Raw genomic sequence first — 115343 nt, 5'->3', positions numbered from 1 at the left:
ATACCTATTCATATTTGTATGTGAGCTGATTTTATTTTTTGCGGTTTAAAATACGATTAAATACGGCTCATTAGAAAAAGCCCAATAACATTATTGAGCTTTAAAGCGTTTTAAATTTTCTTTAAGCAAACATTAGTCTTTTTGCCAAGAAATATCTTTTTCACTTTCATAAGTTCCAGTTAGCACTAATTCACCTAACTCTGTTGTTTTATAGGTGTTACTTCTAAAGTGTTTTGTTTTCTTCCCTGTTTCAGGATCTTTTGTAACCCATTCAATATTACCTTCAAAATCCGTTCCTTGGTAATAAGTCGAGAAACGTTTACGCTCACCATCATGCCAACCCACCACAACGACTGAATTGACACCCGCATTTAATGCTTCTAAAGGAAATTCAGACAGCAACAATCCATTACGACCAATATTAACAGAACAATTTTGCCCACCTACAAAAGCGGAACAACTTGCATCAAATCCACTAATTCCGGAATGATCACCAAAAATTGCAGCTGCTTTAAAATTTCCTTCAGAGACAACATTAGCGTTATTTCCAGTTGCTATACCGATACTTCCTTGCGCAAGATCTTGCACCCAAGTATGATCACCCGTTGAGATACCAACTGAATTTTCTGCATTACTATAAATAATAGCTTCATTACCTGTTGTAATAGCAATGGTATTTTTTACTAACGGAGTTCCATTTTCATCTGAATCATAGCCATGAGAAATCTCCGCTTTTTGCCCTGACGAGAAAGTTACTGATTGACTTGAAGCTTCGACAAAACTTTCTTCACCAGTAGTAATAAAAAGTGAATTTTTGCCGTGCTTGATAGTACCTTTATCTTCGTCATATTCAGTGCCTTCATTATCATAAATTTTAGCTTTCTTACCGGTATGAATAATTTGGGCATCTTCACCAATACAATTAACGATTTGCTCATCTAACGTTAAAATGGCATTTTTACTTTCACCGCTTAAAACAAGCGCTTTATTTGTAGTTACAGTTGTCATAGTAATATCCTTATTTACATTTCCATTATTTAACGCACTCAAAAGACTGTTTAAATATACAGTATGATTACTAAATAACAACCTCTATACTAAATTTCAGAAAATAAAATAATGACAATATAATCAAACAGATAAAAGTAAATAACACATAACATATTCACGATTAGTCAAATAAAGAAAAAATAAAATAGAAAAAAGCGAAAAAAAACCGATGGAAGAACTTTATAAAAAATGTTCAAAGTGATTACAACTACGGTTTCATCAAGGTACAGCTAAATCAGAGGGATAATGTACATCTCAAGAAATAGAATTGAGCTAAATCTCATTATTTAGCTCAAAAGCAATATAAAGTCGCATTCTTAAGCATCTAAATGTGTTTTCTTTTTTTCTGTTGCCGTTGTTTCTTCTTTATTCTTACAACAATCATGTGAACTGTTTTCGCCATGATGATGTTTATGCATAAAGAGGTGCATTAACGGACAAAGTAATAACATCAAAATAAACCAATTATCTCTTAGAAGTTCCCACATAATCATCTCCTTAAATCACGTTTAAAAAGATGATAGGGCTTACACTAAGAGGAAGGTCTAGTATGGATTTGTTATTTAATCCGTATTTTTGTCAATTGCCTTTTCACATTTTAATTTGAATTTCTTCACAATAATTCTCTTTGCAAAATTTAACTTTATCCACCCTCTGCTATACTTTAATTATATTTAAGTATTATTCACTATAACTCTCTAATAAGATTTAAAAACTTATTTAACATGGAGGTTTCAATGAAAATATTTTTTAAAATATTATTGATGATTTTATTTCTTAATGCCTGTTCTTCATATACACAAATTGATAGCAACAAAAGTGGAGATGTCATTAAGGTTAAATCAGCACTTATCGAAAATGATAATTTATATATTGTTAGTGATTCTATTAATTATCATTTTAAAGGTGAGGCTATCACTGCGTTAAAAAAATTCGCCACATCTAAATATAATGAAAAAGTGATTTATTTTAGTGCTAGCCTAGGAATAATGGGGAATGTTGTTAACGGTAGCTATATGATTTATTTAGATCCTAAAGATTTCACTATAGATGAACTCGATGATCTTGCTAGTACTTATCATTTTTATAGAAGCAACTATCAGTCTAATAATGATGAGGAAATGATTAAAAATCAGATACCTAATTATGAAAATAGATTTTTTATTATTGGAAAATTTTATGCTAATGGAGAGATGGTTAATTTATCCAATAAAGATGAATTATTAGAAAAATATTCCTTACCTAAACCCGTTTTTGCCAACGTTAATTATTATTCCAAACATTTAAAGCCATCAGACACATTAAAAACAATCGCAGTAATGCCACTACAAGCGATAAGTCTTATTTTAGTAGCACCACTTTATATTATTCTGCTTAGTGCCCCCTGAACTTCAGGCTATTATCGTTAGGTTTATTTATAAGTACCTTTACTTAAGATGTCAGCTATTGACCAGTTAAAAAAATTGTCCATTGGTGTGTTGAAAGCTTATAAAGCAGATAAAGAATCTAAGATGTATTGGGTAGTCAAAATCTGTAATAACAGATAATTAATCAATGTGATTTCCTATATCTAGGTTTTACACATAGATAGTAATAAATATGAGATAGCTATGAAAAAGAAAATGATTATAGGCTGTATGATGTTAATTAGTTTTGGCGTCTGTGCAGAAACGGCTATTTATAACGAACCCGCTCCATTAGGATTAACATGGGGAATGTCATTTAATGATTTTCAGAAGAAAACAAATTTCGTAATAAAACCTATCGATAAATATCCCTCAACCTGCCCAATGACGGCAATAACCTTTGATGAAATTATTGATGGAAAAAAAGAAGGAAATTATAAAGTTTATTTTTATAATAAATTCAAAGAATTAAAGTTTACAGGATTGTATGGCGTCGTCTACTCCTATGAAACAAATGATTTAAATAAATTTAAAGTTAAAGATAATGATATTATCAAAAATCTTGATTCTCAATATAGCCAATATAAAAAAGTAGTTACTACCAGCGATGGTGGATTTCTTACTTATGATGAAAATAATATTCAACGTTCTTATTTTAGTTCTAGAGATATCATAAACCAAGATCAGAAAGTTCAATACAAGAAAAATGAAGAAGGAAATTATGATATTTCCGTGAGTTACTTCTTTTATCCTGAAATATACAGTGATGATTTATCAAGAAATATCAAAGAGATCAGAAAACAATGTAATGCATCATTAGAAACTGATTGAAGCTAAAATTTGAAAAATTAAATAATGAAAGAGTGAGTGGCTTTAATATACTTTAATCTAGATGTGCAAAAGCACACATCAATAAAATGATGTGTTTATCCTTTGTGCACAAATCGGGGCACTCATCACCATAAATAACAGACAATAGTATAAGTATTCGAATGTTTAATCACATTCGAAAGCTTATATCATCCATTCAATGATATTGAGCAAGATGCCCCATTCTGTTTTGATTAGGTGTTTCTTTATAGCTATATAAAAGAATAGCTATATAAAAGAAAAGTCACCTTTATCAAATGATAAGGTACTACACCTGCATGGACATGATTTCTTGATAAGCGGCTACCAGCTTATTGCGCACTTGTACGCCCATTTGTAATGAGATACTGGATTTTTGCATATCCACCATCACATCGTTTAATTCAACACCCGGTGTACCTAAGGTAAACGCTTGAACTTTGTTGGTTGCATTCATTCGGGTTTCATTAATTTTACCCACGGCTTGAACAAGCTGAGTTGCAAATCCTGCTTGTACTGGCTGGGGTTTCGCAATATTGGATGCTTGCAAAGTCTGGATTTGCATTTTATCCAGAACACTTTCAATAGCTGGAATTGACATATAAACCTCTGCGTTAATCATCTAATTCAATTACTGAATCAATGTCATAGTAAGGAAGTGAACCAACACGCTTACCGAGTTATACCCTAACACAGGGGCTTCATTCCAAAGCGAGTAATTAACGCAAAAGTTAAGGGCTAATTACGCCATTAAATGAAACGCAAAAGGCCAATAATGAGACACCTGAGAGTAGGTTTATTTATTTGCGTAAGGGGAGTCTGTTTTGTTACGCCACGCTTTTAGTATTCATCCCGAACTACAAGGCAAGGATTGTCTATGAATGCCGAAAAAACCGACGTTGTGAACCAGAATAAGGGTTTTAACGCCATTATTAACCGGATAAAAGCCGATCCGAAAATTCCGCTCATTATTGCGGGTTCGGCGGCTATTGCCATTTTTGTTGCTGCATTTTTATGGTTACAAAGCCCTGATTATAAAGTGCTTTATAGTAATCTTAGCGATAAAGACGGTGGCGAAATTGTCACACAGTTAACACAGATGAATGTACCTTATCGCTTGTCACAAAATGGCGCGGCGATTATGGTGCCTGACAATCAGGTTCATGAATTACGCCTGAAACTCGCGCAAGCGGGACTTCCAAAAGGCGGTGCTGCCGGTTTTGAACTGTTAGATAAAGAAAAGTTCGGGATCAGCCAATTTAGTGAACAGATTAACTATCAACGTGCACTTGAAGGTGAGCTTGCTCGCACTATCGAGACATTAGGTCCTGTACAAAATGCTCGTGTTCATTTAGCACTACCAAAGCCATCTCTTTTTGTTCGTGAACAGAAATCCCCTTCTGCATCCGTTACGGTGGGTCTTTTACAGGGTAGAGCACTGGATGAAGGTCAAATTAATGCCATCGTGCATATCGTTGCGAGCAGTGTTGCAGGTATGCCTGACAGCAGTGTGACCATCGTTGATCAAAGCGGTAAATTATTGACACAACCTGATGCAATGGGTCGTGACCTTAACTCTACCCAACTGAAATATGTTCAAGAGCTAGAAAATCGTTACCAGCAACGCATTGAAACGTTATTAGGCCCAATTGTAGGTCGTGGAAATGTTCATGCACAGGTGACGGCTCAAGTTGATTTCTCTCATACCGAAGAAACAGCGGAAGAGTACAAACCAAACCAACCACCAAACCAAGCCGCGGTACGTTCAAAACAGTTGAGCCAAAGTGAGCAAAATGGTGGCATGTTAGCTGGCGGTGTACCTGGTGCATTATCCAATCAGCCTGTTGCTCCACCTCAAGCGCCTATTGAAGCACCAAAAGCGCAAGAAGGTGAGAAAGCAGATGATGCCAATGCAACAGGTACAGGTACGAATCGCACATTAACGCGTAATCCAAACAGCAATAGCCGTTTAGATGAAACAACCAACTATGAAGTTGATCGCCGAATTCGCCATATCAAACGTCCAGTAGGCAATGTTGAGCGTCTTTCTGTCGCTGTTATTGTGAACTACAAAACAGTTGAAGATAAGAAAGAAGCGGCTGAAGGCGAAGAGCCTATTGTTGAAACTAAACTTGTTCCGCTAACTGATGAACAAATTCAGCAAATTGAAGGGCTTGTTCGTGAAGCGATGGGCTATTCCCAAGAACGTGGTGACTCTTTAAGTGTCGTAAACTCGCAGTTCAACGATGTTGAAGAGAAAGTGATCACCGTTCCGGTATGGGAAAATCCAGAAATTTTGGCGAAAGCATTAGATTTAGGTCGCTGGTTATTACTTGTCATCATCGCATGGATCTTATGGCGCAAACTGGTGAAACCACAGCTTGAAAAACGCCGTGAAGCTGAAGTTGCGGCACAGAAAGCTGTACTGAAAACCAAGCTACAAGTTAAAGATGATGTTGATGAAGCAGAATTAGATGACGAAGCAAGACGTAAACAAGCACGTAAACGTGTGAGTGCCGAATTGCAGAGCCAACGTATCCGTGAAATGGCAGAGAAAGATCCTCGTGTCGTCGCAATGGTAATTCGTCAATGGATGAGTAAAGAGCAATGAGTAATAACTTAACTGGAACCGAAAAAAGCGCCGTTATGTTACTAACACTCGGTGAAGACCGAGCGGCGGAAGTATTTAAACATCTAAGTACACGCGAAGTTCAACAGCTGAGTATTGCAATGTCATCAATGCGTCATATCTCAAATCAGCAATTGATTGATGTTATGGCTAGCTTTGAAGAAGACGCAGTTCAATACGCAGCATTGAACGTCAATGCGAACGATTATTTACGCTCTGTTCTGGTTAAAGCCTTGGGTGAAGAACGTGCGAATAATCTATTAGATGAGATCTCTGAAACTCGTGAAACAACAACGGGTATCGAGACACTTAACTTTATGGAACCACAAATGGCTGCCGATATTATCCGCGACGAACATCCGCAGATTATCGCAACTATCTTGGTTCACCTCAAACGGGGTCAAGCGGCAGATATTCTTGCCCTGTTTGATGAGAAATTACGTAATGACGTGATGTTACGTATCGCAACATTTGGTGGTGTTCAGCCGTCAGCATTAGCAGAGTTAACTGAAGTACTGAATAACCTGCTTGATGGCCAAAACCTCAAACGCAGTAAAATGGGTGGTGTTCGTACTGCTGCTGAAATCATCAACTTGATGAAGAGCCAGCAAGAAGAGAATGTCATCACTGCGGTTCGCGATTACGACGGCGAATTGGCACAAAAAATTATCGACGAAATGTTCCTGTTCGAAAACCTTATCGATATCGACAACCGTTCTATCCAGCGCATTCTACAGGAAGTGGAATCCGACTCCTTGGTTGTGGCATTGAAAGGATGCGATCAAGAGCTGCGCGATCACTTCCTCAACAATATGTCGCAACGTGCTGCTGAGATCATGCGTGATGACTTGAGTTCTCGCGGCCCTGTTCGCATGTCTCAAGTGGAAGCAGAGCAGAAAGCAATTCTGCTTGTGGTACGCAAATTAGCAGAGACTGGAGAGGTTGTTCTTCATGGAGGAGACGATACCTATGTCTGATAAACATACTGATACTAACTGGAAGCCTTGGGTTCCAAAAGAACTCACTGATTGGGCATTAACTGTCGAGGAAACGACAGAAGACGAAAAGGAAGTCGAAAAACAGGAAAAAGAAGTCGTTCAGCAACAGAAAGTTCTTGAGCAAATTAATATGCTTGATGACATGAAAGACAAGGCCCAGAAATTGGGCCACGCTGAGGGCTTTGAGGCAGGGAAAAACCAGGGTTATCAGGAAGGCTATCAGGCTGGATTACAATCAGGTATTGAAGAAGGTATTCGCCAAGGCATTGCTCAACAATCACCATTAATTAATGAATGGCAAGGATTATTGGCTGAGTTTAGGCACTCTTTAAATGGGTTAGACAGTGTTATTGCTTCACGTTTAATGCAAATCGCCCTCACAGCAGCAAAAGAAGTTTTAGGTCAGCCTGCTGTTTGTGATGGTTCTGCATTACTAGCGCAAATAACCTTAATGTTGCAACAAGAACAGATGTTCTCAAACAACCCACAGTTAAGAGTTAATCCAAAACATATTCCACAGATTGAAAAAGAGCTGGGTGATTCACTTTCTGCTCATGGTTGGAAAGTGGTTGCCGATAACAGTATTCATGTTGGTGGATGCCGTGTTGTGACAAATGATGGCGATCTCGATGCCACGATTGCAACTCGTTGGCATGAGCTTTGTCGTCTTGCTGCTCCGGAGGCGTTGTAATGACAGCAAGATTGGGGCGTTGGTTAGAAAAACTCAGTGATGCAGAAGCGCGTTTAAATAAAATTCCGCGTGTACGTCAATATGGTCGTTTAACCAGAGCAACAGGTTTAGTCATGGAAGCTAAGGGGCTTGTTATGCCCCTTGGCTCTACGTGTTTAATAGAACGTACCATTGGTAAAACTGTTGAAGAAGTTGAAAGTGAAGTCGTTGGGTTCAACGGTAGCCAAATGTTGTTAATGCCTTTACAGGAAGTCGAGGGATTAACTCCGGGTGCCCGTGTTTATGCACAGGCAACTCCGGGTGGTGAAAATGAAGGTCGTCAATTGCCTCTTGGGGATGCGCTGTTAGGGCGTGTTTTAGATGGCTCTGGTTATCCTTTAGATGGTTTACCACCACCAGATACAGGCTATCGTGCGCCACTGATCACTCCACCTATCAACCCATTACAACGTACTCCTATTACCGATGTACTGGATGTGGGCGTGCGTGCAATCAACTCACTGTTAACGGTGGGTCGTGGTCAGCGTATGGGACTTTTTGCAGGCTCTGGTGTGGGTAAGAGTGTGCTATTAGGCATGATGGCGCGTTTTACTCAAGCTGATGTGATTGTTGTTGGATTAATTGGTGAACGTGGACGTGAAGTTAAAGACTTTATCGAAAATATTCTCGGTACTGAAGGCTTAGCGCGCTCTGTGGTTGTAGCAGCACCTGCTGACGTATCACCACTTCTTCGTATGCAAGGTGCTTCTTATGCAACACGTATTGCCGAAGATTTTCGTGATCGTGGAAAACACGTCTTACTGATTATGGATTCACTTACACGTTACAGTATGGCTCAACGTGAAATTGCCCTTGCGGTAGGCGAACCGCCTGCAACTAAAGGCTATCCGCCTTCTGTCTTCGCTAAATTGCCAGCGCTGGTCGAACGTGCGGGAAATGGTGTTGATGGTGGTGGCTCTATCACGGCTTTCTATACTGTTTTAACGGAAGGTGATGATCAGCAAGATCCAATTGCAGACTCCGCGCGTGCGATTTTAGATGGCCATATCGTGCTTTCGCGTTCTCTTGCAGAATCTGGGCACTACCCTGCTATCGATATCGAAGCATCTATTAGCCGTGCAATGACGTCACTGATTGATAAAACACATTATCGTCGTGTGCAAGTGTTTAAACAGCTTTTATCGAGTTATCAACGTAACCGCGATTTAATTAACGTAGGTGCTTATGCTGCGGGCAGTGATCCTATGCTTGATAAAGCGATTGCTCTTTATCCGTCCCTCGCGAAGTTCTTACAACAAGATATCCAAGAGCAATGCAGTTATCAAAGTGCATGTGAGCAACTTAATCAACTGATCACAGTAAACTAATTCTGAACATAATCAGAGAAAGTAAAGAGGGTTCCAATGCGGGAGCAGTCACCTTTAGTGACACTGAGAGAACTGGCACAGACAGCGGCTGAACAAGCCGCTATTCAACTGGCTCAGGTCCGGCAGAGTCATCAACAAATGGAACAGCAACTCAATATGTTGATTGGGTATCAGGATGAATACCGTGTACGTCTAAATGAAACGTTGAATTTAGGGGGGATGTCGTCAGCATCGTGGCAAAACTACCAACAATTTCTCAAAACGCTCGAATTGACTATCGAACAACATAAACAACAACTTCAACATTGGCAGGCGCAGCTTGATCTTGCAACTGAACAATGGAGAGAAAAACAGCAACGACTCAATGCATTTGAGACTTTGGAGCAACGCGCTGAAGATAGCCGTAAGCGACATCTTGATCGTATTGAACAGAAACAAATGGACGAGTACGCACAGCGTAGTACTTTACGGAGAACAACTTGATGGAGATAACGCTTCTGACCATGGATGTCGCTGCAGCCTCTCCGGGAACGACATCCGCTTCAAATAGTCAGCCCGGTGATAATGCCCCGACATTTGCTCAGCTTTTGGGCTCTCAACCTCAAAATGCACAGAGTGATAAAAAGACAGCTAATATCACAAACCCTTCAACGAAAGAAAACAAAGCACATTCACACTCTGATGAAGACAAAACAAAAGAAGACGGTAGTCATCTTGCGTCTGTCACCACAGAACCCAATGTGATAGAAGAGTCATCTCTTGAGAAACCTCAATTGACTCTTACTTTGCCGGATAATGAACAATTTGCGGCTATTGTTGAAAATAAAACCCCTTCTTTATTAATGTCAGCAGAAGAGCTTGCCGCTGAACTTCCCGTTCAGTTAGCAGGACTACCTGGATTAAAACGTCTTACCCTTCCCTCAGAACAACTGGCTCAAGCATTACAACAGCCTCAATCAGTTAAACGTGATGAAGGTTTAGCCTCGTTAGCACGTACTATTTCAAAAGATAATGATATGTCGGACTTCAACCTTACCGACAAGCTTAATCTATCAAAATCAGATGAAAAGTCCTTGTTAACCCAGCTACGTCCAGAGACAGCGACATTAGCAACAGAAAGTACACTTGTTGGTGCTAATCAAACAGAAAAGCCTTCTGCCAAAAAAGTCGATAGCATCGCAACACTTTTAACGCCAACAGCAGAAAAAGTGAATGCATTGCTAAACGGCGATAAGCAAGTTGCAAATGCAAAATTAGCAGACAATGTTGCTCAGCAAATGGTGACCGGTAATCGTGTTGTAGAAACCGATCTTCACAACACCCTTTCTACCTCTTCTTTGGCTTCACAAAGTATTACAGGTCATGCTCACTCTTCAGCACAACCACAAATGCAATTTTCACCAATGGCAACACAGGTATTAAATGCACAAGTGGGAACACAAGAGTGGCAACAACAACTTAATCAACAAATTGTGATGTTTAGCCGTAATGGCTTACAAAAGGCAGAGCTACGTTTACACCCTGAAGAGCTAGGTTCATTGCATATCCGCATGAAAATAGAAGATGGGCAAGCGCAGTTACACCTTGCGTCACAAAACGGACAAGTTCGTTCTGTATTAGAAAATGCCATGCATCAATTGCGTCAAGCTCTCTCTGAAAATGGGATCCAGCTCACGCAGAGTCAAGTGTCTAGCGACACTAATGACAGTTGGCAACAACAAAATATGTCAGATTCCTCTCAATTTAGTGGAGATGGTGCCGATAATCATCAAGGAAGCGAGGGTAATTCTCTGCAATTAGCCTCTGAAACGGCACTACAAAAGATAACCCTTACGCCTCAAGAATTAGCATCTGCTCGTGGTGGTGTTGATATTTTCGCCTAATACAAATGTATTGGGAGGACACACTATGTCAATAAACGTAAGAGTTAATGGTTTTTTCCCTATCTGTTTCTGCAATTAAAAAACAGAAATAGCGGGATAATTAAGGTTGATTTAGATGGATATGGAAGTCCACAACAGTGAACACGTATCCACTACAAAACAGGAATTTAACTGTCCATGTCTAATTACAGCAATGAACGTAAAAGCTATAGCTTAATTCTGATCATCGTATTATTGGTGATCGCCATTATTGCAGCGGCATTCGGTGGATATAGTTGGTGGGCATTGAAGCATGCTAAATCAGGTTCAGCGGGCACTAGTCAGCAAAAAGTTATACCAGCACCCGTTTTTATGTCATTAGAACCCTTTACGGTAAATCTAATTGATGACGAAGAACACTTAGACAGAGTGCTCTACATAGGGATCACATTAAGATTGCATAATGAAGACACTCGTAAGCGTCTACATGATTATTTACCTGAGGTTCGTAGCCGCTTGTTATTACTGCTTTCTCGTCAACAGGCTAATAAGCTCGCGACAGACAATGGAAAACTCCAGCTAATGACGGATGTAAAAGAAACGCTGAGACCGACTCTCGTACCGGGAGAATCTGAACAGATCCTCTCCGATGTACTGTTTACCACGTTTATTCTGCGATAATCATTATGAGCGATAATATCCTTTCACAGGCAGAGATTGATGCTCTGCTGAATGATGATACATCAGGTGACGACGCCAAAAGCGCGAACAGGGAACCTGCGATAGCGAAGGATCCGAATGAACCGGATATTCAGCCTTATGACCCCAACACGCAACGTCGTGTGGTTCGAGAACGTTTACAGTCGTTAGAAATTATTAACGAACGCTTTGCACGTCAATTCCGTATGGGGCTGTTTAACATGCTCCGTCGGAGTCCTGATATTACTGTTGGTGGCGTTAAAATTCACCCTTATCACGACTTTGCTCGTAACTTACCTGTGCCAACGAACCTTAACTTGGTGCATTTAAAACCGTTACGAGGGACAGCATTATTTACCTTTGAACCAAATCTGGTTTATATCGCGGTAGATAACCTGTTTGGTGGTGATGGCCGTTTTCCAATCCCTGTGGAAGGACGTGAATTTACCAACACAGAGCAGCGGATCATCAACAAAATGTTGAAATTGGCACTTGATGCCTACCGTGATGCTTGGGATTCCATATTCAAAATTCAGGTGGAATATGTTCGTTCTGAAATGCAGGTGAAATTTACCAATATCACCTCATCACCGAATGACATTGTTGTTACGACACCTTTTCAAGTAGAAATTGGCTCAATGGTTGGGGAATTTAGTATTTGTATCCCATTTGCCATGATTGAACCATTACGTGAACGACTGATCAATCCACCAATTGAAAATGTTCGTCAAGAAGATGGGGTTTGGTTAGATAGTTTAGTCAACCAAGTTCAGCATTCAGAGCTTGAACTGGTCGCAAACTTTACTGACATCCCACTGCGTTTATCAAAAGTGTTAACACTTAAAGAAGGGGATGTTATCCCGATTGATAAACCAGAAAGATTGATTGCACATGTTGATGGTGTGCCCGTATTAACAAGCCAATACGGTACAGTAAATGGGCAATATGCCCTTCGTGTTGAACACCTAATTAACCCTGTTTTAAACGCTCTGGATGAGGAACAAACCAATGAGTGATGCAAATCGCCCAACTGATAATTCACAATCGGCTGAGGATATGTGGGCTGATGCAATGGAACAGCAAACTGGGAAAAGCCAGGATAATAGTTCCGATCTATTTGAACATCTTTTACCTGAAGACGATGCACTGAATCATCTCTCTGACATCAATTTGATTATGGATATTCCAGTCAAATTAACAGTAGAGTTAGGTCGCACCAAAATGACCATTAAAAAATTACTTAGCCTGTCACAAGGTTCTGTCGTTTCACTGGATGGTTTAGCTGGTGAGCCTCTTGATATTCTTATCAATGGCTATTTAATCGCTCAAGGTGAAGTTGTGGTTGTTTCTGATAAATACGGTATTCGCATTACCGATATCATTACACCATCAGAACGTATGCGCCGTCTGAGCCGTTAATCTATGGAACAGCTTCCTTCCTTTTCCAGCCAAGGTGCGGTAAATACTACCGCACCCGCTACAACACAAACTGTTCAAACACCTACACAACCGTTGCCTGTGGGTCAAAGCCTTGCTCAAGTTAGCACGGCACTTGCAGGCATCATCGTTCTTATTATTGTTGCTATGTGGTTATTTCGCCGTTTTGGCTTTACCCGTGGTTCATTTAAAGGAACAACAGCACAACTTAGCGTCAAAGCAAGTTGTTCATTAGGTGCGAAAGAACGTGTGGTGGTTGTTGAAATTGAACAGGAATGGCTCGTATTAGGGGTAACTGCATCACAGGTAAATCTGTTGCATAAATTACCCGTCCCTGATAAAGCCTCGCAGGAAGCGACCTCATCACCAACATCGCCATTGTTTACTCAAATATTACAAAAAACGCTAAAGCGAGATAAAGGCAACTCATAATGCATCAGTGTGTCACTTTTTTTAACGCATTAAAGCGTTGGCGTCTCTTCGCTAGTGTGCTGGTTTTAATCTTGTTACCTAGCAGTGCGTTTGCCCAATTTCCGGGCGTTATTACACAGCCTTTACCAGGTGGTGGCCAAAGTTGGTCATTGCCAGTTCAAACATTAATCTTCATTACAGCTTTAGGGTTTATTCCTGCTGTTTTGCTGATGATGACGAGTTTTACCCGCATTATTATTGTCCTTGGATTATTACGTAATGCTTTAGGTACACCTTCTGCACCACCAAACCAAGTCGTTCTTGGTTTGGCGTTATTTATGACCTTTTTCATTATGGCACCGGTTTTTGATAAAATTTATCAAGATGCCTATATGCCATTTACTGAAGATCAAATTACCTTTGAGCAAGCCTTAGAAAATGGCTCTAAACCTTTACGCCAGTTTATGATGCAACAAACTCGTGAAACTGACTTAGCTCTATTTGCTCGCCTTGCCGATGCACCTGCGTTTGAAACTCGCGAAAGTGTACCAATGCGTATTTTGGTACCCGCTTATATTACGAGTGAGCTAAAAACCGCCTTCCAGATCGGTTTTATGATTTTTATTCCTTTTCTTATTATCGACTTAGTTGTTGCCAGTGTGTTGATGGCACTAGGTATGATGATGGTGCCACCTGCCACAGTTTCGTTGCCATTTAAACTTATGCTGTTTGTTTTAGTCGATGGTTGGCAATTAATATTAGGCTCGCTTGCACAAAGCTTTTTCAATTAGCGCAGAGGTAACCCCATGACACCAGAATCCGTCTTAGCACTAGGTACTGAAGCGATGAAAATCGCTTTATCACTAGCAGGCCCTCTTTTATTGTCCGCTCTGGTGACGGGTCTTGTGATCAGTATGCTCCAAGCTGCAACACAGATAAACGAGATGACATTATCGTTTATCCCGAAAATTCTTGCTGTATTAGCGGCGATTTTAGTTGCTGGCCCTTGGATGTTAAGTTTACTGGTCGATTATATGCATAACTTATTTACTGGCATTCCTGGGATGATTGGTTAATAGCAATGATAACCCTGACCAGTGAAATGCTTAACGGCTACATTAGTGATTTTTTCTGGCCATTTGTGCGTATACTCGCCCTTTTTAGCACTGCACCGCTATTTAGTGAAAGACAAACACCTAAAAAATTTCGCATTGCACTCGCCTTTTTGATTACCGCATTAGTTGCACCGGGCTTACCTCAAAGTAATGTGCCTTTATTCTCGCTTATTGCCTTTTGGGTGCTATTGCAACAAATTTTGATTGGCACAATTCTAGGGTTATCGATGCAGTTGGCGTTCGCTTCTGTTCGTCATGCCGGTGAAGTGATTGGTTTACAGATGGGGCTTTCATTCGCCACCTTCGTCGATCCATCAGGTGGCCCTAACATGCCTATTTTGGCACGTATCTTTAACATGCTAACAATGCTGTTATTTATGGTCTTTGATGGTCATTTATGGCTATTGTCTATATTAGTTGATACGTTCTATGTTGTTCCTATTGGAAATCAGACCTTTAACTCTTTAGGTATTCTTACTTTAGTTCAAAGTGGTGGCACAATCTTTATTAACGGTATGATGCTAGCCATGCCATTAATCACCCTACTTTTGGTACTTAACCTTTCATTAGGTATTCTAAACCGTATGACACCACAGCTTTCTGTCTTTGTGGTTGGTTTCCCTCTTACGCTGACTATCGGTATGTTAGCATTATCCATGATTATGCCTGCATTACCTGTATTTACAGAGCGCGTCTTTAGCGATACGTTTAATCGCATCACTTTAATATTACAACAGTTGGTTTCTTGAGATTTAAATCGACTTACCTATTCTCGTATAATGCATAAATAAAACTAATGCATTGAAAGGCGTTTTTCTTTAAGATTAGTCTAGTTGAGTTTTCTTAATAGGGAAATATAGCTTTGAATAATACATGCCATAACAATATAGACCTAGATAATAAGAAATTAGAACATGAATTAATACGAGCCTTAGCTATTAATAATGCAATAATTACCATTACAACTAATTTTGGTCATATTCTTCCTGTAAGTGAAATAAAATTAGATCGTATTTATTATGAAGATTCACAGGAAGTTATTAATAATTGGCGAAAATCTAATAAACGTGATTGGATAGAGTTTGATTGGTCTCATACTCGTTCTCGCCAAACTAAAAGAATTGATATTACCATTCGATGTTGTGATATTTTATGTGGATTAATGCTAGCGAAGCGTTCTAAAAAACGATTAAATGTAACATTACGTTATTTGGAAGGTAATCCTAATGAACACCCTCTCTCAGGCTATATATTGCCTATTGCATTAATTATTGCTGAAAGTTTTGCTTCCGAATACAACATTCAACAAGTCTGTATCAGCCGCCCAGCCAAAGGGCTTATAGCTCAATATATGGCTCAAGGATATGAACTAACTTCAACAGATAAAGCACGACAAAAAAGAAACAATAAGCCACGAGCAAAACTTATGAGCAAAATATTAAACACTCGGGCTAGCTGAACGATTATTAATCAATTAAGATATACAGGAATAGTAAGAATGTAAGTTAGGAGGCGATATGAATATAAATAAATCATCCAAAACTAAGCACTATAAAAATAAAAGCTCAGACACATCTCCACACGAACAACTATTAACCGTTATGCATCAAGCATCAATCCAAAGCGAATATGAAGAAATACTTGATTTCATGATCAAAGCTAACTTACAAAAGAGCGAAGATAATGGTATTGCCTTAACAGAGTCGGCAAAAAAAACGATTGAAAGTGCAGCAAGAAAATATATTTTAGTGGCTCAATTACGCAATATTACACCTAGTAAAATTAAGCAAAAAATAACTGAATCAGTTAAACAAAATTCTAATCGCCCCAACTGGAATGCAGATACTCAGCTAGAAAAAAAACATAATGTTATGGCTGGTGCTTACATTAAATAAAAAAATCCCCTGATAAATAAATACCAGGGGTGATATCAAAATATCTTAAGACAATACTAAATAATTAGCGATACATTTTGAACATCGACATATCTTTCATGTCGTTAAAGACTTTATAAGAAGCCTGTAATACAGACTCTTCTTGGTAATAATCTGAAATCGCTTGTGTCCAATCTAAGTCACGCAGTTCACTTAAACGTTTTGCATTTCTTAAAGAAGTATCCGCACCTAAATCATCTAAGTTATCAAGCTCTTGAAGTTGTAAACCTAATTTAGCTTCTACACTTGAAATGTTATTTAACGTTGCACGGTTAACACGGTTTGCTTCATCAATTTTTTCTAATGCTGCATCACGATCTGCTTGTGGTTTACCTGTTAAAGGTTCACGTAACGCAGTGATAGCACCATCTAATGCTTCAAAAATATCTGGAGCAGTCCCTTTACTACCTGAAGATTGTAATGTTTCGATCCCTGTAAAGTTAGTGACCATTTCAATATTACTATCTACTTTTTGGGTAATTTGCTTATCACCACCTTGATAGGTGATTTTGCCTGTTGCATCAGCCACAAAAGGTGGTTTATCTGATTGGAAGCCAGCAAAAATATAACGGCCAACACCATCTTTTGTGTTACCAATACCCACTAACTGATCTTTTAAACCTTCTAATTGATCAGCAAGAGAAGAACGGTCTTCATCACTTAATGTCGCATCGTTACCCGCTGCAACCAGTGTTTCTTGGATTTTAGTCGTGATATTGACCATTTGGCTTGCTAAGCTCATTTGCAAAGACATACTGTTTTTTGCAAATCCACGCGCTGTCGCATACTGCTGGTTACGAGATTCAGATTGTTTAACCATTACCGCTTGAGAAGCCGCCATTGGATCATCTGATGGTTTTTCAACACGACGACCACTGGAGATTTTATTTCCTTCAGTCATCCATTTGCTTTGTGAACTAGTGATATTGTCCACTCGCTGGCTAAAAATTTGATTTGAACTTAAACGCACAGTGATATTCCTTATTCTGATGAAGGGTTACTTAGAAAACTTGCATAATCGCATCAAACATACTGTTTGCCGTTTGAATCACTTTTGCATTTGCCATGTAGTATTCTTGAATGCGATACATCTCACCGTATTCTTCATCCAAGTTCACACCAGAAACAGACTGTTGTTGTTCTATAATACTTTTAGTGATAGAAACCTGAGCATCGAAGTCAACTTGTGCGGTATTCACTTTATTACCAACCATACTGATCAGTGAACCATAACCACCTGCAATTGTTGTTTTACCATCAATAATTTTTTCATCAGGTAACTCAAACAATTTTTTCATGTTTTCGTTGTCACTTGGGCCCGTATCTTTCGAGCCAGCAGCCGCAATTTTACTAGGATCAGTTACCGCAACTTTCATATCTGCAATCACATTACCTACAGATTGAACAACAATAGAATCACCTTCTTGTGCTGTACCATTGACCTTGATATTCATGCCTTCGAATTTCAATTCACCGGTTGTAGCATCAGGAATCGCTTCAAATTTACGATTACCTGGTTCTACAGTGACGTTCCATTTGCCACTTTCATACCTAACTGTATATTCGGCTGCTTTAACTTGTTTCGTATCTGCATATTCAACAGTAAAATTAGCATCACCTTTATTTTTACCGTTAGGCATAACATGAGCGCCACCAAGGTCGAAGAATTTTTCACCTTTGTCGCCATTTAAATCAAAACCTTGCTCGTGTTGCTTATTAAATTGATCACCCAACACTAACGCTAATTGATTTAATTGGTTACGACTTGGATCTAACACTTCTTCACGGCTACGATATGCACCGCCAAGTTCGCCACCTTTAATACGTTTTGCATCCACTTCACGAACTTCATCAATACCGTTGCTATAACCAATAACAAGGCGTTCGCTATTTTTGCTTGATGGAACAGCAGAAACTTCATAAGAACGAGTACCAGATACTAATGGCAAACCATTAGCAAATGTGACGTTAACAAAACCGCCGTCTTGTTGAGTTACTTGAACATCAACCAGTGTGTTTAGTTCTTGAATTAAACGATCACGTTGGTCTAATAAGTCGTTAGGATCAGCACCATTAAAGCCTTTAGAACGACTAATTTCGTTATTTAGTTTTGCGATCTGTTTTGTATATTCATTGATATTTTTAGAGGTGTTAGTCACCTGACTATTAATATCTTTTTCTAGATCACGCAATGATTGGTCTGCTTTAGCAAACATATTAACCATTGCTTCCGCTTTACCAATAACCGTTGTACGTGCAGGATTATCTTCTGCATTATTGGTCACGTTGGGTAAGCTGGTAAAAAATTCGTCAATAGCACTTGAAACGTCATTCCCTTTATCTGCTAACAAATCATTAATTTGTGAGATATTTTGGGTATAGCTATTAAGTGCGCTTTGTTTTGACATTGCACGGTTCATTTGACCTGCAAGGAATTCGTTATACTCACGATGAATACGACTAACATTAACACCATTACCGATATAACCATTACCGGTCATTGTGCCGCTGTTTTCATTAAAAACAGTCATTTGGCGGTTGTACCATTTTACATTTTGGTTAGCGATATTATTACTCACAGTGCTCATCGCAGCTTGTGCCGCATTAAGTCCGCTCATCGCTGTATTAATTAAACTGTTGGACATTTGTCTATCCTTTTACGTTTAGTCATCACCCGTATGCACGGAGCATAGCTGGCAAGTTGAATGGATGCTCTGGTCTTTATTATCGGTACTTCCCCTCTAAACTTGAGGGGAAAATAATTAAAATAGGTCGCTTAAATCGTGAGTATAAGTTTTAGCAACTTGCTCACCACTTCCTTTTAATTGACCAATAATTGAAACCAGTTTTTTCGCATAACCTGGATCAGTGGCATAACCCGCTTCTTGAATACGGTAAGCCGCTTGTTCAGGGGTTTGAGCTTGAGGTACTTTGGCGTAACGAGGGCTTTCAGTGATAAGTCTGAGGTAATCTTGAATAGCTTCAACATAAGAGCCGTAAACACGGAAATTATCACGCATTTTAATCGAATTACCATCAATCACTTCGGTTGTCATGATATTCGTGACAGGCCCTTTCCAGCTACTTCCTGCTTTGATACCAAACAGGTTATAACTTGGTTTACCGTCACCGGTTAGAATTTCACGCTTACCCCAACCTGATTCAAGCGCGGCTTGAGCAACAACTAAAAGATGGTGTACACCAGTACCTTCTGTGGCTTGTTTCGCAGGTCCTAACAGTTTTGATGCAAAAGAAGCACTACTTTCAGATAAGCCTTTAAGCTTACCAATCGTACTTTCAACTGCATTTTGATAAGGCTGCATAGCACGATAAATTTGCCCCAAGGCTTGTGTTGGCATGGATTGAAAAATATCACTACCATCTAATGGCATCGGTGTTTTACCCGCCATTTCGCTAGGGTCCATCGTGACTTTGGCAGAAAGTTGTTTTTCTATCATGTCAGCAAAGCCCAAGCCTTTTTGTGATAAGTCTTGAGCGATTTGTTGATCATAAAGAGAGGTGTACATCTTGGTACTTTCTGAGTTGAACATGCTTTCTTGAGGAATAGCATCACGCATGCTTTTTAACATCATTTGAACGAAAACACCTTCAAGTTGCTGCGCCACTTGGCGCAGCCCTTGCTGATCAGCATTTTGTCCAACCTGATATTTAAGTTTATTCAATGCATTACTGTCATATGCCGGCGCTGACATCGTCGGCATCGAAGAAAGCAGAGATAAATCTTTCATCAGATAATCTCCAATCTCGCACGTAAGCAACCCGCGCTTTCCATTGCTTGCAAAATTGACATTAAATCTGTTGGTGTTGCACCCAGTGCATTTAATGTGCGGATCACTTCGTTTAAGCTTGCGCTCGCATTCACTTGCTGTAATGAGCCACCTTGTTCACTCATATTTACGCTGGTATTACGCGTTACAACAGTACTACCACCCGCAAATGGAGTATTAGGTTGGCTTACATTCACTTGGCTATCAACCGTAACGGAAAGGTTACCTTGAGCAATCGCACAGCTTCCTAATGTCACATCACGATTCATAACAACAGAACCCGTTCTTGCATTGATGATCACTTTCGCATCTGCAACAACACGTTTAATTTCAAGATTCTGTACTTCAGCCAAGAAACGTACTTGTTCACTTTTACCAATAGGAACACGTAATTGAACTGTACGTGCATCTAAAGGAATAGCGGTACCCACACCTCGTAATTTATTAACAGTGTCAGAGATGTGTTGTGCCAACGTGAAGTTTTCTTCATTCAGTTGTAGGTTTAGCAGACCTGTTTGGCCAAATTGCGAAGGCAGTTCACGTTCAATAATAGCACCATTACTAATGCGCCCACCTGCTAGCTGGTTAACTTTAACGCTATTACCACCCGCAGATGCACCTGCTCCCCCGACAATAATATTGCCTTGTGCTAAAGCATAAACCTGATTATCAACACCTTTTAATGGTGTCATCAGCAACGTACCACCACGTAAGCTTTTTGCATTACCTAAGGATGAAACAACGATATCGATTGATTGCCCTGTACGACCAAAAGGCGGTAATTTGGCAGTTACCATTACCGCAGCAACGTTTTTCAACTGCATATTGGTGCCGGGTGGTACTGTGATCCCCAATTGTGAGAGCATGTTATTCAGACTTTGCGTGGTAAACGGGGTTTGCATTGTTTGGTCACCCGTTCCATCTAATCCCACGACCAAACCATAACCAATCAGCGCATTTTCTCTTACCCCTTCAACAGAGGTGAGATCTCTGATCCGTTCGGCATGAGCGGAAAAACCGACACATGTCATCACGATAAAGAAAAGGCTCATCGCTATTTTTTTCATCTGGACCCTACTCATTAAAAAGGTGATACATTTAAGAAGAAGCGTTGTAGCCATCCCATAGACTGTGCTTCATTGATATAACCGTCTCCGATATATTCAATACGAGCATCAGCAACTTGGGTTGAATTTACGGTATTAGTACCACTGATGGTTCTTGGGTTCACAACACCTGAAAAACGGATAAATTCAGTACCTTGATTGATAGCAATTTGCTTTTCACCAATAACGTGCAGGTTTCCATTGGCAAGAAGCTGATCGACGGTAACAGTAATGGTGCCTTTAAAGGTATTGTTCGCATTTGCGCCACCTTTACCGCCAAAGTCACTATTTCCTTCCATACTCATATCGGTACGTTTATTACCAAACACCCCTTCCAAGAATCCCGGTGTAATCGCAGCAAGGAATCCTGCTTTACCATTACGGCTGGCATTTGCAGATGAGTTTTTGCTTGCACTGACATTCTCTTGCAATGTAATAGTCAGCGTATCGCCTATATTTCGAGGACGTCTATCTTCAAATAAAGGTTGATAGCCAAAATAAACAGGCTGAGTTGCCTGAAAAATAGAGCCATTGGGTGCCGGTGCAGTCGGTGCCGTTGGAACCGCCGTTGTGTTACCTTCTACTAACGGTTTTTTGGGTATATATGCGCATCCCGACAGTGTCAGTACCAACAGGGCGGTACCTAAACGTTGATGACGACGCCATCTGACACTAAGCTTTCTTGCCCCAGAATTGTCAGTAATGACCTTTGTATCCATCTTCGATACTCTTTTAGTAATACGCCTGACAGGAAACCCTGTCAGGCTAATGAACAAACGAAATTAGAGTTGCGTTAGTTTCTGTAACATCTGATCAGATGTTGAAATCGCTTTACTGTTAATTTCATAAGCACGTTGAGTCTGGATCATATTGACCAGCTCTTCAGCTACGTTAACGTTAGAGGTTTCAACATATCCCTGATACAACAAGCCTGCGCCGTTGATACCTGGGGCATTTTCAGTTGGTGCGCCAGAACTTGCGGTTTCTAAGTACAAGTTTTCACCAACACTTTCTAATCCGCTGTCATTAATAAAGGTTGTTAGTGTCAATTGACCCACTTGTTGAGGAGCAGGATCACCTTCAATCTCAACACTGACAGTACCATCACGACCAATCATGACCTTTTTCGCAGTTTCAGGCAGAATAATTGCCGGCACAACTTGGAAACCACTGGTTGTCACTAATTGTCCATTTTGGTCCATTTGGAATGCACCATCACGGGTATAAGCGTCTGTACCATCGGGTAACTGAACATGGAAGAAACCCTGTCCTTTAATCGCCACATCACGTGTTCCGTTTGTTGGCGATAAGTTACCTTGGCTGTGTAAACGCTCAGTCGCAACAGGACGAACACCTGTACCAATTTGTAAACCTGACGGCGCATTCGTCTGTTCTGATGTCATTGCACCCGGTTGACGAATTGTTTGATACAGTAAATCTTCGAAAACTGCACGTTGGCGTTTAAAACCATTGGTGCTGACGTTTGCGAGGTTGTTGGAAATCACATCCATGTTTGTCTGTTGTGCATCCAACCCAGTTTTAGCAATCCATAAAGAACGGATCATGGTTTTCCCCTTACACTATTTAACTCAGTGATAGCAATTGGTTAGCTCGTTGCGCATTATCATCAGCGCTATGAATAACCTTCATTTGCATTTCGAAACGTCTTGCGTTTGCTATCATATCGACCATGGCTTCTGCTGGATTAACATTACTGCCTTCTAACACACCAGCTAACACCTTCACGCTATCATCAGCAGGTAATTGTTCACCCGCTCGCACTGTTCCTTGCTGAGATAAATGGAATAAACCATCATCGCCACGAACTAAATCGTTTTGCTCTGGTTTTACCATTTTCAGACGACCAATTTGACCCAGCATTTTGGGTGGATCAGTCGGTACATGCGCAGTCACAATACCGTTATTGGCAATACTGACATTTGCTTGAGCTGGTACTTCAATTGCACCGTTATCGCCCATTAACAAACGCCCTTGTACCATCAACATGCCGTCAGCGTTACGTTGGATATTCCCGTTTCGGGTATAGGCTTCTGTGCCATCTTCAAGTTGAACCGCTAAATAGCCGTTATCACTTAAAGCAACGTCCATTGACCTGCCGGTATAGTTCATCGTTCCTTGACTCTGATCGCTACCTGGCGTTGATGCTACCGTTAATGTACGAGTCGGTAAGGTATCGCCATTGACAGGTACGGCTCGCATTGCACTAAGCTGCGCTTTGAATCCCGGCGTTGATGCGTTTGCTAAGTTGTTCGCCACGACAGCTTGATTTTCCATCGAATGTCTGGCGCCGCCCATCGCGGTATAAATCACATGATCCATAACAGATTATTTCCGGCGTTATTAGCGCAAGCTAACCAGAGTCTGCAGGATCTGATCCTGAGTCTTGATGGTTTGTGCGTTTGATTGATAGTTACGTTGAGCAACGATCATGTTGACTAACTCTTGGCTCATATCAACGTTAGACGCTTCTAATGCGTTATTCGTTAATTTGCCGAACACACCAGAGCCTGCAACACCGACAATTGGTGAACCTGAACCGTTAGTTTCAGACCACATGTTGTCGCCTTGAGAGCTTAAACCGCCCGCGTTTGCAAAGTTAGCTAATGCGATTTGACCAACAACTTGGCTTTGTTGGTTTGAGTAGGTCGCCATGATTGAGCCATCTTGCTCAATACGGAAGTTGGTGAATTCACCCGCTTGGTAACCGTTTTGCGCTAATTTAGATACGCTTGATTCAGAAACTTTTTGCTGAGTACTGCCGGTGAAGTCCAGTTCAATAGTACCTGCCGCAGAGCCATTTAAAGAGGCAATATTCATATCGGTCTTTGTATAACTCTCTAGCACCCCTGCATTGGTATATTTTAAAGTGCCTAAATCTTGATGAGGCGTTGGCGCACCACCTGCTGTTTTAGTTGAGGTATCTTGCCCATAAACTTTCCATTCATTGTCATTAGTTTTTACAAAGAATAAGTTCAGGTTATGTTCATTACCTAAGCTATCGTAAGTGGTAACGTTAGTACTGAAGTTATAAGTATCACCATCTTTAGAATCAAATGGCGCTTTAGCGGGTTTCTCTTCACCTGAATTCAGGTTAACCGCCATATTGATTTTGTCTGTTGCACTGGCGTTCATCATATCGGTAGGAATAACGATAGGTGTTGGTGTTGCCCCTTTTTGAACAACATTTTTACCATCAACAACTTGTACTGGATAACCTGTTACACGCATACCTTGCATATTAGTCAGGAAACCATTTTTATCTTTACCGAATTCACCGTTACGTGAATAGAAAACGCCACCGTTTTGATCTTCAATACGGAAAAAACCACCGCCAGAAATCGCTACGTCTGTTGGGCGGTTAGTGGTAGTGATACTACCGTCTTTAAAGTTTTGGCTAATACCTGCAACTTTAACACCCAGACCTGCACCTGAACCGGCAAAAACGTCAGCAAAAGAAACGTTTGCACCTTTAAAACCGTAGGTTGCGGAGTTAGAAATATTGTTACCGATAGTATCTAAGTTAGCGGCTGCTGCGTTTAAACCACTTACTGCTTGTGAAAAGGACATGCGCCCTCCAAGTTGAATATGTGTTAGTTAAAGAACCTGACGAATTTCATCCAATGAAACGGTATTACCTAAGCCAACATCAAGGCGGGCACCACCATCCACCATGGACACACTATTCACCAGCGCATAATTCAGTGTCTTAACAGGGACCTGAGCATCATTAAGCGTGGCGTTAACGGTAAATTTATAACTTCCCGGTGGAACAGGATTGTCATCTTCATCAGTACAATCCCAAGAGAAGTTATAAACATCCGGTAGCATCTTTTTGTCCATATTGATTGTACGAACGGTCACACCACTCGCATTGGTGATGTTTATCGTAAGAGAATCGGTTGGACTGAGTAATTCAAAACCAAAAGGTGTTGAAAAAAGGTGTTCACTGTCAGGTGTATTTGGGTCCGTATCATCTGCTTTATACGATCCCATTTGCTGACGTGTTTTTTCATTTTGAGTGTCAGGTGTTGGAATTGTGTCATCCCCATCACCGGGTTTTTCAGTCTCACCTTTACCGTCGGTTGGCTGAAAGACAACAATTTTATTCCCAGAGACCATAACACCTCGTCCCACCAGTGAAGAGGCTTTTAACGCCTGACTTTGGTCAATCTGCCCAACAATGTTATTCACTGTTTTATTCAGTGTTTCAATGCCTTCAACAGTTGAAATCTGAGCTAACTGGGAAGTTAACTCATTATTTTGCATTGGGTTTGTTGGGTCTTGATTTTTCATCTGGGTGATGAGAAGTGTCAGGAAATTCCCTTTAATATCATCACTACCACTTTTTTTCGTATGGTATGAAGAAGGAGCATCCCCGATAATGGTATTATCATAAGGTTCATTCATTGAGGAGGAAATACCCACAATTTATTCTCCCTATTGACCTATCATCAGTGTTTTTTGCATCAGCGATTTTGCCGTGTTCATCACTTCGACGTTAGCTTGGTAGCTTCTTGATGCAGAGATGGTGTTAATCATTTCACCCACAACATCAACATTCGGCATACGTACATACCCTTTTTCATCGGCAAAGGGATGTCCCGGCTGATATTCCATACGAAATGGCGCAGGATCATCCACCACTTCAGTGACACGAACACCACCAACTTCTTGACCAGCAGGTGCGTTCACCTGAAAAACAACCTGTTTTGCACGATAAGGGTCGCCATCTGGACCCGCAACACTGTCAGCGTTTGCCATATTGCTGGCACTCACGTTTAAACGCTGTGATTGCGCTGAAAGTGCTGAACTTGAAATATCGAAAATACTAAATAAAGACATGCTCTTTACCCTACTGTTGCAATACAGCCATCATGCTTTTAACTTGCGAGTTAATAAATGTCACATCAGCCTGATACTTAAGGCTATTGTCAGCAAAATTACTACGTTCCATGTCCATATCCACGGTATTACCATCCATCGCAGTTTGATGAGGCACGCGATAAAGTAAGTCCGCTTCTAAGCGATAACCGGGTTTGATTGGGATATGGCGTTCAGATGTCATAGCTAATTGCATGCCATGAGTACCTGTACGTCCATTTTCAATGGTTTTCTTCAATTCAGAAGCAAAATCAATATCACGAGCCTGAAAGCCTGGGGTATCTGCGTTAGCGATATTCGCAGCGAGAATTTCTTGGCGTTTATTGCGTATTGAGAGCGCTTCTTGTTGAAAATGAAACGTATTTTCTAATTTATCGAGCATCTTCTATCCTTGGTGGCTAAGCCACTTACCTCAGCTGATAAAACAATTTCAGTTGACAGAATAAACGCTCAAAAAAAAGATGATTGGAGGAATAGGCGTAAATTGGATTGCTATTTATGCGTTTAAGGCGTGCAAAGTCGATGTACACTGTTATTGCTAAATAATGACAAACGCACAATTAGCATCAACTCTGTAAGGTGATACAAATTATGTTAGTTAGAACTCTTATCGGTCTATTTTCTTTTTTCTTTATGATGAATGTGAGTGTCGCAAAATCACTCCCTGAAGAACTACAAGATTTCTTTGTCGCACTTCATCAACAAGGCGATAAAGTGACTGTGACAGTTTTAACACCAGAAGATAAATGGCCTGTCTGCCAAACACAAGAGATCCAACGTCATGCTGGCGCTCGTAATTGGGGACGTCTTTCAATCCCAATTCAGTGTGATAAACAACGTCGGTTTATTCAAATTGATGTTAGCGTTAATGGTGAATACTTAATCGCGAAAAAAGACATTAATCGTGATGACATTATTGAAACTTCTGCCGTTAGCATGGCAACGGGTGAGTTAGAAAAATTACCTTATGATGTATTACGTGATCCAGCATTAATTAAAAATGCGATTGCAATGCGACAAATATCCGCAGGAAAACCTTTAACTTCCACAATGGTTCGTCGCCCTTGGGCTATTTTGGCGGGACAAACAGTCACTGTATTTGCACAGGGACCTCACTTTCAGATCCGTTATGAAGGTAAAGCCGTAAACAATGCTGTCGCCAATGAAACGATTCGAGTCAGAGTTAAATCAGGTCAAATCGTCACCGGCGAAGCACTTGGAGATGGCTCTGTACGCATCCCTCTTTAATAGATTAAAAAGCTGATAAGCAGAATAAGCCTATATTGAATTGCTTGTTACCCGTTTCAGTTATGGCAAGCCAAGGTAAACTCTCTTGTATTACATTTATCAATGTCGCATTTTGAATAAAACTTTAGATTTGTTTGCATACTTTTTACTCTAAGCTTTTTTACTCTAAATAATTCAAGATGTATTAAAAATACAACCATATACATACTCTAAATAATTCAAGTTGTAGCTAGGCGACAAATGAACGAATCGCTAGGAGCATACATAAGTATGTGACTAGTGTGAGTGAATGCAGTCAACAACGCTACGGCTTGAAGTATGACGAGTAATACTCTAAATAATTTAAGATGTAGCTAGGCGACAAATGAACGAATCACTAGGAGCATACAATAGTATGTGACTAGTGCGAATGAACGTAGCCAACAACGCTACAACTTAAAGTATGACGAGTAATGGGACTAGTGTGAGTGAATGCAGTCAACAACGCTATGGCTTGAAGTATGACGAGTAATGGGACTAGCGCGAGTGAATGTGGCCAACAACGCTACAACTTAAAGTATGACGAGTATGACGACTAAGATTAAAGTTTTTGATTTCATAGCCGATATAAAGAAACAAGATGATAGGCGAAAACACATAGGTTGTTTTACAATGGCTTCATCTGACTACTAATTGATGCCTAACAAAGGATTTTCCTATGAGTATTGAACGCGCGAATCCACTGCTTCCGATTAACGCAATTGCACAACGTAACCCGGGTGAAATCACTCAAGGCTCACGTAAATCGGGAACAACTGAACAAAAAACTGCAACAGGCGACACTTCTGTAAAACTAAGTGAAGCGCAGAAAAAACTTGTTCAACCTGGAAATAAAGACATTGACGTTGAGAAAGTTGCTCGCTTAAAAGAAGCAATTGCCAACGGCACATTAACCATGGACAGCGGTAAAATTGCGGACGCTCTTTTCCGTGAAGCTGCTGAAAGCATAACTCAATAATATTTTAATGATTATGATGGAAGAACTCCGCCAGACTTTAGATCTTCAATTATCACAGCTTAATACCATTGCGGGTATTTTACGTGCTGAACAACAGTTATTATGCGCAGGTAATATTGATATCAATGCCCTACACGAAGTAACTGAACAGAAGAATTTTGTCTTGTCGGCTTTAGGTCATACAGACCAACAGCGTCATACGCTAAGCCTACAAGCCGGTGTAGAAAAACCTTATTCAGGGTTGCCGTTCTTATCTGATTTATGGACACAGATAATAGACATCACGGCGGAGTTAAAATATCTGAATCAACATAACGGATTACTACTCGATCAACATATCACTCGTAATAGTGATGCTATCCGTTTTTTGCAGAAGAACCACAGCCCAACCCTTTATGGTTCTGATGGGCAAGCACAGCGTTCAACACTGGCTGGGCGTAAAATTCAGGTTTAGGTTTTCTCGATAATTATCAGAATTCACACGATACGCCATCAATATTGATGGCGTTTTGCTTTGCCGATAAAACACGACTCACTTTAAACCAGCAACAACAGATAACACTCCGCTGTTATCTATCATCTTCTTGTGGCACTTCTCTTATCTAAAACCTTAACTCTTGCTTGGATCTTGATTATCACCACATCATGACCATACTTTTTCATAACGCTAAAATAAATATCACTAAGCTATCCATTTATTGATGCACTGGCTTCTCTCTTTGTTGTGAGTAAAAAGCTAACGCATCTCCTGCTCTCTAACCACCATATCTTTCTATTTTATAAATATAAAAAAGGCCACTTATTACAGTGACCTTTTAGACTTAGATATCCCTTATAGCCAATTAATGAGGTTGTCCACCAATCATCGACGTCATTCTAATGCGACGACCTTCACTGACTTCCATATTCGACAATACGGCTAATTGCGGTAGGCTGCGACGTAAGAAACGTGACAATAATGAACGCAACGCATGATTTACTAACAATACTGGAGCTCCACCGGACATCTCTTGATGACGCACGGCATCCGCTGCTTGTTGTTCAATATTCTCAGCCAACCCTGGCTCTAAACCACCGCCACTTTGCATAGCTTGAACAAGAATACGCTCTAAACTTGCATCTAAACCAATGACTTGGATTTCATCCTGATCGCCAAACCAGTGTTGTGTGATCGCGCGGCGAAGTGCAACACGAACAACGGCTGTTAATTCGGCTGGATCTTTCTGCTCTGGCGCGTGCTCTGCTAAAGCTTCTAATATGGTTCTCATATCACGAATAGGCACTTGCTCAGACAGCAGGTTTTGCAATACTTTGTGCAATACAGTAAGCGAAAGCATATCTGGGATCATATTTTCTGTCATTTTAGGGAGCTCTTTACTCACCCTATCAAACAACATTTGTGCTTCTTGACGACCAAATAATTCTGATGCGTATTTCGCTAATGCATGGTTAAAGTGCGTTGCAATAACGGTACTTGCAGCCACAACGGTATAACCTTGAACCTGTGCTTGCTCTCTTAAGCTGTCATCAATCCAAACTGCGGGTAAACCAAATGCTGGCTCTTGAGTAATATCGCCATCTAAAGAACCAACTGCATTACCCGGATTGATTGCTAACCAACGACCCGGATGCGCTTCACCGTGACCAATTTCAACCCCTTTCATTAAAATACGATAAGAGGAAGGTCTTAATTCCATATTGTCTCGAATATGAACGACGGGAGGAAGATATCCCGTTTCCTGAGCAAACTTTTTACGAATACCACTAATTCTGCCTAACAACTCACCATTTTGGCGATTATCAACCATTGGAATTAAGCGATACCCTACTTCCATAGCTAATGGATCTTCAAGCTGTACATCTTCCCATGAAGCTTCAACAACACGGTTTTGTTTTTCAACTTCTTCCATCTCTTTTTGTTGTTGTACTTCAGGATTGGCGTTGCGGCGTAAGATATACCAACCTAATCCACCTAATGCTGCAGTGAAGAAAAGGAAAACAAAGTTAGGCATTCCTGGTACTAAACCTAACAGACCTAGCACACCAGCAGTTAACAGTAGAACACGAGGATTATCAAACAGTTGGGTAACCATCTGTTGACCAACGTCTTCATCTGTTGCAACACGAGTAACGATAACACCCGCTGCCGTTGAGATAATCAATGCAGGAATTTGAGCAACCAGACCATCACCGATGGTTAAAAGGGTATAAGTCGTTGCTGCATCGTTTAATGCCATTCCGTGTTGAGCAACACCGACGATAAGACCACCCACCACGTTAATCACAAGGATCATTAAGCCGGCAATGGCGTCACCACGAACGAACTTACTCGCACCATCCATTGAGCCGTAAAAGTCGGATTCTAATGAAACTTCTTTACGGCGTTTCTTTGCTTCGTCTTCGTTGATAATACCAGCATTCAGGTCAGCATCGATTGCCATCTGTTTACCCGGCATTCCATCTAACACAAAACGCGCACCTACTTCAGCAATACGCCCCGCACCCTTAGTGATAACCATAAAGTTAATCAGAATAAGGATGATAAAGACCACAATACCGATAGCAAAGTTACCGCCAACAAGGAAATGGCCAAACGCCTCAACAACGCGCCCTGCCGCTTCTGGTCCTGTATGTCCTTCCATTAAGATGATACGTGTTGAAGCCACGTTTAATGATAAACGTAACAACGTGGTAAACAGCAAAATAGTAGGGAAAGCAGCAAAGTCCAAAGTACGTCGAGTGAACATTGCAACCAACAGCACCATGATGGAGAGTGCGATATTGAAGGTAAATAATAAATCCAATAGAAAAGGTGGCAATGGCAATACCATCATTGACAGTATCAACAAGATAAGCACTGGCCCTGCCAGTATCTGCCACTGAGAACTTTTCCAATTTCCCGGCAAGCGGAGTAATGAGGCCAAATTAGCCATGACGATTATCTTCTCCAGCAAAGTCCAGTGCGGGAGGCACTGGCAAGTTCATAGGTTGTTTAGGTTTTAAACCACCTTCGGTTTTCCATCGTTTCAGCTGATAAACCCATGCAAGTACCTCTGCAACCGCAGCATAGAGGGTTGAAGGTATTGCATGGCCTATTTCACTGTGACGATATAACGCCCTAGCAAGCGGTGGCGCTTCTAGAAGCGGAATTCGATTTTCTGCACCAATCTCTTTAATTTTTAACGCAATAGCCCCTGCGCCTTTTGCTAAAACTTTAGGTGCAGTCATTTTGTCGTTATATTGCAGTGCAACAGCATAGTGCGTTGGGTTCGTAACAATAACGTCAGCTTTAGGTACATCCGCCATCATTCGACGGCGAGACATTGCGTGTTGTTGCTGACGGATACGCGCTTTAAGTTGCGGATCACCCTCTTGCTGTTTAAATTCATCTTTAATTTCTTGACGCGTCATACGTAGCTTTTTCAAATGGCTACGAATTTGGAAAATAATGTCGAATGCCACCATCGGGATCAGCATAAACACTGTGATATAGACTGCGAAAATCAGCAGTTGCATCGCATTCGCTAGCGCACTTAGTGGTGGAAGCGTGATCAGATGAAGAATATCGTTCCAGTTGTGCCATAAAAAAACGGTTGCAGCGATCCCCACAAAGGTTGATTTCAGTATCGCTTTAAATAACTCAGCTAACGCATTCATTGAAAAAATGCGCTTTAACCCGGAAATAGGGTTCCATTTTTTCGGATCAAACTTAATGGATTTACTACTAAAGTTAATTCCGCCTAATAAGGCAGAGCCACCAATTGCCACAAGTACTAAACCCAAAAATACCGGTGATAGCGCAAATACAGCTTGTTTAATCAAGCTACCAAATCGAGGGATCAGCAAATTCTCATTACCGATAAGGTGATGATTAAACGTAAACCCTTCTGTTAACATGGCATATAGCCCACGAGTGATAAACCCACCACTCATCCACAGCAAACTCACGCCACCCAAGATCATTAATACGGACGATAGCTCTTTAGAACGAACAATTTGTCCATCCTTTTTGGCTTTTTCCCGTTTATGGGGTGTGGGGTCCTCTGTTTTTTCGAGATCGCTATCTTCAGCCACAGTCTGTCCGATTTAGATATTGAGATTAAAAGCATGAATGAAATGACTCTAAGCATGACAAATTCAGAGGAAATTGATGGGCTGAACAATCGCAAATTTACGGGGCTTTTTGGGCTATGACAGCATGTACTTAAAAAATAACCCAATGATAAAAGTGGAGATATAGGCAATATTGACGCTGATTATAAGGAAATCAGCAAAATTCACAGCAAAATTGAGTAATTTTACTTTTGATGTTTATTTCGACAACTTCAAAAGCCGCTTAAAAAAAGCGGCTTACATTTTCTTCAATAGCGTGTGCTATTAAAGCATTGTTACGTAATTTTTTATCCATAAAATACACCATCCTAAAAGAGCAGAGCATAGAGCGAATGCGTCCTGCATATCTCAACGTCCTTATCGCCCTAAAACTCATTAGAAGGTTAGAAACCTAAACTTTCCAGTAAATCATCAACTTGATCTTGATTTTTGATCACGCCAGCGTTGTTTTTATTAACCTGTGGACCATTTAATAAAGAGTCGGTCTCTTTCTTCACATTAGACTTTTCAAGTTGCTCTGGTGGCAGGTTTTCCATTAATACCATCACGAGTTGTTTTTCAATTTCTTGAACAACACTCATCATGCGTTTAATTACCTGACCGGTCAGATCTTGGAAATCCTGTGCCATCATAATTTCCAATAACTGACTGTTAGTAAAAGCCGTACTCTCAGGGATATCCCGCAAATAATTGCGGGTATCGGTTACAAGAGAGCGTACATCTTTCAGCTCTTCTGGCTGTTCAAACCATTGGTCCCAACGCTCAGTAAGCTTAGTCGCATCGGCACTTAACGCATCCTGTTTAGGCTGCGCAGCTTCGACACAGTTCAATGTACGCTCAGCTGCCTGAGCGGTCATTTGAGCAACATAGTCCAGTCGTTCCCTAGCGTCAGGGATGGCTTCTGCTGCTTCGGCTATTGCTTTATCCAATCCTAATTCTCGCAAACTGTCGCGTAACATCCGCGTCAATTGTCCGATCCGGCTGATAATATCAGATGTCATTTCAATATTATCTTTCGGCATAATTGGATTCCCACTCATTGCGACTCCTTAGATGCCCAGTTTTTCAAAAATTTTATTTAGTTTTTCTTCAAGAATTGCTGCTGTAAAAGGTTTAACAACATATCCACTTGCACCCGCTTGCGCTGCTGCAATGATATTTTCTTTTTTAGCTTCAGCGGTAACCATAAGTACTGGTGTTGCTGCAAGTCCCGCGTCACTACGAATATTTTTAAGAAGCTCTAGACCATCCATGTTTGGCATGTTCCAGTCTGTGATCACAAAATCAATTGCCGAATTGCGTAATTTAGCTAACGCGTCAGCACCATCTTCTGCTTCTTCTACATTCGTAAATCCTAATTCCTTTAGCAAATTACGAACTATGCGGCGCATTGTTGAAAAATCATCAACCACTAAAAATTTCAGATCCTTACTTGCCATTGAAAACTCCTTCAAAATATATCGGCAAATTACTGTGTTGCTTTTTAAACTGAACTTAATCAGATACGCAATGATTGTGTGCTGCTGATTTTCATCAACACCGCTTTACTCATTGCGCTTATGCTTTTCACTTCGTCTACTGCGCCTAATTCAACCGCAGCGCGTGGCATACCAAAGACGACACAACTCGCTTCATCTTGTGCAAAGGTATAACTACCAGCACGACGCATTTCTAATAAACCCGCAGCACCGTCACTTCCCATTCCGGTTAAAATCACACCGATAGCATTACGTCCCGCATATTTTGCGACAGACCTAAATAGCACATCGACAGAAGGACGATGACGATTTACTGCTGGCTCTTTATTAATGTGGATCTGGTAGTTAGCACCATTGCGACGAAGCTCCATGTGATAATCACCTGGCGCAATATAAGCATGCCCAGGTAATACACGTTCGCCGTCTTCTGCTTCTTTTACACTAATTTGGCATAAACGATTTAATCGTTCTGCAAATGAGTGTGTAAACCCTGCGGGCATATGTTGCGTAATTAATATCGCAGGGCTGGTAACGGGTAATGGTTCTAGAAAATTACGAATAGCCTCTGTGCCACCAGTTGATGCACCTACAGCAATCAACTTTTCACTCGAAATCATCGGTGTAAATGACAATGATTTAGAAGGCGCTGCTTGTACTTCTCGTCGATTAATCCGTGCCAGTGCCGCAGCACGAATTTTCTCAGCAATCAGTTCACTATAAGCCATCATACCTTCACGCAAACCAAGCTGTGGTTTAGTCACAAAATCAACCGCACCCAGCTCTAACGCTTTTAGCGTCACTTCTGAGCCTTTAGCTGTTAATGATGAGACCATAACGACAGGCATTGGTCTTAATCGCATCAGTTTTTCCAAGAAATCAATACCATCCATACGTGGCATTTCAACGTCTAACGTTAATACCTGTGGGTTGTACTTTTTTATTAAGTCACGAGCCACTATAGGATCTGGTGCACAATCAACAACTTCCATATCGCTATGACTGTTGATGATTTCTCGCATGATTTGACGCATTAACGCCGAATCATCAACACAGAGTACCGTTATTTTATTCATAACCTCTCCTTGCTGGTGTCAGCCCGTAAACGGTATGCCCATGCAAGTAGAAATCCTTGCTAAGCTGGCTTACATTCTCAGAATGTCCAACAAACAGCATTCCGTCTGGCTTAAGTAATGAGGTAAAGCGGTTAAGTAAGGTTTGTTGTGTCGCTTTGTCAAAATAAATCATGACATTACGACAAAAAATCGCATCAAAACTGCCTTCTAAATCCCATTGCTTGTCGAGTAAATTCAAATACTGAAAAGAGACCATCTCGCTGATTTGTTGTCTAATTTTCACGTATCCTTCAAAATCGCCGACACCTTTGAGAAAATATTTTTTCAAATATTCATCATTTAAAGTTTTAAGCTCTTCCTGTCGGTAAACACCTTTTCGTGCTTTATCCAACACATTAGTATCGATATCGCTGGCAATAATTTTGGTTTTATAAGGGTTATTCCCAAAAACATCGCGTAAAGTCATCGCAATTGAATAAGGTTCTTCTCCAGTAGATGCGGCTGCACACCATACTCGGTAGACGCCTCCTGCTCTTTTTCTGGCATGTTTAGCCAGAATAGGAAAATGATGCGCTTCCCTGAAAAATGCGGTGAGATTGGTTGTTAATGCATTTACAAACTCTTGCCATTCAGGGTTGCGTATATCACTTTTAAGAAACGCAAGATAGTCACCAAAGTTATTCATCCGTAATTCACGTAACCTCCTAGTGAGACGGTTATAAACCATCTCCCTTTTGTTGTTAGTCAGCACAATACCTGCCTTTTGATAAATCAATTGGCATATAGATTGGAACTGATCATCGGACAACATGAACCGTTGGGTAAAAATATCCAACGGTTGAGCAGCGATATCTGATAAGACTTCAGTAACATTACGTTTCATTGTTTTTTAATGGGTCTTTTTAAAAAATGATTTTTTATCTGCTTTTTTCAACCCATTACCTTCTAGGGATGAAGAATTATTACTCTCATCCGTGTCAGGCAACTCGAATGCCGATACAGCATCAACAAGATTATTAGCCTGATCTTCCAATGCTGCGGCAGCAGATGCTGATTGCTCCACCAAAGCAGCGTTTTGCTGTGTCACCTGATCCATCTGACTGACTGCATCAGCGACTTGGTGAATACCTCGACTTTGTTCATCAGAAGCTGAGGCGATTTCTGCCATTAACTCAGTGACTTTATTTACTGATGTGACGAGTTCCTCCATTGTCTGCCCTGCATTATTAACGAGTTGAGAACCTTGAGAGACTCGTAAAACAGATTCATCAATCAATAATTTGATCTCTTTTGCAGCATCAGCACTACGTTGAGCAAGGTTACGAACTTCTCCAGCAACAACAGAGAATCCACGCCCTTGTTCACCTGCGCGCGCAGCTTCAACCGCGGCGTTAAGTGCTAATATATTGGTTTGGAACGCAATACCATCAATCACACTGATAATAGCCCCTATCTTTTGAGAACTTTGTGTAATCGCATCCATGGTTTCAACAACACTATGCGTGATTTTTCCACCACGTATGGCTGTTTCAGAAGCAGACTCTGCTAGCTTGCTCGCTTGCAAGGCGTTATCAGCATTTTGTTTTACCGTTGCTGTTAACTCTTCCATACTTGCCGCAGTTTCTTCTAACGAAGCAGCTTGTTGTTCAGTTCTTGAGGATAAATCCGTATTTCCTTTGGAAATTTCTTGAATACCAGAATACATAGCATGGCTGTTATCACGAACGATACGAATAGAACGCGCGAGCTCACCACGCATATCTCGTAGTCGTCTAAACACATCCCCTATTTCATCATCGGTGAAGACAAGAATTTCACGATTTAATTTACCGGTGGCAACATCATTAAAATAACGGCTTAAACTTGCGAAAGGTTTAATGATATTAAAACTTAGCCAACGATGAGCGGCGATTGATACCACAATAACCATCGCTATTGCACCGATAAACATCAAGATAGCAATAGTATAAGAGCGGTGTCCTTGCTCTATAGATTCAGTAATTTCTGTCTGAACATAATTCATATAAGTGTTAAATGAATTTTCCATCGCTGTTTGATAACGTTCTGTTGGTTGATCTAAAAAACCTTGGAAGTTATCGTTTTTTAACATGCTATGTAATTCAGTTAATGCACCATATAAAACGTGGTAATCGTTTTTTACTGCTTCAACGATTTCTTTTTCTTCTGTTGGGATTGCCTCTTTATTAATATCAGCAAGGAAATTTTGAAAATGAGTATTCGCCGTTTCCAAACGTGAAAGTGCAATTGATTCAATAGATTGAATATAATCCGTTGACTGTTCAGTTTTCACTGCAATAGCTACACGATTAATCGCATTACGTGTTTGTATTAAAGATGCCCAACTTAATCCTAATTCATCTCGCTTAGATGTATCTATATCTACTCTGGTGATCTGTTCGTTATTCAAATGAACGATCCCTAGCGAAATACCACTAGAAATCACCTGCATAACGCAAAACATCATCAGCAATAAATAGAGACTGGTGGATATCTTTAATTTGCGAAACCTAAACATGCCTTCACCTCGTTTAAAGCGGTGGTTAAAAGCCACCGCTTGTCAGCCACTTGTTGTTGTTAGAAAGTTTCCCAGTTAGCGGGATCTTCAACACTGCTGCTCTTTTTCTTTTCTGAGGTTCCTGGTTTTATAAGTGGAGCAGCGGCTTTAACTACAGGGGTTGCATCCGATTCCTTTCTTTCTAGCGTTTTTTCTTCCTGACCCGGTAATTTGAAGATTGAAACTAAGCGGGTTAATGCAACTGCTTGATCTTCAAGACCAGCAGCAGCGGCTGCAGATTGTTCTACTAAAGAGGCGTTTTGCTGAGTGACGCGATCCATTTCAGAAACCGCAAGGCCAACTTGTGAAATACCTCGGCTTTGCTCATCTGATGCAGAAGCGATTTCGCCCATGATGTCAGTAACACGTGTTACTGAATCCACGATACGCGTCATCGTCTCACCCGCACTTTCAACGAGTACAGAACCCGTTTCAGTACGACTTACAGAATCTTCAATCAGTGTTTTTATTTCTTTAGCAGCTTCTGCACTTCTCTGTGCAAGGTTACGAACTTCTCCGGCAACTACCGCAAATCCGCGACCATGCTCACCGGCTCTTGCTGCTTCAACAGCCGCATTCAGTGCCAAAATATTGGTCTGGAATGCAATGCCATCGATAACAGCTGTGATATCGGTGATTTTCTGAGAACTTCCGGCTATGTCGTGCATCGTTTGCACCACATTAGCAACAACTTTTCCGCCTTGGCGGGCAATATCTGAGGCGTCATTAGCAAGGTTACTTGCTTGGCGAGCATTGTCTGCGTTCTGTTTTACGGTCGCCGTTAACTGTTCCATACTTGCAGCAGTTTCTTCTAACGAAGCCACTTGCTCTTCTGTACGAGCAGATAAGTCATTATTCCCAGCGGCAATTTCACTTGTGCTGTTATAAATGTTTTCCGTACTTTGATAGACACCACGAACGGTTTGAATAAGCTCTTGTTGCATATGTTTTAAACCATTTGCTAACAAGCTCATTTCATTGCGGCCATTCACTTCGATATTTGGACGTAAATCACCTTCAGAGAAAGTTTTAATACTTAATAGAAGTGAATTTAATGGTCTAATTAAGGCATTACGTAATGCAAACCAGCATAGAATTAATGCCGAGATCACGATAATGGCTAACACAACCATAGTAATGACAGTACGTTGGTGAGAGGCTTCTAGTGCTACATTTAACTCATCGTTAAATTTCTCATTACGCATGACATATGCAAGATATTCTTTATAAAAAGCGTCTTGATAACCTGTAGTTGGTTGCTCAAAAAAGTCTTTTAAGTTCTTATCTTGAAGTAAAATTTCCAGTTGGTTTAATGCAGAAAAATATTCGATAAAACGCCCTTTTAGGCTACGAACATCATCTTCTGAGTGAACTTGATAAGCCGTAATATTCTTTTCAAATTCTTTAAATTTCTCATCTGCACGGGACATATTTTTACGAGCAAGACCTGTCAGATAGTCAACAGATAGAGAATCATCTACATTAAGATTTTTATCTTGTAATAAAAAACTAATCGCGGCGCGGTTAATGTTATTACGAGCTTGCAGTAAGTTAGCCCAGCTTTCATCTAGGCGCTCACGTTGATCTTGTATTGTCAGTGTTTTATTAAGGTCGTTTCTTGTCTCAACGATATTTGAGTAAAAAACTCCCCCTGAGACAAATTGCAAAACACCAAACAACAGAAGAATGGATAATAATCCAGTCACTATTTTCATTCGGCTAAACATAGTTTCCCTTTTTATAATAAACGGTAATGAGCAAGTTATCGGCAGACTTAAGAGAAACTTTATAGGTTTCATTTCGTCTTAGTCACGTTTTTGCCCCATTAGAAAGCGGTGGTAATACTGTTTTTAATTAAAATTATAAGTATAAAAAACTTTAAAGTTATTTCCGTCAGTAGAAAAATATTACAGCTAGGTGATAGCTACTTATAAGCTAATAAATAATAAAATAGAACTTAACTAAAATTATTAGTTCTTTTTATCTTTTAATTTTACTTAAAGTTAATTTGATGCTTTAGCACTCGCTAATAAAATAAAAAAGATAGAAATAGCTATTCCGGCAAAATTACCGGAACAGTATTTAGATTATTTTTTAAAAAATAAAAACTTATTTAGCTTGAATTGTTGCGCTATCGACTAATTCCATTTCTTCACTGTTGAGTAATTTTTCAATATCAACAAGAATAAGCATTCTTTCATCTAAAGTACCTAAACCTGTTAAATACTCAGTAGACATTGTGACTGCAAAATCTGGCGCAGGGCAGATTTGCTCTGGCTTTAACGTAAGAACATCAGAAACGCCATCAACAACAATTCCCACAATTCGATTTAATAAGTTAACCACAATAACAACAGTATTGTCATTATAAGTTACACTTTCTTGTGAAAATTTAATACGCAGATCAACTATCGGAACAATAACGCCCCGTAAATTAGTTACACCTTTAATAAAGCTAGGTGAATTAGCAATACGTGTAACTTGATCATATCCACGAATTTCTTGAACCTTTAAAATATCAATTCCATATTCTTCATCGCCCAGCGTAAAAATTAGAAATCCTTGTCCAACAGTTTCACCGGATAATTTCTCGAAATGTTCCGAAGCCATAATCTTATTTTATCCTCACTATTAAATGACTGCGCTTGCAGTTGTATTCTTTTTCTTATTTGTCATTTGTGTATGACTTAAACGTTGCAATTCTGGTACATCAAGAATTAAAGCCACACTACCATCGCCCATAATTGTTGCAGCAGATATTCCAGGTACTTTTCGGTAATTGCTTTCTATATTTTTAACAACAACTTGATGCTGACCAACTAATTGATCTACCAATAAAGCATAACGACGTCCGGCACTTTGAACAATTACCGCAATGGCTTGGGTAATATCAGTTTGAGCACCTTCAATATTAAAAGTACGATGCAGTTCAATCAGTGGTAAATATTCCCCTCTGACCTGCAATAATTTCTCATCGCCAGCCAATGGATAAATATCATCTTCTTCCGGTTGTAAAGAACTGACTACCGTTCCTAATGGTAAAATAAAGACTTCGTCATGAACTTTAACAGACATACCATCTAAAATTGCTAATGTCAGTGGAAGTAAAATACGAATACGCGTTCCTTTACCCACTTCAAAACTGATTTGAATTTGACCACCCATCTCTTGGATATTTCGTTTTACAACATCCATACCCACACCACGACCAGAAACATCCGTGACGACTTCAGCAGTAGAGAAACCCGGTGCAAAAATCAGCATGGCAACTTCTTCGTTGCTCATATTTTCAGAAACTGCAAGCCCAGAGGAAATCGCTTTTTTCAAAATACGTTCGCGGTTTAATCCAGCACCATCATCAGTTACTTCAATACAAATATTACCGCCTTGATGTTCCGCAGACAGGGTTAATTGCCCCGCTTCCGGTTTACCAGCCGCAACACGATCAGCTGGCATTTCAATACCATGATCAAGACTGTTACGAACTAAGTGAGTTAAAGGATCGATAATTTTTTCAATTAAGCTTTTATCAAGTTCTGTTGAGCTACCGATCATGTTTAGCTCAACTTTCTTATTCATTTTACCTGCAACATCACGCACAACTCGAGGGAAGCGGCTGAAAACATATTCCATTGGCATCATACGAATTGACATAACAGATTCTTGTAAATCACGAGAATTACGCTGTAACTGAGCAATACAACTTAGTAAATCACTATATATTGCAGGCTCAAGGGTACCACTATGCTGTGCCAACATTGACTGTGTGATAACCAGTTCACCAACTAAGTTGATTAATTGATCAACTTTTTCAACTGCAACACGAATACTGCTTGATTCTGTTTTTGGCGTAGCAGCGGCAACAGGTCTTTTCGCTGGTGCTGCCGATGCCACCGGTGCTTTAGTCGGTTCTGCTGATGGTGTTACTTTTTCAGCAACTGATTTTTGTACAGATACCGCTTGCTCTACTTGGCTTTCAACATGAACATCATCAACAGATGTTGTACTTTCTTCTGTAACTGTGTTTTTTTCTGCAACAGCCACTTTTTTAAACGAGATTTGTTCAGGTTCAATCACAAAACAAAGTACAGCGCTGATATCTTCTTCTGTTGCAGTGGTTTTCAATATTGCTTCAAGACCATGATGCTGTTTTTCAACTTGGCTAACTTCACCAAGATGCTTTAATTCATCAAGCATTAGATCAATATCTGTCTCTTTAAGATCAGACAAAATAATATGGTGGTAATAATGTCCATCAGCCGCCATTGTCGATGCTACTTCGACCATGGTTTCTATAGTTTCACTTTGCACATTTTCAATGTCAGATGACAAAACAGGAGTTTCAGTCATTGCGGCCTGTGAGTCTGAAGTTTCAGATCCAGCAACAACCTCAACTTGAGGAGCGGATTGTTCTTCTTTTACATCGAGAGCCAGCTGACGCAACTTCTCACAAATATAGTTAAATGTTTCCTCATCAGGTTCTTGTGAGTTTTTATGTGCATCCAATTGCTGTTGCATAATATCTTTCGCTTCCAGAAACAGGTTAATAATGTCGTCGGTGAGCGCCATCTCATGACGTCTTGCACTATCGAGCAAGTTTTCAAGCACATGAGTGGTCTGTTGAAGTTTAACGAAGCCAAATGTTGCAGCCCCTCCTTTTATGGAGTGCGCACTACGGAAAATCGCATTCATCTGTTCTTGATCTGGATTTGCAGGATCAAGTAACAGCAAATGCTGTTCCATATCAGCTAACAACTCATCTGCTTCATCAAAAAATGTTTGATAAAACTCAGTAATATCCATCGTTACTCATTCACCTTTACGCGATTACCAACAAATTAGGGGGCTGTTCCCTGCTTTGTAGTAATATTTGTCGATTGTGATGGCAAACTTTCCCCAGAAACTCCTGTTTCAACATTTTCCTTTTTTGATTCGGGAAGCTCAGATGCAGAAGACACAGACGAACCCGTCTGTGTATTTTCTGCTTTTTCTTGTGGGGTTTCTTGCCCTGAAAGTAGAGGTTCAATTTCTGAAGCCTCTGTTACTGTCGGTGCAACCCGCTCATTTTCTTGTACAATTTTTTGTTCTGCTTGCTTCGTTAAGACCAGAATACTGATCCGTCGGTTAGCAGGTGCAAAACCATCTTCTTTGACCAAGTGAACTGTTGATGCCATACCTACAACACGCAACACTTTCCATTCACCTAAGCCAGCACCAATTAACTCTCGACGAGAGGCATTCGCGCGATCCGTTGATAGTTCCCAGTTACTATATTTAAAAGCGCCACTTGCATAAGGAATATCATCGGTATGACCCGATAAACTGATTTTATATGGCGTGTCATTTAAAATAGGTGCAATTGCCGTCAAAATATCCTTCATATAAGGTTCAACGGTAGCACTACCGACTCTAAACATAGGTCGATTTGCTTTATCGATAATTTGGATGCGTAAACCTTCATCCATCATGTCGATTAATAAATGAGGCTTCAGATCTTTTAATCTAGGATCATTTAAAATGACTTGTTCTAAATTCTCTTTTAATCGGCGGAATTGTTGCTTTTCATTAAGCTGTTTATCTTCCTGACCTTTTGGCAAAATATCACCTTCGTTATAAACAGGATCACGCCCTCCTCCAGGAATAGGATTGGTTGCATCCCCACTAAATCGCCCTTTTTCAATAGCGACTTTTAATGGCGTGCGAAAATATTCTGCTACACGAGTTAATTCTTGTGGACTAGAGATTGAAAGTAACCACATCACCAGAAAGAAAGCCATCATTGCAGTCATAAAGTCAGCATAAGCTATCTTCCATGCACCACCGTGAGCGTGATGTTGCTTTCTCCCTCGCTTTTTAACTCGAATGATTTGTGAATTACTCTTCATAATTACTCTTCTTTCATTGCATCAGGATTTGCCTGCATTGGTGTCCGTACCTGACGTACATGTTCTTCCAACTCAATAAAAGAAGGTCTGTCTGCCAGAAAGAGGGTTTTACGTCCAAATTCAACAGCTATCTGTGGCGCATATCCATTCATGCTAGATAACAATGTTGTTTTGATGCACTCCATCATTTTCATTTGCTGACTAGAGCGCTGTCTGAGTCTAGAAGCTAATGGTGAAATAAAACCATAAGCTAATAAAATACCTAAGAAAGTACCAACCATTGCGTGTCCAATTAATACGCCCATTTCGCCAGCGGGTCTATCCGCGGCACCTAACGCATTAACAACACCCATAACCGCAGCAACGATACCGAACGCTGGTAATGAATCACCCATCGCCGATAAACCTGTTGCAGGCACTTCGCTTTCTTCCTCAAAAGTTGCAATCTCTTCATCCATCAGAGATTCAATTTCATAAGGATTCATATTCCCTGTCACCATCAGACGCATATAGTCAGTAATAAAACTGAGCATATAAACATCTTTCATAATGCGAGGATATTGGGAAAAAATGTCACTTTGTTGTGGGTTTTCGATATCTCTCTCTAATGCCAACATCCCGTTTTGACGAGCTTTTGACAATAAACGAAACATGAGTGCCATTAAATCCATGTACATCGCTTTATTGTAATTTGTACTACGAAGTAATTTCGGTAGGATCTTCATTGTCGATACAATTGCTCTACCATTATTACCTACAATAAAAGCACCGATACCGGCACCAAAGATGATTATAAATTCGGCTGGCTGGTACAAGGCGCCTAAACTACCACCGACGAGAAGATATCCCCCGATGACGGCGCTCATAACCACGATATATCCTAAGAGTACTAACACGCGATATCCCTTTAGCTAATTTCGTTATAGAGAGAATGGCGAACATAGCAGCAAGAGATAGGAGGGGGAGAGGAAACGGCTCAGGTTATAGATAACTAAGCTCTATAACCTGATATTTAACTTTCAATCTCGAATCACATTGCAAACTGTTCAAGACCATCCAACAGTTGTAAGTTAATATCGGCAGGATTGGCGGAAAGTTTACGTTTTTTTATTGCGCGAGAAGGTGGCTGGCAAAGACTACAAACATAATTGCTAGCTGGCTGGTGTGCGTGTGTAATAAATGAACCATTACATTTGGTACAAACGGAAAGTTGCAACATGCCACTTTCAACAAAGCGTACTAATGTCCATGCTCTTGTTAGTGCTAAAATAGGTTCTTGATCTTTAACAGGCGGACATTGCTCTAAGTATAAACGATAAGCTTTAACAACAGCCTCAACGCCAACACAACCACCATTTTTTAATAAAAAGCGATAAGCGTTATAGAACATTGAGGAATGGATATTTTGTTCCCATGTCATAAACCAATCCGTTGAAAATGGCAGCATTCCTTTTGGAGGGGGGCTCCCTCTTAATTCTTTGTATAATTTAATTAAACGCCCCCGACTTAATTGAGTTTCACTTTCAAGCATTTGTAAGCGGGCACCCAAGGTGATTAATTCCATTGCTAAGCGAATATCCTTCGCTTCTCGGACGATACTTTTCTCACTCATTGTTATGCCCGTTTCTTTGTCGCAGTAGTATCTTGTTCCGATAACTGACGAAACAAGTTAGAAGAAAGAAGAATGCCAGTATGAATTTGTTGTAAATCATCCACTCTAGATTCTTTAGTGAGTTGTTCTATTGTTTCGCTGTCTTCAAACCGGAAATTACAGATTAGTTGGTTTGTTTCAGCCAACTTAACCAATTGAGGCAATGTAAGCTCTGCTAGTGCATCCGCCATGGCGTCACTAATCCCAAGCCGAAACATTGCGGAAGCCTTTTCTTGGTTAATTAACCTTTGCGCCAAAAGCAAATACGATAAATTTATGTCATAAATATGCTTAAGCAATTCAACCGTACTCATCTCTTTACATCCCGTCCGATTATATTGAACAAAGAGGATCTTCCTAATGAAAGATCCCGAGGAAATTAATATAAATGTAATATTAAATTTCCAGGCCCCATTTTATGAACATGACACGTAGTAACACTACCTTGTATTACTTAGTTACGGTCATTTTCAAAAGTAGCGAAAAAAACATTTAAATTAAAAGTAAACTTTAAATGCTCGCCAATATAGCTCGTTAAGAATAATCCTAACGCGACAACTTTACTCCTTAACGATTAAGTTATTCAACGGATAAAGTAGTCTAATTTAAATACTATGTGAGTCACATCACAAAAAGATAATCATTATTATGGAATTAGTTCATTAACTATTCAAGTGATAAAAGTAATAAAACTTGGTGTAAATTAATAAGCTAATCTACCCAAATTAAAATATTAATGATAATTTTTTATTTTATACGATCTATTAAACTTATAAACCTAAAAATACAGCATAAAAATTTGACAAATCCACAATTGGAGATTTTTTTGATCACAGTAACATATATTGATATATCTCCTCCTCATCTTTATCTAAACAAGCTTCCCAGTTTTAATAAATATTTCTATAGATATTATTTTTTTCATCATTTACGTAAACCTTCAGAAATGATCACTTTTTATTTACAATTTGTTTGAAAAATAACCTATTCTAATTATTTATAGTTATCCTAAATTTTTTTATTATTTCACCATTAAAATTACCCTTTAAAATCAATGCCATATCGTGATGAATTTATTAAACAGAACGATAAGTCATATAAAATTAAATTCTTAGTTATGCATCTTCACCCTTAAATCATTGAATATTTATTTCCACATTATTAAAGTTTCAATTGTAACAATACAATTTAACTAATGATTATTAAGTACTATTTAACACTTAAATTACAGAACTCTTAATAAGGGTTTTATTGACTGTAAATTAGTCACAGAGAAATAATATCCACATACAAATAAGTTTTATTTATGAATTGCAGTATATATTATGAGCAGTTAAAATTTAAAACTGTCACAGGTTTAATATAAAAATAAAAGAATGATTTTTATTTAATTAAATAAATAACACCTGTAATTTAATTATCAATTTAAAACGGAATATAAAAATAATACAATATTTAACTTAAGTTAAATTTAAAAAAACAATCATTTTTTTATAAAATAAAGCCCAACTTTATTAAAATAAAAAATGAAATAAAAATCATCTTATTTTTCACTGTATATAGATATATATTTATCAAACAATCTACAATTAATTAAAAATATAACATCCCGTAAAAAAGCATAAAGAAAAAAAGAAGATTTATAAATTATGTTTTATATAACCACACCTCTTTTATTATAAAAAAGACATTTTTTTGAAATATAAATTTCAATTTGATAAAAAAAGCTTCCAAGATCTCCAATGCAAAGTAATTAATTCATAAAATAATAAGGCAAAATATAAATTCTATTTTTCCTGTTATCAGTATTACCTCTACACAATAAATGGCGGTAATGACAAATATGACGTTCTAGAGTTAACACTTGTACACATCGACTTTTTCAATGTAAAGACAGAAAAACAAATATGATCAAAATATCATCTTATTGATTATTCCATTGGCATTACCTCGAACTAAAAAATATCAAATGTTACTTTTTGCCCCAAAACATCTCTTAACAGCAATTTGTTTTACTCTTACAAATGATGAGTATTGTTTCACTTTTCCTCTTATCATGCGGTTAGCCTCTTTTTTTCAACCTAGCTAGCACAAGTCTCAAGACATTACAGAACCAAAAGTGCTGACTTCGTAACAACACCATTACTTAACAAAAGTTGATGTTGACGGGCTTAGGAGAGTATAAAGATTTAAATATCGATATATCTTTACTTAAACCACTAAAATATATCTCTAAATATTCCCCTATTCTAACCACTAATTTGACTCATTTTATTACCCTTTTTATGAGTAATTCCGAGTTTAAAAAGACTTTTCCTCTCTATCAAAGCCTAATAAAAATATTGATGTATCTAAATAATCAAGACCTATATCTCATTTATTAGATTAATCTTAAAAACCAATAACAGTGCTTAGTATTCTATACCCCAAAAGTGTTCTAAATTTTTGGAAAAGGAAGCTTTTGAAAAATATTGTAACCGTATTTTTCAAAAGTAATAATTGAGATTATTCATGCCGTGAATGCAAATACTTTGTGTATTGCTTTCAGTTCTATTGAAATGAGTTACATCGTTTTTTAGTAAGCAAACATGAAATGATTACTCCCCCTTTTATACCGGCAATTTTTTAAATTAGCATCCCTCTTATACTTGTTTTTATCTTTTTTGGTAAATCGAAAAAGGTCAGTAGCACAATTATCCTTTATATATATTTTCACAGTAAATACTAATGACACATCTATTTCATACTAAGATAATTCTCCTTCTGTAATAAGTAAGATTTACATCCTTGACAAAGTTATAAACAATATAATCTTGAAATTATTATTTTATCGAATGAAAAGAGTGGTGTGGTTTTTCTACGCTTATTATAAGATTACTTATTGGTATCATTTCCTCTACATCGTTTTTACAAAAAATCCTATAATTTTTCAAAAGATTTTCATTCATCATTGATTAGTAATTACAAACATCATGCCACAGCAATTCATCAGCTTTACTTTAGCGGTTTAAACTCACCATTTTCCTGAATTTACCCCCATTTTTTGAGAGTCTAATTTGATTAAATTAAAAACATTACTCAAAAAATCAAACTTAAATTAAATACTATAGAAAATATTGATAAAATTTTCGCCAAATACATTGAAATAATTTGAGAGTATAATTTAGGTATTAAAAAAAAATCCAATATAATCAATGGAAAACATCGTTTTTCACCCCAGATTCTATACTGCGCTAAGCCCCTTAATAACGACTTTTTGTCCTACAATACGCCTAAGTGCCTCATTTAATAAGTAAACCATGGGTAGCAACCGCTTACTTGATTTTAGTTTTTCCTGTTTATTAAAAACAAAATAAACAGAGATAAATCAAATCAACCTAAAACGCGAGATTAATAAAGATGAGAAATCACGCCAAATATACTCGAACGCTGTTAAACATTTTTCATTCATAACTCATTATATACGGGTTAACCACAATACAAATAATTGTACATTAATCAATTTAGGCAAAAATGTTTGTTTTTATTAAAACGAAAATGAATATATTCCATCCTATTGCGTATTTAAATTAGCTTTTTTTGAATACATTTTTCTATTTTTTATTCCATAAAGTAATAGTTACAAAAATAATAATTACACAAACAAAATACTTTATTTCTATATATTAGTAATAATACGTAATACATGACTAAGATCTCATTATTCTCATCGGAGGAGTTAAATCTTAAATTAAGTATTATGTTGATGTTCTGAATAATTTGAGGTTTGGATAGGCAAAAATAAATGATTTACTAAGAGCATACAAAAGTATGTGGCTGATGCGAATAATCGTAATCGCCCACACAACAGCTAGAAATATGACAGAACTCTTACTTACAAATTACAACGTTATATTCTTTATAACTTTTATAAATATTCATATTCCTTTTTGGAATAACCTTGTAAGTTGATATCTATCTAGTATCCAAATGGCAAAAAAGCTCCCTATATTCAATACAGGGAGCCTTGATTAGAAAGACATTATTTTCAAAAGATCTGTTAAGCAGGATGCTCTGCCGCTATCTTCCAATTAATTGCACTCACACTCTTTTCTAAACTTACTCTACAAACAATCGCTTCTATCTCTTTTTGCTCAACAGGTGTTGCAAGTAATTCAGCACAAACTTCCAACTGACTAGGCATCAATGTATCAGCACTACTTAAAGACTGTAATCGAACATGTAGTCCATTTATTGCTTGTAAAATGAGTGTTCTAACTAAAACTTCATCTTCTTCGTGACAAATAATTCGTATTGAGTAGCGTTGTTCAATATCTATTGCTTGATGTTGTGGCTGAGCGTTTATCCGTTGAGCAGCTTCTCGTAGTAAAATATTCGCACAAAGAATAAGAAGTGTTGCTATGGTCGCCAGTTGATATAAACCTAAGCCGCATAACACGCCAATTCCTGCTGAACACCAAAGCGTTGCTGCCGTATTAAGTCCACGTATATTCATTCCTTCACGCATGATCACACCTGCACCAAGAAATCCAATACCCGAAACAACTTGAGCTGCGATACGACCAGGGCTATCTGGCGAAGTTTCTATTGAACTTAAAATAAAAACAGCCGCACCCGTTGCAACTAAAGCGTTTGTTCTTAAACCAGCCATTCTTTGTCGCCATTGACGTTCGGCACCAATCAAAGCACCAAGGCACATTGCAATTATGAGATTTAAAATATAAGGCGTCATCGTCATGTTTATTTCCTCTACATGATGATTGAAATAGAAATGAAAATTTTGCTCTGATAGTTCAGAGTGTTGAAATTAATTCATCGCCTTAGGTGGAGGAAATAAAGAGAAAAAAATGTAGCACATGGAGTTACCCTTCGTATTTTAGCTGCATAAGGGAAATCATTTGGGTAAGTGCTGAATAGGAATATATAAGAAAGAAATATTACAATGCACTGCCCACCAAAATGGTAAGCAGTTTTAGTGAAGAAAACAGCCTACCTATTATTTTGAATAAAATTATTCTCAGTTAATGGGTTTATCATTAACCTACAACTTTGTGTATCCAAGGTATTTTCTCCTAACTAAAATTTGGCAAAAGTATAAGTAGATGATTTAAAAATGTAAATGAACCATACCTAAACGTAAGTCACTTTTGCTGTATTGGTCTAACAAATGTGCCTTCACCACCCTCTTTTTCATTAAAAAACCAAATTCCTTTTGGATATTCAGGGAGTGATACTAAATACATTATACCTTCATTAAATTCTTCAATAAGTAGGATAGTCCCTTCACGATCGTCAATACCATCTGTTTTCACAACAACGCTATCATTAACCTGCATTTGTTCTCCTGATAAATATTATCATTCTCTTTTTCTTTATTTTACCCATAAAGAAAAAGCCTGCCACCATAAGGTGACAGGCTTGAAGAAAATTTTTAAAAGGCTTTAAATTACAGAGCTGTTACGTTAGCAGCTGCTGGACCTTTTGCACCGTTTTCAATTGTGAATTCTACGTTCTGACCTTCAGCCAGAGTTTTGAAACCGTTACCTTGAATGGCAGAAAAGTGAACGAATACGTCTTTGCTTCCGTCTGCTGGAGTAATAAAACCAAAGCCTTTAGACTCGTTGAACCACTTAACTTGACCTTTCATTTTGTCAGACATGTGACTTTCCTATATATCAATAAAACGTTGCCTTCTCGGCATCTACTGGCCTGAACTACCTATAACTTATGGGCACACATGAAGAAAACGGTCAAAAAGCGATGCTGTTTAAAACTCATTAACTTAGAATGTCAATCATAAATCAGGTCTGTATTGAGGCCTTACTCATTAACGCATGAGACAAGTTTAATAGCAATAGTTTTATGCGTCTAAAGATTAAAAAAATGCGAATTGCACATTAAAAATACAATTCTTCCTCTATTTTTATCACTGTGCATAAAATTTATTTGATATTTTATCTCTATTATTAACAACAACTAAGAATATTCTTAATGGTTTGACAATAACAGTTAATGCCATAATTTAAAAAAACTGTTCTACCCGCTTATCTTGTCCCCGTGATAATCTAATAATAAGAAACAAGTTTGCAACATTCATCTCTTAAGGTGTTTACAATGAATGTATTAAAAGAAATCTTAGAGCGTGATTTAGACCGGATCAATAAAGCAGAGAAAAGAGACGGGAAACCACATTTTAATAGTCAGTTTTTAAAAAACCATATCTGGTTATGTATCAGCATGGTTCTCTCTTATGTATTACTCGCTGCGTTATTAATTTATTCACCTTACTTTGGGGTTATCTCACTCGTTCTTTTTACTGTGATGTTCTTAGTTATGGCTGGTATCTTGTTATTTGATATTAAACCTATCTATAAATTTGAGGATATTGGTGTTCTCGATTTGAGAGTTTGCTATAACGGTGAATGGTATACCTTTGAAAAACTCTCTGATGAAGCCATAAATGAAATCCACCAGCACCCAGCGATATCTCAACAAATAAAAGAAGACATTCGTGAGATTATTAGTAAAAAACAAGAAATTCATTTTTACGATGTGTACTTGATGGCATTTGATCCCGTTCAACAATCAATTTCAGCATCACAATTATCCCCTCAAGCCTAATTGATTCTCCGTGTTACACGTAAAACACGGAGAATAACTTCTATTATTTAACCACTTTGTCGATAAACCAACCAAACAGATATTTAATCCACTTTTAACGTTGACACTCTGATATATCATCGTTATTATGCGCCTCGTTCTCAAGAGAACTCGCTTCCTCCATAGTTCAGTCGGTAGAACGGCGGACTGTTAATCCGTATGTCACTGGTTCAAGTCCAGTTGGAGGAGCCAAATTTAGAAAAGCCCGCGCTATTACAGTGCGGGCTTTTTGCTTTGTAAATCCATATCGTCAAAATCAGCTACCTAAATCCAATCTGTATCGTTATCTTGATTGATTATCAGATAGCTAATTTATATCTAGCAAGATAAATATCTAATCAGCGATCCCAACGATTTCTTGTTCTAAATGTTTTTTATACGCTTCAATATCTTGTTCAATTTGTGGTTGTTTCACTACATCAAACATTCCAAAGGTTTTTAATCCTTCCATACCTAAAAATTGATTCGCTTTATGGAATGGGAAATAGACAGCATCAATCCCTTTTCCTTCAAAGAACTGTTCTTGCTCTTCAAATGATTCAAAAGGCGCATTCCAAGTTACAGAAAGAAGATATTTTTTGCCTTGTAATAACCCACCAGAACCATATTTTTTCGAAGGATCTTTTCGTGTACGGCCATCATCAATATACATTTTGCCGTACCCCGCACTAAACACATCATCAATATATTTTTTTAAGATCCAAGGACCTTCCATCCACCATGCTGGCATTTGATAAATGATGACATCTGCCCATAAATATTTATCAACTTCTTCATCATTATCATAACCATCATCAATGCGTGTTGATTGCACATTTATCTGATGTGAAGATAATAATTCTGTGGCAATTTGCGTCAAATGGTCATTGAGCTTCCCTTCAGACCCATCAAACTCTTTTGCCGCATTAATAATAAAAACATTCGTCACGTCTAAACCCCTTTACATACACATAGTTAATAAACTGACTGTAACGCAATTATCTATTACTGCCTTAACTCATTTCTCCATTATTCTTGCCTAATAATCCAAATATACACTTTCAGATCCAGAGGCTTTTAATCGTTGAATATCTTTTAGAGGTGATAACCCAAATAATCGCTGATATTCGCGACTAAACTGTGATGGGCTTTCATAACCCACAATAAATGCCGCCTCAGAGACATCACTCATTTCAATCAACATGATCCTTCTCGCTTCATTCAGTCGTAACCATTTTTGATATTGCAATGGTGTCATGCCTGTTCGATTTTTAAAGTGAAAATGAAATGAAGAGGTACTCATACCCACTAACATTGTAAGATCTTCTATCCGGATTGTTTCGCGGTAGTGTTGTTTAATCCAATCAAGAGCATGATTAATTTGCCGACACTGGGGATGTTGCGAAGCGAGTAGTTGCTGACGCGCACCATCGTTTGATCGTAATAAGTAATAAAGGATCTCTTTTTGGATCAAAGGTGCAATAAACGGTGCGTCTTCGGGTGTATCTATTAGTTTTATAAGCCTGGTTACTGCTTGTAGGATTGGTGCAGTTGCTTGAACAACTTGTTGAGCTCGGATCTCTTTATTTTCTTGTAGTAACTCAAATTTGTTTTCTGTTAGCAACTCAGGTAATAGAGAGAGATCCAATTTTAGTAATATCGCTAAAAAAGGTGTCTCTTTTGAAGCCTCACAAACTTTAGCAAAGGTCGGTATTTCTGATGATGTTAAAAGCATATTCATAGGACGATAGCAATTTGTCTCTAGCCCTATTGTTATCTGCTTTGCACCTTGCGCAGCAATAGCCAAACTTGGTTCATACATCCAACCTTCTGGCTCTGTAATAGAACTATACCGACATAATGCTAAACCAGAGACAACCGTATCCCATCCCCCTTCTTTATCTCTTGTATATAGAAGAAGTGTTTTTTTAAAATGTTCAAACTCTAATACTATTGGTGCTGATAGATTCGCAGTATCCATAGCCTCTGATTCTTCAATTTAGTCTGTGAATTCGTCAGATTGTATTACTAAATAGTTTGAAAAACTTTTTTTTAAAAAAGCACCTTACCTTTTCTTACCACGGTAAGACATATTTCATCTAGTAGAAATGTAATTTCGAGTATTATTTCTACTGATAACCATTTATTTTTTATACATTTTTATCAAAAAAGAAACAATCTGATGCACTCTTGAGCAAACAGTTATTTTTTTCATTTTTTTACTTTACAAGGTGACCGAGGATAGCTATTATTCGCCTCGTTCTCACGAGAACTCGCTTCCTCCATAGTTCAGTCGGTAGAACGGCGGACTGTTAATCCGTATGTCACTGGTTCAAGTCCAGTTGGAGGAGCCAAATTTAGAGAAGCCCGCGCTATTACAGTGCGGGCTTTTTGCTTTCTGCTCATCCATTATTTTTATTCCTCGATTTTCTTAATTTATTTTCTTTGTGCTCTTATTATATCCACCGATGTATCCATGATTTCAATTTTATCTCCACTCAAAATCATCAATAAAAGAGTGCGTTCTAATAGGATAATTTAAATTAACACTATGCCACTGACTATTTTTTAAACTCAAAACCACCTTATTTAATTTAAAAACCATAAATTAGTTATTTTTTAACCACTTAAACTATTATTTCACTTTTTTTACTTTACAAACTTCATCGCCCTCGCTATTATCCGTCTCGTTCTCACGAGAACTCGCTTCCTCCATAGTTCAGTCGGTAGAACGGCGGACTGTTAATCCGTATGTCACTGGTTCAAGTCCAGTTGGAGGAGCCAAATTTAGAAAAGCCCGCGCTATCACAGTGCGGGCTTTTTGCTTTCTACCTTCTCTATTATCAATACCATTCCTATTCTTCTCCTCTTTTATTTTTTAGATCTCTGTGTCGTCTCAAATACGTTATCTCTTTATTTTTTATCTTTGTTTTCAATCTTCAATGTAGAGAAAATAGCCATTTAAAAATGTTTATCGCCTCATTATTAGATTATCCGTTTTAGAAATACACAATATGTTGTTTATCTACGCACTTAAACAAATATCGTTGATTGTCCTTTGACATATCAAATCACTCACTATATGATACACGCCACTTAATGTTGTTCCTCCATAGTTCAGTCGGTAGAACGGCGGACTGTTAATCCGTATGTCACTGGTTCGAGTCCAGTTGGAGGAGCCATTTCTCTTTGTGTCACCCTCGTAACCTTTTGATTTTATTCTCTGTTTCACCTTACATAATTCCAAAAAGATAATAAAAAAATGCGATTAAATGGTAGCTATTTAATCGTTTTCGTATTAGCATTCGTTTCCGGCTTGACTATCTAGTCCAATCCAATCCTTGATCTTTCGATTTTCCTAAGACACACGGAGCCGGTATATGACCACTGCACAACCTATCACCCTCACTATTCGCCGTCCTGATGATTGGCATGTTCACTTTCGTGATGATGACATGCTAAAAACTGTTGTTCCTTATACCAGTCGCTATTTTGGCAGAGCTATTGTTATGCCAAACCTTGTCCCACCAGTTACAACGATTGAAGCTGCTCGCACTTATCGTGATCGCATCAAAGCGGCTATTCCTGCGGGAGATAACTTCGAACCGTTAATGACCTGCTATTTAACAGATAGCACACTGCCTTCAGAAGTCGAACAAGGTTTCTTACAAGGTGTTTTTACTGCTTGTAAGCTTTATCCTGCGAATGCAACAACTAACTCAAGTCATGGCGTATCAGATATCACAAAGATTTACCCAATCTTAAGTGTGATGGAAAAAATTGGCATGCCATTACTTATCCATGGCGAAGTAACCGCTTCAAATATTGATATTTTTGATAGAGAAGCGCGTTTTATTGATAGCGTTATGTCTCCTGTACGTAAGCAATTTCCTGAGCTAAAAATTGTTTTTGAACACATTACAACTAAAGAAGCAGCTCAGTATGTGTTAGAAGGAAATGAATTTCTCGGAGCCACCATCACTCCGCAACATCTAATGTTTAACCGCAACCATATGTTGGTTGGTGGCGTTAAACCTCATCTATATTGCTTGCCTATTCTTAAACGCAATGTTCACCAAGAAGCACTCAGAGAAGCTGTTGCATCAGGAAATTCTCGCTTTTTCTTAGGTACAGATTCTGCACCTCACTTACAACACCGCAAAGAATCATCTTGTGGTTGTGCGGGAGTATTTAACGCACCAACCGCACTAGCCGCTTACGCAACCGTATTTAAAGAACTTAATGCATTACAACACTTTGAAGCTTTCTGCTCTTTGAATGGCCCTCGTTTCTATGGTTTACCTGTTAATGAAGGAACAATCACATTAACAGAAAAAACGGTTGAGGCTCCAGCACAAATCCTTTGTGGCAATGAAGCGCTTATTCCTTTCTTAGCAAATGAAAATATTCATTGGGATATCACTGTCGATTAATCCTTCCCCTTGATATTTATCTAAAATGCACCATATAACATTTGTTCGACTGTTAATGGTGCATTACTCTTTTATCTGAGCTAGCACACATTTTTTTGTTATAACAAAAATTTATCTTTTTAATCACGATAAATCTCGTATACTGAAAAGTAACCACTTTGTGTGGGAGCTTCTCTCTTAGTCAAAACCGGTTGTATGATTAGGAGGTATTATGAGTAGAAAAAATGAAGTTATTCAGACACATCCTGTTGTAGGCTGGGACATCAGTACCGTTGACATCTACGATGCCATGATGTTGCGTTTACATTATCTTCCTGAAAACGAACATCATCCAGAAAACGCAGTTGTAGATAAGACACTTTGGCTCACAACAGACATAGCTAAACAGTTGATTCATATTCTTCAAGCAGGTATTGATAAAATTGAATCATCTGAAGATTCTGTTTCAGACAACACCAAGCATTAATAAAAAGATCTAGAAAAGATAGCGAACGCAAAGCAGGAGTACTTGGTACTCCTGTTCTCATTTTTACCTCTCTATAACCCACCATCGCATATTGATTATATCAATATATAAACCAACTCTTTCGGTATAAAAATAATTAGTTATATTAATAAATCAACCTCCATTTAATGGAAAAATAATCATAACCTTTTTATTCGATATATCTTCAAAAAAAGAACATATAAGCCGAATTGACATAAAATGATGTTGTCTTTATTTTAATAAATTAAAACGGCTACAAACAAGGAAGTTATTTGTGAAAGTATTAATTATTGATGAATGTTTTTTTACTCGCAATGGTATAAAACATTATTTTTCGAAGAGAAATGTAAGACATGAAATAATTGACATATCATCTATACAAGAAGCAAATAATTATATTAATCACTCAATGCCAGATATTATATTTATTGATCTTACAAGATATTGTCGGGAAATAGCACATTGTCCACATTTGCAGTTCTTTTTTATTTCAACAAGAAGTTGCCGTCTTTATCTTTATATTGATGCAAATTACCCAGACAAAGAAAGACCTATCGCGTTGACAAATAACTGTTTTATCCTTCCTAAAAAGATCCTTCCTTGGGTGCTTGAAAAGACATCTTTATTCACTTCTCGGTGCCAAGTTTTCTTTCCAACCTATAAACATTCATTATGCTCTATTTTTAGTTTACAAGAGCAAAAAATAATTAATTACTGGATGAGTGAAATACCTAATCATCAAATAGCAAAAAAGCTGTCTATTAGTAGTAGCACTGTATATTCACATAAAAGGCATATTACTGAGAAGATTAATGTAAAAAATAGAATTGAGTTATTTTTCATATATAACATTTTAAAATACATATATGAGAAATAATCCGATTATATTTTAATAGAAAAAATAAGCAGAAGAAAAAAGGAGTCCAATTCCCGTTATTACTCACTGTAAGTGAGGTGGCTAATATGCGTGTTGGCCACCTTAAATTTATTATAATATTATGTATGTAGGGTACATGTGATATTAAAATAATTAAACTGATATAGTTCTATCTTATAAAAGATAAAGTAAAACTGATTTGTAGTGCGATCACTTCACTCTTGTTTTTAATAAAGAGTGAAGTGATTATTTAAAAGACTAAACTAATAATTAAGCTATACGCTCAATCTTAGCAGGCAAGCCTTGACGAACAGATGCACCAGATACCCAATCTAACCATGTATTAGTGATTTGACGTGTTGGATCGGCAAACCCTAAATCATTAAGGTTGATACCGTTACCAATACCTTTATCCATTGGTAATGGTTGTTCATCTAAGTAATGCTGACGAGAGCCTAACTCTTGATGCCCATATCCATGTTCAATCGCTAAAACACCGGGCATTACGCCGTCTAGTAAGCTGATTTCTGCTTCAACTTGCCCACCAGGTGTAACAATGCGAACTTTATCACCATGATTAACACCCCATTTTTTGCCATCTTGAGGGTTAATTGCGACTAAGTTACTCGGTTTCACCATTCTTAAACGTTGGATCATGCCTGTCGAACTACTTACCACATGAGATTTAAAGGACATTAATTTTAATGGCCATTGATCTTCAGGATAGTGCTGATGAATATCACTACCATCTGATAAACGCGGTGGATAATAAGTCGGGCAGCCACTATAACGTTCACCGGTTATTGCATGATGGTTTTTAGCAACTTCTTCATTCCAAATCTGCAATGGTTTTTTCCACTGTGGCCCAGTTTCATCGCCATTCCATGCTTTTTCATAAGGAGCAAAACGACCGCCACGTGTATAGATATACGCAACTTGAAGAACTTCTTCATTTTTTAACGTTGACGTTATCGCAGGTAAAATACGGTCTACACCACTCAATAGAATATCTTCATTGGTTGCTGGTGCGACAGGTTTCTCACCCATAAATGCCATATTAGCTGCAACACGTAAATAGTAGTCTTCTGCACTATTGATTGGATAGAAATTGCCATCCATATCTTCAATTGCTTTCTCACCAAAGCCCGGTAAATCTAAAGCTTTTGCCACAGCAATACAGAATGTTTCCATTGAAATTGGCTGACCATCTGCTGTTTTTGCAACACGCGGTTCAATAATCGGCCAACGCGCTGTACTTGCTTTAGTTTGAACGCCAGACCAAGGTGCACTAAAACCCCAGCTTTCAAAGTTATGCGTATCAGGAACAATATAATCGGCTAGCGCTGTTGTTTCATTCATAAAGGCATCAATACCAATAATTAAAGGTAGATGCTTCGGATCTTTCAGACGCTCTTCCATCACTTGGCGAATACCTGCAATCCCATAAATAGGGTTGGTCATATTCGTTATCCATGCTTTCAATGAATAAGGATAACCTGCTAATGCAGAGCCTAGCTGCTCAGTTAATTGTCCAGCCGCAAACGGATACCAAGGTGCTTTTGCAGGATATGGAGATTCCCCTTTCTCTACGCGCTCACGGTACTCATCAGATTTTTCATAGGCTGCTTTACTGCGTGATAACACCATGCCTTTTGGTTTAACTTTACCTTTAAAGCTATCCATTTTGTAACATGGGCCATCAGTCGCACCATTAAACTTACCGCCACCAACAGATACTCCACCTTTAAGGTTTAAGTTACCTATTAGCGCATTAAGCATAATTACGCTCCACGCTGTATAGAAACCATTACCACCCATCATGCCACCATGAGAGATAACTGCGGCTTTTCGACCATATGCCGTAAATTCACGCCCTAATGCAGCAATGGTTGTTTCTGGTACTTTACAACGCTCACTGTATTCTGCCAGTGTCATACGTTTAGCGGCTTCATCAAGTAATTGGAAACTTGATTTAACCGTAACAGTAGCGCCAGTTTTTAATGTCACTGTATGCGTAGCAAACAATTGGGCTTTATCAACTTGGGTTGATGGAACTAATTCACCTTCAAGTGATAAAACTAAGGTTTGCTCTTCCCCTTCTGCAACATCATTAAAATGTGCAGTTGTCAGCATTTGCCCTGACAGAGGGTGTTTTTCATCACTGATCACAAGGTGAGTCGCATTTGTCCAGCTTTTCTCACCCACATTTTTCATTGAAACTTCGCTTGGCACTGACAGATATTCTGCATTGTAGCGATTATTTTCAATGATCCAGCGGATCATCCCCATGACTAAAGCCGCATCTGTTCCCGGTTGAACAGGAACCCAATGTCCATGATCGTTAGCTAATGTCGTTGTTAACGGTAATGCCGGCGCAACAACTACATAATTGAACGAATCACGAATACGAGCATTAGCTAATTGACGACCTTGACGCTTAAATGGGTTACCTGATTGTGCCGGTGATGTTCCTAAGAACAGCGCAAATTCAACGTAATCCCAGTCAGGTTTAACGTGGGCATTTTTATCTAAATCATTCATCAACGCACCAGAACCCGCTCGGTACGCTAATCCACAATAAGAGCCATGAGCACCAAAGTTTTTACTACCAAATGAGTTTTGAGCAAAGCGACGAATAAACGTATCACGTCCATCATCACCCGCATTTGTCATTAATAATTGGTTAGCTTTAGGGCCTAAAGCAGGTTGCTTTGGATCGATTAATGTATCTAAATCACGAATAGCACGTAAACCATCAACATGACCTTCACCAAAGAGATCGCCACCTTCTACAATTTCTTGGATCAACTGCTCAAAACTGATGCGTTTCCATTTACCTTCACCGCGTTTACCCACACGTTTCATCGGTTCAAGAATACGAGTTGGGCTATCTAAGCTTTCCATCATGGTTGCACCACGAGCACAAGCTGTAGAACGGTTTTCTAAACCACTTTCACCCCCCATTTTTTCAAATGCTTCTTTAATTGGCATGTTATAGCCAAAGTGGTGATCATGAGAAAGTGGGTGGTAAGGGTTACCTGCAATACGTAAAACTTTATTGTTTGCTCTATCAACACGGGCACGAACACCACATTGTGTCCAACAACCAAAACATTGTGTCATACAAACAGATTGATCTGTATTCGCTTGCCATTTTGCGTCTTTTACGACTTTACCTTCAGGTAATAAAGAGTTTCCGTTGATCCTATCAAGTGTCACTTTGCCCGATGTGCCATCAACTAAACCATCTATGGCACGTTTAGCAACATCACGGTAGCTGGCAGCAAATGCGGCAATACCACCGATAACTAACCCACCTTTAAGCCATTGACGTCTTGTAAACTTAGCCATGCTGCACTCTCCTGACAACCCAACGAATACTTTCTCTAAATAAAATGGTTAACGCTATCCATAATCCAAATGTACCAACAATTGCCATCAGTCCATCATTACCTAGCGTAAACTCATAAGGGTTTGTAATTATGTTATATTTTGGAATGTATTGAGCACCCATCAACATCAACCAGCGTAATACCCACGCAAGTCCCATTGATACAAATGCCATGATGGTAATAAATGCAACCGAACGTGCTTGTTTTGCCATCAAAAGTCCCATCGCGACAGAGATAACCCATAGTGTGATAACACCCATGGCACTCCACCAGCCAAGACTTCCCATTGCTAATTGTTCTCTGATTGCTTGACCTGAAATCGTATCGCCAGCAACCCAAAAGCCTGTACATACTGCTAATAACATCAGTGAACTGACAAACCACATCGCTAATTCACGCTGATGAACTGGTTCACGACGTGTGCCTAATGCCAGTAATGTCGGTAGTACTTGCATTGCACTAAAGAACAGCAGTATTGGTAACCAATAGGTATACAATACAGGCCTTGCTTTTAAGATAGACGCTTCACGACCTGTATATAACAGCAAACCAATCGCTGTTAATGAGCAAGCTAATGCAACCCAACGCGTCAATTTGTATTCACGCTTCCATACTAAGCGAACAACCATCGCTGCAAAGTAAAGCATGCTAAACGCTGAGAATAACGGTAGTAACAGTGAGCCCCATGCCATCCACGACCACGGTGTTGGATAAGCATAGAAATGCCACACACGAGCTGTTTGGTGTAAATCTGCCGTTAACGCAAGAGGTGCCGTAATACCAGCGGTTACTGCAATGAATACAGCAACTGCTTCTAAACGTTGATTACCTGCACTGCCTTTCCAGCACTGCCAGCACGCATAAAGCGTTGCACTACAAGCAATACCAATAAAAAAGAAATATTGCACAGCCCAAGGTAACCAAAAATATTCTTGAGGGATCGCGATGACTTCTTGAATTTGAGAAACTTGCGGGATCATGAGTGAACCTCCTGCTGCCATAATGCGGGTTGTCCTTGACCTGCTAACGGTTGTACAAATGCATCATCGAGGCCGAGATAGAAAACTTGTGGCAATGTGCCGCTTTCTGGTTTTAATACTTTCAGCTCTTTTTCATGTGTACGCAGCATTTTGCTGATAGTGCTATTAGGATCTTTCATATCGCCGATAATACGAGCACCGCCGACACAAGATTCAACGCACGCTGGCAGTAATCCAACTTCGAGGCGATGTGCACAGAAAGTACATTTATCTGCTGTTTGTGTTGAGTGATTAATAAAACGTGCATCGTAAGGACATGCTTGAACACAATAAGCACAGCCAACACAACGTTCATTATCAACGACGACGATGCCATCTTTACGTTGGAAAGTCGCTTGAACAGGGCAAACCGGCACACAAGGTGGTTCATCACAGTGGTTACACAATCTAGGCAATAAGACGTTGGTTATCCCCTCTTGCCCCTTGATAGCAACCTGATATTGGTTTACTGTCGTCCTAAATTGTCCTTGAGGAGTCTGATTCTCAATATTGCAGCTTACTGTACAGGACTGGCATCCTACACAACGGCGTAAATCAATCAGCATTCCGTAGCGTTTATCCTCCGAGCCCTCACGACGCTCAGGTGATAATTTAATGCCGGCTTCAGCTAAAGGAACCAGTGAAGCACCCGCAGTAAGGACCCCTAATTGTTGTAGAAATTTTCGTTTTCCAAGATCCATATTTGTCTCCAGCATCACTCAATAACGCAATCTCACAATGAGTGAAGGAAATAGAAATTTAAAAGTATGTGTTTTGTTATAAGTGCATTGTAAAAATTACTGAAGACAACACCTATTGTGGTTTACCACATACCAAGTGCGAACTTGATCCAAAACAATATTTAACATTAGATATTTATGACGATAAAACAGACAATTGGGATAAGAAACGCAGTAAACATCGGGTTATTACTGCTCTTTTTTGTACTTCCTCTACAAGCCACTGCAAAAGAGTGGACAATCGGTGTTTTAGCATTACGTGGTGATGCATCAACTCAAAGACACTGGCATCCGCTTGTTGACACCTTAAATGAACAATTTCCGTCAGAAAAGTTTGTATTAGTGCCGTTAAATCTGGAAGAGATGAAATTAGCGGTTGCAAAGAAAAATGTTGATTTTTTACTCACAAATCCGGCGCAATTTGTTCAATTAGATAATGCATTTCCATTACGTTGGCTGCTCTCTTTGCGTTCTGGCTATGAGCCTGATAACACCACACGAAATGTCATTGGCAGCCTAATTCTCGTCCGTAACGATAGCCCGATTACTTCTGCGCATGAATTAATTGGAAAACGCGTTGGTGCCATCGCACCTGATGCCTTTGGCGGTTATCTTCTGGGTTACAAAGCGCTACGAGAAGAAGGTATTGATCCTGATAAAGACTTCACATTGCGTTTCACGGGTTTTCCAGCCGACGCGTTGCTTTATCTCTTACGAGATGAAGATATTAACGCAGCAATTATCCCCGTCTGTTTACTAGAAAATATGGATAATGAAGGGCTTATTCGTAAAAGCGATTACCGCCCCGTGATTTCCTATCAAACCAATACCCCTTGTTTAACCAGTACACCGCTCTACCCTAATTGGTCATTTGCAGCGCTAGATACTGTTCCTGATGAGCTTGTTGATAAAGTCACTCGCGTTTTACTCACCGATGACAGTAAACCGATGAAATGGGGAGCACCAGCTTCACATACTCAAGTTGAAAATCTATTAAGAGAAGTCAATCAACACCCTCGACAAAGACAGCTTTGGCAAGATGCACAAAGTTGGGCTATTCAGCACCAATTTATTATTGGCCTTTCATTGGCAGCCATTCTTTTTCTCATCCTAAACCAAGTCTGGATCAGCTATTTAGTTAGGCGTCGTAGTCGCCAACTAGAACATGCCCACAATCGATTAAGACAACAGAAGGAAGAGTTAGAACACGCTCAGCGCTTAAATATATTGGGAGAAATGGCATCGGGATTTGCTCATGAACTTAATCAGCCTCTTTCTGCTATTAAAAGCTATGCACAAGGGAGTGTTATTCGCCTTAAAAAAGAGAGTGAATCGCACCCATTGCTACCTGCATTGCAACAAATAGATAAGCAGGCACAGCGCGGTGCTGATATCATTAGAAATCTACGTTTATGGGTTGGAAAACAAACACCTAACACCGATACAATTTTGCTTTCTCATCAAAATATTGCGGAGTGTATTCAACATATCTGGAAGCTCTTACGCGTAGAAGATAAATATCCACAGGTTTCATTGATCACCCATGTTGATGAACATGATACCCTGTGTTTACCCGAAACATTATTAGAGCAAATTTTATCGAATTTAATCACCAATAGTCTCCAAGCTGGCGCTAAGGTACTAAAAATTAGTACTCATAAGGCTCCTGATAGGTTGCTTATTGTCATTGAAGATGATGCGGGTGGAATGAGCCATAGCCAACTTGAACAACCCTTTTCCCCATTCCAAACAACAAAAACGGAAGGACTTGGATTAGGTTTGGTGATTTGCCAACGTTTATTACTTTCTCAAGGTGCTGATATTCATATTGAAAACCAAAAGAATGAACAAAATAAAGTTGGAATAAAAATTACACTTATTTTCCCTAACAAAAATAAATAACGGAGAAAAAATGCCAACAATTCATCTTGTTGATGATGATCTTGCTGTCACTGATGCTTGTCAGTTTTTATTAGAAAGCTTAGGTTATTCAGCCCATGTTTGGAATGATAGCGAGTTCTTTATCAACAATGTCAATCTCTATCAGCAAGGTGTTGTCTTGTTAGATATGAGAATGCCAAAACCCGACGGCAGACAAGTCCACCAGCATTTAATTGATAAACACAGTACACTTTCTGTGATTTTTTTAACTGGTCATGGCGATATTCCTATGGCAGTTGAAGAGATCAAAAAAGGAGCTATCGACTTCCTGCAAAAACCCGTTGATAGCAATGCATTGTTATCTGCATTAGATGCAGCATTTCTTGAAACCAATACACGTTTTACCGCACATGATATTCGCCGCCGTTATGCTTCATTAACCCCAAGAGAAAAAGATATTGCTTATTATGTTATTCAAGGATTAATGAACCGAGAAATAGCAGAAGTTGCTTGTGTTTCAATAAGAACCGTCGAAGTTCATCGAGCAAAAGTGATGGACAAAATGGCAGCTAAAAATATTGCTGAATTGGTGACTGCACTACAAGGCATCGAAATAATTTCACCTAATTTATGACAAAATTTCTTATCTGCGCTAAAAAGTGTCACAATATAAGATATTCATTGGAAAAATAGTAAATAGATAGGCTTATGATAAAGTCACCTCCATTTAAAAAATCATTTTTGCAGCCTAAATATTGGCTGACTTGGTTCGGGATCGGATTACTTTATATTCTGGTTCTCCTTCCTTATCCTGTCATTTATTGGCTAGGGACACGCCTAGGTCGTTTTTCAAAAGTTTTTTTGAAGAAACGCGTCCAAATAGCGGAACGCAATCTTGAGCTCTGTTTTCCACAGATGCCAAAAAGTGAGCGAGAAGCCTTAGTTAATAAAAATTTTGAATCCGTTGGTATGGGATTATTCGAAACTGGCATGGCATGGTTTTGGCCTGAATGGCGCGTCAAACGTTGGTTTAAAGTCAGTGGACTTGAAAATATCTCAATGGTTCAAGAAAAAGGACAAGGCATTTTGCTTATTGGCATCCATTTTCTGACTCTTGAACTTGGTGCTCGAATTTTTGGTATCTATAACCCTGGAGTCGGTGTTTATCGCCCTAACGATAATCCCGTTATGGACTGGCTACAAACATGGGGTCGATTACGTTCTAATAAATTTATGATCGACAGAAAGGATGTCAAAGGCATGATCCGCGGTTTAAAAACAGGTGAAATTATTTGGTATGCACCTGATCATGATTATGGCCCTCGTAAAAGTGTTTTTGTGCCTTTATTTGCAGTTGATAAAGCGGCAACAACAACGGGAACTTATATTCTGGCAAGAACCAGCAAACCTGCACTCATTCCATTTACCCCAAAACGCTTACCTGAAGGCAAGGGTTATGAGTTAATTATCTCTCCTCCTGTTGCTGATTTTCCTGTTGATAATGAGGAAAATGCCGCTAGAGCGATGAATAAAGTGGTTGAACAAGAGATTTTACGCGCGCCAGACCAATATATGTGGTTGCATCGTCGCTTTAAAACTCGCCCAGAAGGTGACGCTTCTTTATATAACGAAATAAAGAAAGTACACTAATCACAAAGTGGCTGTTCTATTCCAAAACAGCCACTTTGTAATATTACGATATACTGAAATAACAATAATAAAATCAATAACAGCACAAGCTGTAAACTCCTGCAAAAACACATTATAAGAGCAAGACCTATCGCACTTATTCTGTATCATGGCTATATTCTTATTCATCATAAAATAAGAAAACCGACTCGCTGTTGCCACGCTCAACATCGCTACGGTTATTTTCAGCCTATTCTCTTGGTTTGCTCTCTCGTTCTCGGCTAAAGGAGTAACATGGATCTCAAGCCCCGAAATAATTCTTGGAAACGTAATCTCTATATTGTCTGGTTTGGCTGTTTTCTAACCGGCGCTGGTTTTAGTCTGATCATGCCTTTTCTTCCTCTCTATGTAGAAGAACTGGGTATAACCGACCATGAAGAGCTTAATCTTTGGACGGGTGTTGCATTTAGTATAACCTTCCTTTTTTCTGCTATCGCAGCGCCTTTTTGGGGAAAATTATCAGATAGAAAAGGTCGAAAATTAATGCTGTTGCGTTCAGCTCTTGGTATGGCGATCGTGATGGTATTAATTGGATTTGCACAAAATATATGGCAATTACTGGTATTACGTGCCTTGCTAGGTGTATTAGGTGGCTTTGTTCCGAATGCAAATGCGTTAATTGCCACTCAAGTCCCCGTTAAAAAAAGCGGCTGGGCATTAGGTACACTTTCAACTGGTGCAGTGAGTGGTGCGTTAATAGGTCCTTTAATTGGCGGTATGCTTGCCGATCTCTATGGTTTACGTCCTGTCTTCTTTATTACTTCAGCCGTTTTATTTATTTGCTTTTTAGTCACCCTCTTTTTCGTCAGCGAGAACTTTACGCCTGTTTCTAAAAAAGACGCACTAACCACAAAACAGGTCTTTTCATCGCTTAAGAACAAAAGACTCGTGGTATGCCTATTTTTCACCACAATGATCATTCAAGTGGCAACGGGCTCTGTTACGCCTATTTTGACGCTTTATATCCGAGAATTAACAGGATCAGTCAACAATCTTGCCTTTATCAGTGGTGTTATCGCCTCTGTACCCGGTATCGCTGCACTTATTAGCGCCCCTCGTTTTGGTAAATTAGGTGACCGAATTGGCCCTGATAAAGTCCTTATTTTTACCCTAGGGCTCTCTATTTTTATGTTAATTCCAATGGCGCTGGTCAGTAGTTATTGGGAGCTTGGTGCACTACGTTTTTTACTTGGTGCAGTCAATGCCGCTATGTTACCTGCAGTGCAAACACTTATCCTCTATAACATTACGCCTGCGATTGCAGGTCGAATTTTCAGCTACAACCAAGCACTAAGAGATGTTGGAAATGTTACAGGACCGTTAATGGGCGCTTTTGTTGCTGCAAGCTATGGATTTAGAGCTGTTTTTTATTTCACCGCAGCCGTTGTCTTTTTTAATCTAATTTACTCTTGGTTAAGCTTTAGAAGACCACAAGAAAAGTAGTCAAAAAATCTACAAATAAGATCAGTTAATAGTTTTTTTTCTTCAAAAAATTACACTTTTACATTTAAATGCCCAATTGTTACTTTTTTTATTCTGTTTTTTGTAATTTATTGTTTATTAAGAATATTCTCACCCCCTATTTGTTAAGACCTCTAAAATTTTCTTGTCCTCTTTTTTCAAAAAATTGCAAGGTTAACTATTGCAAAATGAGATTTTTATCGACTTTTGCACCAAAAAATGGTTTATAAAGTATTAAATATACTTTTAGTCGCTGAATTCTGACAAAAGTATGTTAAAAATATATTAATTAAATGCAGTGGATATTGATAACAGAATGAAATAATTTTGTTTCACCACTTGCTGCTATTTTGTTCTTTTTACTTGCAAACGACCTGTAGAGGTTTTTTTTGGGAATTTAAGATGCAATCTACTCACTCAAAATCTAGCCGAACTTTCTTTGGCCACCCATATCCATTAAGCTCCCTTTTCTTCACCGAAATGTGGGAACGCTTTTCTTTCTATGGTATTCGCCCATTATTAATCCTATTTATGGCGGCAACCGTTTATGAGGGTGGCATGGAAATCCCCAGAGAGCAGGCATCTGCTATTGTGGGTATTTTCGCAGGCGGTGTTTATTTAACATCACTGCCTGGAGGTTGGCTCGCTGATAACTGGTTAGGTCAACGCCTAGCCGTATGGTATGGCTCTATCTTTATCGCTTTAGGGCACCTATCCATCGCACTTTCTGCGTTTTGGTCACAAGACCTATTCTTTATCGGTTTATTACTGATTGTATTGGGTACGGGGCTATTTAAAACCTGCGTAACTGTGATGGTAGGAACCTTATATAAAAGGGATGATACTCGCCGTGATGGTGGATTCTCCTTATTTTATATGGGTATCAATATGGGCTCATTTATTGCACCACTCATCACGGGTTTCTTAGTACGTGATTATGGCTGGCATTGGGGCTTTGGTATTGGTGGGATTGGTATGCTTGTTGCCTTACTGATTTTCCGCTTTTACGCAGTACCTACCATGCGTCGCTTTGATAGCGAAGTCGGTTTAGATTCAAGTTGGGATCGCCCAACTGTTGTTCGTCGTAATGTCGGTCAATGGATCTTAGCGTTATCTGTTGTTCTTATGGCAATTGTTGGTCTTATTATTTCTGGCGTTATTCCTTTTAACCCAGTTGTTGTGGCCAACTTTATGGTCTATGTAATTTCCGGTAGTGTTATTGCCTATTTTATCTATTTATTCCTATTTGCTGGATTAAGTAGTAGTGACCGCTCTCGCTTATTTGTTTGTTTCCTCTTATTGGTTTCAGCAGCCCTTTTCTGGTCTGCATTCGAACAAAAGCCGACATCATTTAACTTATTTGCTAACGACTATACTGACTTAAACTTTATGGGATTTGAGATCCCTGCGGTTTGGTTCCAGTCTGTTAACGCCCTGTTTATTATTATTCTTGCGCCAGTATTTAGCTGGTTATGGCCAATGATGGCACGTAAGAATATGAATTTAAGTAGCATGAGTAAGTTTGTAATTGGTATTTTATTTGCAGCGGGTGGCTTTACCGTCATGATGTTTGCATCTGAAAGCGTTATTGCAACAGGACAAGGTGTTTCACCGCTTTGGTTAATTGGCAGTATCTTATTACTGACATTAGGTGAATTATGCTTAAGCCCAATTGGGCTTGCCACAATGACTATTTTAGCGCCTGCTAAAATGCGTGGTCAGGTTATGGGATTATGGTTCTGTGCAAGCGCATTAGGTAATTTGGCAGCAGGTCTAATGGGTGGAAATATCCGTCCAGACAAACTCGATGTCATGCCTGATTTCTTCTCTCATGTTTCTATCGCTCTGGTTATTTGTGCTGTTGTTCTTGCTGCACTGATTATTCCAGTTCGTAAGCTTTTACAAAGCGCAGATAACAAAGAGAAAGCACAAGCTTAATTTAATGCGTTAATTATTAAAGCCATGTCTAATTACTTAGGCATGGCTTTTGCTTTTATATCCTACAATTTAAACGCTGTTTTTAAGTATTGCGCCCAATATTTAAAACACTTAATCTCATTACCTTCTATTTATTGATTGTTTATTACTAAGGTAATGCGATGACTGTTCTTCCTATTTATTATGTTAATGCTTTTTCCTCTATGCCTTTTTCAGGAAATCCCGCAGCTGTCGTTTTGTTAGAAGAATGGTTGCCTGATGACACCTTAATTACACTTGCTAGTGAGATTAATTTACCTGAAACCGCTTTTTTAGTTGGCGACCATATTCGTTGGTTTACACCTAAAATTGAAGTTCCTCTTTGTGGACATGCAACATTAGCCACTGCTTTTGTACTAAAAACTATAAAACAGTCCCCTTATGATCGCTTTAAATTCCAGTCTCTTTCAGGTGAGCTAACGGTTTCTAGCCAAGACTCTCTCTTTACACTTAATTTCCCAGCGATACCTGCGACATTAAATAACGATATAAAGTCAATCCTTGAAAAAAAATTAGCATTACAAATCGATGAAGTTTGGCAAGCGCGTGATCGCTATGTTTGCTTTTTATCTGATCCAGAAACAGTCACTAACTACCAACCTGATTTCACTCAAATTGCACAGTTGCCTTTACCCGGCGTTATTATCACAGCTAAAGGTCACGCTCCTTTTGATTTTATTTCTCGCTTCTTCGCCCCCGTAAAAGGCGTGAATGAAGATCCTGTTACAGGTACATCACATTGTGTATTAGCGCCAATTTGGGCTAATAAACTCAATAAAACACAGTTACAAGCAAGACAAGTTTCAAAACGCGGTGGAAATATTGACTGTGTGCTAAAAGATAATCGCGTTTTACTGACAGGAGATGCTGCACTCTTTTTAACTGGCGAAATAACCTTTTAATTACAGACGGCATAATCAGTCATTCATCTACTTTGCTTTCAATTTACTCTATTTTATACTGTGGGGAATTTCTCCCTACAGTATCAAAGAAGAAGGCTTTATTGTTATGTCCATCTCTGACTTATCTCCTGAACTACAAGATAAAATTAAAAATTCAGTCACCCGTGTTTCTAAAGTCATATTTCCTACCACCACCAATCACCACTCAACACTCTTTGGCGGCACAGCATTAGCTTGGATGGACGAAGTTTCATTTATCACCGCCACTCGCTTTAGCCGTAAACGTCTAGTAACAGTTTCAACTGAGAAAATAAATTTTAATCACCCTATTCCATCAGGTACGATTATTGAATTGGTAGGTGAAGTTATTCGTGTTGGACGTACAAGTTTAACGGTAAATGTTTCTATTTTTCTTGAAGATATGTACGCAGAAGGCCGTGAAGAAGTGATCCACGGTCAGTTTAATTTTGTTGCGGTTGATAGTGACGGAAAACCAACGCCATTATTCGATAAATAGTATTTATAGAGAGATTTGTCATACTTTTTATCTCTCTGAGTTAAAAACATCATTATTTTATTATGTTCTTTATTATTTTGAATAATAACAAAGTATTAAGATCATTAATTTAAATGGATGTTTTTCAAACAATACAAAATACCTAATAAAATCAATGAATAATACGATTACTAACATGTAAGACAAGAGTTATCCACAGTTAATGTGGATAACTGAATAAGTCCAAAAATTAGAGAACACAGATTTTTGTTACTGCAAATTCAATCTGACAAATGGTCAATTTCTTTCCCGCCGTTGCACTTTCAGCAATAACAATATCCGTTAATTGTGAATACTGTCGCCCTACTTCAAGCGCTAATTCAATGGTGGGCTCAATCAGTAAGATCACCCCAATCTTTTCAAGTTCAACAGGAAAGTCTGCAAGTGATCTAAATTGCACCACTTGTTTTATCTTATTTTTAGCAATTTCTTGTGCTTTTTCCGTTGCGACTTGATTAACTCTTGCTTGTTTTTCAAAAGCACCACCACCTGAATGAAGATAAATCATATTTTACTCACATAGAAAACAAAGGCTGTTACCTTTATTATTCAAATCAAAGGCATAAAAGCCAGCAGAATGATAAAAAAGCAACAACCTTATCTCTACTTTTTATCCTATTAAACACAATACAAAAGTGCTTTACCAACCATAAGAAACACCGCCGCCAACAACACCGCGATCTTCTGTATTCCATGAAGCTGAAACACGAATAATGGCGCTTTCTGTTATTTGATACTGAGCACCCGTTGCAAATGCATTAGCATCGCGATAATTACCCACTCCGACACCTAAACTAAATGTGTGATTAGTCACGTAAGGAATATTAGCCATCGCTGCGACAGAAGCAATCCCAGCACTTGCTCTTTTATCTGCTTTATCGATTTTATTATCCATATTCTTAAGTGCAATATCATTATCAATAAAGATATTCTTAAACTTATTATTGGTATATTCATTTGCAATAGAGATAGAATCATGTTTTGATTTTTCAATATATTCCTTCAACGATTCATCTCTCTCATTAATTATCGTGTTGGTCATATTTATATACTCATTCCCTTTTTGAGTAATATACTTCTCACGCTCCTTTATTATTTTTTCATTATTTTTGCCAATAAGCCCTTCCATACCCGATGCTATTTTACTAATCTCAATATCGGTATAACTATTGGCATTTTTTTCTGATGCGTTAACCTTTCGCTCTGTTGAAAAAATAACTTCATCTTTAATATTATTAACATGTTCAACTATTTTCTTATCATGTTCATTCACTTTAAAGTCAGTGTATTCTTTACCTTTATTTTCAACTTCAATAAATTGATTGTTTGTGTATTCTTTGATCTGTTTTTCAGACTCATTGATCCTATTATTTGTGTTTTTCTCTATTACTTCCTTCATATTATTTATTTTATTATCAGTATAATTTTCCGCACCTTTTTTTATTTCATCTGCTTTTTTATTTGTATAATTTTCAGCATCTACTTTTAGATCAGATAATTTTCCTTCATTATAAAGATACATTTCATTTTTAACTTCATTGATATAATTAACAGTATTAGCCTGATGTTCATTGATTTTACTATCAGTATATTGATTTGAGTTTTTTTCTACATTTTCCGCATATGTTTTTGCCTTAAACTCGCTCTCTTTTAAGACTGCTTCATTTGCCTTTATGATATCTCCTTGTATTATTTTATTATTTTCATTCATTTGTTTTGTTGTTGCTTCAACAACCGTATTTTTCTCTTGCTCAATTTTATTATAAATAGTGGTATTATTGTCATTAATGCGCTTATCAGCCTCAATAAGAATATTATCTTTTTCTTTTTTTAATTGGGAAACATTGACGGCGTCTGTATTTTCTGTACCTGCTGCAACATTAATAATTTGCCGCTGGTTTTTATCACTACCGATTGATAATGTATTATTACGATTATTACTGCTATTATCACCTAATATAATCGCATTACTTGCTGATCCTGAAGACTTACTACCAATAATCACTGAATTATCGGCATTGTCAGAAAGGCGACTACCACTACCTAAAATAACACCATTTTCAGCATTATTTATTGCCCCTTTCCCTATACTAATTGAATCTTTATTTTCACTATAAGCCTGAGAACCAATAGAAAGAGAACCCTCACCAATTGCCATTGCACCACTTCCCAATGACATCGCATTATCACCAATTGCTGTACTTTTATGACCTATTGCGGTTGCATTTTCACCCTCAGCTCCTGCATTAGCACCTATCGCCGTTGATTGATCAGAATGCGCCCACGTATTATATCCAACTGCCGTAGATTCATTACCATCTGCTTTACTATTACCACCCAATAAGGTTGTATTATTTGCATAAGATAAAGGTGATGATAATAATGAAATCACTAAAAACTTTACCTGCAAATCTTTATTTTTAATCATATCCACATCACTCCATAATTAATAAAGTCATATATAGAATAATATGTATTTTATTTTTTACACATTAGATATCTTATAAAATAAACTAATAATAAATTGAAACTCTATTAATTAAAGATAATAACAACCTCATATAATTAACTTTATCATAAATAAATATTGTGATTTAATTTATATTTAAATAATAATCAACAACTAAAGAAAACAGATAAAAAATAAAAAAACGAAACTCAAATTTAAAAAATAAAATTATTAATTATCTATAAAAATAAAATATTTTTACTTTTGAGATAATGATCAAATAATAGGAAGCACTACTTTATAAATATGAATACTCTTTTTTAAGATGTATTAAAAGAAACACTAAGTAAAACCCCTAAGCCTATCACCGCTTAGGGGGCAGTATTATTCAATAAATTGTGCTTCTGCAATTAATAATTTATCAATTGATGATTGGCATAAAAGAGGCCTGAGTGCTTCAAATTTCCTTTCTGACCATTGGTAAATCTTTAAAGATAATAGTTGCTCAATAACTTTAGGCTCAAAACGATATTTAAGATGTTGTGCGGGTGTTCCTCCCACAATACTATAAGGTTCAACATTTTTGGAAACAACGCTATTAGCCGCAACAATAGCACCTTCACCAATTGTCACACCTGGCATTATCATTGCACGCATTCCTATCCATGCACCATCATGAATATGGGTATCACCTTTACCAATATAGGCTTCCTCAATCTTATCCATAAAAGGATAAAGTGAGAACCAATCCATTCGATGAGTATGATTGCCGCCCATTAATATCACCGCTTGCGCACCAATACAGACATAATCGCCAATATATAATTTATCTATTTCCCACAATGGTTCCCATTGTAGGCTAACCTCGTCACCATATAGATAACGTACAACTGAAGTTTCAAACCCATCATCCCAACAATCACTGTAATAACTGTGTTGTCCTTTAATGATAATGTTTTTATTTTTAACTGTTTCGTGCAGATATTCTACACGCGACCAATGTTTATTTTTCATAATATGACTCGCTATAAATTAATGAGTCATCAAAGAATGCTTAATTCTCTGATGATGTGTTCGCATTCAAAACACATCGTCTTAAGCAATCCTTGGTTGAAGTAATAAGGGATTTTTTTTCATCTTGTTTACGGACAACTTTTCCAACGCAGTGCGCTTATGCTTGCAGTTTATCTGCACCATGATAAAGATTATCAAAGAAAAAGCTACGGGTAATAACGATTGGTTATTACCCGTAGCTTGATAATATTATTTAAAAAAGTCTTTGCTACCATGAGGCGCACAACGTAAATATTGAGGCGCTACTTTTATGGTTTGTTTGAGTTTTTCTGCTGCATGCCAAGGCCAACGAGGATCATAAAGAATACCTCTGCCTAAAGCGATAAAATCAGCCTGCTCTGTAAGTAAAATGGCTTCTGCTTGTTCTGGCTCGGTAATAAGACCAACTGTAATAACCGGCAGTTGTGTTTCATTATAAATAGCTTGAGCAAATGGTACTTGGTAATTAGGGCCTAGCTTAATTTCTTGCTTTTCTGATAATCCACCAGAAGAAACATGAATATAATGGCAACCTAACTCTTCAAGATGTTGAGTTAAAGCAATCGTACTTTCTAAGTCCCAACCACCTTCAACCCAATCTGTTGCGGAAATTCTGACACCAACACAGACATTATCAGAAACTGCATTTTTCACTGCAACAAATACATCCACTAATAACCGACTACGATTATTAAAATCACCACCGTATTGATCCGTTCTGTGATTAGATAATGGAGATAGGAATTCGTGCAATAAATATCCATGAGCACCATGGATCTCAATAACATCAAATCCTGCTGACTCAGCCCTTTTAGCAGCATCAACAAAAGCTTGTTTTATTTCTTCAATTTCATCGATAGTCAGCGCATGAGGTTGATGGTTCTTTCCAAAAGGCATTTCTGAAGGTGCGACTTTTTGCCACCCATTAGGAGAATCAGGCGCTAATGATGCTCCGCCATTCCAAGGTAAATCAGTCGATGCCTTACGCCCGGCATGTGCGATCTGTATACCGATTTTTGCAGATGAATACAGCTTAACATTATCAACCAGCTTTTTTAGTTCATTACTATGTTGGTCAGACCAAATACCTAAATCTTTATAGCTAATACGACCTCTAGGCTCAACCGCTGTTGCTTCAACAATCACTAACGAAGCACCAGATAGTGCTAACTGCCCGTAATGTATAGTGTGCCATGCGGTTGGGTAACCTTCTTGTGCTGAATATTGGCACATAGGTGCAACAATAATACGGTTATCTAACTGATGGGGGCCTAATTTTTTAGGGGAGAACAACAAATTCATTTAAAGCCTCCTGCTATCAATAAGAATTTATGCAAAGAAAATGTCTTCGCTTTTTGGATATACCTTTTAAATATACAGGTTTAAGGCTATCGGATCTTATTCATTTAGGCGATGTTTCACTTCACATTGTAAAAAACAAAGAGATCCGCATCAATTGCGGATCTCTTTGTTGATTAATCATTAGATTTGGCAGGTTTCACCAATAACAGTGAAAAACGTCTTGCGATTGGCAAGACAAATAAAACAGTGGGAAAAGCAATCATCCAAGAGATCCCCCAAGAAGTTAACCATGGGGGGATTATATGCATTCCCATTCCTAACGATTTGACGGTACTAATAAACGCAACAATACCTGACATAATAAAAGAAAGGAAAAAGGGAACAAGAAAAATCATTACTCGAGTAGGAAGTTTAGGAATACCTAAAAAGTAATTTTCGTCCTGAAAAGACATAAATAAAGACTCCAATAATACGATTGTACAACAGCACATAACTGCCAATACAACAGGCTAAAAAAGTTATATGCGTTGATTAACGTAAACGCTTACGAGTCTTTTTGACCAAACTGAGAACTAGTTTATTAATAAATATTTCTTTGTCAAATAAATTATTCTCATTATCATTTAGATGATCATCGATAAAATTAAAAATCATCTAAATGAGAAAACACAAAATGGTTTTCTCATCTTGTTTCTACCAATCTCGTGTTGCAATTAATTCTTCTATATCTGCATCTTCAAAGCCATATTCATCAGCGATAACGCCAAAATCTTCAGCAATACACTCTCTTGCTACTGTTTCGATCTCACTATCTTCTTTATAAAACTCTTCGGCTAACTCATTAAATTGATCAGTTGTTTCTTGCGTGAGAATATAAAGCTCTGCCAAATTTTTAGGCGAAGTTGCTTCTATTTTTAAACAAAGCGCTTTTAATAACTCTTGACCTTTCTTCACAAGATGTGTTGGATAATAATTATCATTGTCCATTTCTTTTAAAAAATAATGCTCTGCTAGTACTTTATTTTTAATCATTACAAAAATCCTTATCTAAGTATTTATCTTAAGGTCATTAAAGTGTACTTATTATCTCAATTTCGGAAAAGTATATTACGTTTCTTAATTAAATGTCTCGCTTTTATTTATCCGAATTTATAGAATTCTGTCCAGCAAGCGGAAAATAGGCAATTAATTAAAATGGCTAAAAAAATACGATTTATATTTCTTTTTTTGACTATTGCACTGATTTCTTTTTTGACTATTAATAAATTTTTTAAAAGCTCACCATTGGCGACCTGGCACTTCTATGGCAATAATGGTGAATATATTACAGGTCATTACTACCCACCAGAAGAAGATGATGTAACAGATGCGGTGATTTCCATTCCAGAAAAACTAGCTAAAGAAGGTTTAACAATAACACATTGGGATACTTGCAGTATTGAACTGAATATTGATAATAAAACGCTTTATATTTCTTATTTTACTAATGGCCTTATTCAAGCTTCTTTATCAACAAAAAATACATCTTACGTTGCATCAACTGAGCTGTATTTTTATCACCCTGATGATATGCATTGGTCGATAAATCGATTAGAAGATGGAACATACAAAGGTTGGATTTGGGATAATGTTGCAAACCAGCTTATTCCTGTTCGTTATCAGGAAGATAAAACAACAATTATTGACGGTACAAAATATACTTTGATGCCAGAAAGTTATTGGCTATTTCAACGCTGGGCTAATGGCGTTTTAGTGGAAGAGTACATATTAGATGATTTACCTGCGAAAGATGGTTTTATTCCTGATATAGATAAACAACGACTGGCTCAAGCAAAAGCTGAGCTTCAAACTACCGTAAATGAATGGGTGAAACCGTTAAATTTACCATTTAAATTAATGTTGTGGGATAACTCACTTTGCAAGTGATAATAATATGTGAAATGCTCCCAGAGGGTTGGGAGCATTTCTGACACAGAATGATTTAATTTATACTAAATAACACCATCTAATTTCATGTAAATTCCTTTTATTGAAAATTTAATTCCTTTCAAGTAGTTAACTTTTACTGCAAGAGTATAGATGAATAGAGTAAATAATTTAAATCTGATAAAAATGTTGCACAACAGGTATATATTAAAACAGTTATTTGTTTTCAATAAAAGAATAAGACATCAATTTAATAGTTATATTATTCAATAAAATTGATATTTTATATTTATATTGTTTTAAATATAAAAACTTATTTATTAAATCTTGATTTTTAATAGGCTTAACTTTTAAATCCAAAACATCTCAAATAAAGTATTTAAGTTACCTTAGCATAATAGTGTGCGATATTTATTATTCACATTAGGTTAATTATGCTAATTCTATCTAAAATAAATCTTTAAAATTAACATTAAATGCCTTAACGTGATAAAAATGAAATAAATAGCATATTTATCTCAATCTGCTCCTAAAAATTCTAGTCATTTATTTTTAGTAAAACATATTAAATAGAAATTTATCTTACATTAAGAGTTCATTAATCAAATCTTGCTTTACACTTTATTATATTGCTCAATTTTTATTTGGCTCTTATACTTTCTTAAGGCAATTTTAGGTAGGTATTATTATGAATATTTTATTAGTTGAAGACGACTTACAACTTGGCAAAGCGCTTTGTCGCGGGCTTGAAATTGCAGGTTTTCAGCCATGTTGGGTCAGATTACTTGCGGATGCTCGTGTTCAATTAAACCAGCGCCCTTTTGATTTAATGTTATTAGATTTAGGTCTACCTGATGGTGATGGGCAAGACGAACTGATTGCACTTAGAAAAAGTGGCGAGAAAATTCCAATTATCATTTTAACTGCTCGCACTCAAATTGATAATTTAGTACAAACATTAGATTCAGGTGCAGATGATTTTTTACCAAAGCCTTTTGCTATGCCTGAGCTAATTTCTCGCGTAAAAGCGGTTAGTCGTAGAATGGCTGGTTTTTCTTCACAAATATGGTCTATTGGCGATTTACAACTTAATCCAGCAAACCATCAAGTCACTTTAAATAACGAACTGCTTTTGTTATCAGGTAAAGAATACCAACTATTATATGAATTAATGCGTAATACTGACAATGTGGTACGTAAATCAGAGTTAGAACAGCGTTTATTTGGCTTAGACGATAAAATCGAAAGTAATTCCCTTGAAGTGCATATGCATAATTTACGAAGAAAAATAGGTAAAGAGCGCATTATCACGGTTCGTGGCGTAGGTTATTTATTAAAAAAAGAAGCTAATTAAATGAAGATCCGCTCCTTCTTTATTTACACCATTGTCCTTCAGATTATCTCCATAATTATGCTTTGGGGCGTTTGGTTAGCTTGGATACAATTTGATTATCTTGCTGAGTTCGAAAATATTTATGATAAACAGCAAGAAATTATCGCTGAGGGTTTTGCTAATGCCTTAGAGAATGTTGCTGACCAACCGGAAGTGCTCAAAGAAATTGCACATAACTTACAAGGTATGTATATAGACGCTATGCTTAATGGTGAAGATGATGAATTACAATATTTACCTTGGTTTGTTGTCTTAGATGAAAATAGCAACCTAATTTATACTAATCGCCCTGAACTTCCCATCCCCACAAGAGTACTTTCATTAGCATCAGAAAGAGTTTCTATCGCAGGTGAAAAATGGATAATCTCTTTTAGCTGGGGAGAAAAACACAAAATAAAAGTGTTTATTGGTGAATCTGTTGAAGATAGGGGCCATGTTATAGGTAACCCTATTGAAGGCACCTTTGTGCCCTTTCTGTTTATTCTAGCAACGGTTATTGTTGCTATTTTAATTACGGCTTATTTTAGTTTACGTCCGTTAAGACAAGCTGCAGAACTTATTTCTAATCGTAAACCTCGTAACTTAACTCCCATTAATGTCGGTCAACAATTTAAAGAGATACGCCCAATCTTTAAAGAATTAAACCAGTTAATGGCAAGAATTGACGCGGCCAATATTCGTGAAAAACAATTTATGGCAGATGCTGCCCATGAATTGAGAACACCAATAGCCGCTGTTATTGCTCAATTACACCTGCTCTCTTTAGTCGATGATCAAAAAGAGCGTGAAGAAATTATTGATGATATGAAACAATCTCTTGATAGAGCAGCGGCTCTTTCTCATCAATTGATTGATTTGGCACGATTAGAATGTGACGATTTTCCATTAAAAATAGAATCTCTTGATATCTATAACGTCATTGGTAATGCAATAGCACAACATGTTCCTTATGCAATTACTAAAAATATTGAGCTATCACTTAATGAAGGCCATGCTTTAACGCTTAAAACAGATAAACAGGCTTTACTCTCTATATTTAATAATCTGCTTGATAATGCCATCAAATATTGTCCCAAAGGTAGTCAAGTTGAGGTAACTATTGAGAATCGATACGCGGAAGGGATCCATGTTATCGTGCGTGATAATGGCCCTGGTGTCGCAAAAGAACATATCAATGTTCTATTTTCACGTTTTTACCGCGTTCCTGGCTCTAACGAAACAGGAAGTGGATTAGGTCTATCTATTGCACAAAATCTCGCTAATAAAATTCAAGCATCGTTAATTGTGACTGAAGGACTAAATAATAAAGGAATTGGGTTTATTATTGTTCTGCCTTTAGAGGTTACATCATCAGACAGCGATTAATAGATAGCTAACTGATATTCCATAATAAAGGAGGATATTGTACCTCCTTTTTATTTTATTACGGTAATACCCTAAAGGGAGATTATCCCCAAAGATTAATTAACCAACGTAAACCTGCTGTTACTATTGCGGCACTCAGTACAATCATAATAAAAGGCTTTTTCTGCCAAGTAAGTACGCCTGCTACACCCACACCAATAACTTTTGAGATATCAGCAAGTTGGTCACCATCAAAAAATGTCGATGTCATCGCCACTGAAAACAGAATAACAATCGCCGACAATGAGAGGATCTCTTTAACTCTCTCTGACACCCCCGCTTTATTGTTGAGTAATATGCCGGAAAGACGCATGGCGTATGTACCGACAGCAAGAATAATAATTCCTGTAATAATAGGTGCCGTGGACATTATATTTTCCTTATCACGAACAATACGCCAAATAGTGATAATAAAACGGGGAGCCCAACAGGGAGGAATAATGTGGTTGCAAGTGCAATGATGCTTCCTATTATTGCTGCATGGCGTGTTAGTTTATTTTTTAATGCCGGTAAACTTAATGCGAGAATGATGGCTGGGAACATTGCATCTAGCCCTAACATCTTTATATCTACAATAAATGACCCTAAGTAAACACCAAGCATAGTTCCTAAAGGCCAAACCAGTAAAATACCCAACCCACAAGCCCAAAATGCTAATTTATTTTGTTCAGCAGTACGTTGAGATAAACCAAATACAACACTTTCATCATTTAATATATGAAAACCTAATAATGATTTAAGCCCTTTTCCCGGTAAATCTTTTACGGCCATACTAAAGGGAATATGTCGTGCATTGACCATTAATCCAGCAAGAGCTGCATATATTGCACTTCCTCCCATCGCCACAACGCCAATAAAAAGAAATTCGGAAGCACCCGCTAAAACAAAAATGGATAACACCAACGGTACCCAAAAATCAAAACCTTGGGTATGTGCTAATGCACCATAAGAGATACCGACGATACCATCTGCTAATGAAACAAGCACAATATCTCTAAGTACGTTATTATCAAGACGACTGTTAATTTCCATAGAATGTAGTATTTTTTATCGAACCATTCGTTCATTATGTTGAACGACTTATTTTTTTGCAAGATGATTTTTGAAGGAATCTATGATGTCATCGCCTTGTGCGCCTATTGAAATTATTTCTCAAGCACTGGCTAGAGAAAGAAAAAAAGCGGGCCTTTCACTTGCTGAAATAGCAAGACGAGCCAGTGTTGCAAAATCAACATTATCTCAATTAGAAGCAGGACAGGGAAACCCAAGTATTGAAACACTTTGGGCAATTTGTGTTGCGTTAAACATCCCTTTTTCTCAACTTATTTCAGCGCCACAGCCTGAAGTGAAGGTAATACGTAAAGGTGATGGCTTTAAAATTAGCGCAGAGAAAGCCTATTACCATGCTTTTTTACTTTCATCCTGTCCAATGGGTGCTAAACGAGATATATACACGGTAATTGCACAGCCGGGAAAAGATAGAGTTTCAGATCCCCACAGTAAGAATGTCACTGAACATATTATTATTATCAGTGGCAGTGCAATGGTAGGCACTTTAGATGATCAACAAGAATTACAACCTGGTGATTATATTTGCTATCCTGGTGATGTCACTCATGTATTACGAGCTTTAGAACCTGACACAACCGCCGTCATGATTATTGAACATCATAATTAACATAATAAAATTATGAATTTACCGCACTGCTACACTACCATCGACATCCCAAAAGCAGTGCGATAAATTTGATAAAGAATATCTGCTTATTCAATTACTTCTTAAGTGCTTTATCAAGGTAGATCTCTCGTAGCCGTTGAGATAAATGCCCAACCTTTCCCTGATTTATATCTTCATTATCGATTGAAACAACTGGCCAAATTAATGTGGTTGCTGAACTAATAAAAACTTCTTTTGCTTTTTTCGCTTCATCAAGCGTAAATAGACGTTCTGTTATTTTAAGCCCTTCTTCTTGCGCTAACTGAATAATCGCTTGGCGGGTAATACCGGGTAAAATATTCTGACTCAATGGCCGTGTAATAATTTCATTATCGTGATTAACAATAAAGAAGTTACTTGAACTCCCTTCTGTTATATAGCCATCTTTAATTAAAATAGCATCATCAGCACCTTGTTGATGTGCATGGTGTTTTGCTAAACATGCCGCTAATAATGCCACTGTTTTAATATCACAACGTTGCCAGCGAATATCTTCAACGCTCACTACCGAAATACCTTTTTTTGCATTGGGATGGTTAATGACTGTGGAGTGCTGAACAAAAGCAACTATTGTAGAAGGAACAGATGAAGCCGGAAAATCAAAAAAACGAGAGGAATCAGTACCTCGTGTTATTTGTAAATAGATAAGCCCTTCATGGAGGTTATTTTTTTCGATAAGTTGATGATGAACATCAATTAGTTGCTCTTTAGTAATAGAAAGCGATAGAGCTAATTCTTTGCATGAACGCTGTAAGCGTTGAAAATGCCCATTAAAGTCAATGAGCTGACCATCAATAACGGCAGTAACTTCATAAACGGCATCTGCAAATAAAAAACCACGGTCAAAAACAGATATTCTAGCCTGCTCTTTAGGTACAAAGTGACTGTTTAAATACACGATATCAGACATTTTACCTCCGTTATAAATTTTATTAACAATTTATCTCAATCCACTACCTTACTCTTTCAGTTTTCTATTTTAAAGACAATCTTCCACACCCCTACCCCTTTTTAATTATAGTTTTATGTAACTAAGCCATGTTATATAAGCAGAAATTGCTATAATTTAACTTATGTACCAAATATAAGGATAAGAGGTGGCTATGTTAGATATTAATAAAAATAATTTATCTCAGCTAACAGAGAAACTGGTTAAAAAACAATGTACTTTAATGACTGTTATTGCCACATTGGGTTTCATTGCAGGTTTTATCTGTATTATTAACCCACTTTCTTCTGGCATTGTTATCAGCGTATTACTCGGTATTGTATTTTTTGCCTGTGCAATATCCAGCATTATTGGTGGTTTTAATGCTCAAATCTCTTCTGGTTGGTCAATGTTGATCACATTATTGGCGGGTTTTATTTATCTCCTGCTTGGCTATATTTTTGTCACCGACCCACTAAAAGGTATGCTTAGCCTCGCCTTTTTTATCGGCTTTTTATTTATTTTTGCAGGAATATTACGTTTAAATATAGGTTTTAAACAGATCAAAGATAATTTTTATGGCTGGTTTAATATCTTGGTGGGATTTTTAGATTTAGTGATTGCCTATTTCTTGCTTGCTTTCGGCCCTGAAACCTCTGTGGCATTAGTTATGGCATTGATTGGTATACAACTCATTTTAAGTTCTATCACAATATTATCGATAATCAGTGCAATAAAAAGAATGACCCATTAATTGACTATTCAGTAATAATAATCTCATCCATTTTATATAGACTAAGAGCCACATAAGTGGCTCTTAATTTATGGAAAACGAAGCAGAGACATCAAGCACAAGGTAAGCGCAGAGATACCGTATACATATTTTCTCCGCAAAGGTAGCAATTGCCTGTATTTTCAAAAACCATCACTTGAATACCTAATTGTCCGACTTCAATATTTGGCAACGCATCTGACAAAATACTTTCTAAAGCTGGCTCAAGTAATTCGACAATATTAACAGGATCATTATTTGCCGTTGTATCATACAAGAAATTCCCTAAACGAGGATCATCAGCATAAATTTCCAGTGTAGAACGATACACTAACGTTCTTTCACTACTATTTACTTTAGAGTAGCCATTAAAGATGATAACCATTTTTTGGATATTCATTTTAGCAACTCGGTTCTTAATCTGTAAACATAGTGAAGGTACAAGCCTGATATTTACAGAGTTAAAATAGCGATCACAAATTTGTGGAATAGTGACACTTACACAAGGTTTTGGTGCAATATTTTTAATTTGCTTACTGCACTCCCCCGTTAAAGAGTTATCGACAATAATACGCTCACGGCGAGAGAAACAAATATTATCAAAGATATCAACCGTAAAGAAAGAGATGTAATGAATACCATTAGTTAGCATTTGATTTTCCAGCCTTACCGAAACTGCTGACTTATCAGTACAAGGCAACATTTTTAATTGGTCATTAAAATAAAAACCAACCTGTGTGCTTTCGCTAATATCACGTCCTAAAATTAGGTTTGCATTCACACAATAATTTTCGCTGTGATAGCTTAAAATACCATTAAGTGTTGCTGGAACTTTTGGCGATGGTAATTTTTCCGTTGTCATTTCAACATAGTAATCTCTTGATTTAAGAGATTTAGTTGGGTCTTCGCTATTTTCAGATTCAGCATAAAAAATAGCAATTTGTTTAGGTTCACTCTTTTTAAATTTCACTTTAAAGTTCGCGATACCATATTTATTGGTTTTCCCAACATTAATTTTTTCACCATCAGCGTTATAAACTTCTGGCTCAACCCCTAAGGTACTATTATCAGCATTATAGACGAGCCTTACCTCTTTATTTGAAACATCTTCTCCTTCTTTATCCTGTAAATGCACTACAAAACTTTTAGACACACTTTCCCATTTACTCGGCCATTGCATAGATTCCGAACGTATTGTCAGTAAGTCATCAAACTTCTCACAGTTAGTCGCAATGCAATCAGTATTAGGATTAGGCTTTGTAGGCGTAACTCGAATTTGAATCGGCGTTGCATAATACACAATGCTTTCATCATCTTCATCTTTTAATATCAATTGCAATGACGCCACACCATTACGATTTCCCGTTAAAGAAATCTCTGTTTTATTATTATCCACTATCGTAATGTAGACATCTTTATTATTAGGTAAAACTAAAATCCCTTTAGGGCTTGTACGCCATTCGGCTAAACGCAGATTAATCCCCGTTACAATAACCTCATATTTGATGACTCTATTTATTTTGACTTCGTTATCAGCTTCATCGGGTGATAATTTGATTTGATTAAATTCAATTTCCACATCATCATCAACAACTTGTGATTGTGCATTATAAATAGGGGGCTGAAAAGCCAGAGTGTCCTTCTCACCTTGTATAATTTTTTGTAAGCGTTCTTCTTTTGTTTCGATATTCATTGAGTGATTTCCTTTCTTTTTCCGATTCCATTTTTAGCTTAAAGCAAAAACTTTGAGTGAAAATCACAATAGAAAAAAGTCAACTAAGTATTGTTGTTAGATGGAAGAAATAAATACTTAATAAACAATAAGATAAAAAATACCCCTAATAAAACCATCCCTAATTGAGCGCTAAAAAATGCCTTTAATATAAAAATAATTTAAATTTTAAAATATTTTTGTATAAAGCTATTGACTGTTATGGAAATGTGATTAAAATCAATCTTAGAAAATATTTGTGACGTGAATCACATTTTATTAATAGGATACTTAACATGAAATCAATGACTTCTTTTATTACTCACCTGCACCAAGTTGTTGTACAATTATCATCAACTCGTTTACTGTAATTATTTGATTTAAAAATAAAATGCAGCATAAAGCCAGAAATAGCACCCTCATCGCACAAAAGACTATTTCTGGCTTTTCCCCCTCTCTTTACACTTATTCATTACCTCGTGTACTCTCGCATTTTTCGTAACAAAAAATTCACCTTCTTGAACTAAGCTCTCTTTTCTGTACTCTTAATAAACAGCCCACATTAACTATGAGGATATTTTATGCAGCAGCAACTGCTTACATGGATACGTCAATTCAATGAGGAGTATGCCCAAATCGCTTCTCTCCTACTCGTTTTAGCCATTATTTTTATTGTTGCAATTATTCTCCATTTTATTTTGCACAAGTTAGTCTTACCTAAAATTTCCAAAGCAATAACTCAATACGATCAGAAATGGCAACTTTCTCTAGAAATAAATAAACTATTCAGTCGTTTTGCTTTTTTAATCCAAGGTATTGTTGTTAATATCCAAGCGCTGGTGTGGATGGGATCAGGTAAAACACAAGAAATTCTCACCACCAGCGCTCAAGCATGGTGTTTAATTTTCGGCTTGTTGATGCTTTTCTCTATTATGGATCTCTGTATGCAGATCATGAGAAATTCATCCTCATTTGGTCGATTACCCTTAAAAGGTATTTTTCAAAGCTTAAAACTCGCAGCCTCTGTGCTAATTGGGATAATGATTATTTCCCTACTTATTGGCAAATCACCACTTATTTTACTCAGTGGTTTAGGTGCCATGACGGCTGTATTAATGTTGGTGTTTAAAGATCCTATTATGGGATTAGTTGCCGGTATTCAACTATCTGCAAACAATATGATAAGCCTTGGTGACTGGCTAGAGATGCCTAAATATGGAGCTGATGGCGCCGTTATTGATATTAGTTTAACGACCGTTAAGGTGCGTAATTGGGATAATACTGTCACCACTATTCCAACTTATTCTCTGATTTCAGATTCCTTTAAAAATTGGCAAGCAATGACAAAATCAGGTGGACGTCGTATTAAACGAAGTCTTGCTCTTGATATTAATAGCATCCACTTTTTAGATAAAAAACAACTTGATGATCTAGAAAAGGCTCACTTATTAGAACCTTATATCAAAAATAAGGAAAGCGAAATTAATCAATTCAATGCAACTTTGAGCAATGAATGTCAAACACCATTAAACCAACGTGGCATGACCAATATTGGAACCTTCCGTGCGTATGTTGAAGCCTATTTAAAAAACCATCCTAACATTCATAAGCAAATGACGATTATGGTAAGACAATTAGCACCCACCTCGGATGGGCTTCCCATTGAAATTTATGCTTTCACTAACACCACAGTTTGGGTTCAATACGAGGCTATTCAATCAGATATATTTGATCATATCTTTGCTATTTTGCCTCAATTTGGCTTAAGAGTTCATCAATCACCAACTGGAAATGATGTAAGAGCACTCAGATTTCCTGCCGAAAATAATCCACAATAAATTATTTTCATATTAAGTAAAAAAGAAGAATTATTCTTCTTTTTTACTTTTCTTATTAACAAATATTTTTAATCTTTTATTTTGTTATCATGTTAACAATCTTGTTTTTCTATATATTAACAAAAAACGATATGTTATATTTTACATATCGATCGATTGTCAATTTCTATTTATTTGATATTTTATTTACCACTAAAGTGGTATTAACCCGAAAATGTAACCATTTGTTTAATAATTATTTTTTATATAACGTTATTAACATTTTTTATATTGATATAAATCATTATAGGTAGAAGGGTTATAACTTAACATATATATACAACTTTACTTGTTGTGAAAAATGTTAGGGTAATGTCAATGTCAAAAATTAAAAATAATACTTCTATTACTGAAATGAGTCGGCGTGGATTCATTCAGTCTGCAGCAGTTATTTCTGGTGCTGCCGCTGTTGCAGGAACGGTTTCATTACCATTCGCTGCTAATGCTCAAACTCCCCAGGGTATTCGTCCTGATGAGACTTCTGAAACTATCAAGTACAGTGCATGTTTAGTGAACTGTGGTAGCCGTTGTCCATTAAAAGTTCATGTGAAAGATGGTGTTATTCGCCGTATTTCTAATGAAACTATGTATGACGATTCAACATTTGGTCTTCACCAAATTCGTCCGTGTCTTCGTGGTCGTTCTGTACGCTGGAAAACGTATAATCCAGATCGTTTAAAATACCCAATGAAACGTGTTGGTAAGCGTGGTGAAGGTAAATTTGAGCGTATTTCTTGGGATGAAGCGACTTCAATCATCGCGGAAAAATTAAAATATACCATCGAAAAATATGGTAATGAGTCCATTTATTACCAATATGGTACAGGCTCTACTGGTGCAAACTTACACGGTAGAACTGCATGTAAACGTTTATTAAGTACTGTCGGTGGTTTTTTAAGTGACTATGGTACTTATTCATACTCTCAATTAACTGGTATTGTGCCTTATGTTTATGGCGATATGCTGGAATCACTGTTAACAGAAATTGAGAATTCAGACTTAGTGGTGATGTTTGGTCATAACCTTGCTGAAACACGTATGTCTGGTGGTGGTCAGTTCTATGAAACGTTAAATGCGTTAGATAAGAGCAAAAGTAAAGTTATCATCATCGACCCTCGTCGTACCGACAGTGTGACAACATTAGGTGCCGAATGGATCCCTATTTATCCGGGTACTGATGCTGCATTAGTGGCTGCATTAGGCTATGTGATGATCCAAGAAGGTATCACCGATGAAGACTTCTTACGTGAATATTGTGTCGGTTGGGATAAACAAACATTACCTGCATCAGCACCTGAAAATGGCTCTTATAAAGATTACATTTTAGGTAATGGTCCTGATGGCATTGCAAAAACACCTGAGTGGGCAAGTAAATTAACCGGTATTTCTGTTGCACGTATTATCCAATTAGCGCGTGAAATTGGCGGTGCAAGAGCGGCGTGGATCTCTCAAGGTTGGGGCATCCAGCGTACTTCAAATGGTGAGCAAGCATGTCGTGCGATTATGATGCTACCATTAATGTCAGGTCATATCGGTCGCCCTGGTACAAATACAGGCTGTTGGGGTGGTAACGTTGCTTATCCAGTTGCAAGCTTTGCTTTACCTAACCCAGTTAAGACATTAATCCCAACATTTATGTGGTCTGAAGCAATTGCTCGTGGTGATCAGCTTACCAGCAAAAATGCAGGTGTCAGAAATAAAGATAAACTCGATACGGGCATTAAATTTATGTGGTGTTATTCCAGTAACGTGATTGGTAACCAACACGCTGACTTGAATAAAACACATGATTTACTGCAAGATGAATCAAAATGTGAGTTTATTTTAGTGTGGGATAACCACATGACACCATCTGCAAAATACGCTGATATTTTACTGCCAGATGTGACAACGGTTGAGACAAACGATCTTATCAATAACTCTTACGCAAGTGGTGCTTACCACTATGTCGTCCGTTTACAAAATGCAATTAAACCACTTTGGGAAAACCGCCCTTGCTATGATGTCTTAACTGACATTGCAGAAAAGATGGGTACCAAAGAACAATTCACTGAAGGTCGTACTTACGAAGAGTGGATTGAATATTGCTATAACCAAATGCGTGAGAAAAACCCAGCGCTGCCTACATTTGCAGAAACTAATGATGTAGGAATTATCGATCGTAAATTACCTAACCGTAATCAATACGTTGCACTTGAAGCATTCCGTCAAGATCCTATCGCTAATCCATTAAAAACAGCGTCAGGTAAGATTGAAATTTATTCTGAAAAACTAATGCAAGATACTGATGGCTGGGTGTTACCAGAAGGCGATCGTATCCCTGCAATTCCAGAATATTGTAAGAATGAAGAAGGTGTCGAAAACGTTAAGCTTAAAGAGAAATTCCCTCTGCAAATGACTGGTTTCCACGATAAAGGCCACGTTCACTCAAGTTACTATAACGTTGCTATGTTACGTGAAGCTATTCCTCATCAATTCTGGCTAAACCCAATTGATGCGGCTGAACGCGGATTAAAATCTGGCGATATCGCTGAAATTTATAATGCCCGTGGTCGTTTAAATATTCTCGTCAAAGTTACAGATCGTGTATTACCTGGTGTGATTGCAGTACCGCAAGGTGCATGGCGTTCACTTGATACAACAGGTGTAGATACAGGTGGATGTATTAATACATTAACAAGCTGGCACCCATCGCCGTTTGCTAAAGGAAATCCACAACATACAAACCTTGTTGAAGTGAAACGTGCATAAGGAGTTAACTCATGAAGCAATATGGTTTTTATTTTGACTCCACTAAATGCACTGGCTGTAAAACATGTCAAGTCAGTTGCAAGGATGAAAAAGATTTAGATTTAGGCCCTAAATTCCGTCGTGTTTATGAATACGGTGGTGGTAGCTGGGCAAAACAAGACGGGATCTGGACACAAAATATCTATAGTTATTATTTATCCATTTCTTGTAACCACTGTTCAAACCCTACTTGCGTTGCAGGTTGCCCAACTGGCGCTATGCATAAACGTGAAGAAGATGGTTTAGTGGTTGTTAACCAAGATATTTGTGTTGGTTGCCGTTATTGCGAATTGCGTTGCCCTTATGGTGCGCCACAATTCGATGAGAAGAAAAAACTCATGTCTAAGTGTGATGGTTGCTACGAACGTGTAGCACAAGGCATGAAACCGGTTTGTGTTGAGTCTTGTCCTCAACGTGCGCTTGATTTTGATGATATTGAAGTGATCAGAGCAAAACACGGTACTGAATGTGGTATCGCGCCAATGCCTGATCCTAGTTTGACCAATCCAAATATCGTGATCAAAGCACACAAAGAAGCTAAACCTTCTGGTGATAAAACCGGCTCAGTTCAAAATGCGGCGGAGGTATAAACCATGCATGAACTTCCTCTAGTCTTTTTTACTGTTTTAGGTTCTTCAGCAGCAGGCTTGTTTCTTATTGCTTATATCAGTAAAAAATTAGGTCAAATTGATGAAAACCAACTGCGTAATGCCAATATTTTAGCCCTGATCTTAACATTAGTTGGCTTAGGCATTGGTGGATTACACGTTGGTCAACCTCTACGTTTTTTCAATATGCTATTAGGCGTTGGTCGCTCTCCAATGAGTAACGAAGCCTTCTTAAGTGGTGTATTTACAGGTTTTGCTTTTGCAACTGTTGCACTCACTATCATGAAAAAATGGAAGGGTTTACGTGAAATTTGTAACCTATTTACCGTTGTTTTTGGTCTAGCATTTGTTTGGTCAATTCCTCAAGTCTATCATATTCCTACAATTGCTAACTGGAATACAGACTACACCACATTGCAATTCTGGATGACGCTATTAGTTGGCGGCGGTGTTTTAGCAATGGCAACAGGTGCAAGACGCTTAGGTGCATTGTCCTTTATTATCGGTGCCATTATTACTTTTGCTACACGCTCTGGTTATGTTAGCTTCCTTGGCTTTACAGGCCCAGAACTTAGCGCTGACCAATCTCTATTTTGGGGATTCCAGTTAGCTGTATTAGCATTAGGTGTGGTTATCGTAGGATTTACTGCAGTAAAAGCGCAAGCATCAAAAATGACGCTAGCAACTTGTGCAGCAGCAGTCATTATTGCTGAATTATCAGGCCGTATCGCCTTTTATAATTTATGGCATATTACCATGTGATCTTGATGTTATGACTGATTAATCAGTCATAAAAAAGAGACAAAAATGCATACCCGAAAAGGTATGCATTTTTTTTAGAATGAAGAGCCAGGTTGCTGTAAAAAATCTAATTCTTCTGGCGTAGATGTTCGACCTAAGATGTCATTACGATGAGGATAACGACCATATTTATCAATAATTTCTTTGTGTCTTAGTTCATATTGATAAGTATTTTCATCATTAAGTTGAGAAAACAATATAACCGCATCTTGATGAATTTTAGGTGATTCTGAATGCATAAATGGCATTATCATAAACTTGCGTTTAACGGGGGTTAATGTCAGATATTCAGGTAACCGGATAGCTTCTTGCGCTAAGATTAACGCCATATTATCTTGGGCAAAGGCTTTTGGTGTATCACGCCAAATATTACGCGAGAACTGATCAAGAATAATAATCTCAGCTAAGCGCCCTTCTATCGTTTCTCTCCACGATGCCAGTTCACCACGACTTGCACTTAAACATAATTCACCAAATCTACGGCTAATTTCTTTATCAAACTGGCTATCTTTTTTAAACCATTGCTCTGGTGTGCATTCTTCAAACCAAAACGTCAAAGTTGATTGATAAGGGATCATAAAAACTACCACGCTAGTTATTTATTAATCAAAATAGCGTTTATTTTCATCAAAATAAACGTCATTGGCGAGTTACTACTTTGGTAAATTACCATTTTAATATAGCAACAGCTATTAATCCCTATCCGAAAAGGACATAAAAATAAATCCCCTCTTTAATCTTTAAAGGGGATTTAAAATGCTTCCTAGCTAACGCTTAAATCCATTAAGTCGCGCCATCCATAAGCCAATTTATCTACAAGTCTGTATAAAGTGGTATTCATTCCATTTATTACATTCTGTCGATATTATGATGCAATTTAATTAGTCCGCACATTTTACAAACATCAAATTTATCTCTGTATCACTACCTTGCCTTAAAAATCAGCAGTTGAATATTTTAATTTTTATAGTGAAACCACTAAAAAAGATCTATACCGTCTTATTTTATTTTAAAAAAAACAGCATTTTATGACAATAAAGATTGTTATAAATAACCAGTTAAATCAATGCACTATATTTCAACTTTTAATTTTTTCGGCTTTAATCTTGTTATTATCTTGTGTGATTACCCCAAAAGAAACCAGAGATCAAAAGTGAGATGAATGTTTAAAATTTACACATTAGTGATGACATTTATTGAAAAGTTTGCTCTATTCCTCTGTTTCTTTAACAATTTTGGAGTACAATTGTTGCAGTCTATTTACTGAATGATCTGTTATGTCTGCTATCTCTATTATTGGAATAAGCTACCTTATTGGGGCTCTAATATCGTTTATTATTACTTTCTTTTTAACCAAAGATCCTAGTCTTGCCATGCGCCTTTTAAGCGCATTATTAATTGCCTTAACTTGGCCTCTTAGCTTTCCTATGGCACTTATCTTCTCTATTTTTAGTTAATTTTTTAATTTAATCTTAATAACAGTAGTTATATTCTATTAAATTAGAATAATGGCTATTTACTGTTTTAAATTATAATTTTATTAAGTAATATCAATATATTATGATATCATATTTATTTTATAAAATAGAGAATTGTTTTTATAACTATCGCTAAAATATATTTATTGAAAATGTCATTGCTGATATTATCTATTAGACCAAAAAAGAATTTAATGAAGGAGGTTAATGACTATATCCCCATGAAAATTGAGAGTGGTAATAAAATAAGATAAAGCAATTTCGTTAAAAACCCTCTATTCCTAGAAGGTTTTTGTTTAATATACTATAAGAAGTTCTTTTTATTTAATAAAACAATAAATCATTTCAGGATCATTTTCATCAAGGTTTTCAATACAACCACTTTCAATAAACCCTAACTGAATTAGCATATTTCGCATTGCATGATTAGATTTATTGGTTGATGTAAATAGCTTATCTCCTTGTGTATTTTCTTGAAAATAAGTAATCAAGCGTTTTCCATAGCCTTTTTGGCGATACTTCTTATCTATCATCACAAGTTCAATAAAGGGCTGGTTAAAAAAGTGATGATGAATAACACCATAACCCACAATCTGTGCATCCACTTCAAGAAGATAAACAGCTTGGCTAGATAGCCAAGCTTTAATTTCTTCAATACGCGAAGCATCCTGTTGAGCATAGGTATCTAACTCAATAAGCGCAGAAAGATGATGGTATGTGGCTGGGATGATTTTCATGGTGTTTTTTTGTTAAACAGCCTCTAATATTTAGAAGGTTATATTATATAACTACATAAAAAACTATTGAGTTCGATACCATCCCATTAACATTATATATGCATTAACTACAGAAATACCCGAGCCATTTCCTATTTTCGCCGTAGTACCAGAATAGGTATGAGCATGAGCACCTAATGTAACAGTATGAGAGTGCTCTCCTGATGGATTCGTTTTTTGAGGTTCAGAGCCAAATAAAACATCATGCAAAGAAATTTTCCATGGTTTTTTCCCTTGAGCCCATTCATTATAAATATGTGTATGGGATCCAGCAACATTTGTGTTTTTCGTACCATAATCAAAACTTGATGTAGTTCCAGAAAAATTATGTTGATGTGGGGGTAAATTAGCAGTTGTCAATATAACTGAATCATTACCACCACTACGCAATACATTATTACCATTACTATTGGCTAAACGTACTGTTTTATTTTCTCCAATATATACCCATTTAGTTCCAGGAAATAATGTATTAGGATTTTTGTTTTGAGCAAACCAAACAACAATACCGACAGGATAAAGACTGTTAATTGTAGCGTAATTACCTTTCAGCTGATATTTATTGTCACTCTCTGATTTTGAATAACTATTCCCAGTTATAGCATAATTCCCCTTGAGCTGATATTTCCCATCAGTTTCAATTTTAGTATAACTTTCGCCTTTAGTCGCATAATTTCCCGCTACTTGGTAATTCCCTTTCCCCTGATATTTACTATCAGATTCTGCTTTAGTATAACTTTCACCTTTAGTCGCATAATTTCCCACAGGCTGATAACTTCCTTTGGGCTGATATTTACCATCCGATTCTACTTTGGTATAGCTTTCCCCTTTATTAGCATAATTTCCAGCTGGGGCATAATTCCCTTTAGGTTGATATTTGGTATCAGATTCCACTTTTGAATAACCATAGCCTTCAGCTTGATATTTACCTACGGGTTGAAAACGTTTATCTGCATCAACTTTAGAATAAGCACCAACATCATTTGCATTAATATCAGCTTTTAATTCAATCCATGCATTACCTGCGGCTGGCTCAACATTATTATTTTCAATTTTAGACTGCCAAGCTTTATTTTGATGATAAACCACACTACGAATAGGGTAAGGTTTCCCCGCTTCCGACCACTTAGCAAAACCCTGCAATTGCATTTCACCAATAGACTCGGTGATATCGTGAAATAAACTATTCATTTTTTCACGTTCAATATCTTTTGCAGCCGGATCAGTCACTTGGTCACGTTCATAATCATAACCATAGCCTTGTGTATAAGAGACAGAACCATCAGATTGTATTTCAACAGGTACAACTGTTTTATCCCCTTGTGTTGCAAAGGGGGTTTTAAATATTTTAGTCATAGGGATTATTCTCCGAAATTACTCTTCAGAAAGTTTTTACGATATTGACCATAACCAAAAGCTTTTTTGGTTATGATGCGATATTTGACACCTACACCTGAAGGGCGAGGCATTAAATCGAAGTTTTCTAATAAAAGGCGTAAACGTTCATCTGGATTAAAATTAAAAACGTAATACATATACGTCATATCAAAAGGATCGAGCACAAAAACCTTGCTATCCTCACACCAGAAAAAACGTTTAAGAAATTCATTAATATTGGTTACTGTAGGGCTTTGAGTGAGATTGAAATAACGCATTCTCACTAGCATTCTTTTTTGATCTAAAGTCAGCGATAAAGTGTAATCAGCATTTCGTCGAAAATTTGCTTTAAAATTGGTTTTCTTTTTACCAAAACCAAAACCTATTTTATTTTTATCACTAGGAGGAATATCAATGCCTAAAGGCACATCTAAAATACGTGACCATACTGATAAACCAAAATCGTTAGCTGTATCAATATTAAAGACATCTCGATACCAATTTTGCCAAAAAGTAACCGTAGATTGATTAAAGTAAGTGGCTTTTAAATGAGCTAATGCTTTTAATTTATCTGCATTTTCATATTGCCAGAGGATCGCTTTTAGTAGATCAGAATGAAAATCAAATTCTTGAATATTCATGCGATCACCACTTGTACCGCCCCTTTTGGTAATCGGGCAATTTGATTAAGTTTGATAGGAATTAATGCAACATTCCAATTTTTTCCATCTGTTGAAAGCTCCACTTTAGTGACAAATAAATGAGGCTCAACCGCATTAACCGCTGCTGAAATTTCAAAAGGAGAAACTTCTCGTCCAACTACCAGCCCATTGTCTCCATCTATTTCGCCCTGAACCCATTTCTCTAACGCATTAGGAATAATGGTTTGCGCATCAATATTGGATTTTTTTACAGACACACGGCAAAACACAGGCACTTCTTTCGGGCGTGAAAACTTAATAGGATATTCTTGCCCACTTGCTGGCTCTATTACATTTATTTCAATATCACCATTAAATGCAGCGCCTATTGTTTTTGTTCTTAATAATGATTTAGCAATTTCATGGCTATCTCCACCTTCTACACACACATAAATGCTATGAGGTAATAATGAGATACCATCGACAACTAACGCTTTATCATTAAAATTTTCACGAAAAGAAAGAGAATTAACTCCCTCTAATTCATATAACGAAGAGGTAATTGCTTCTGCAACACTAACTGTATTTTTAGCTAATGTTTGTTTACGCCGACGCCTTGCCTTTATATCTGACTCAGCATGGCGACCAACAACAGCATGGGTTAAGTTATTTACTTTTTCCCATCCTAAGACAGAACTTGCCATTTTATTTAATTGCCCAACGCCACAAGCAATAGGGCCATATTCTTTGGCTCGCATATCGCCTTTAATTTTCCCGTTATTAGCGATAATTAATGGTGATAAAGTTTCAAAGGTAGCACCTGTTATTGTGAGAGCCTGAGAGCCTTTAGGAATAATAGTACCAGGGATACCAGTAAACTCGACGTCACTTAAATAGGAATGTGTGGCATTAATACGCTCTCCGCCCATTAACGCCCAAATTGCATCGAGAAAAACACCACCAGCAATATCAGGATTTATTTGATTTGCAAGCTCGGCATTATTACGAACAATGGCATCTCTATTTTCAATTTCCATAGTTGCCAATACCCCTTGTGGGGTTTCTGGCGATAAATTAATAGATTGACCAAATACAGTGCGAAATTCATCTTCGACATTATTTCGTAACGTCAATGTGTCTGGAACAATCACCCCTTTATTATTAATATAACGATAGTTAGCCATTCAATGTAAATCCTCCATATATCGTGCGTATATCTGCCTGATATTTCAATATCCCCTCTTCTAGAAAAGCATGGAAATAAGTGATAGCAACAACTTCCTCTATTTCAGCAATACGTTGTCGAAATGCCATTTCAAATAAAGGAATATCAACTTGTCGGCTAAATGTTGCTGACCAATAAGGAATTCCTTTATCTTTTTTATGTAGCATTTCACCGCGTACAGCTTTAATAAAGTGCTGACAAAGATTTTTTACTGCATCATCGTTGTCACAAATTTGAAGGTTACCATCAGTACCTATCGCAAAATCATTCTGCTGATTTATTGAAAATGTCCTCATATTGGACTCCCTGTATTATCTTTCCCTGATTGCACTCCACCATGAGTATGTGTTGAGCCGATATCTTTTCCGTTATGGCGCATCACTCCACCTTGTGAATCACTATTGCCATTTACGGCGTAATTACCATTAACAGTTACATTGCCAGTAAATATCGTTTCAGGTGCATTGATTTCATATTTGGGGGCTTCTAATACAACTTTATCGTTATGAAGAGAGAAACAGACTGAACCATCCATTGATTGAATAACCAAGGCGTCGATATTCTTCCCATCAATCGCCCATCCTTTGATCGTGTCAGGAAAAAACATAGCATCACTAAACGAATGTAATCGTGTTGTATTGGGTTGATCTTCCAAACCACCACGTTGAAAAATAAGGCTAATATCGCGATCACTCGCCTTTAGCCAGCCAAAGTCACCCGGTTTAATTGGCGCTCTAATAAAAAAACCGCCACCACCAAATCGAAACACGGGAATATTAGCAACCGGTGCCCGAGAGATTTTTTCATCATCCGTAGTCAACATCATGACCAAAGGTTTGATCATGGCTCGATTAGTTTGCTCATCATAATTAATGACGGTTGCGGGTAACATATCATCTGTATTCATCATTAAATGGCGGAATGCAGACGAAAAAGCCCCTGCCAGTGAACCAACACTGGCAATATCATTATTGGGTTTACTCATAATTAAGCTCGTTTACACGTTGCGGTATAAGTGAAATCTGCATCATGTGAAGCAACTTTAAATTCAAGCTGCTCAATAATGTAGTCACCATTTAGTGAGGTATTTAATTTGCTATCAAGCCGAAGCATTCCGCCTAGTTCAGATGTGCTATCGATAAGATAACTCACCGTTAAGCCACTCTCAGTGGCTTTGGGAATTCCAATCATGCCTGAATTCATATTCAAAATACGAAATCGGCTTTTTAATGCTTTATCATCATCTTTTACGAATAACGTATCATCATCAATAAAAGCTTTAACATTTCCCGACTCTTGTAAACGCTCTATTTGATGTAATGCAGAGCCACAATAATACCAATTAGCAATATTCTTATCGGTCGCCTGAAAATCCAATTTCACACCGCAATCATTAGCAATGGTTAACGCGATTTCACTCAATTTTTGAATTGCGCCACCACTAGAAGAAATAATTTTTCCAGAACAATGGTGGCTAGTTTTTGCAGATAACGTTACGGTGACATCCGGAGGAGAGTCTATTTCTGCACTGACAATATCGCCAATAAAAAGTGAGAATAGCCCAGAGTTAATTCGACCAACTTCTAAATAAAGTCGTCGAACTTGCTTATTTTTATTATAAGGACTTGTTTCCGTCAGCAAATAATCTCTTGTCTCGGTATTAAGCCCTGTAATAGCGATTTTACATTCGTTTTGTAATGGATTTGCATATTTCTTTCCTCCTGCTGATATACGCAATCCTTCATACCATTGAAGCCTTTCACCGACCTCAATCCCCACCCTTATACGCCGAAGATCCATCTTCATTACTCCAATACACTAATGATTGTGTTTTTGTAAATTCCTCATACCACGGTAAAGCATCATTTTCTGTTAGAAACATTAAATTAATCCCCTGGTTTAAATAGCGATAAGGAATAATGGGTGTATTAGCAACTAAGCGAATACCTGTAATAAGCACTTCACCATCTCGCTCAATATCACAAAACATTGTTCGATTAGCGACTTTTAGCGTAAATGTCCAATCAACACCGGCTATCTCTACAGAAAATCGCTGATTAGGAATAGCTTGTAATGGAATAACCTGCATTTTATCTATCTCCTATTTTTCTTTTTTTCCTGCTTGTGTTGATTTTTTACTTTTGACATTTCCACGATTGACTGTTGAGGTTTGCTTTGGTTTTTTGGTTGATTTAGAGGATTTTTTATTATATTCGGGCTCTATTGTTTTCCATTCTGTAAATTTAAGTTTTAATTCGATGGCATTCACTTTTTGGGGATCTTCATCGTGAGTCAAACTTTCTAACAACATTGGTTGATAAGTTTTAACTCTGGTTTGAATTCCCACTAATGTATGTTCGTCATAAAGCTGCTTTATAATAGAATAACGATCCGCAATATCACCCGTTAATAATAACTCGACGCCTATGCTAATAGGATTAATAATGACGTGGTCACTACGATTTTCACCATTTTCAACTGCAAATTTAATAACTTGATGACTATCAGTAATTGAAACTTTCATCGGATTAACGCTATCAAATAGTGTTGTGAATGACTCTAAATCAAAAATTCTAACTTCCGTTATCATAGTTAAGCCTTCCCTCCGCTAGAATAATGCTCTGATATTTCTTTAGAGGCTTTATTTTTCAATGTCTCATCAAGAACTTTTGCAACAGCAACGCCATCAGTGGCTTGTGTTTCAACTCTGATTTCACCAATTTGAACATTATTTTCATTTTTAATGCTTGATTGGTTACTGATCATTTGGCTAGTCATTGGGTTTAAACTATTTGTTGAAGATAGTGTTAATCCATTATTTAACGCATTTACATCTTGTATTGGATTATAATATCGTATCGTTGGATTTGACTGTGGCAGGGTATAATTGAGACTACCTTCATCAGATAATTTTCGCTCTACTTTTTGAACAACAGTGACCTCTTTCTCGTCATCTTCCATTCCCAAAAAGCTTTTTGCTGATTGCCAAATCCCTTTTATGGAATCAATACCCTCATTAACCCAGCCTAATATTTTCTCTATATATTCCCACATCCAACTAAAAACACTAACCACTGCATCAGAGACAAAAATAAAGACACTTATTATTGATTGCCCCCACTCGATAATATTATTAATGCCCGCATTAAGCGCTATAACAAATTGGTTAAATGCGTCAGATATATAATTCCAAGCAGCAATAAATTGTTCAGCAATAACCTTTGAAGCAATCTTTAAAGATTGAACAAAAACTTGCCATGCTTCCCATACCACCATTATTGCGTCTTTAAGCGCGGGGTATTGATCCAAAATACTACCTATCATTGAATCATTACCATTAATAAAATTCATAATATCGTCATAGACGAGTTTAAATGCTGTCGCTAAGAGACCAATAACAGCTGCAATAGCTAATATAGGAAGCGCAGTGGCAAGTGTAGCAACTGCCGCAGACACCATCGCAGGCAGATAATAAATAGCAACAGCGCTACCAATAGCGGAGAAAAAACCGATAACAAAATCTTTATTCTCAATACAGAAATTAACTAATTTATCAAACCACGTTATTCCTTTTGCAAGAACAGGAATGATTATCTCCAAAAAGTTATTTTTTAATTGCCCCGCTAATTGATCAAATTTATTCATTACTGCATTAAGTTGAATAGAACTTTCGATACTTTCATCATTAATACCAGAGAATTGTTTTTGCACCCCCATTGTGCGCTCTAATTCTTCTCGGCCTTTCATCATTAATTCAATGGTTTTTTCATCCACAACACCCAATTTTTCCAGCTCTTTTTGGGCTCCGTCAAAGCTCATTCCTTTGACTTTATCTGCGGTTTTTAAAAGTTGTTCAATAGGATCTTCGGTATCAGTAAATGCATTTGCCATTGCAGTTAAATCGGCTTGAGCGGCTTCTTTTGTTCCCCCCATTTCAGCCATAGCACCTGAAAAAGCATCGATATCAATAGCCGCTATACCTATTTTTTTACTCAGTTTATCTAATGACTCTATTTCTTTGGCACGATCTAATGAAGCAGTGAAAACTTTTTGTAAAGCTCCAGTAATATCCTTAACCCCCATAGCGTTAAGAATATAATCCTTCATTTTCTCTACGGTTTTTTGATAGCTCTTACCTGTTTCATCAACACTCTCGCCTAATCGACGTTGAGCTTTTGCTTCTTCGACCGCAGCCTTAATGCCTTGTGTTTGCATTGTGCTAATAAAAGTATCGTAATCAGCACCTAATTGCTTAATGAGCGCATCGATAGCAATTTTACTTTCTTTATTTTTCTTCTCGGCTTCAGTTAAAGATCCCAATTCATTATTCAATGAGGATAGTTGATCCTCCATTGCATCATATTCAGCATTGAGACTTGCTAAAATATGGGCTTCAGCCGCGCCATTGTTATTAACCAATCCTCTTTGATAATCTAATACCGACATAGAACTTTTTAGAAAATCAATACTTTGTGTTACTGAATTAATTTTATCTTGAGTTTCACTAATATTAAGATCAATATTTATTGGTTCATCAAGTGATAAGCCCAACAGACCCACTAAGATTTCTTGCAAGAATTTATCAAACTCTTGCGTCCCCATTAGCGCGCTTTTAACAATGCTTTGAATTGAATTTTCAACGATTACAGAAGCACTTGTAATTTCATCACTATTAAATGAAATACTTATGTCATGATCTTCGGGTAATTCACCAAGATTGAGATGAATTTCTTGAACAAAATTATAGAAACTAGTGATACCGTCTGAAACACCCTGCTCAATATTTTTCATCTCAACAAGGATTTCATCTGCCGATTTTCTGATATTTGCTAATGCACTATCAGATACTTCAGCCTCCAACATCAGTACCTGAGAAAATACCTGTAATAGAGACATTATCTCTCCTTTGACGCGGCAAGCGCCTCGTTATAACGATTAGTAATCGCGATCTCCCACAGATCAAAGGCTTCTTCTAGATCTATGGTTGTTTTGAGTTCTGTGAAGGAGGCGAAACCCGCGGAGATGATGACTGCAAAGAAGCCATCAGCGTTTTTATAATCGACGGGAGAGAACCGCTGAACTTGCCTAGAAGGTATTGTAGGAAATTTTGGCTCCCGTCTTTGCCGAAAAAACTGGTATTGTACTTCAACATTTCGAGCTCAAGACGGATCAAAGCTTCTCCATCGGGCACATGATTATCAATTAATGTGCTGGTTTTTAGATAAATTTCTTGCCCTTCTTTTTCGATTGCAACATAAGCCATCATTTTTAACATGGCTTCTTTGCTAACTTCATAATCACCAATTTTGGGTGCATTTGATAAAGGGTATTTAGCAAGAATTTCTCGTCCAATCGTTGCTGGTAATCGGCTAATAATAAAAGTGTGTTCTTCACGATCACTATCAATAACAGTGATCTCTTTTGGTTTAATTAACATAATTAAATTCCATAAAAAAGGCGACCGAAGTCGCCATTACATTAAATGAATAACGCTAAAAATTAACGTGCTCTGACACGATCAAAGTCTTGGAAAATGAAGGTGTATTGCTTAGATTTAAGGCGAGCATTGTTTGAAATTGAATTACCACGGCTACCATTAGTAATTCTGCCATTACGAGCAGTGGTAATAGAACCATCACCATAAGAAGCCACTAGTGTAATAATATCGCTTGCATGACGACGTCCTCGTCTTGCTGTATTTGCATCAAGCAAAATAGCCAAGTTTTCATCTTCTTCGCTACCTGCTAATACGTTGATTGTCACAGTTTGAGGTGTAGGTGCCGACCAACTCACTAAATTACCATTAATATCTACTGCGGTTGCTGTAATATCGACAGCCGGCAAATCTAATGGATCACCCTCATCCGAAAATGTGGTAATAGGAATACCTGCAGGAAATGTGTTGCTTGCCTGAATAATTAAACTCAAACCTGTTGCTGAAATATCGTTCATTGTTTGTTCCTTAAACTAAATTGTGTGAGCCTTCAACTTTACGAACCCAATCGCCTTTACCGTAAATTAATACATATTTCATAGTGTATTCTGATAAATTTGAAGGACCTGTTTCTTCAACGATTTCAGCGTTGTACCAATAACCTTTGTTTTGTACATCGTGCCACGCTAAATCATCACCTGCTGCATCTGTAATTGCGATTTTTTGTACTTCAGTCAGCATTTTACTAGTAAGAATAGTGCCATTGTTTAATGCTTTCGTAACAGCGCCGGCAATAACCATCATGGCTCTTGCTTCTCCATCTTTATTAGCTGGGATCCCGCGGGTCGAAAGTAATAAACTCAACCATTGCTGTGCGATATAGGCTTTTAGCCATTGCTCATTAGTATGAACACTCATATCTAATGGGTTAGAAGCATTTCCACATAAAAAACCACGTTGATAGAAACTAATATCAGTACCAGTAACAGCCGTTTCACCGTAGTAGTTCACGCGTAATTTATCTAATCGATCAGCTGCAATATCTGTCTTAACTTGAGATGGGAAAGTGATACCAAATTGGCGATACATATAGTTAGTTGTCGCGTTTGTGCGATCAAAATCTGTTGCCGCCATAATTGCCATAGGTAGAGCTTGAACAAAAAAGCCATCATCTGTTTTTAAATTTAAGCCTGTTGATGCCGTACCAATTAATGCTTTACTGTAAATTTCAGCTTGTTTATCTGGAACTGACAAATAGAGCTGATATTTTACATTTTCACCTGCAATGTACTCTGCGAGCTCAACACTTTGCTCTACCGAAAGCTCGGTTAAGAATGTCGCACTACCAAATGAATCAGAAATCGCTTCGGCAGCGATAAATGCTTGAAGAGCTGTTTGTGCAACATTACCTTCAGATGCCTCTCCGTCACTTAATCCCATAGCATCAGCTAAAGGCGAATGTTCCATAGTGATCGTCGCTTTTTCTTGTACACCACTACTCATCAAAAAAGCACCATCAAGAGCATTAAAAGTAACGTAGCAACTTGCAAATTGAGGCTCACTTTCAGCGTTTAGTTTTGCTTGAATAAGAGAAGCAACATCTGCGTAAGACTCAACCTCAGTCAGTGAAATACCCGTAATATTTTTGGATACATCACCAATAGTTAAACTCAGTGTCCCTTCTTCAATTAGTTTTAATTTATCAAGTGTCTTTGCTGGTGTACCAAATAATGTCGGTGCCCGACCTACAGGTTCGAAAGAAGCAATTTGTAGCTCTTTAGGTTTGCTAATAGGCGCAGGGCTAACATAACTAAAATATTGACGAGCGAATTTAGCTTCTAGTGATCCTGCACCAAGCAACTCATCCACTTGCCCACTGGCAAATTCAAGTACTTTCCCCGCTGGAATTTTAGGGTTTGTTGAGAAAATACGAGCTGTAAGTTTGCGCATAGGTGCAGCCGATGCACCAACAACCGCGCTCGCAATATCAATATAGCGAGTTTGTTTAATAGACATATTTATCCTTAAATACGATATAGATTAGAAATAAGTAAATTTGTAGCAGCAGTGTCTAAAGATAAAGTGCTGGAAAAAGTGATATTAAAATCAAATGAAGGATTATGCTCATAGCTATTTCCAGCATTTATTATTGGCGACCGTCTAATTTCGCTCGCTCGTTGTATCCCTATTCCTACATTTCTCATTGATTCAACAAAAGACAGCGAATTAATAATCATTCGAGTCATTCGAACTAAATCACCTGCTGTTAAATTTGAATATTGTTTAATAAAACCTTGAACCTGGAATGTTAATTCAAACAGTTGTTGTTCTTTATGGTTTGCATTATTACCTTGAATATTATAATTTCTTTTTTGCCAACCTTGGCCAACCTCCTTTATAGGGAAAAACATAATAATATTATTATCTTGTCTTTTCTCTGGCTGAAAACCAGCAATAACCTCAACATTAATATCTGCTGATTTGAATTGTTTTAATAGTTGTTCACGAATGGCAATATTAATATCATTATCTTTCATTTCACCTCCTTAATATAATTCTCCTTTTCTTTAGAAATATTTAACCCATTTTGTTTATAAATAATTTTATTGATTATAAATTACTTAAAGATATTTTTAATTAATACACTCTTGGCGAATATAATCTTGTAAACCTAAAATGATCTGTTCTGACTGCGTAATTCGTTCTCTGAGTACCCAATAATTTCGGATAGCGGTGTCAGTAGGTCTGGCGGTGTTTGCATCAACCAAGCCGGTGGTGGAAGTGGTTGCGGCTTTAGGGCACTCTGCTTTGATATACACCCGCTCAGGAGCGCGCTCACTAATATCACGTAACTGATCAATTTCTTTTTTTGCATGAACAAGTTCCTGTAAATGACGATTATCAAGTTGATTAAGCCGATTTATTCTTAATTGATAATCTTTATTTTCTGCAATCTGCTGGATAAGAGATTGATTAATATTATCGTATTCCTGTTGCAGCGATTTTTTTTTATCAATTAACCAGAGCAATCCTATACCTAGGCATAAGATAGCCATTAGCATTATTTTTGATAAATAACTCATAGCAGCAACCAGGCATCTTCAAAAACTTCTTTTGAATAAGGTTGGTAGCCAAGTTCAATATTAACAATCGCTATTGCTAAAGGAATGGTGACATTTTTTAATTGTGTATTAATTGGGTTATTGGCATCAATACCAATTTCTTTTGATGCTCGGCTAATATAGCCTTCTGTATTATTTTCATTAGGTGGAGCATAACGATTAATAATCGTTCTAATGGTATTTAAACCATATTTTTTTTGGTAAGTTTGTAATAATTTGTAGATAGCTCGTATACCATATTCAGGTGAAATAAATTGGCAAAAATCTTTATCTGTTTGTTCTACGGATAATCCCTGCCATTTCGAACCATGCCGGATATTACCCGGATTATTATTACGCTCACCTCGTGCTATTTTAGCCATTTTTAACTCCTGCTCTCCCTTTAAGGAGTTTACTCACGGAATCCACTCCAACATAGCCAATAAATACACTGGCTAAGTAAGCAAACTCATGATTAATATTAAATAAAATTAAGATGTCTTTTACGAACCAAGCAAACATTGCACACATCAGCCCATCTATAGAGGTTTTTTTCCATCCTCCGCCGTTATATAAACCTCGAAGAATAGCCATTCCTCCAGCTAGAGAGGCTGATATTCCTTGCTCTTTCATTGAAGAAAGAGTAATAAATATCTGTTCCCATAGATCTGGATTTTCTTTCATTGTTTCTCATGGCTTACCTCCAATAGGAGGAACTGTAATAAATAATATACTCATCTACAGCACTTAAATTTAAGCACTGTTTTAATATGAGTATCTTTATGTTTTATTTATCTAATTAGATAAATGGCGGATATAAAAAAAGACCATATTGTGGTCTTTAATTGAAGATAAAATTTAACAGATATCGTTAATTTATATTAGTTAAGAAAATCGAGAAACAAAAAAGCCCCACCGAAGTGAGGCTCTTTATATTCTGTTGTGAGGTCTTTAGATACAAATCTCTCACTGTGGGGATATAGTATGCTTTTTTTTCCTGAAGATCAATACCCATTTTCTACAAAAATAAAAAATAGAGAAAATTATTACTTAACAGTTACTTCTTGAAGAATTTTTTCTGATAAAGACTCTTCTTTAAAGCATTCTTCAACTAAATGTTCAAATAGCGGCTTATAGTTACTGTACGCAACAGTTTTAGAAACACTCACTACCGCTTGTACTTGTTCTAATACTTCGCTGAATTTTAAACGAGGATACCCGCGTCCTGAACATTGATTACAAGGTTTGAAAACAGGTTTGCCTTGTTTTTCGCTCTCTTTTTTATCTAAAATTTGACCACGTCCATGACAACGACATGCCAAACGAATTTCGGCTTTTCCCTTACATGTAGGGCAAACAACACGAGTTGTCTCTCTCACTTCACGGTAAGAGGTTTTATTTATTGGTTTAACTTTAAGCTCATCTTTAAGGTTTCGCTCAAGCCCTTTAACTGATTTTGAGGTGTAGCTTTTGGTGGTAAAAACTTCAACCTCAATAAATCCATTACAGCAATTAAGACACGCTTTCTTACTTGCGGCACTTCTTGCGTAATCCTGAAAAGCATAATTAGCAATAATCTGCAAAACTTTGGATTTATCGTTTTCAGTTAATTTATCAATCGCTTTATATAGATAAACTTGGGTTAATGCGTATTGGTAAAGACTTTCTATCGCTTCGCTTGGGTTATTAATATTATGTTTAGCTAAAAACAGTTCTATTCCCATGCGCCCTTTTCGCGTTACTAGGCTAATTGATGTCATAACATCGGTGACTGAAAGTGAATCTACCGATTTAATGGTTCTTACATCACTTAATACAATGCTTTTTGGTGAAAAATATTTAGGTAAGTCTGCTAGTCTCATTTAATGCTCCTTTTGATTTCCTATCACTACTAATTGGTCATCCATGTACCACGACAAGGCATGGCATTTATGCATCTAAATCACCCGCATTTACGGCGTTATCTCAACGTGATTTTTACTTACCACTCTTGCATTGGTTTATTTAGTTAATTTTTTGTACTTCCCATACTTTTATTAACTAATGATTAATGTTATATTTTAACTAAAGTGACGTCAAGCAGCAAAGGAAATTAACCAATGGTTAAGATTAATGATAAAACGGAGTTCACAAAAAGGCTTCAAGAAGCTTGTTTAGATTCAGGGATTGCAGGTCGTGGGTTAGGTAAAAGAATTACAGATGCACTTGCTGAACAAGGTATAAAAGTCAGTGCTCCAGCAGTGTGGAAATGGCTAAACAGCGAATCAATTCCCGATCCAACCAATATTTTAGCATTAAGTCAATGGCTCGATGTTCGAGCAGAATGGTTAGAATATGGGCGAGGAGCAAAAATAAACGATGGTGTTTCAGTCAATGAAATGACACCTGTTGATGATTGGGATAATAATACACCGATAGAACGAGATGAAGTTGAGATCCCCTTCTATACTACTATTGAATTAGCTGCCGGTTTCGGAAGTTGTACCACGGATAATCAGAAGGTGGAGTTATTGAGATTTTCTCGTTCTACATTTAATCGCTATGGTGTTCAACCTAGTGATGCCGTTGCTTTTAAAGTTCATGGTGACAGTATGTCCCCTGTTATCCCTGATGGTTCAATTGTCACTATCAGTACAGGACATACAAAAATTGTTGATGGCGGTATTTATGCTATTCAACAAGGTGATCTTTTAAGAGTCAAAATTTTACATCGACTTCCCAATAACACCATAATCATCCGTAGCTATAACACTATTGATTACCCAGATGAGCGTTCTACATTAGAAGAAGTAAAAATTTTGGGACGAGTATTTAATTGGTCCGTGATGGGTTGGTGATCGTGATAGATCGATAATCATAGTAATACACGAAAACACTACAATCTTTTATGTGGTGTTTTTTAATATATATTCATAAAATTTACCCAAGAAAAAACCCGTTATCTCTTTTGAGATAACGGGTTCTTATATGGTGCCGGCTACCGGAGTCGAACTGGTGACCTACTGATTACAAGTCAGTTGCTCTACCAACTGAGCTAAGCCGGCTAATTCTGGCGGAAGGATAGAGATTCGAACTCTAGGATGGTTTCCCATCGGCGGTTTTCAAGACCGCTGCCTTCAGCCACTCGGCCATCCTTCCATAGCGCGGAATTATGCCTATCTCTGACCCCGCTGTCTAGTCCTGATTGTAAAAAAAATGACTTTTTTATCTGTTTGCTCAATCTTCAAACGCTTTTTGCTTAAAAAGTGCTAACTCACTAATATACTGGTTAATTTTTGATAACTAAAGATAAAAAATCACAGTGATATCGAGAGATAAATGGAGTAACCCAAAAGGAATTAAATAAAAATAAATAAGAGGGAAAATGAAAAATAGAATTATAGATAAGAAAAAACCCGCTATCTCTTACGAGATAACGGGTTCTTATATGGTGCCGGCTACCGGAGTCGAACTGGTGACCTACTGATTACAAGTCAGTTGCTCTACCAACTGAGCTAAGCCGGCTAATTCTGGCGGAAGGATAGAGATTCGAACTCTAGGATGGTTTCCCATCGGCGGTTTTCAAGACCGCTGCCTTCAGCCACTCGGCCATCCTTCCATAGCGCGGAATTATGCCTATCTCTGGCCCCGCTGTCTAGCTCCGATTGTAAAAAAATTGGATTTTTTTGTTTGTTTGCTCAAAGTTCATCCGAATATCCCTTTTAAAGTGATAACCTGTTAATATAATGACTGAATAATGGTGATTGTTTATTCAATTTTCTATTTTTTAATTACATTGTCTCTTAAAGGCTCGCAAACTGAATGCGTACATTGAACCAACTCAAGCCAAATACACTAACTCGTCTATATGCCCTGTTTCTTCTTTTTATGGTCATATCACTTTTTCTATACGCTTACAGTTATTTTGACACTTGGCTAGATAGCAAAAAAAATGCTATCAACAATACGACTCACAAATTTGCTCGACAGGTTGAAGATTACCGTTACCACTCTAATCAGCTTTTTCAGCTATCAAATAAAATAGCCGATACCTCGACGTTCCCTGTATTGCGACTTAATCCAATAAGATTACGTTCGGATGTATTTTGGCTTGAAGGCCGAGATCAAACCGTAGATTCCATTATATTCGGCAAACCCAATGAGCAAACCTTTCAGTTAGCACAACGATTTGCAAATTCACTCGAAATTCTTTGGGGAGTGCGTAATGATTACAGTTCACTTTATTATCTAAATGGTAAAGGAAATGATCTTATCTTAATTACGACTCATTCTGTGCTTAAGCCGGAGATCCGTTATAAAGAAAGCTATTTAACATTAACGGCTGAAAACAAGCGGTCTGAGTTATTGATGCAATCAACGGCATTAGATGAAAAAGAGAGTCTTTCTCCCATCAGGAAAATGTCTACAGAAAACATCTACTACTACACTTATCGTATTATGTTTAATGTGCCTGGTCAGTTAACCAGCGTAGTAGCGTTTGATTTGCCTATCAATAACTTCTTACCTTCAGAATTGTCTCCACACTACTTAAGACTACTTCCAACAGGTCAGCAATCTGTTTACGACAAAAATAGCATTGAAGTATCAACAGACGGCTCTTCACTGATTTTTTCTCAACCTATTGCAGGGATCCCCTATTCACTCTCTTATGAATATCCGTTGAAATCGATTATAAAAGAGATTGCCTACAAAAATATTTGGTTATTAATCAGCCTGCTGGTATTTATTTCTATTTCCATTTTTGGCCATATCTATATTCGGAATAAGTACGTTTTCCCTTATATCTCTATGACTCGTAACCTACGAATCAAAGAAGAGATGACAAACGACATCATTTCGAATCTCCCGATAGGATTATTAGTCTATAATTTTTCCTCTAACCATAAGATTATTAGTAATAGTCATGCGGAAAAATTACTGCCTCATATTGATTTATCTAAGATCCGCCAAATGGCGGTTGAGCATAATGGCTTAATCCAAACGGCTATCAACAACGAAATTTATGAAATAAGAACCAGTAATAATAACAATATTGACAATACATCATTATTCATATTCCTGAATAAAGATAACGAAGCATTAATCAATAAAAAATTACAACTTGCACAGCAAGAATATGAGAAAAACACCATCGCACGACGCAAAATTTTATCTAATATGTCATTAGAATTGATGCGTCCCATCAAAGATATAAATGAGATGGTTTATCAGTTCAAAGAGTTATTACCCGAAGATACTCATCAACAATTGCTTAGCTTATTATTAGAGAAAACAAATTACATTTCTGAGTGGATAGAAAACATTACATTAATTAATAAGTTAGAAAATCAAGAATGGAAAATTCATAAGGATGAATTTGAACTCTCAACATTAGTTGAATCTATTCTGATAACAGCATCACCTTTTATGATAAGAAAAGGCCTAACACTTTATTTCCACAATAACATAAGACCAGGCTTACTTTTAATTAACGATGGCCCGGCTTTAAGTAAGATTATTTTATCATTGATTAATTATGCCATTAGTACGACTAATTATGGAAAGATAACAGTTAATCTGAATTTAGTTCAAAATAAAGATAAAGAAGAAATACTTATTGATATTATTGACAGTGGAAGCGGACTTACACCTCAAGACATTGCTAATATAAAATACCCATTCTTAGGCCAAGCAATGGGAGACAAATATTATTCTAACTCAGGTATCATTTTTTATTTATGTCATTTGCTGTGTAATAAGATACAGGGAGAATTAACTATTAAGAGTCAAGAAAGTATTGGTTCTCATTTCCGAATTGCACTCCCATACCAGCATATAGATACGGAAGAACGAACTTTTAACGTATTATTAGAGGGTATAAACGCAAAACTCGCCATAAAAAACCCTGAAATAGAAAAAATCATCTGTCAACAGCTTGATAAATATGGCGCTACATACTTTGATAAAAATAGAGAGAATCTTTATCCCGAATACGATATCATACTTAGGGATACGCCGAATGATAATCCTGAATCTCCAACAATATTATTAATGAGCTCTATTGTTGGATTTGAAAAAATATCAAAAGATTTAATAAAGTGTAACTATAACTTCGGTGATCCTTTAATAGAGGCTATTACTTATTTAATTGAAGAAAATGAGTCATTTCTCCTAGATACAGCTAAAGAGAGTATTTGGGATGAAAATAATAACCTTGATAAATACGAAGTAATTCTTAATAATTATAGGAAGAAGTTGAATGGTAGTGATTATAAGGAACTATTTATCAGTACTGTTCCTATTGATGTTGAAAAACTACACTTAGAAGCAACAAATAAAGACTTTCATTCTCTAGCCCAGACAGCTCATCGTCTAAAAGGGGTTTTTGCCATGTTAGATTTAGAATATCTCAGAGAAAGCTGTGAATATTTAGAGCATGACATAAAAAATCATAATGAATTAGAGATCAAAGAACGTATCACTCAACTGGATAAATGGATTCAACAGTTGCTGCAGCAAGGTAACAATTAAACATGAATAACCTTAATATTATTATTGCCGATGATCCCGATGATCACCCAATCGTTTTATTCGGTATTCGTAAATCTTTAGAACAAATTGAATGGGTCAATGTTGTTGGTGAATTTGAAGATTCGACTTCACTTATCAATAACTTACCTAAGTTAAATGTGGATGCTTTAATTACTGACTTGTCTATGCCTGGCGATAAGTATGGTGATGGTATTACACTCATTAAGTACATTAAAAGACATTATCCTAATTTGTCGATTATCGTACTAACAATGAATAACAACCCAGCTATTTTGAGCGCAGTCCTTGATCTTGAAATTGAAGGTATTGTGCTTAAGCAAGGTGCTCCGACTGATCTGCCAAAAGCATTGGCTGCGCTGCAAAAAGGCAAAAAATTTATGCCTGAAAGTGTTGCGAAGCTACTTGAAAAAGTCAATGCGAATGGTTATGGCGATAAACGCCTATCACCAAAAGAGAGTGAAGTGCTGAGATTATTTGCTGAAGGTTTCCTTGTAACTGAAATCGCGAAGAAACTGAATCGTAGTATTAAAACGATTAGTAGTCAGAAAAAATCAGCCATGATGAAATTAGGTGTCGATAACGATATCGCATTACTTAATTACTTATCATCAGTGACTATTGATAAGGAAATTAACGGCCCAGATTAATTTCACTGTAGTTACCTTAGTTGCACCGATAAAATCAGGAAGCTCAACCCTTTGGGGAGCTTCTCTGCTTTTTAGTCTTTAATTTATCCTTCTTTCTTTTTGGGCTCCCCCTTTCTTTCCCTTAGTAATATCCTCCTTTGTTTACAAGCGCTTCTAAGCAGTATGATTTATCCTTCTATTTCTTCATACCCTTATTAGCTTCAGTGCTCACAGAGCATTGTAGAGGCTTTATTACCCTGCTTTTAAGTCATTTATCTTGTTATGACTCTGCTCTGTTTTTACCTTATCTATCAAAATACTTTTTAAATGCATCACTTTTCGCCTTATTTGGGCTTAAAAATAAATAAAGACTAATAAATTAGTCTTTATTTACTCATTTTATCGTTCACGTTCTAGAACTATTCTTTAGGAATATGCTTCACCAACACTTCTCTTAAAATAGAAAGTGAAACAGGTTTGGATACACAATCATTCATTCCGGCATTAATACAGCGTTGCTTCTCTTCGGCAATCGCATTCGCCGTTACTCCTATTACAGGCATAGCACTGCCCATTTCTCGTATATGTGTTGCCAACTGATAGCCATTCATATTCGGCATGTTGACATCTGTCAGAACGATATCAACATGATTCTTAGCTAAATACGTTAATGCATCACAACCATCTTCTGCTGTTGCTGTATTAAAACCAATTTTTTTCAGTTGATCGGTCAACAATAAGCGGTTTATTGGATGATCATCGACAATAAGGATAGTTAAAGTTTGCAAGCTACAATCTGTAGCTTGCTCCACCATCTCCGCACAATTTGCTTCAACTTTATTTTGTGGTAATTGCAGTATTATTTTTGTTAATTCATTTAGTTTATAAGTACTGCATACCCATATATTTTCAGCTATTTTCTTTGATGGCTCAAAGTAATGCTCATTGATCCTAATAAATTGGCTGTTATATTTTCTTGGTAGATCGTAGTCCGTAATAATAAAATCGTTTGAAGATATCACCACTTCTTCAGTAAGTAATTCACAGCTCAAACCGAAGTAACGAAGGTATCGACCAATAAAGCCTTCCAAATAAAGATTTTTAATGTCTATAAAACAACGAACATTACTTTCTTTATAAATATTCTGTTTAGAAGACGATTCTATTCCTTCTAAGGCACCATAAAGAGGTATACGAACCGTAAAGCGGCTACCAATATTTTCTTGGGAAACAACACTGATATCCCCATCCATTAAGTTGATCAGTTTTTCACAAATGGCCAAACCTAATCCAGTTCCCTCTGATGCACTTTCTGTATTTTGAGATACTTGGAAGAATGGCTCGAACAGCTCATGCAATGCTTTATCGCTAATACCTCTCCCTGTATCGTGAATATCAAAATAGAGATAATAATCATCTTTATAAAGATGTAAGGTAATACATCCAGTTGTGGTGAATTTAATACTGTTATTCAACAAATTAGAGATAACTTGTTGTACACGAACAGGATCGCTATTTACAATTTTTGGTACATCAGGTTCAATAAAACAGTAAATAGCCAAGTCTTTTTTCGCAATCAAAGGTAAATAGTTAGAAATAACAAACGAGAGTACTTGGCGACAATTAAATGGCTTAATATCAATTTTTAACTGTTTAGATTCAATTTTCGAGAAATCGAGGATATCGCTGATAATTTTTAGCAATAACGATGAAGAGTTATCCATCGTCTTTAGTAATCGAGATGTATCATCATTTTGTGTAAGCGACTGCAATAATTCTAGATTACCAATAATTCCATAAAGTGGTGTTCGTAATTCGTGGCTGACTGTTGCTAAAAACATCGATTTAGCTTGGTTAGCTTGCTCCGCAGCTGTCGCCATATTTTGTAGTGAGCGCTCCATTTTAACCCGTGCGCTAATATCCACTAAAACACAGATAGCCACATCCTCATTTTGATAACGTGAGTTAACAAAGCTTATTTGCAGATGATTACGATTGTTGGTCACTACATCGACCATATTGCTACTTTTCTCAGCAATAATAGAAAGAATATTTTGTTTATCGCTATGGCTAAGCAAACGAAAATAGTTGTGTGCTAGCTCGTTA

The 115343-nt window shown here is 37.5% G+C and carries 110 protein-coding genes and 8 tRNA genes (1 of these 118 cut by a window edge); 48 read left to right on the top strand and 70 right to left on the bottom strand.

The features are described 5' to 3' along the window. Positions 1-132 precede the first annotated feature (132 nt). Together GWJ01_RS17925 and GWJ01_RS17920 are read right to left on the bottom strand one after the other, a co-directional pair. Entirely contained in the window at positions 133-1008 is an 876-nt protein-coding gene (locus GWJ01_RS17925; RefSeq protein WP_161711407.1) for a hypothetical protein, read from the bottom strand. Between the two features lie 359 nt (positions 1009-1367). Next, positions 1368-1538, bottom strand: coding sequence for a DUF2933 domain-containing protein (locus GWJ01_RS17920; RefSeq protein WP_201161568.1), 171 nt, complete (start codon positions 1536-1538; stop codon positions 1368-1370). 249 nt (positions 1539-1787) lie between these two features. Between GWJ01_RS17920 and GWJ01_RS17915 the strand changes: the two genes are divergently transcribed. Both GWJ01_RS17915 and GWJ01_RS17910 read left to right on the top strand, forming a co-directional pair. Then, positions 1788-2438 carry a hypothetical protein gene (locus GWJ01_RS17915; RefSeq protein WP_161711406.1) on the top strand — a complete coding sequence of 217 codons (651 nt, stop codon included), beginning with the start codon at positions 1788-1790 and terminating at the stop codon, positions 2436-2438. A gap of 222 nt (positions 2439-2660) precedes the next feature. Continuing rightward, complete coding sequence (locus tag GWJ01_RS17910; protein WP_161711405.1) at positions 2661-3287, top strand: hypothetical protein; 627 nt, start codon at positions 2661-2663, stop codon at positions 3285-3287. 307 nt (positions 3288-3594) lie between these two features. On the opposite strand, the gene fliE is transcribed toward GWJ01_RS17910, so the two are convergent. Beyond that, positions 3595-3906, bottom strand: a complete 312-nt coding sequence (gene fliE / locus GWJ01_RS17905; protein WP_072068509.1) for a flagellar hook-basal body complex protein FliE — start codon at positions 3904-3906, stop codon at positions 3595-3597. Between the two features lie 276 nt (positions 3907-4182). Here fliE and fliF point away from each other — a divergent pair, with 276 nt between their 5' ends. From fliF to GWJ01_RS17830, 15 genes are all read left to right on the top strand, one after another. After that, positions 4183-5916 (top strand): flagellar basal-body MS-ring/collar protein FliF, encoded by a 1734-nt coding sequence (fliF, locus tag GWJ01_RS17900; protein ID WP_088495231.1) that lies wholly within the window; start codon positions 4183-4185, stop codon positions 5914-5916. After that, positions 5913-6911, top strand: a complete 999-nt coding sequence (gene fliG, locus GWJ01_RS17895) for a flagellar motor switch protein FliG (RefSeq protein WP_023581835.1) — start codon at positions 5913-5915, stop codon at positions 6909-6911. Before fliF ends, fliG begins: the two co-directional genes overlap by 4 nt. Continuing rightward, positions 6904-7623 carry a flagellar assembly protein FliH gene (fliH, locus tag GWJ01_RS17890; RefSeq protein WP_023581834.1) on the top strand — a complete coding sequence of 240 codons (720 nt, stop codon included), beginning with the start codon at positions 6904-6906 and terminating at the stop codon, positions 7621-7623. Before fliG ends, fliH begins: the two co-directional genes overlap by 8 nt. Next, positions 7623-8990, top strand: a complete 1368-nt coding sequence (fliI, locus tag GWJ01_RS17885) for a flagellar protein export ATPase FliI (protein WP_088495230.1) — start codon at positions 7623-7625, stop codon at positions 8988-8990. The genes fliH and fliI overlap by 1 nt, the downstream gene beginning before the upstream one ends. Positions 8991-9026: 36 nt before the next feature. Continuing rightward, the gene (fliJ, locus tag GWJ01_RS17880) at positions 9027-9473 is read left to right on the top strand and encodes a flagellar export protein FliJ (RefSeq protein WP_006533149.1); all 447 of its coding nucleotides are present in this window, start codon (positions 9027-9029) and stop codon (positions 9471-9473) included. After that, positions 9473-10873, top strand: coding sequence for a flagellar hook-length control protein FliK (locus GWJ01_RS17875; RefSeq protein ID WP_156733627.1), 1401 nt, complete (start codon positions 9473-9475; stop codon positions 10871-10873). The genes fliJ and GWJ01_RS17875 overlap by 1 nt, the downstream gene beginning before the upstream one ends. A gap of 177 nt (positions 10874-11050) precedes the next feature. Next, positions 11051-11533: a flagellar basal body-associated protein FliL gene (fliL, locus tag GWJ01_RS17870; protein ID WP_006533151.1), complete on the top strand. Its 483-nt coding sequence runs from the start codon at positions 11051-11053 to the stop codon at positions 11531-11533. 5 nt (positions 11534-11538) lie between these two features. Continuing rightward, positions 11539-12567 (top strand): flagellar motor switch protein FliM, encoded by a 1029-nt coding sequence (gene fliM, locus GWJ01_RS17865; protein ID WP_088495228.1) that lies wholly within the window; start codon positions 11539-11541, stop codon positions 12565-12567. Next, the gene (fliN, locus tag GWJ01_RS17860) at positions 12560-12970 is read left to right on the top strand and encodes a flagellar motor switch protein FliN (RefSeq protein ID WP_023581830.1); all 411 of its coding nucleotides are present in this window, start codon (positions 12560-12562) and stop codon (positions 12968-12970) included. Before fliM ends, fliN begins: the two co-directional genes overlap by 8 nt. 3 nt (positions 12971-12973) lie before the next feature. After that, positions 12974-13420 carry a flagellar biosynthetic protein FliO gene (gene fliO / locus GWJ01_RS17855; RefSeq protein ID WP_023581829.1) on the top strand — a complete coding sequence of 149 codons (447 nt, stop codon included), beginning with the start codon at positions 12974-12976 and terminating at the stop codon, positions 13418-13420. Further along, positions 13420-14190 carry a flagellar type III secretion system pore protein FliP gene (gene fliP, locus GWJ01_RS17850; RefSeq protein ID WP_023581828.1) on the top strand — a complete coding sequence of 257 codons (771 nt, stop codon included), beginning with the start codon at positions 13420-13422 and terminating at the stop codon, positions 14188-14190. The genes fliO and fliP overlap by 1 nt, the downstream gene beginning before the upstream one ends. Positions 14191-14205: 15 nt before the next feature. Then, complete coding sequence (gene fliQ / locus GWJ01_RS17845) at positions 14206-14475, top strand: flagellar biosynthesis protein FliQ (protein WP_069367481.1); 270 nt, start codon at positions 14206-14208, stop codon at positions 14473-14475. A gap of 5 nt (positions 14476-14480) precedes the next feature. Continuing rightward, positions 14481-15263 carry a flagellar biosynthetic protein FliR gene (gene fliR / locus GWJ01_RS17840; RefSeq protein WP_088495227.1) on the top strand — a complete coding sequence of 261 codons (783 nt, stop codon included), beginning with the start codon at positions 14481-14483 and terminating at the stop codon, positions 15261-15263. 113 nt (positions 15264-15376) lie between these two features. Next, positions 15377-15973, top strand: a complete 597-nt coding sequence (locus GWJ01_RS17835) for a hypothetical protein (RefSeq protein ID WP_161711404.1) — start codon at positions 15377-15379, stop codon at positions 15971-15973. A gap of 58 nt (positions 15974-16031) precedes the next feature. After that, positions 16032-16409 (top strand): hypothetical protein, encoded by a 378-nt coding sequence (locus tag GWJ01_RS17830; protein ID WP_088495225.1) that lies wholly within the window; start codon positions 16032-16034, stop codon positions 16407-16409. 64 nt (positions 16410-16473) lie between these two features. Here GWJ01_RS17830 and flgL read toward each other — a convergent pair whose 3' ends face one another. From flgL to flgB, 11 genes are all read right to left on the bottom strand, one after another. Further along, positions 16474-17418, bottom strand: coding sequence for a flagellar hook-associated protein FlgL (flgL, locus tag GWJ01_RS17825; RefSeq protein ID WP_156733628.1), 945 nt, complete (start codon positions 17416-17418; stop codon positions 16474-16476). 31 nt (positions 17419-17449) lie between these two features. After that, a complete protein-coding gene (gene flgK, locus GWJ01_RS17820) occupies positions 17450-19093 on the bottom strand; it encodes a flagellar hook-associated protein FlgK (protein WP_156733630.1) in 1644 nt (547 codons plus the stop codon). Between the two features lie 117 nt (positions 19094-19210). Beyond that, complete coding sequence (flgJ, locus tag GWJ01_RS17815) at positions 19211-20197, bottom strand: flagellar assembly peptidoglycan hydrolase FlgJ (RefSeq protein ID WP_088495222.1); 987 nt, start codon at positions 20195-20197, stop codon at positions 19211-19213. Further along, positions 20197-21303, bottom strand: a complete 1107-nt coding sequence (locus GWJ01_RS17810; protein WP_088495221.1) for a flagellar basal body P-ring protein FlgI — start codon at positions 21301-21303, stop codon at positions 20197-20199. Before GWJ01_RS17810 ends, flgJ begins: the two co-directional genes overlap by 1 nt. 14 nt (positions 21304-21317) lie before the next feature. Further along, a complete protein-coding gene (locus GWJ01_RS17805) occupies positions 21318-22061 on the bottom strand; it encodes a flagellar basal body L-ring protein FlgH (protein ID WP_088495220.1) in 744 nt (247 codons plus the stop codon). 63 nt (positions 22062-22124) lie between these two features. Then, the gene (gene flgG / locus GWJ01_RS17800) at positions 22125-22907 is read right to left on the bottom strand and encodes a flagellar basal-body rod protein FlgG (RefSeq protein WP_161711403.1); all 783 of its coding nucleotides are present in this window, start codon (positions 22905-22907) and stop codon (positions 22125-22127) included. Between the two features lie 19 nt (positions 22908-22926). Beyond that, positions 22927-23682 carry a flagellar basal body rod protein FlgF gene (locus GWJ01_RS17795; protein WP_088495218.1) on the bottom strand — a complete coding sequence of 252 codons (756 nt, stop codon included), beginning with the start codon at positions 23680-23682 and terminating at the stop codon, positions 22927-22929. 21 nt (positions 23683-23703) lie between these two features. Continuing rightward, positions 23704-24930, bottom strand: coding sequence for a flagellar hook protein FlgE (gene flgE, locus GWJ01_RS17790; RefSeq protein ID WP_161711402.1), 1227 nt, complete (start codon positions 24928-24930; stop codon positions 23704-23706). Positions 24931-24957: 27 nt separating this feature from the next. Then, the gene (locus GWJ01_RS17785) at positions 24958-25788 is read right to left on the bottom strand and encodes a flagellar hook assembly protein FlgD (RefSeq protein WP_088495216.1); all 831 of its coding nucleotides are present in this window, start codon (positions 25786-25788) and stop codon (positions 24958-24960) included. Positions 25789-25800: 12 nt separating this feature from the next. Continuing rightward, positions 25801-26205, bottom strand: coding sequence for a flagellar basal body rod protein FlgC (gene flgC / locus GWJ01_RS17780; RefSeq protein WP_069367469.1), 405 nt, complete (start codon positions 26203-26205; stop codon positions 25801-25803). A 10-nt stretch (positions 26206-26215) separates the two neighbouring features. Beyond that, the gene (gene flgB / locus GWJ01_RS17775; RefSeq protein ID WP_075673034.1) at positions 26216-26626 is read right to left on the bottom strand and encodes a flagellar basal body rod protein FlgB; all 411 of its coding nucleotides are present in this window, start codon (positions 26624-26626) and stop codon (positions 26216-26218) included. Positions 26627-26835: 209 nt separating this feature from the next. Here flgB and flgA point away from each other — a divergent pair, with 209 nt between their 5' ends. The 3 genes from flgA to GWJ01_RS17760 all read left to right on the top strand — a co-directional run bounded on the left by flgA (position 26836) and on the right by GWJ01_RS17760 (position 28943). Further along, entirely contained in the window at positions 26836-27492 is a 657-nt protein-coding gene (gene flgA / locus GWJ01_RS17770) for a flagellar basal body P-ring formation chaperone FlgA (RefSeq protein ID WP_156733634.1), read from the top strand. 697 nt (positions 27493-28189) lie between these two features. Next, a complete protein-coding gene (gene flgM, locus GWJ01_RS17765) occupies positions 28190-28489 on the top strand; it encodes a flagellar biosynthesis anti-sigma factor FlgM (RefSeq protein WP_088495214.1) in 300 nt (99 codons plus the stop codon). A gap of 13 nt (positions 28490-28502) precedes the next feature. Then, positions 28503-28943: a flagella synthesis protein FlgN gene (locus GWJ01_RS17760; RefSeq protein ID WP_088496016.1), complete on the top strand. Its 441-nt coding sequence runs from the start codon at positions 28503-28505 to the stop codon at positions 28941-28943. A gap of 388 nt (positions 28944-29331) precedes the next feature. Here GWJ01_RS17760 and flhA read toward each other — a convergent pair whose 3' ends face one another. The 17 genes from flhA to cspE all read right to left on the bottom strand — a co-directional run bounded on the left by flhA (position 29332) and on the right by cspE (position 50923). After that, positions 29332-31422 (bottom strand): flagellar biosynthesis protein FlhA, encoded by a 2091-nt coding sequence (gene flhA / locus GWJ01_RS17755; RefSeq protein ID WP_088495213.1) that lies wholly within the window; start codon positions 31420-31422, stop codon positions 29332-29334. Then, positions 31415-32563: a flagellar biosynthesis protein FlhB gene (flhB, locus tag GWJ01_RS17750; RefSeq protein ID WP_088495212.1), complete on the bottom strand. Its 1149-nt coding sequence runs from the start codon at positions 32561-32563 to the stop codon at positions 31415-31417. The genes flhA and flhB overlap by 8 nt, the downstream gene beginning before the upstream one ends. 422 nt (positions 32564-32985) lie before the next feature. Continuing rightward, positions 32986-33642, bottom strand: a complete 657-nt coding sequence (gene cheZ, locus GWJ01_RS17745) for a protein phosphatase CheZ (RefSeq protein WP_023581808.1) — start codon at positions 33640-33642, stop codon at positions 32986-32988. 9 nt (positions 33643-33651) lie between these two features. Beyond that, positions 33652-34041 (bottom strand): chemotaxis response regulator CheY, encoded by a 390-nt coding sequence (gene cheY, locus GWJ01_RS17740; RefSeq protein ID WP_023581807.1) that lies wholly within the window; start codon positions 34039-34041, stop codon positions 33652-33654. A gap of 59 nt (positions 34042-34100) precedes the next feature. After that, a complete protein-coding gene (locus GWJ01_RS17735; RefSeq protein ID WP_088495211.1) occupies positions 34101-35153 on the bottom strand; it encodes a protein-glutamate methylesterase/protein-glutamine glutaminase in 1053 nt (350 codons plus the stop codon). Continuing rightward, positions 35146-36036, bottom strand: a complete 891-nt coding sequence (gene cheR / locus GWJ01_RS17730) for a protein-glutamate O-methyltransferase CheR (RefSeq protein ID WP_088495210.1) — start codon at positions 36034-36036, stop codon at positions 35146-35148. Before cheR ends, GWJ01_RS17735 begins: the two co-directional genes overlap by 8 nt. 6 nt (positions 36037-36042) lie before the next feature. Beyond that, on the bottom strand, positions 36043-37689 hold the full coding sequence (locus GWJ01_RS17725; protein WP_161711401.1) for a methyl-accepting chemotaxis protein: 1647 nt from the start codon (positions 37687-37689) through the stop codon (positions 36043-36045). Between the two features lie 59 nt (positions 37690-37748). Continuing rightward, on the bottom strand, positions 37749-39455 hold the full coding sequence (locus tag GWJ01_RS17720) for a methyl-accepting chemotaxis protein (protein WP_161711400.1): 1707 nt from the start codon (positions 39453-39455) through the stop codon (positions 37749-37751). Between the two features lie 382 nt (positions 39456-39837). After that, positions 39838-40338, bottom strand: a complete 501-nt coding sequence (gene cheW, locus GWJ01_RS17715) for a chemotaxis protein CheW (protein ID WP_156733645.1) — start codon at positions 40336-40338, stop codon at positions 39838-39840. A 21-nt stretch (positions 40339-40359) separates the two neighbouring features. Next, positions 40360-42531 (bottom strand): chemotaxis protein CheA, encoded by a 2172-nt coding sequence (cheA, locus tag GWJ01_RS17710; protein ID WP_156733647.1) that lies wholly within the window; start codon positions 42529-42531, stop codon positions 40360-40362. Between the two features lie 35 nt (positions 42532-42566). After that, positions 42567-43613 carry a flagellar motor protein MotB gene (gene motB / locus GWJ01_RS17705; protein ID WP_088495206.1) on the bottom strand — a complete coding sequence of 349 codons (1047 nt, stop codon included), beginning with the start codon at positions 43611-43613 and terminating at the stop codon, positions 42567-42569. Between the two features lie 2 nt (positions 43614-43615). Beyond that, complete coding sequence (gene motA / locus GWJ01_RS17700; RefSeq protein ID WP_036935706.1) at positions 43616-44509, bottom strand: flagellar motor stator protein MotA; 894 nt, start codon at positions 44507-44509, stop codon at positions 43616-43618. Positions 44510-44643: 134 nt separating this feature from the next. Next, entirely contained in the window at positions 44644-45225 is a 582-nt protein-coding gene (gene flhC, locus GWJ01_RS17695) for a flagellar transcriptional regulator FlhC (RefSeq protein ID WP_006533207.1), read from the bottom strand. A 2-nt stretch (positions 45226-45227) separates the two neighbouring features. Continuing rightward, positions 45228-45578: a flagellar transcriptional regulator FlhD gene (gene flhD, locus GWJ01_RS17690; protein WP_072063484.1), complete on the bottom strand. Its 351-nt coding sequence runs from the start codon at positions 45576-45578 to the stop codon at positions 45228-45230. 3725 nt (positions 45579-49303) lie between these two features. Next, positions 49304-50002 carry an MgtC family protein gene (locus GWJ01_RS17685; protein WP_088495205.1) on the bottom strand — a complete coding sequence of 233 codons (699 nt, stop codon included), beginning with the start codon at positions 50000-50002 and terminating at the stop codon, positions 49304-49306. Positions 50003-50405: 403 nt separating this feature from the next. Further along, positions 50406-50600, bottom strand: a complete 195-nt coding sequence (gene dsrB, locus GWJ01_RS17680; protein ID WP_075673852.1) for a protein DsrB — start codon at positions 50598-50600, stop codon at positions 50406-50408. A 110-nt stretch (positions 50601-50710) separates the two neighbouring features. Continuing rightward, positions 50711-50923 carry a transcription antiterminator/RNA stability regulator CspE gene (cspE, locus tag GWJ01_RS17675; protein ID WP_004243573.1) on the bottom strand — a complete coding sequence of 71 codons (213 nt, stop codon included), beginning with the start codon at positions 50921-50923 and terminating at the stop codon, positions 50711-50713. 455 nt (positions 50924-51378) lie between these two features. Here cspE and GWJ01_RS17670 point away from each other — a divergent pair, with 455 nt between their 5' ends. Continuing rightward, positions 51379-51885 carry a YlaC family protein gene (locus GWJ01_RS17670; protein ID WP_156733651.1) on the top strand — a complete coding sequence of 169 codons (507 nt, stop codon included), beginning with the start codon at positions 51379-51381 and terminating at the stop codon, positions 51883-51885. 155 nt (positions 51886-52040) lie between these two features. Further along, positions 52041-52116, top strand: a tRNA-Asn gene (locus GWJ01_RS17665). 142 nt (positions 52117-52258) lie between these two features. On the opposite strand, the gene GWJ01_RS17660 is transcribed toward GWJ01_RS17665, so the two are convergent. Then, positions 52259-52852, bottom strand: a complete 594-nt coding sequence (locus GWJ01_RS17660; protein ID WP_088495203.1) for an NAD(P)H-dependent oxidoreductase — start codon at positions 52850-52852, stop codon at positions 52259-52261. A 90-nt stretch (positions 52853-52942) separates the two neighbouring features. Then, positions 52943-53884, bottom strand: a complete 942-nt coding sequence (locus GWJ01_RS17655; protein ID WP_161711399.1) for an AraC family transcriptional regulator — start codon at positions 53882-53884, stop codon at positions 52943-52945. A gap of 297 nt (positions 53885-54181) precedes the next feature. Between GWJ01_RS17655 and GWJ01_RS17650 the strand changes: the two genes are divergently transcribed. The 6 genes from GWJ01_RS17650 to GWJ01_RS18960 all read left to right on the top strand — a co-directional run bounded on the left by GWJ01_RS17650 (position 54182) and on the right by GWJ01_RS18960 (position 57700). Further along, positions 54182-54257 (top strand) — tRNA-Asn (locus GWJ01_RS17650). A gap of 354 nt (positions 54258-54611) precedes the next feature. Beyond that, positions 54612-54687 (top strand) — tRNA-Asn (locus GWJ01_RS17645). Positions 54688-55009: 322 nt separating this feature from the next. Further along, positions 55010-55085: transfer RNA gene (locus tag GWJ01_RS17640), tRNA-Asn, on the top strand. Between the two features lie 198 nt (positions 55086-55283). Continuing rightward, positions 55284-56336, top strand: a complete 1053-nt coding sequence (gene pyrC, locus GWJ01_RS17635; RefSeq protein WP_156733655.1) for a dihydroorotase — start codon at positions 55284-55286, stop codon at positions 56334-56336. A 211-nt stretch (positions 56337-56547) separates the two neighbouring features. Then, positions 56548-56802 carry a biofilm formation regulator BssS gene (gene bssS / locus GWJ01_RS17630; RefSeq protein WP_064720401.1) on the top strand — a complete coding sequence of 85 codons (255 nt, stop codon included), beginning with the start codon at positions 56548-56550 and terminating at the stop codon, positions 56800-56802. A gap of 295 nt (positions 56803-57097) precedes the next feature. After that, positions 57098-57700: a response regulator transcription factor gene (locus GWJ01_RS18960; RefSeq protein WP_088495200.1), complete on the top strand. Its 603-nt coding sequence runs from the start codon at positions 57098-57100 to the stop codon at positions 57698-57700. A gap of 270 nt (positions 57701-57970) precedes the next feature. Here the strand turns inward: GWJ01_RS18960 and ttrA are convergent, their stop codons facing one another. The 3 genes from ttrA to ttrB are packed head-to-tail and all read right to left on the bottom strand — an operon-like array spanning position 57971 to position 62812. Further along, positions 57971-61051 (bottom strand): tetrathionate reductase subunit TtrA, encoded by a 3081-nt coding sequence (ttrA, locus tag GWJ01_RS17620; protein ID WP_156733656.1) that lies wholly within the window; start codon positions 61049-61051, stop codon positions 57971-57973. After that, positions 61044-62072 (bottom strand): tetrathionate reductase subunit TtrC, encoded by a 1029-nt coding sequence (gene ttrC / locus GWJ01_RS17615; RefSeq protein WP_075673844.1) that lies wholly within the window; start codon positions 62070-62072, stop codon positions 61044-61046. Before ttrC ends, ttrA begins: the two co-directional genes overlap by 8 nt. Then, positions 62069-62812 carry a tetrathionate reductase subunit TtrB gene (gene ttrB, locus GWJ01_RS17610; RefSeq protein ID WP_072068548.1) on the bottom strand — a complete coding sequence of 248 codons (744 nt, stop codon included), beginning with the start codon at positions 62810-62812 and terminating at the stop codon, positions 62069-62071. The genes ttrC and ttrB overlap by 4 nt, the downstream gene beginning before the upstream one ends. Positions 62813-62989: 177 nt before the next feature. On the opposite strand from ttrB, the gene ttrS reads away from it, so the two are divergent. The 7 genes from ttrS (at position 62990) to GWJ01_RS17575 (ending at position 71278) form a co-directional block, all read left to right on the top strand. After that, positions 62990-64753 carry a tetrathionate respiration histidine kinase TtrS gene (gene ttrS, locus GWJ01_RS17605; protein ID WP_161711398.1) on the top strand — a complete coding sequence of 588 codons (1764 nt, stop codon included), beginning with the start codon at positions 62990-62992 and terminating at the stop codon, positions 64751-64753. 10 nt (positions 64754-64763) lie between these two features. Next, positions 64764-65366: a tetrathionate respiration response regulator TtrR gene (gene ttrR, locus GWJ01_RS17600; protein WP_075673842.1), complete on the top strand. Its 603-nt coding sequence runs from the start codon at positions 64764-64766 to the stop codon at positions 65364-65366. Between the two features lie 74 nt (positions 65367-65440). Further along, the gene (locus tag GWJ01_RS17595; protein WP_161711397.1) at positions 65441-66382 is read left to right on the top strand and encodes a Kdo(2)-lipid IV(A) acyltransferase; all 942 of its coding nucleotides are present in this window, start codon (positions 65441-65443) and stop codon (positions 66380-66382) included. A gap of 273 nt (positions 66383-66655) precedes the next feature. Next, on the top strand, positions 66656-67864 hold the full coding sequence (mdtG, locus tag GWJ01_RS17590; RefSeq protein ID WP_161711396.1) for a multidrug efflux MFS transporter MdtG: 1209 nt from the start codon (positions 66656-66658) through the stop codon (positions 67862-67864). Between the two features lie 420 nt (positions 67865-68284). Continuing rightward, a complete protein-coding gene (locus GWJ01_RS17585; protein WP_088495194.1) occupies positions 68285-69820 on the top strand; it encodes a peptide MFS transporter in 1536 nt (511 codons plus the stop codon). A gap of 161 nt (positions 69821-69981) precedes the next feature. After that, positions 69982-70761 (top strand): PhzF family phenazine biosynthesis protein, encoded by a 780-nt coding sequence (locus GWJ01_RS17580; RefSeq protein ID WP_156733664.1) that lies wholly within the window; start codon positions 69982-69984, stop codon positions 70759-70761. Positions 70762-70867: 106 nt separating this feature from the next. After that, positions 70868-71278, top strand: coding sequence for an acyl-CoA thioesterase (locus GWJ01_RS17575; RefSeq protein WP_088495192.1), 411 nt, complete (start codon positions 70868-70870; stop codon positions 71276-71278). A gap of 229 nt (positions 71279-71507) precedes the next feature. On the opposite strand, the gene GWJ01_RS17570 is transcribed toward GWJ01_RS17575, so the two are convergent. The 6 genes from GWJ01_RS17570 to GWJ01_RS17545 form a co-directional block, all read right to left on the bottom strand. Further along, positions 71508-71825: a hypothetical protein gene (locus GWJ01_RS17570; protein WP_161711395.1), complete on the bottom strand. Its 318-nt coding sequence runs from the start codon at positions 71823-71825 to the stop codon at positions 71508-71510. Between the two features lie 132 nt (positions 71826-71957). Next, positions 71958-73745, bottom strand: a complete 1788-nt coding sequence (locus tag GWJ01_RS17565) for a YadA-like family protein (RefSeq protein ID WP_161711394.1) — start codon at positions 73743-73745, stop codon at positions 71958-71960. 405 nt (positions 73746-74150) lie between these two features. Next, positions 74151-74780: a CatB-related O-acetyltransferase gene (locus GWJ01_RS17560; protein ID WP_109395155.1), complete on the bottom strand. Its 630-nt coding sequence runs from the start codon at positions 74778-74780 to the stop codon at positions 74151-74153. A 249-nt stretch (positions 74781-75029) separates the two neighbouring features. Continuing rightward, on the bottom strand, positions 75030-76121 hold the full coding sequence (locus GWJ01_RS17555; RefSeq protein WP_109395156.1) for an NADH:flavin oxidoreductase/NADH oxidase: 1092 nt from the start codon (positions 76119-76121) through the stop codon (positions 75030-75032). 173 nt (positions 76122-76294) lie between these two features. Continuing rightward, a complete protein-coding gene (locus GWJ01_RS17550; RefSeq protein ID WP_161711393.1) occupies positions 76295-76573 on the bottom strand; it encodes a DUF2798 domain-containing protein in 279 nt (92 codons plus the stop codon). Between the two features lie 241 nt (positions 76574-76814). Further along, entirely contained in the window at positions 76815-77153 is a 339-nt protein-coding gene (locus GWJ01_RS17545) for a DUF5713 family protein (RefSeq protein WP_109401805.1), read from the bottom strand. A gap of 252 nt (positions 77154-77405) precedes the next feature. Here GWJ01_RS17545 and GWJ01_RS17540 point away from each other — a divergent pair, with 252 nt between their 5' ends. From GWJ01_RS17540 to GWJ01_RS17530, 3 genes are all read left to right on the top strand, one after another. Next, the gene (locus GWJ01_RS17540; protein WP_161711392.1) at positions 77406-78047 is read left to right on the top strand and encodes a hypothetical protein; all 642 of its coding nucleotides are present in this window, start codon (positions 77406-77408) and stop codon (positions 78045-78047) included. 688 nt (positions 78048-78735) lie between these two features. Then, positions 78736-79401 carry a response regulator gene (locus GWJ01_RS17535; RefSeq protein WP_109401807.1) on the top strand — a complete coding sequence of 222 codons (666 nt, stop codon included), beginning with the start codon at positions 78736-78738 and terminating at the stop codon, positions 79399-79401. Then, positions 79402-80805: an ATP-binding protein gene (locus tag GWJ01_RS17530; RefSeq protein ID WP_109401808.1), complete on the top strand. Its 1404-nt coding sequence runs from the start codon at positions 79402-79404 to the stop codon at positions 80803-80805. It abuts the gene before it with no gap. A gap of 82 nt (positions 80806-80887) precedes the next feature. On the opposite strand, the gene GWJ01_RS17525 is transcribed toward GWJ01_RS17530, so the two are convergent. Beyond that, positions 80888-81214, bottom strand: coding sequence for an AzlD domain-containing protein (locus GWJ01_RS17525; RefSeq protein WP_202611270.1), 327 nt, complete (start codon positions 81212-81214; stop codon positions 80888-80890). Beyond that, positions 81214-81876 carry an AzlC family ABC transporter permease gene (locus tag GWJ01_RS17520; RefSeq protein ID WP_109395163.1) on the bottom strand — a complete coding sequence of 221 codons (663 nt, stop codon included), beginning with the start codon at positions 81874-81876 and terminating at the stop codon, positions 81214-81216. Before GWJ01_RS17520 ends, GWJ01_RS17525 begins: the two co-directional genes overlap by 1 nt. Positions 81877-81961: 85 nt before the next feature. On the opposite strand from GWJ01_RS17520, the gene GWJ01_RS17515 reads away from it, so the two are divergent. Then, positions 81962-82522 (top strand): helix-turn-helix domain-containing protein, encoded by a 561-nt coding sequence (locus GWJ01_RS17515; protein ID WP_161711391.1) that lies wholly within the window; start codon positions 81962-81964, stop codon positions 82520-82522. 94 nt (positions 82523-82616) lie between these two features. Here GWJ01_RS17515 and GWJ01_RS17510 read toward each other — a convergent pair whose 3' ends face one another. After that, positions 82617-83471 carry a D-amino-acid transaminase gene (locus GWJ01_RS17510; RefSeq protein WP_161711390.1) on the bottom strand — a complete coding sequence of 285 codons (855 nt, stop codon included), beginning with the start codon at positions 83469-83471 and terminating at the stop codon, positions 82617-82619. 193 nt (positions 83472-83664) lie between these two features. On the opposite strand from GWJ01_RS17510, the gene GWJ01_RS17505 reads away from it, so the two are divergent. Further along, entirely contained in the window at positions 83665-84243 is a 579-nt protein-coding gene (locus GWJ01_RS17505; RefSeq protein WP_109395166.1) for an HdeD family acid-resistance protein, read from the top strand. Between the two features lie 91 nt (positions 84244-84334). Here GWJ01_RS17505 and GWJ01_RS17500 read toward each other — a convergent pair whose 3' ends face one another. Next, positions 84335-85954 carry a hypothetical protein gene (locus GWJ01_RS17500; protein ID WP_109401810.1) on the bottom strand — a complete coding sequence of 540 codons (1620 nt, stop codon included), beginning with the start codon at positions 85952-85954 and terminating at the stop codon, positions 84335-84337. Positions 85955-86553: 599 nt separating this feature from the next. Between GWJ01_RS17500 and GWJ01_RS17495 the strand changes: the two genes are divergently transcribed. The 4 genes from GWJ01_RS17495 (at position 86554) to GWJ01_RS17480 (ending at position 92009) form a co-directional block, all read left to right on the top strand. Further along, positions 86554-87810, top strand: coding sequence for a mechanosensitive ion channel family protein (locus GWJ01_RS17495; RefSeq protein WP_161711389.1), 1257 nt, complete (start codon positions 86554-86556; stop codon positions 87808-87810). Between the two features lie 357 nt (positions 87811-88167). Then, positions 88168-90600 carry a DMSO/selenate family reductase complex A subunit gene (locus GWJ01_RS17490; protein WP_088495176.1) on the top strand — a complete coding sequence of 811 codons (2433 nt, stop codon included), beginning with the start codon at positions 88168-88170 and terminating at the stop codon, positions 90598-90600. Positions 90601-90611: 11 nt separating this feature from the next. Then, positions 90612-91229 (top strand): DMSO/selenate family reductase complex B subunit, encoded by a 618-nt coding sequence (locus GWJ01_RS17485; RefSeq protein WP_023581764.1) that lies wholly within the window; start codon positions 90612-90614, stop codon positions 91227-91229. A 3-nt stretch (positions 91230-91232) separates the two neighbouring features. Continuing rightward, positions 91233-92009, top strand: a complete 777-nt coding sequence (locus GWJ01_RS17480) for a dimethyl sulfoxide reductase anchor subunit family protein (RefSeq protein ID WP_098942386.1) — start codon at positions 91233-91235, stop codon at positions 92007-92009. Positions 92010-92083: 74 nt separating this feature from the next. Here the strand turns inward: GWJ01_RS17480 and GWJ01_RS17475 are convergent, their stop codons facing one another. Then, positions 92084-92626, bottom strand: coding sequence for a DUF924 family protein (locus GWJ01_RS17475; protein ID WP_109401811.1), 543 nt, complete (start codon positions 92624-92626; stop codon positions 92084-92086). A gap of 699 nt (positions 92627-93325) precedes the next feature. Here GWJ01_RS17475 and GWJ01_RS17470 point away from each other — a divergent pair. Continuing rightward, a complete protein-coding gene (locus GWJ01_RS17470; RefSeq protein WP_109395169.1) occupies positions 93326-93505 on the top strand; it encodes a GhoT/OrtT family toxin in 180 nt (59 codons plus the stop codon). A gap of 341 nt (positions 93506-93846) precedes the next feature. Here the strand turns inward: GWJ01_RS17470 and GWJ01_RS17465 are convergent, their stop codons facing one another. From GWJ01_RS17465 to GWJ01_RS17380, 18 genes are all read right to left on the bottom strand, one after another. After that, positions 93847-94263, bottom strand: a complete 417-nt coding sequence (locus GWJ01_RS17465) for a GNAT family N-acetyltransferase (RefSeq protein ID WP_161711388.1) — start codon at positions 94261-94263, stop codon at positions 93847-93849. A gap of 63 nt (positions 94264-94326) precedes the next feature. Next, positions 94327-95658 carry a phage baseplate protein gene (locus GWJ01_RS17460; RefSeq protein ID WP_161711387.1) on the bottom strand — a complete coding sequence of 444 codons (1332 nt, stop codon included), beginning with the start codon at positions 95656-95658 and terminating at the stop codon, positions 94327-94329. Positions 95659-95663: 5 nt separating this feature from the next. Then, the gene (locus GWJ01_RS17455) at positions 95664-96320 is read right to left on the bottom strand and encodes a DUF2612 domain-containing protein (protein WP_161711386.1); all 657 of its coding nucleotides are present in this window, start codon (positions 96318-96320) and stop codon (positions 95664-95666) included. Continuing rightward, positions 96317-97504, bottom strand: coding sequence for a baseplate J/gp47 family protein (locus tag GWJ01_RS17450; RefSeq protein ID WP_161711385.1), 1188 nt, complete (start codon positions 97502-97504; stop codon positions 96317-96319). Before GWJ01_RS17450 ends, GWJ01_RS17455 begins: the two co-directional genes overlap by 4 nt. Further along, the gene (locus tag GWJ01_RS17445; RefSeq protein WP_109395174.1) at positions 97497-97841 is read right to left on the bottom strand and encodes a hypothetical protein; all 345 of its coding nucleotides are present in this window, start codon (positions 97839-97841) and stop codon (positions 97497-97499) included. The genes GWJ01_RS17450 and GWJ01_RS17445 overlap by 8 nt, the downstream gene beginning before the upstream one ends. Further along, a complete protein-coding gene (locus GWJ01_RS17440; RefSeq protein WP_109395175.1) occupies positions 97838-98530 on the bottom strand; it encodes a Gp138 family membrane-puncturing spike protein in 693 nt (230 codons plus the stop codon). Before GWJ01_RS17440 ends, GWJ01_RS17445 begins: the two co-directional genes overlap by 4 nt. Positions 98531-98532: 2 nt before the next feature. Beyond that, positions 98533-99345 (bottom strand): baseplate hub protein, encoded by an 813-nt coding sequence (locus GWJ01_RS17435; RefSeq protein ID WP_075674206.1) that lies wholly within the window; start codon positions 99343-99345, stop codon positions 98533-98535. Next, a complete protein-coding gene (locus GWJ01_RS17430) occupies positions 99314-99634 on the bottom strand; it encodes a phage baseplate plug family protein (RefSeq protein WP_109395177.1) in 321 nt (106 codons plus the stop codon). Before GWJ01_RS17430 ends, GWJ01_RS17435 begins: the two co-directional genes overlap by 32 nt. Positions 99635-99646: 12 nt before the next feature. Next, positions 99647-100135, bottom strand: a complete 489-nt coding sequence (locus GWJ01_RS17425) for a phage baseplate protein (protein ID WP_109401816.1) — start codon at positions 100133-100135, stop codon at positions 99647-99649. A 2-nt stretch (positions 100136-100137) separates the two neighbouring features. Further along, positions 100138-102441 (bottom strand): hypothetical protein, encoded by a 2304-nt coding sequence (locus GWJ01_RS17420; RefSeq protein WP_161711384.1) that lies wholly within the window; start codon positions 102439-102441, stop codon positions 100138-100140. Positions 102442-102523: 82 nt separating this feature from the next. Beyond that, entirely contained in the window at positions 102524-102982 is a 459-nt protein-coding gene (locus GWJ01_RS17415) for a hypothetical protein (protein WP_075674210.1), read from the bottom strand. Between the two features lie 62 nt (positions 102983-103044). Beyond that, a complete protein-coding gene (locus tag GWJ01_RS17410) occupies positions 103045-103497 on the bottom strand; it encodes a phage tail fiber protein (RefSeq protein ID WP_075674211.1) in 453 nt (150 codons plus the stop codon). 10 nt (positions 103498-103507) lie between these two features. Continuing rightward, the gene (locus GWJ01_RS17405; protein ID WP_161711383.1) at positions 103508-104995 is read right to left on the bottom strand and encodes a DUF3383 domain-containing protein; all 1488 of its coding nucleotides are present in this window, start codon (positions 104993-104995) and stop codon (positions 103508-103510) included. Positions 104996-105003: 8 nt separating this feature from the next. Continuing rightward, on the bottom strand, positions 105004-105516 hold the full coding sequence (locus tag GWJ01_RS17400) for a phage gateway protein (protein ID WP_161711382.1): 513 nt from the start codon (positions 105514-105516) through the stop codon (positions 105004-105006). 96 nt (positions 105517-105612) lie between these two features. Continuing rightward, positions 105613-106062 (bottom strand): lysis protein, encoded by a 450-nt coding sequence (locus GWJ01_RS17395; protein WP_109401820.1) that lies wholly within the window; start codon positions 106060-106062, stop codon positions 105613-105615. Then, positions 106059-106463, bottom strand: coding sequence for a structural protein (locus tag GWJ01_RS17390; protein ID WP_109401821.1), 405 nt, complete (start codon positions 106461-106463; stop codon positions 106059-106061). The genes GWJ01_RS17395 and GWJ01_RS17390 overlap by 4 nt, the downstream gene beginning before the upstream one ends. Next, positions 106456-106764: a phage holin, lambda family gene (locus GWJ01_RS17385; protein WP_109395185.1), complete on the bottom strand. Its 309-nt coding sequence runs from the start codon at positions 106762-106764 to the stop codon at positions 106456-106458. Before GWJ01_RS17385 ends, GWJ01_RS17390 begins: the two co-directional genes overlap by 8 nt. A 362-nt stretch (positions 106765-107126) precedes the next feature. Continuing rightward, positions 107127-107942, bottom strand: a complete 816-nt coding sequence (locus GWJ01_RS17380) for an antitermination protein Q (RefSeq protein WP_161711381.1) — start codon at positions 107940-107942, stop codon at positions 107127-107129. A 237-nt stretch (positions 107943-108179) separates the two neighbouring features. Between GWJ01_RS17380 and GWJ01_RS17375 the strand changes: the two genes are divergently transcribed. Continuing rightward, complete coding sequence (locus GWJ01_RS17375) at positions 108180-108917, top strand: LexA family transcriptional regulator (protein WP_161711380.1); 738 nt, start codon at positions 108180-108182, stop codon at positions 108915-108917. 131 nt (positions 108918-109048) lie between these two features. Here GWJ01_RS17375 and GWJ01_RS17370 read toward each other — a convergent pair. The 4 genes from GWJ01_RS17370 to GWJ01_RS17355 all read right to left on the bottom strand — a co-directional run bounded on the left by GWJ01_RS17370 (position 109049) and on the right by GWJ01_RS17355 (position 109678). Continuing rightward, positions 109049-109124, bottom strand: a tRNA-Thr gene (locus GWJ01_RS17370). Positions 109125-109130: 6 nt separating this feature from the next. After that, positions 109131-109218: transfer RNA gene (locus GWJ01_RS17365), tRNA-Ser, on the bottom strand. A gap of 290 nt (positions 109219-109508) precedes the next feature. Beyond that, positions 109509-109584: transfer RNA gene (locus GWJ01_RS17360), tRNA-Thr, on the bottom strand. Between the two features lie 6 nt (positions 109585-109590). Continuing rightward, positions 109591-109678 (bottom strand) — tRNA-Ser (locus GWJ01_RS17355). 203 nt (positions 109679-109881) lie between these two features. Between GWJ01_RS17355 and rcsD the strand changes: the two genes are divergently transcribed. Next, positions 109882-112590 (top strand): phosphotransferase RcsD, encoded by a 2709-nt coding sequence (rcsD, locus tag GWJ01_RS17350; protein ID WP_109393075.1) that lies wholly within the window; start codon positions 109882-109884, stop codon positions 112588-112590. Positions 112591-112592: 2 nt separating this feature from the next. Next, positions 112593-113258, top strand: coding sequence for a response regulator transcription factor RcsB (gene rcsB, locus GWJ01_RS17345; RefSeq protein WP_161711379.1), 666 nt, complete (start codon positions 112593-112595; stop codon positions 113256-113258). Between the two features lie 398 nt (positions 113259-113656). On the opposite strand, the gene rcsC is transcribed toward rcsB, so the two are convergent. Then, positions 113657-115343: the 3' portion of a two-component system sensor histidine kinase RcsC gene (gene rcsC, locus GWJ01_RS17340; RefSeq protein WP_161711378.1), read on the bottom strand. 1148 nt of this gene lie beyond the right edge of the window; only the last 1687 of its 2835 coding nucleotides appear in the window; its start codon lies beyond the right edge, outside the window; the stop codon is at positions 113657-113659.

Origin of the sequence: Proteus sp. G2618 (genome assembly GCF_009915995.1) — a bacterium.
Classification (GTDB): Bacteria; Pseudomonadota; Gammaproteobacteria; order Enterobacterales; family Enterobacteriaceae; genus Proteus; species Proteus terrae.
This window is presented reverse-complemented; position numbering and strand designations above follow the sequence as displayed.

Bases quoted from the DNA above. Each gene is read 5' to 3' on its own strand.
- fliF (WP_088495231.1), top strand. From the start codon at position 4,183: ATGAATGCCGAAAAAACCGACGTTGTGAACCAGAATAAGGGTTTTAAC.
- fliO (WP_023581829.1), top strand. From the start codon at position 12,974: ATGGAACAGCTTCCTTCCTTTTCCAGCCAAGGTGCGGTAAATACTACC.
- fliL (WP_006533151.1), top strand. From the start codon at position 11,051: ATGTCTAATTACAGCAATGAACGTAAAAGCTATAGCTTAATTCTGATC.
- GWJ01_RS17830 (WP_088495225.1), top strand. From the start codon at position 16,032: ATGAATATAAATAAATCATCCAAAACTAAGCACTATAAAAATAAAAGC.
- flgC (WP_069367469.1), bottom strand. From the start codon at position 26,205: ATGTCTTTATTTAGTATTTTCGATATTTCAAGTTCAGCACTTTCAGCG.
- fliP (WP_023581828.1), top strand. From the start codon at position 13,420: ATGCATCAGTGTGTCACTTTTTTTAACGCATTAAAGCGTTGGCGTCTC.
- ttrC (WP_075673844.1), bottom strand. From the start codon at position 62,072: ATGATCCCGCAAGTTTCTCAAATTCAAGAAGTCATCGCGATCCCTCAA.
- ttrS (WP_161711398.1), top strand. From the start codon at position 62,990: ATGACGATAAAACAGACAATTGGGATAAGAAACGCAGTAAACATCGGG.
- ttrR (WP_075673842.1), top strand. From the start codon at position 64,764: ATGCCAACAATTCATCTTGTTGATGATGATCTTGCTGTCACTGATGCT.
- GWJ01_RS17505 (WP_109395166.1), top strand. From the start codon at position 83,665: ATGTTAGATATTAATAAAAATAATTTATCTCAGCTAACAGAGAAACTG.
- flgA (WP_156733634.1), top strand. From the start codon at position 26,836: ATGTTAGTTAGAACTCTTATCGGTCTATTTTCTTTTTTCTTTATGATG.
- motB (WP_088495206.1), bottom strand. From the start codon at position 43,613: ATGAAGAGTAATTCACAAATCATTCGAGTTAAAAAGCGAGGGAGAAAG.
- GWJ01_RS17470 (WP_109395169.1), top strand. From the start codon at position 93,326: ATGTCTGCTATCTCTATTATTGGAATAAGCTACCTTATTGGGGCTCTA.
- GWJ01_RS17440 (WP_109395175.1), bottom strand. From the start codon at position 98,530: ATGAGTAAACCCAATAATGATATTGCCAGTGTTGGTTCACTGGCAGGG.
- GWJ01_RS17720 (WP_161711400.1), bottom strand. From the start codon at position 39,455: ATGTTTAGCCGAATGAAAATAGTGACTGGATTATTATCCATTCTTCTG.
- GWJ01_RS17425 (WP_109401816.1), bottom strand. From the start codon at position 100,135: ATGATAACGGAAGTTAGAATTTTTGATTTAGAGTCATTCACAACACTA.
- GWJ01_RS17400 (WP_161711382.1), bottom strand. From the start codon at position 105,516: ATGAAAGATAATGATATTAATATTGCCATTCGTGAACAACTATTAAAA.
- GWJ01_RS17810 (WP_088495221.1), bottom strand. From the start codon at position 21,303: ATGAAAAAAATAGCGATGAGCCTTTTCTTTATCGTGATGACATGTGTC.
- GWJ01_RS17515 (WP_161711391.1), top strand. From the start codon at position 81,962: ATGTCATCGCCTTGTGCGCCTATTGAAATTATTTCTCAAGCACTGGCT.
- GWJ01_RS17405 (WP_161711383.1), bottom strand. From the start codon at position 104,995: ATGTCTATTAAACAAACTCGCTATATTGATATTGCGAGCGCGGTTGTT.
- mdtG (WP_161711396.1), top strand. From the start codon at position 66,656: ATGGATCTCAAGCCCCGAAATAATTCTTGGAAACGTAATCTCTATATT.
- GWJ01_RS17575 (WP_088495192.1), top strand. From the start codon at position 70,868: ATGTCCATCTCTGACTTATCTCCTGAACTACAAGATAAAATTAAAAAT.
- GWJ01_RS17915 (WP_161711406.1), top strand. From the start codon at position 1,788: ATGAAAATATTTTTTAAAATATTATTGATGATTTTATTTCTTAATGCC.
- flgJ (WP_088495222.1), bottom strand. From the start codon at position 20,197: ATGAAAGATTTATCTCTGCTTTCTTCGATGCCGACGATGTCAGCGCCG.
- fliH (WP_023581834.1), top strand. From the start codon at position 6,904: ATGTCTGATAAACATACTGATACTAACTGGAAGCCTTGGGTTCCAAAA.
- GWJ01_RS17655 (WP_161711399.1), bottom strand. From the start codon at position 53,884: ATGGATACTGCGAATCTATCAGCACCAATAGTATTAGAGTTTGAACAT.
- GWJ01_RS17920 (WP_201161568.1), bottom strand. From the start codon at position 1,538: ATGTGGGAACTTCTAAGAGATAATTGGTTTATTTTGATGTTATTACTT.
- fliG (WP_023581835.1), top strand. From the start codon at position 5,913: ATGAGTAATAACTTAACTGGAACCGAAAAAAGCGCCGTTATGTTACTA.
- fliN (WP_023581830.1), top strand. From the start codon at position 12,560: ATGAGTGATGCAAATCGCCCAACTGATAATTCACAATCGGCTGAGGAT.
- GWJ01_RS17485 (WP_023581764.1), top strand. From the start codon at position 90,612: ATGAAGCAATATGGTTTTTATTTTGACTCCACTAAATGCACTGGCTGT.
- GWJ01_RS17445 (WP_109395174.1), bottom strand. From the start codon at position 97,841: ATGAGGACATTTTCAATAAATCAGCAGAATGATTTTGCGATAGGTACT.
- GWJ01_RS17535 (WP_109401807.1), top strand. From the start codon at position 78,736: ATGAATATTTTATTAGTTGAAGACGACTTACAACTTGGCAAAGCGCTT.
- GWJ01_RS17565 (WP_161711394.1), bottom strand. From the start codon at position 73,745: ATGATTAAAAATAAAGATTTGCAGGTAAAGTTTTTAGTGATTTCATTA.
- ttrB (WP_072068548.1), bottom strand. From the start codon at position 62,812: ATGGATCTTGGAAAACGAAAATTTCTACAACAATTAGGGGTCCTTACT.
- cspE (WP_004243573.1), bottom strand. From the start codon at position 50,923: ATGTCTGACAAAATGAAAGGTCAAGTTAAGTGGTTCAACGAGTCTAAA.
- GWJ01_RS17490 (WP_088495176.1), top strand. From the start codon at position 88,168: ATGTCAAAAATTAAAAATAATACTTCTATTACTGAAATGAGTCGGCGT.
- GWJ01_RS17555 (WP_109395156.1), bottom strand. From the start codon at position 76,121: ATGAATTTGTTGTTCTCCCCTAAAAAATTAGGCCCCCATCAGTTAGAT.
- GWJ01_RS17435 (WP_075674206.1), bottom strand. From the start codon at position 99,345: ATGGATCTTCGGCGTATAAGGGTGGGGATTGAGGTCGGTGAAAGGCTT.
- GWJ01_RS17910 (WP_161711405.1), top strand. From the start codon at position 2,661: ATGAAAAAGAAAATGATTATAGGCTGTATGATGTTAATTAGTTTTGGC.
- GWJ01_RS17595 (WP_161711397.1), top strand. From the start codon at position 65,441: ATGATAAAGTCACCTCCATTTAAAAAATCATTTTTGCAGCCTAAATAT.
- GWJ01_RS17455 (WP_161711386.1), bottom strand. From the start codon at position 96,320: ATGAATATTCAAGAATTTGATTTTCATTCTGATCTACTAAAAGCGATC.
- GWJ01_RS17415 (WP_075674210.1), bottom strand. From the start codon at position 102,982: ATGTTAATTAAACCAAAAGAGATCACTGTTATTGATAGTGATCGTGAA.
- GWJ01_RS17380 (WP_161711381.1), bottom strand. From the start codon at position 107,942: ATGAGACTAGCAGACTTACCTAAATATTTTTCACCAAAAAGCATTGTA.
- GWJ01_RS17580 (WP_156733664.1), top strand. From the start codon at position 69,982: ATGACTGTTCTTCCTATTTATTATGTTAATGCTTTTTCCTCTATGCCT.
- rcsB (WP_161711379.1), top strand. From the start codon at position 112,593: ATGAATAACCTTAATATTATTATTGCCGATGATCCCGATGATCACCCA.
- GWJ01_RS17550 (WP_161711393.1), bottom strand. From the start codon at position 76,573: ATGTCTTTTCAGGACGAAAATTACTTTTTAGGTATTCCTAAACTTCCT.
- fliI (WP_088495230.1), top strand. From the start codon at position 7,623: ATGACAGCAAGATTGGGGCGTTGGTTAGAAAAACTCAGTGATGCAGAA.
- pyrC (WP_156733655.1), top strand. From the start codon at position 55,284: ATGACCACTGCACAACCTATCACCCTCACTATTCGCCGTCCTGATGAT.
- GWJ01_RS17420 (WP_161711384.1), bottom strand. From the start codon at position 102,441: ATGTCTCTATTACAGGTATTTTCTCAGGTACTGATGTTGGAGGCTGAA.
- flhC (WP_006533207.1), bottom strand. From the start codon at position 45,225: ATGAGTGAGAAAAGTATCGTCCGAGAAGCGAAGGATATTCGCTTAGCA.
- bssS (WP_064720401.1), top strand. From the start codon at position 56,548: ATGAGTAGAAAAAATGAAGTTATTCAGACACATCCTGTTGTAGGCTGG.
- GWJ01_RS17465 (WP_161711388.1), bottom strand. From the start codon at position 94,263: ATGAAAATCATCCCAGCCACATACCATCATCTTTCTGCGCTTATTGAG.
- flgG (WP_161711403.1), bottom strand. From the start codon at position 22,907: ATGATCCGTTCTTTATGGATTGCTAAAACTGGGTTGGATGCACAACAG.
- GWJ01_RS17520 (WP_109395163.1), bottom strand. From the start codon at position 81,876: ATGGAAATTAACAGTCGTCTTGATAATAACGTACTTAGAGATATTGTG.
- flhA (WP_088495213.1), bottom strand. From the start codon at position 31,422: ATGGCTAATTTGGCCTCATTACTCCGCTTGCCGGGAAATTGGAAAAGT.
- GWJ01_RS17390 (WP_109401821.1), bottom strand. From the start codon at position 106,463: ATGGCTAAAATAGCACGAGGTGAGCGTAATAATAATCCGGGTAATATC.
- GWJ01_RS17670 (WP_156733651.1), top strand. From the start codon at position 51,379: ATGAATGTATTAAAAGAAATCTTAGAGCGTGATTTAGACCGGATCAAT.
- GWJ01_RS17725 (WP_161711401.1), bottom strand. From the start codon at position 37,689: ATGTTTAGGTTTCGCAAATTAAAGATATCCACCAGTCTCTATTTATTG.
- GWJ01_RS17570 (WP_161711395.1), bottom strand. From the start codon at position 71,825: ATGATTTATCTTCATTCAGGTGGTGGTGCTTTTGAAAAACAAGCAAGA.
- GWJ01_RS17395 (WP_109401820.1), bottom strand. From the start codon at position 106,062: ATGAGTTATTTATCAAAAATAATGCTAATGGCTATCTTATGCCTAGGT.
- GWJ01_RS17545 (WP_109401805.1), bottom strand. From the start codon at position 77,153: ATGATTAAAAATAAAGTACTAGCAGAGCATTATTTTTTAAAAGAAATG.
- GWJ01_RS17735 (WP_088495211.1), bottom strand. From the start codon at position 35,153: ATGAATAAAATAACGGTACTCTGTGTTGATGATTCGGCGTTAATGCGT.
- rcsD (WP_109393075.1), top strand. From the start codon at position 109,882: ATGCGTACATTGAACCAACTCAAGCCAAATACACTAACTCGTCTATAT.
- GWJ01_RS17795 (WP_088495218.1), bottom strand. From the start codon at position 23,682: ATGGATCATGTGATTTATACCGCGATGGGCGGCGCCAGACATTCGATG.
- fliM (WP_088495228.1), top strand. From the start codon at position 11,539: ATGAGCGATAATATCCTTTCACAGGCAGAGATTGATGCTCTGCTGAAT.
- GWJ01_RS17925 (WP_161711407.1), bottom strand. From the start codon at position 1,008: ATGACAACTGTAACTACAAATAAAGCGCTTGTTTTAAGCGGTGAAAGT.
- GWJ01_RS17450 (WP_161711385.1), bottom strand. From the start codon at position 97,504: ATGGCTAACTATCGTTATATTAATAATAAAGGGGTGATTGTTCCAGAC.
- ttrA (WP_156733656.1), bottom strand. From the start codon at position 61,051: ATGGCTAAGTTTACAAGACGTCAATGGCTTAAAGGTGGGTTAGTTATC.
- cheY (WP_023581807.1), bottom strand. From the start codon at position 34,041: ATGGCAAGTAAGGATCTGAAATTTTTAGTGGTTGATGATTTTTCAACA.
- GWJ01_RS17480 (WP_098942386.1), top strand. From the start codon at position 91,233: ATGCATGAACTTCCTCTAGTCTTTTTTACTGTTTTAGGTTCTTCAGCA.
- GWJ01_RS17585 (WP_088495194.1), top strand. From the start codon at position 68,285: ATGCAATCTACTCACTCAAAATCTAGCCGAACTTTCTTTGGCCACCCA.
- flgE (WP_161711402.1), bottom strand. From the start codon at position 24,930: ATGTCCTTTTCACAAGCAGTAAGTGGTTTAAACGCAGCAGCCGCTAAC.
- fliE (WP_072068509.1), bottom strand. From the start codon at position 3,906: ATGTCAATTCCAGCTATTGAAAGTGTTCTGGATAAAATGCAAATCCAG.
- GWJ01_RS17475 (WP_109401811.1), bottom strand. From the start codon at position 92,626: ATGATCCCTTATCAATCAACTTTGACGTTTTGGTTTGAAGAATGCACA.
- GWJ01_RS17510 (WP_161711390.1), bottom strand. From the start codon at position 83,471: ATGTCTGATATCGTGTATTTAAACAGTCACTTTGTACCTAAAGAGCAG.
- GWJ01_RS17530 (WP_109401808.1), top strand. From the start codon at position 79,402: ATGAAGATCCGCTCCTTCTTTATTTACACCATTGTCCTTCAGATTATC.
- GWJ01_RS17460 (WP_161711387.1), bottom strand. From the start codon at position 95,658: ATGACTAAAATATTTAAAACCCCCTTTGCAACACAAGGGGATAAAACA.
- cheW (WP_156733645.1), bottom strand. From the start codon at position 40,338: ATGGCTTCGGAACATTTCGAGAAATTATCCGGTGAAACTGTTGGACAA.
- fliQ (WP_069367481.1), top strand. From the start codon at position 14,206: ATGACACCAGAATCCGTCTTAGCACTAGGTACTGAAGCGATGAAAATC.
- flgB (WP_075673034.1), bottom strand. From the start codon at position 26,626: ATGCTCGATAAATTAGAAAATACGTTTCATTTTCAACAAGAAGCGCTC.
- fliJ (WP_006533149.1), top strand. From the start codon at position 9,027: ATGCGGGAGCAGTCACCTTTAGTGACACTGAGAGAACTGGCACAGACA.
- fliR (WP_088495227.1), top strand. From the start codon at position 14,481: ATGATAACCCTGACCAGTGAAATGCTTAACGGCTACATTAGTGATTTT.
- GWJ01_RS17875 (WP_156733627.1), top strand. From the start codon at position 9,473: ATGGAGATAACGCTTCTGACCATGGATGTCGCTGCAGCCTCTCCGGGA.
- flgM (WP_088495214.1), top strand. From the start codon at position 28,190: ATGAGTATTGAACGCGCGAATCCACTGCTTCCGATTAACGCAATTGCA.
- flhD (WP_072063484.1), bottom strand. From the start codon at position 45,578: ATGAGTACGGTTGAATTGCTTAAGCATATTTATGACATAAATTTATCG.
- dsrB (WP_075673852.1), bottom strand. From the start codon at position 50,600: ATGCAGGTTAATGATAGCGTTGTTGTGAAAACAGATGGTATTGACGAT.
- GWJ01_RS17805 (WP_088495220.1), bottom strand. From the start codon at position 22,061: ATGGATACAAAGGTCATTACTGACAATTCTGGGGCAAGAAAGCTTAGT.
- GWJ01_RS17410 (WP_075674211.1), bottom strand. From the start codon at position 103,497: ATGAACGATATTTCAGCAACAGGTTTGAGTTTAATTATTCAGGCAAGC.
- GWJ01_RS17760 (WP_088496016.1), top strand. From the start codon at position 28,503: ATGATGGAAGAACTCCGCCAGACTTTAGATCTTCAATTATCACAGCTT.
- GWJ01_RS17495 (WP_161711389.1), top strand. From the start codon at position 86,554: ATGCAGCAGCAACTGCTTACATGGATACGTCAATTCAATGAGGAGTAT.
- GWJ01_RS17385 (WP_109395185.1), bottom strand. From the start codon at position 106,764: ATGAAAGAAAATCCAGATCTATGGGAACAGATATTTATTACTCTTTCT.
- GWJ01_RS17430 (WP_109395177.1), bottom strand. From the start codon at position 99,634: ATGCAGGTTATTCCATTACAAGCTATTCCTAATCAGCGATTTTCTGTA.
- GWJ01_RS17525 (WP_202611270.1), bottom strand. From the start codon at position 81,214: ATGTCCACGGCACCTATTATTACAGGAATTATTATTCTTGCTGTCGGT.
- GWJ01_RS17560 (WP_109395155.1), bottom strand. From the start codon at position 74,780: ATGAAAAATAAACATTGGTCGCGTGTAGAATATCTGCACGAAACAGTT.
- cheA (WP_156733647.1), bottom strand. From the start codon at position 42,531: ATGGATATTACTGAGTTTTATCAAACATTTTTTGATGAAGCAGATGAG.
- GWJ01_RS17685 (WP_088495205.1), bottom strand. From the start codon at position 50,002: ATGACGATGACGCCTTATATTTTAAATCTCATAATTGCAATGTGCCTT.
- GWJ01_RS17500 (WP_109401810.1), bottom strand. From the start codon at position 85,954: ATGAATATCGAAACAAAAGAAGAACGCTTACAAAAAATTATACAAGGT.
- cheZ (WP_023581808.1), bottom strand. From the start codon at position 33,642: ATGAGTGGGAATCCAATTATGCCGAAAGATAATATTGAAATGACATCT.
- flgK (WP_156733630.1), bottom strand. From the start codon at position 19,093: ATGTCCAACAGTTTAATTAATACAGCGATGAGCGGACTTAATGCGGCA.
- GWJ01_RS17375 (WP_161711380.1), top strand. From the start codon at position 108,180: ATGGTTAAGATTAATGATAAAACGGAGTTCACAAAAAGGCTTCAAGAA.
- cheR (WP_088495210.1), bottom strand. From the start codon at position 36,036: ATGAAACGTAATGTTACTGAAGTCTTATCAGATATCGCTGCTCAACCG.